This window comes from Xanthomarina arctica (assembly GCF_014638915.1).
GTDB classification, from domain to species: domain Bacteria; phylum Bacteroidota; class Bacteroidia; order Flavobacteriales; family Flavobacteriaceae; genus Xanthomarina; species Xanthomarina arctica.
On sequence record NZ_BMFQ01000001.1, the window covers coordinates 288,357 to 403,699 of the forward strand.

General features: G+C 33.0%; 88 protein-coding genes and 2 tRNA genes (2 of these 90 cut by a window edge). 57 read left to right on the forward strand and 33 right to left on the reverse strand.

Annotation, left to right across the window (positions count from 1 at the left end; genetic code table 11):
• The 3 genes from polA to IEV77_RS01265 form a co-directional block, all read left to right on the forward strand.
• Positions 1-1,350: the 3' portion of a DNA polymerase I gene (gene polA / locus IEV77_RS01255; RefSeq protein ID WP_188461076.1), read on the forward strand. It extends 1,533 nt beyond the left edge of the window; 1,350 of the gene's 2,883 nt are visible here — the last part of the coding sequence; its start codon lies beyond the left edge, outside the window; the stop codon is at positions 1,348-1,350.
• A gap of 102 nt (positions 1,351-1,452) precedes the next feature.
• Positions 1,453-2,718, forward strand: coding sequence for a DNA cytosine methyltransferase (locus IEV77_RS01260; RefSeq protein WP_188461078.1), 1,266 nt, complete (start codon positions 1,453-1,455; stop codon positions 2,716-2,718).
• Positions 2,715-3,809, forward strand: a complete 1,095-nt coding sequence (locus IEV77_RS01265; protein ID WP_188461080.1) for an HpaII family restriction endonuclease — start codon at positions 2,715-2,717, stop codon at positions 3,807-3,809. Before IEV77_RS01260 ends, IEV77_RS01265 begins: the two co-directional genes overlap by 4 nt.
• Positions 3,810-3,941: 132 nt before the next feature.
• Here IEV77_RS01265 and IEV77_RS01270 read toward each other — a convergent pair whose 3' ends face one another.
• The gene (locus IEV77_RS01270) at positions 3,942-5,897 is read right to left on the reverse strand and encodes a YgiQ family radical SAM protein (protein WP_188461082.1); all 1,956 of its coding nucleotides are present in this window, start codon (positions 5,895-5,897) and stop codon (positions 3,942-3,944) included.
• Between the two features lie 311 nt (positions 5,898-6,208).
• Here IEV77_RS01270 and rplM point away from each other — a divergent pair, with 311 nt between their 5' ends.
• The 10 genes from rplM (at position 6,209) to IEV77_RS01320 (ending at position 17,075) form a co-directional block, all read left to right on the forward strand.
• Positions 6,209-6,664, forward strand: a complete 456-nt coding sequence (gene rplM, locus IEV77_RS01275) for a 50S ribosomal protein L13 (RefSeq protein ID WP_188462925.1) — start codon at positions 6,209-6,211, stop codon at positions 6,662-6,664.
• A gap of 1 nt (position 6,665) precedes the next feature.
• Positions 6,666-7,052, forward strand: a complete 387-nt coding sequence (rpsI, locus tag IEV77_RS01280) for a 30S ribosomal protein S9 (protein WP_188461084.1) — start codon at positions 6,666-6,668, stop codon at positions 7,050-7,052.
• A 195-nt stretch (positions 7,053-7,247) separates the two neighbouring features.
• The gene (gene rpsB / locus IEV77_RS01285) at positions 7,248-8,030 is read left to right on the forward strand and encodes a 30S ribosomal protein S2 (protein WP_188461086.1); all 783 of its coding nucleotides are present in this window, start codon (positions 7,248-7,250) and stop codon (positions 8,028-8,030) included.
• 96 nt (positions 8,031-8,126) lie between these two features.
• Positions 8,127-9,095, forward strand: coding sequence for a translation elongation factor Ts (gene tsf / locus IEV77_RS01290; protein ID WP_188461087.1), 969 nt, complete (start codon positions 8,127-8,129; stop codon positions 9,093-9,095).
• A gap of 177 nt (positions 9,096-9,272) precedes the next feature.
• Positions 9,273-9,980: a UMP kinase gene (gene pyrH / locus IEV77_RS01295; protein WP_188461088.1), complete on the forward strand. Its 708-nt coding sequence runs from the start codon at positions 9,273-9,275 to the stop codon at positions 9,978-9,980.
• A 59-nt stretch (positions 9,981-10,039) separates the two neighbouring features.
• Entirely contained in the window at positions 10,040-10,594 is a 555-nt protein-coding gene (gene frr / locus IEV77_RS01300) for a ribosome recycling factor (protein ID WP_188461089.1), read from the forward strand.
• Between the two features lie 227 nt (positions 10,595-10,821).
• A complete protein-coding gene (locus tag IEV77_RS01305; protein ID WP_188461090.1) occupies positions 10,822-13,242 on the forward strand; it encodes an efflux RND transporter permease subunit in 2,421 nt (806 codons plus the stop codon).
• 42 nt (positions 13,243-13,284) lie between these two features.
• Entirely contained in the window at positions 13,285-14,718 is a 1,434-nt protein-coding gene (asnS, locus tag IEV77_RS01310) for an asparagine--tRNA ligase (protein ID WP_188461091.1), read from the forward strand.
• A gap of 294 nt (positions 14,719-15,012) precedes the next feature.
• A complete protein-coding gene (gene rpoN / locus IEV77_RS01315; protein WP_188461092.1) occupies positions 15,013-16,470 on the forward strand; it encodes an RNA polymerase factor sigma-54 in 1,458 nt (485 codons plus the stop codon).
• A complete protein-coding gene (locus IEV77_RS01320; RefSeq protein WP_188461093.1) occupies positions 16,467-17,075 on the forward strand; it encodes a hypothetical protein in 609 nt (202 codons plus the stop codon). Before rpoN ends, IEV77_RS01320 begins: the two co-directional genes overlap by 4 nt.
• Here IEV77_RS01320 and IEV77_RS01325 read toward each other — a convergent pair.
• From IEV77_RS01325 to IEV77_RS01370, 10 genes are all read right to left on the reverse strand, one after another.
• Positions 17,070-17,774, reverse strand: a complete 705-nt coding sequence (locus tag IEV77_RS01325; RefSeq protein ID WP_188461094.1) for a porin family protein — start codon at positions 17,772-17,774, stop codon at positions 17,070-17,072. The two genes, IEV77_RS01320 and IEV77_RS01325, sit on opposite strands and share 6 nt — an antisense overlap.
• 89 nt (positions 17,775-17,863) lie before the next feature.
• Positions 17,864-18,349 (reverse strand): ExbD/TolR family protein, encoded by a 486-nt coding sequence (locus tag IEV77_RS01330; protein WP_188461095.1) that lies wholly within the window; start codon positions 18,347-18,349, stop codon positions 17,864-17,866.
• Between the two features lie 13 nt (positions 18,350-18,362).
• On the reverse strand, positions 18,363-19,001 hold the full coding sequence (locus tag IEV77_RS01335) for an ExbD/TolR family protein (protein WP_188461096.1): 639 nt from the start codon (positions 18,999-19,001) through the stop codon (positions 18,363-18,365).
• A gap of 2 nt (positions 19,002-19,003) precedes the next feature.
• Positions 19,004-19,423 carry a hypothetical protein gene (locus IEV77_RS01340; protein WP_188461097.1) on the reverse strand — a complete coding sequence of 140 codons (420 nt, stop codon included), beginning with the start codon at positions 19,421-19,423 and terminating at the stop codon, positions 19,004-19,006.
• Between the two features lie 24 nt (positions 19,424-19,447).
• Positions 19,448-20,233 carry a MotA/TolQ/ExbB proton channel family protein gene (locus IEV77_RS01345; RefSeq protein WP_188461098.1) on the reverse strand — a complete coding sequence of 262 codons (786 nt, stop codon included), beginning with the start codon at positions 20,231-20,233 and terminating at the stop codon, positions 19,448-19,450.
• Between the two features lie 75 nt (positions 20,234-20,308).
• Positions 20,309-20,396: transfer RNA gene (locus IEV77_RS01350), tRNA-Ser, on the reverse strand.
• A 74-nt stretch (positions 20,397-20,470) separates the two neighbouring features.
• Positions 20,471-21,502, reverse strand: coding sequence for an asparaginase (locus IEV77_RS01355; RefSeq protein ID WP_188461101.1), 1,032 nt, complete (start codon positions 21,500-21,502; stop codon positions 20,471-20,473).
• A gap of 2 nt (positions 21,503-21,504) precedes the next feature.
• On the reverse strand, positions 21,505-22,272 hold the full coding sequence (locus IEV77_RS01360; protein WP_188461103.1) for a TatD family hydrolase: 768 nt from the start codon (positions 22,270-22,272) through the stop codon (positions 21,505-21,507).
• A gap of 108 nt (positions 22,273-22,380) precedes the next feature.
• Positions 22,381-23,112 (reverse strand): tetratricopeptide repeat protein, encoded by a 732-nt coding sequence (locus IEV77_RS01365; protein ID WP_188461105.1) that lies wholly within the window; start codon positions 23,110-23,112, stop codon positions 22,381-22,383.
• 2 nt (positions 23,113-23,114) lie between these two features.
• Positions 23,115-23,696, reverse strand: coding sequence for a sigma-70 family RNA polymerase sigma factor (locus tag IEV77_RS01370; RefSeq protein ID WP_188461107.1), 582 nt, complete (start codon positions 23,694-23,696; stop codon positions 23,115-23,117).
• 146 nt (positions 23,697-23,842) lie between these two features.
• On the opposite strand from IEV77_RS01370, the gene IEV77_RS01375 reads away from it, so the two are divergent.
• The 6 genes from IEV77_RS01375 (at position 23,843) to IEV77_RS01400 (ending at position 31,390) form a co-directional block, all read left to right on the forward strand.
• Complete coding sequence (locus IEV77_RS01375) at positions 23,843-24,319, forward strand: hypothetical protein (protein ID WP_188461109.1); 477 nt, start codon at positions 23,843-23,845, stop codon at positions 24,317-24,319.
• 255 nt (positions 24,320-24,574) lie between these two features.
• Positions 24,575-25,612, forward strand: a complete 1,038-nt coding sequence (locus tag IEV77_RS01380) for a hypothetical protein (protein ID WP_188461110.1) — start codon at positions 24,575-24,577, stop codon at positions 25,610-25,612.
• Between the two features lie 73 nt (positions 25,613-25,685).
• Positions 25,686-27,644, forward strand: coding sequence for a PKD domain-containing protein (locus tag IEV77_RS01385; RefSeq protein ID WP_188461111.1), 1,959 nt, complete (start codon positions 25,686-25,688; stop codon positions 27,642-27,644).
• Positions 27,645-27,674: 30 nt separating this feature from the next.
• The gene (locus tag IEV77_RS01390; protein ID WP_188461112.1) at positions 27,675-30,245 is read left to right on the forward strand and encodes a CHAT domain-containing protein; all 2,571 of its coding nucleotides are present in this window, start codon (positions 27,675-27,677) and stop codon (positions 30,243-30,245) included.
• The gene (locus tag IEV77_RS01395; RefSeq protein ID WP_188461113.1) at positions 30,242-30,700 is read left to right on the forward strand and encodes a retropepsin-like aspartic protease family protein; all 459 of its coding nucleotides are present in this window, start codon (positions 30,242-30,244) and stop codon (positions 30,698-30,700) included. The genes IEV77_RS01390 and IEV77_RS01395 overlap by 4 nt, the downstream gene beginning before the upstream one ends.
• A gap of 63 nt (positions 30,701-30,763) precedes the next feature.
• Positions 30,764-31,390, forward strand: coding sequence for a response regulator transcription factor (locus IEV77_RS01400; RefSeq protein WP_188461114.1), 627 nt, complete (start codon positions 30,764-30,766; stop codon positions 31,388-31,390).
• 669 nt (positions 31,391-32,059) lie between these two features.
• Here IEV77_RS01400 and odhB read toward each other — a convergent pair.
• The 3 genes from odhB to IEV77_RS01415 all read right to left on the reverse strand — a co-directional run bounded on the left by odhB (position 32,060) and on the right by IEV77_RS01415 (position 37,137).
• Positions 32,060-33,280, reverse strand: a complete 1,221-nt coding sequence (gene odhB, locus IEV77_RS01405; RefSeq protein ID WP_188461116.1) for a 2-oxoglutarate dehydrogenase complex dihydrolipoyllysine-residue succinyltransferase — start codon at positions 33,278-33,280, stop codon at positions 32,060-32,062.
• Positions 33,281-33,414: 134 nt separating this feature from the next.
• Positions 33,415-34,377, reverse strand: a complete 963-nt coding sequence (locus IEV77_RS01410; RefSeq protein ID WP_188461118.1) for a DUF3887 domain-containing protein — start codon at positions 34,375-34,377, stop codon at positions 33,415-33,417.
• Complete coding sequence (locus tag IEV77_RS01415) at positions 34,378-37,137, reverse strand: 2-oxoglutarate dehydrogenase E1 component (protein WP_188461120.1); 2,760 nt, start codon at positions 37,135-37,137, stop codon at positions 34,378-34,380.
• Between the two features lie 116 nt (positions 37,138-37,253).
• On the opposite strand from IEV77_RS01415, the gene IEV77_RS01420 reads away from it, so the two are divergent.
• Positions 37,254-37,796 (forward strand): alpha-ketoglutarate decarboxylase, encoded by a 543-nt coding sequence (locus IEV77_RS01420; RefSeq protein WP_188461122.1) that lies wholly within the window; start codon positions 37,254-37,256, stop codon positions 37,794-37,796.
• Positions 37,797-37,811: 15 nt separating this feature from the next.
• Here IEV77_RS01420 and IEV77_RS01425 read toward each other — a convergent pair whose 3' ends face one another.
• Together IEV77_RS01425 and IEV77_RS01430 are read right to left on the reverse strand one after the other, a co-directional pair.
• A complete protein-coding gene (locus tag IEV77_RS01425; RefSeq protein WP_188461124.1) occupies positions 37,812-38,162 on the reverse strand; it encodes a hypothetical protein in 351 nt (116 codons plus the stop codon).
• Positions 38,163-38,193: 31 nt separating this feature from the next.
• Positions 38,194-39,168: a polyprenyl synthetase family protein gene (locus tag IEV77_RS01430; protein ID WP_188461126.1), complete on the reverse strand. Its 975-nt coding sequence runs from the start codon at positions 39,166-39,168 to the stop codon at positions 38,194-38,196.
• Between the two features lie 123 nt (positions 39,169-39,291).
• On the opposite strand from IEV77_RS01430, the gene IEV77_RS01435 reads away from it, so the two are divergent.
• From IEV77_RS01435 to IEV77_RS01455, 5 genes are all read left to right on the forward strand, one after another.
• Positions 39,292-39,888: a TetR/AcrR family transcriptional regulator gene (locus IEV77_RS01435; protein WP_188461128.1), complete on the forward strand. Its 597-nt coding sequence runs from the start codon at positions 39,292-39,294 to the stop codon at positions 39,886-39,888.
• Positions 39,889-39,919: 31 nt separating this feature from the next.
• Positions 39,920-41,263 (forward strand): TolC family protein, encoded by a 1,344-nt coding sequence (locus tag IEV77_RS01440; RefSeq protein ID WP_188461129.1) that lies wholly within the window; start codon positions 39,920-39,922, stop codon positions 41,261-41,263.
• A gap of 20 nt (positions 41,264-41,283) precedes the next feature.
• Positions 41,284-42,483 (forward strand): efflux RND transporter periplasmic adaptor subunit, encoded by a 1,200-nt coding sequence (locus IEV77_RS01445; protein WP_188461131.1) that lies wholly within the window; start codon positions 41,284-41,286, stop codon positions 42,481-42,483.
• A 5-nt stretch (positions 42,484-42,488) separates the two neighbouring features.
• Positions 42,489-45,968, forward strand: coding sequence for an efflux RND transporter permease subunit (locus IEV77_RS01450; RefSeq protein WP_188461133.1), 3,480 nt, complete (start codon positions 42,489-42,491; stop codon positions 45,966-45,968).
• Positions 45,969-46,120: 152 nt separating this feature from the next.
• Positions 46,121-46,429 (forward strand): hypothetical protein, encoded by a 309-nt coding sequence (locus tag IEV77_RS01455; RefSeq protein WP_188461135.1) that lies wholly within the window; start codon positions 46,121-46,123, stop codon positions 46,427-46,429.
• Here IEV77_RS01455 and IEV77_RS01460 read toward each other — a convergent pair.
• Complete coding sequence (locus IEV77_RS01460) at positions 46,421-46,699, reverse strand: hypothetical protein (RefSeq protein WP_188461137.1); 279 nt, start codon at positions 46,697-46,699, stop codon at positions 46,421-46,423. The genes IEV77_RS01455 and IEV77_RS01460 overlap by 9 nt on opposite strands.
• Positions 46,700-46,836: 137 nt before the next feature.
• On the opposite strand from IEV77_RS01460, the gene aspS reads away from it, so the two are divergent.
• From aspS to IEV77_RS01475, 3 genes are all read left to right on the forward strand, one after another.
• On the forward strand, positions 46,837-48,591 hold the full coding sequence (gene aspS / locus IEV77_RS01465; protein ID WP_188461138.1) for an aspartate--tRNA ligase: 1,755 nt from the start codon (positions 46,837-46,839) through the stop codon (positions 48,589-48,591).
• Positions 48,592-48,848: 257 nt separating this feature from the next.
• Complete coding sequence (locus tag IEV77_RS01470; protein WP_188461139.1) at positions 48,849-50,648, forward strand: chloride channel protein; 1,800 nt, start codon at positions 48,849-48,851, stop codon at positions 50,646-50,648.
• Entirely contained in the window at positions 50,648-50,899 is a 252-nt protein-coding gene (locus IEV77_RS01475; protein WP_188461140.1) for a hypothetical protein, read from the forward strand. Before IEV77_RS01470 ends, IEV77_RS01475 begins: the two co-directional genes overlap by 1 nt.
• Here the strand turns inward: IEV77_RS01475 and IEV77_RS01480 are convergent.
• Positions 50,896-51,345 (reverse strand): nucleoside deaminase, encoded by a 450-nt coding sequence (locus IEV77_RS01480; RefSeq protein ID WP_188461141.1) that lies wholly within the window; start codon positions 51,343-51,345, stop codon positions 50,896-50,898. The two genes, IEV77_RS01475 and IEV77_RS01480, sit on opposite strands and share 4 nt — an antisense overlap.
• A 220-nt stretch (positions 51,346-51,565) precedes the next feature.
• On the opposite strand from IEV77_RS01480, the gene dxs reads away from it, so the two are divergent.
• Positions 51,566-53,338, forward strand: coding sequence for a 1-deoxy-D-xylulose-5-phosphate synthase (dxs, locus tag IEV77_RS01485; protein WP_188461142.1), 1,773 nt, complete (start codon positions 51,566-51,568; stop codon positions 53,336-53,338).
• An 82-nt stretch (positions 53,339-53,420) separates the two neighbouring features.
• Here the strand turns inward: dxs and IEV77_RS01490 are convergent, their stop codons facing one another.
• The 3 genes from IEV77_RS01490 to dgt all read right to left on the reverse strand — a co-directional run bounded on the left by IEV77_RS01490 (position 53,421) and on the right by dgt (position 58,402).
• Positions 53,421-56,657 carry a PA domain-containing protein gene (locus IEV77_RS01490; RefSeq protein WP_188461143.1) on the reverse strand — a complete coding sequence of 1,079 codons (3,237 nt, stop codon included), beginning with the start codon at positions 56,655-56,657 and terminating at the stop codon, positions 53,421-53,423.
• A 171-nt stretch (positions 56,658-56,828) separates the two neighbouring features.
• Positions 56,829-56,960: a hypothetical protein gene (locus IEV77_RS17535; protein ID WP_262891652.1), complete on the reverse strand. Its 132-nt coding sequence runs from the start codon at positions 56,958-56,960 to the stop codon at positions 56,829-56,831.
• Positions 56,961-57,058: 98 nt separating this feature from the next.
• A complete protein-coding gene (gene dgt, locus IEV77_RS01495; protein WP_188461144.1) occupies positions 57,059-58,402 on the reverse strand; it encodes a dGTP triphosphohydrolase in 1,344 nt (447 codons plus the stop codon).
• A 254-nt stretch (positions 58,403-58,656) separates the two neighbouring features.
• Here dgt and IEV77_RS01500 point away from each other — a divergent pair, with 254 nt between their 5' ends.
• Positions 58,657-59,931, forward strand: coding sequence for a beta-helix domain-containing protein (locus IEV77_RS01500; RefSeq protein WP_188461145.1), 1,275 nt, complete (start codon positions 58,657-58,659; stop codon positions 59,929-59,931).
• A 152-nt stretch (positions 59,932-60,083) separates the two neighbouring features.
• Positions 60,084-62,954 carry a TonB-dependent receptor gene (locus IEV77_RS01505; protein ID WP_188461146.1) on the forward strand — a complete coding sequence of 957 codons (2,871 nt, stop codon included), beginning with the start codon at positions 60,084-60,086 and terminating at the stop codon, positions 62,952-62,954.
• 73 nt (positions 62,955-63,027) lie between these two features.
• On the opposite strand, the gene IEV77_RS01510 is transcribed toward IEV77_RS01505, so the two are convergent.
• Positions 63,028-63,384: a toxin-antitoxin system YwqK family antitoxin gene (locus tag IEV77_RS01510; protein WP_188461147.1), complete on the reverse strand. Its 357-nt coding sequence runs from the start codon at positions 63,382-63,384 to the stop codon at positions 63,028-63,030.
• Positions 63,385-63,779: 395 nt separating this feature from the next.
• Between IEV77_RS01510 and IEV77_RS01515 the strand changes: the two genes are divergently transcribed.
• Both IEV77_RS01515 and IEV77_RS01520 read left to right on the forward strand, forming a co-directional pair.
• The gene (locus IEV77_RS01515) at positions 63,780-64,982 is read left to right on the forward strand and encodes a porin (protein ID WP_188461149.1); all 1,203 of its coding nucleotides are present in this window, start codon (positions 63,780-63,782) and stop codon (positions 64,980-64,982) included.
• A gap of 72 nt (positions 64,983-65,054) precedes the next feature.
• A complete protein-coding gene (locus tag IEV77_RS01520; protein ID WP_188461151.1) occupies positions 65,055-67,418 on the forward strand; it encodes an inorganic phosphate transporter in 2,364 nt (787 codons plus the stop codon).
• Between the two features lie 78 nt (positions 67,419-67,496).
• Here the strand turns inward: IEV77_RS01520 and IEV77_RS01525 are convergent, their stop codons facing one another.
• Together IEV77_RS01525 and IEV77_RS01530 are read right to left on the reverse strand one after the other, a co-directional pair.
• A complete protein-coding gene (locus tag IEV77_RS01525) occupies positions 67,497-69,971 on the reverse strand; it encodes a ribonucleoside-diphosphate reductase subunit alpha (protein WP_188461154.1) in 2,475 nt (824 codons plus the stop codon).
• A gap of 178 nt (positions 69,972-70,149) precedes the next feature.
• Positions 70,150-71,130, reverse strand: a complete 981-nt coding sequence (locus IEV77_RS01530) for a ribonucleotide-diphosphate reductase subunit beta (protein ID WP_188461157.1) — start codon at positions 71,128-71,130, stop codon at positions 70,150-70,152.
• Between the two features lie 571 nt (positions 71,131-71,701).
• On the opposite strand from IEV77_RS01530, the gene IEV77_RS01535 reads away from it, so the two are divergent.
• Both IEV77_RS01535 and IEV77_RS01540 read left to right on the forward strand, forming a co-directional pair.
• A complete protein-coding gene (locus IEV77_RS01535; protein WP_188461159.1) occupies positions 71,702-72,436 on the forward strand; it encodes a LytR/AlgR family response regulator transcription factor in 735 nt (244 codons plus the stop codon).
• A gap of 3 nt (positions 72,437-72,439) precedes the next feature.
• Entirely contained in the window at positions 72,440-74,428 is a 1,989-nt protein-coding gene (locus tag IEV77_RS01540; RefSeq protein WP_188461164.1) for a tetratricopeptide repeat-containing sensor histidine kinase, read from the forward strand.
• A gap of 9 nt (positions 74,429-74,437) precedes the next feature.
• Here IEV77_RS01540 and IEV77_RS01545 read toward each other — a convergent pair whose 3' ends face one another.
• Positions 74,438-75,007: a DUF3109 family protein gene (locus tag IEV77_RS01545; protein WP_188461165.1), complete on the reverse strand. Its 570-nt coding sequence runs from the start codon at positions 75,005-75,007 to the stop codon at positions 74,438-74,440.
• Between the two features lie 129 nt (positions 75,008-75,136).
• On the opposite strand from IEV77_RS01545, the gene IEV77_RS01550 reads away from it, so the two are divergent.
• Both IEV77_RS01550 and IEV77_RS01555 read left to right on the forward strand, forming a co-directional pair.
• Positions 75,137-75,340, forward strand: coding sequence for a hypothetical protein (locus IEV77_RS01550; protein WP_188461167.1), 204 nt, complete (start codon positions 75,137-75,139; stop codon positions 75,338-75,340).
• Positions 75,340-75,948, forward strand: coding sequence for an FAD-dependent oxidoreductase (locus IEV77_RS01555; protein WP_188461172.1), 609 nt, complete (start codon positions 75,340-75,342; stop codon positions 75,946-75,948). The genes IEV77_RS01550 and IEV77_RS01555 overlap by 1 nt, the downstream gene beginning before the upstream one ends.
• A 123-nt stretch (positions 75,949-76,071) precedes the next feature.
• On the opposite strand, the gene IEV77_RS01560 is transcribed toward IEV77_RS01555, so the two are convergent.
• From IEV77_RS01560 to IEV77_RS01570, 3 genes are all read right to left on the reverse strand, one after another.
• Positions 76,072-77,664: a S41 family peptidase gene (locus tag IEV77_RS01560; RefSeq protein WP_188461174.1), complete on the reverse strand. Its 1,593-nt coding sequence runs from the start codon at positions 77,662-77,664 to the stop codon at positions 76,072-76,074.
• Between the two features lie 8 nt (positions 77,665-77,672).
• Positions 77,673-78,104, reverse strand: a complete 432-nt coding sequence (locus tag IEV77_RS01565) for a deoxycytidylate deaminase (RefSeq protein ID WP_188461176.1) — start codon at positions 78,102-78,104, stop codon at positions 77,673-77,675.
• A 190-nt stretch (positions 78,105-78,294) separates the two neighbouring features.
• Positions 78,295-78,885 carry a HupE/UreJ family protein gene (locus IEV77_RS01570; protein ID WP_188461178.1) on the reverse strand — a complete coding sequence of 197 codons (591 nt, stop codon included), beginning with the start codon at positions 78,883-78,885 and terminating at the stop codon, positions 78,295-78,297.
• A gap of 140 nt (positions 78,886-79,025) precedes the next feature.
• Between IEV77_RS01570 and IEV77_RS01575 the strand changes: the two genes are divergently transcribed.
• Entirely contained in the window at positions 79,026-79,676 is a 651-nt protein-coding gene (locus IEV77_RS01575; protein ID WP_188461179.1) for a porin family protein, read from the forward strand.
• Positions 79,677-79,831: 155 nt separating this feature from the next.
• On the opposite strand, the gene IEV77_RS01580 is transcribed toward IEV77_RS01575, so the two are convergent.
• The 3 genes from IEV77_RS01580 to IEV77_RS01590 all read right to left on the reverse strand — a co-directional run bounded on the left by IEV77_RS01580 (position 79,832) and on the right by IEV77_RS01590 (position 83,520).
• Entirely contained in the window at positions 79,832-80,725 is an 894-nt protein-coding gene (locus tag IEV77_RS01580) for a mechanosensitive ion channel family protein (RefSeq protein ID WP_188461181.1), read from the reverse strand.
• A gap of 115 nt (positions 80,726-80,840) precedes the next feature.
• Positions 80,841-82,184: a sensor histidine kinase gene (locus IEV77_RS01585; RefSeq protein WP_188461182.1), complete on the reverse strand. Its 1,344-nt coding sequence runs from the start codon at positions 82,182-82,184 to the stop codon at positions 80,841-80,843.
• The gene (locus IEV77_RS01590) at positions 82,174-83,520 is read right to left on the reverse strand and encodes a sigma-54-dependent transcriptional regulator (RefSeq protein ID WP_188461184.1); all 1,347 of its coding nucleotides are present in this window, start codon (positions 83,518-83,520) and stop codon (positions 82,174-82,176) included. Before IEV77_RS01590 ends, IEV77_RS01585 begins: the two co-directional genes overlap by 11 nt.
• Before the next feature lie 207 nt (positions 83,521-83,727).
• Here IEV77_RS01590 and IEV77_RS01595 point away from each other — a divergent pair, with 207 nt between their 5' ends.
• The 12 genes from IEV77_RS01595 to IEV77_RS01650 all read left to right on the forward strand — a co-directional run bounded on the left by IEV77_RS01595 (position 83,728) and on the right by IEV77_RS01650 (position 103,221).
• On the forward strand, positions 83,728-84,978 hold the full coding sequence (locus tag IEV77_RS01595; RefSeq protein ID WP_188461186.1) for an efflux RND transporter periplasmic adaptor subunit: 1,251 nt from the start codon (positions 83,728-83,730) through the stop codon (positions 84,976-84,978).
• Positions 84,979-85,002: 24 nt separating this feature from the next.
• Complete coding sequence (locus IEV77_RS01600) at positions 85,003-85,680, forward strand: ABC transporter ATP-binding protein (protein WP_188461187.1); 678 nt, start codon at positions 85,003-85,005, stop codon at positions 85,678-85,680.
• A 50-nt stretch (positions 85,681-85,730) separates the two neighbouring features.
• Positions 85,731-88,130: an ABC transporter permease gene (locus IEV77_RS01605; RefSeq protein WP_188461189.1), complete on the forward strand. Its 2,400-nt coding sequence runs from the start codon at positions 85,731-85,733 to the stop codon at positions 88,128-88,130.
• Positions 88,131-88,203: 73 nt separating this feature from the next.
• The gene (locus IEV77_RS01610; RefSeq protein ID WP_188461190.1) at positions 88,204-90,585 is read left to right on the forward strand and encodes an ABC transporter permease; all 2,382 of its coding nucleotides are present in this window, start codon (positions 88,204-88,206) and stop codon (positions 90,583-90,585) included.
• A gap of 45 nt (positions 90,586-90,630) precedes the next feature.
• Complete coding sequence (locus IEV77_RS01615; RefSeq protein WP_188461192.1) at positions 90,631-93,057, forward strand: ABC transporter permease; 2,427 nt, start codon at positions 90,631-90,633, stop codon at positions 93,055-93,057.
• Positions 93,058-93,125: 68 nt separating this feature from the next.
• Positions 93,126-95,573 (forward strand): ABC transporter permease, encoded by a 2,448-nt coding sequence (locus tag IEV77_RS01620; RefSeq protein WP_188461196.1) that lies wholly within the window; start codon positions 93,126-93,128, stop codon positions 95,571-95,573.
• 198 nt (positions 95,574-95,771) lie between these two features.
• Positions 95,772-98,120: an ABC transporter permease gene (locus IEV77_RS01625; RefSeq protein ID WP_188461198.1), complete on the forward strand. Its 2,349-nt coding sequence runs from the start codon at positions 95,772-95,774 to the stop codon at positions 98,118-98,120.
• 18 nt (positions 98,121-98,138) lie between these two features.
• Complete coding sequence (locus IEV77_RS01630) at positions 98,139-98,882, forward strand: head GIN domain-containing protein (protein WP_188461200.1); 744 nt, start codon at positions 98,139-98,141, stop codon at positions 98,880-98,882.
• A gap of 25 nt (positions 98,883-98,907) precedes the next feature.
• Positions 98,908-99,576 (forward strand): ABC transporter ATP-binding protein, encoded by a 669-nt coding sequence (locus tag IEV77_RS01635; RefSeq protein ID WP_188461202.1) that lies wholly within the window; start codon positions 98,908-98,910, stop codon positions 99,574-99,576.
• Between the two features lie 11 nt (positions 99,577-99,587).
• Positions 99,588-101,018, forward strand: coding sequence for a TolC family protein (locus IEV77_RS01640; protein WP_188461204.1), 1,431 nt, complete (start codon positions 99,588-99,590; stop codon positions 101,016-101,018).
• Between the two features lie 336 nt (positions 101,019-101,354).
• On the forward strand, positions 101,355-102,149 hold the full coding sequence (locus IEV77_RS01645; RefSeq protein WP_188461206.1) for an SDR family NAD(P)-dependent oxidoreductase: 795 nt from the start codon (positions 101,355-101,357) through the stop codon (positions 102,147-102,149).
• Positions 102,150-102,165: 16 nt separating this feature from the next.
• Entirely contained in the window at positions 102,166-103,221 is a 1,056-nt protein-coding gene (locus IEV77_RS01650) for a VOC family protein (RefSeq protein WP_188461208.1), read from the forward strand.
• Positions 103,222-103,359: 138 nt separating this feature from the next.
• Here IEV77_RS01650 and IEV77_RS01655 read toward each other — a convergent pair.
• A tRNA-Leu gene (locus IEV77_RS01655) sits at positions 103,360-103,439 on the reverse strand.
• Between the two features lie 144 nt (positions 103,440-103,583).
• On the opposite strand from IEV77_RS01655, the gene IEV77_RS01660 reads away from it, so the two are divergent.
• The 3 genes from IEV77_RS01660 to pth all read left to right on the forward strand — a co-directional run bounded on the left by IEV77_RS01660 (position 103,584) and on the right by pth (position 105,945).
• Complete coding sequence (locus tag IEV77_RS01660; protein ID WP_188461210.1) at positions 103,584-104,525, forward strand: ribose-phosphate pyrophosphokinase; 942 nt, start codon at positions 103,584-103,586, stop codon at positions 104,523-104,525.
• 78 nt (positions 104,526-104,603) lie between these two features.
• A complete protein-coding gene (locus IEV77_RS01665; protein ID WP_188461212.1) occupies positions 104,604-105,239 on the forward strand; it encodes a 50S ribosomal protein L25/general stress protein Ctc in 636 nt (211 codons plus the stop codon).
• 139 nt (positions 105,240-105,378) lie between these two features.
• On the forward strand, positions 105,379-105,945 hold the full coding sequence (gene pth / locus IEV77_RS01670; protein WP_229736553.1) for an aminoacyl-tRNA hydrolase: 567 nt from the start codon (positions 105,379-105,381) through the stop codon (positions 105,943-105,945).
• 50 nt (positions 105,946-105,995) lie between these two features.
• On the opposite strand, the gene IEV77_RS01675 is transcribed toward pth, so the two are convergent.
• On the reverse strand, positions 105,996-108,764 hold the full coding sequence (locus IEV77_RS01675; protein WP_188461216.1) for a T9SS type A sorting domain-containing protein: 2,769 nt from the start codon (positions 108,762-108,764) through the stop codon (positions 105,996-105,998).
• Between the two features lie 198 nt (positions 108,765-108,962).
• Between IEV77_RS01675 and IEV77_RS01680 the strand changes: the two genes are divergently transcribed.
• The 4 genes from IEV77_RS01680 to serS form a co-directional block, all read left to right on the forward strand.
• A complete protein-coding gene (locus tag IEV77_RS01680; RefSeq protein WP_188461217.1) occupies positions 108,963-111,812 on the forward strand; it encodes a M43 family zinc metalloprotease in 2,850 nt (949 codons plus the stop codon).
• A 79-nt stretch (positions 111,813-111,891) separates the two neighbouring features.
• Positions 111,892-112,830 carry a bifunctional riboflavin kinase/FAD synthetase gene (locus tag IEV77_RS01685; RefSeq protein ID WP_188461219.1) on the forward strand — a complete coding sequence of 313 codons (939 nt, stop codon included), beginning with the start codon at positions 111,892-111,894 and terminating at the stop codon, positions 112,828-112,830.
• Entirely contained in the window at positions 112,820-114,130 is a 1,311-nt protein-coding gene (locus IEV77_RS01690; protein ID WP_188461221.1) for an HTTM domain-containing protein, read from the forward strand. The genes IEV77_RS01685 and IEV77_RS01690 overlap by 11 nt, the downstream gene beginning before the upstream one ends.
• A gap of 82 nt (positions 114,131-114,212) precedes the next feature.
• On the forward strand, positions 114,213-115,343 hold the 5' portion of the coding sequence (serS, locus tag IEV77_RS01695; protein WP_188461223.1) for a serine--tRNA ligase. Its footprint extends 141 nt past the window's final position; 1,131 of the gene's 1,272 nt are visible here — the first part of the coding sequence; the start codon lies at positions 114,213-114,215; its stop codon lies off the right edge, out of view.

Genomic DNA, 115,343 nt, shown 5'->3' on the forward strand with positions numbered 1-115,343 from the left:
AAGAATCAGCTTTCTATGAGAGATGTTCCTTTAGAAAAACAAACGGAATATGCTGTTGAAGATTCAGATATTACGCTTCAGTTAAAAGAACATTTTACCAAAGAATTAGGAGAAGCCAATACACAAAAGTTGTTTGACGATATTGAAATCCCGCTTCTAAGAGTGCTTGCCGATATGGAATTAGAAGGTATTAATTTGGATACCGAATTTCTAAACTCACTATCTGAAGCTCTTAATAACGATATTTTAAATCTTGAAAAAGAGATTTATGCTACTGCTGGCGAGGAATTCAATATTGCTTCGCCAAAACAATTAGGGATTGTTCTTTTTGAAAGATTAAAATTGGTAGACAAGCCTAAAAAGACTAAAACTGGACAATATGCTACTTCCGAAGATATTTTATCTTACTTGGCAAAAGACCATGAGATAATTAAGCATATTTTAGAATACAGAGGGTTAGCAAAATTAAAAAGTACTTATGTAGATGCACTTCCACTACAAGTAGAACCTGAAACAGGACGTGTACATACAGATTATATGCAAACGGTTGCTGCTACAGGACGTTTAAGTAGTAATAATCCGAATTTACAAAACATTCCAATTAGAACCGAACGTGGCCGACAAGTTAGAAAAGCATTTATTCCAAGAAATGAAGATTACGTTTTATTAGCTGCCGATTATTCTCAAATAGAATTACGTATTATCGCTGCTTTGAGTGAAGAAGAAACCATGATTGAAGCCTTTAAAAATGGCGAAGATATTCATGCCTCAACCGCTTCAAAAGTTTTCAATGTGCCTTTGGAAGAAGTCACTAGAGAACAACGTGGTAATGCCAAAACGGTTAATTTTGGAATTATCTATGGCGTTTCTGCTTTTGGTTTAAGCAACCAAACAGATTTATCTCGTGGGGAAGCCAAAGAATTGATTGATACCTATTATGAAACCTATCCTAAATTAAAAGCTTACATGAGCAAGCAAGTCGATTTTGCTAGAGATCATGGGTATGTCCAAACGGTTTTAGGAAGACGCAGGTATTTAAAAGATATTAATTCTAGAAATGCTGTGGTTCGAGGCGCTGCAGAACGAAATGCCGTTAATGCTCCAATTCAAGGAAGTGCGGCAGATATTATAAAAATAGCCATGATTAACATTTATAACAAACTGGAAGCAGGAAATTATAAATCTAAAATGCTCTTACAAGTACATGATGAATTGGTTTTTGATATCTATAAACCAGAACTTGAAGAACTAACAACTTTAATTAAAACGGAAATGGAAGGTGCGTTTATTATGGATGTGCCTTTAGATGTTGAAGTAGATACTGGCGTTAATTGGTTGGAGGCGCATTAGGTAATTTACAAAATCAAATTTCAATACTACGATGCAATTTCATTAGAGAACTTCAATCACAATTTTTCCTTAACTTGCATTTTTAATTTACAGACAATATAAGTGGCTTTAAAAGAGAAAATATCGATTGAAAATTTTGAAGACAAAAAATTCAAAATCAGACTTGTAGAATCAGAAAAAGATACAGAGGCTGCCTTTACACATTATTTAAATAATCATAAAAATGGAGTTTCTAAAGTTTATAAACCTGACGCATTAGAACATGTCAAAAATTTATTTGAATACAAATTTCCTGATGTTGAATTATCTGATGTAGCAGCTGAGGAAGCTCTTCAATATTTAATTTTTCAACAAGAAGAGATACCTTTTCCTGCTCCAAAAAGACCTGACTTTAAATTCATTGATCTTTTTGCGGGAATTGGTGGGTTTAGACTAGCGTTTCAAAACCTTAAAGGTAAATGCGTATTTACAAGTGAGTGGGATAAATATTCAAAACAAACTTATCAAGCCAATTTTGGTGAAGTTCCTTTTGGAGATATTACTAAAAAATCTACTAAAGAATACATTCCTGACGGATTTGATGTTTTATGTGCTGGGTTTCCTTGTCAAGCATTTTCAATTGCAGGAAAGCGTGGAGGTTTTGAAGACACAAGAGGAACACTGTTTTTTGATGTTGCTGAAATAATTAAAAAGAAAAAGCCAAAGGCTGTTTTTTTAGAAAATGTAAAAGGATTAAGAAGTCATGATAAAGGAAAAACTTTGGCTACAATCTTAAATGTTTTAAGAGAAGATTTAGGATATTTTGTACCAGAGCCACAAGTAATGAATGCAAAGAAATTCGGAGTTCCACAAAACAGAGAAAGAATTTTCATTGTTGGGTTTAGAAAAGATTTGGGAATTACAGAATTCGAATACCCAAAACCAATTAATAGAAAAGTAACATTAGAGGATATTTTAGAATCGGAAACAGTTTCTGTAAAATATTATTTATCTAAAACTTACATAAACACCTTAAGAAATCACAAAGCACGACACGAAAGTAAAGGTAATGGGTTTGGATATGAAATAATTCCAAATAATGGAACTGCAAACGCAGTTGTTTGTGGAGGCATGGGAAGAGAGAGAAATTTAGTTTATGATTTTAGACTAAAAAATTTCACGCCAATAACTCATATTAAAGGAGATGTCAATAGAGAAGGAATTCGAAAAATGACTCCTAGAGAATGGGCTAGATTACAAGGGTTTCCTGACAACTATAAAATTGTAGTTTCGGATGCTCAAGCTTATAAGCAATTTGGTAATTCTGTTGCGGTTCCCGCGATTCAAGCAACCGCTAAAAAAATCATAGAAAAACTTAACTTTTTATGATTACAGGAAACAAAGGTGAATGGAGTGAAATTTACACTCTTTTTAAATTACTTGGGGACAAACAATTATCTCTTGGAAATAAAGATATTGAAAAATTAGAAGGAATAGTTTACCCTGTCTTACGGATTCTAAGAACTGAAAACAACAGAGATTTTGAATATGCAATTCTAGATGAAATTATTCTTATTTCTGGTGGAGAAGAAGTTTTAAAGATTGCAATTTCAGATTTTAAAGAAAAAGCTAAGTTCTTACTTGCAAAAATAAAAGATAATAAAGAAACAACTTTTCCAGTCCCCGAGGTTGAGGTATTTATGCAATCTATTAATTGTCTTTCTTTAAAAGCAGGTTCAACTACTAAAACTGATATAACAATCGTAGTTCATGACCAAAGAACAAATCAACAACCAACTCTAGGCTTTAGTATAAAATCACAATTAGGGGGCCCTTCTACTATACTTAATGCGGGAAAAACCACCAATTTTATTTTTAAAATTAGTGGAGCTATTGACGAAATGGAGATTGAGAGAATTAATTCAATGCTGGTCAAAAGAGGTAAAAAAGAATCTGCCGATTTGAAAGGAAGAGTCAAAGCTATTTATTCAAATAACAAAGAGCTTATATTCTTTAAAACCGAAAGACAAATATTTTCAAATAATTTAATTCTTATTGATAGTAGATTACCTGAAATATTATCACAAATTGTTTATGAATTTTATTCGAGTAACAATTCAAAAATTTTCGACTTAGTAGAAAAAATAAGAACCAAAAACCCTTTAGAATTTGACATTTCGAACAAACATCAATTTTATGAATATAAAATTAAACGTTTTTTGACAGACATTGCATTAGGAATGATGCCTTCTAAAGTTTGGACTGGTAATTACGATGCAACTGGCGGATATTTAATTGTAAAAGAAAATGGAGATATTTTGTGTTATCATATCTACAATAGAAATGAATTTGAAGATTATTTGTTTAATAATACAAAACTTGAAACAGCTAGTTCTAGCAAACATAGTTTTGGAGTGATTTATGAGGAAAATAATGAGTTATATTTTAAACTAAATTTACAAATCAGGTTTATAAAATAGAATTGAGCTCACTTTACCAGTTCAAATATGTTGTTATTTGAATCCTCACAATGAAACCGTTTGAAATTCACTTAACATAAAGGGAGTTAAGGGAAGATATTCAGAAGTAAAAAGAAACCTTAAAAGCAAATCCTAACGTCGATTCTTATTAGACTTAAACTTAGCCTTATTTTTTCGTTGGTTAAAAGGAACAGCATCATTAAAGGTGTTTTTAGCTTCTCCTGAAGGTTTGTTTTTACGCCATTTTTCATCCTTTTCAGGTAGTAAAACTTTTAGTAAATCTTGACGTCCTAATTTGTTTAAGGTTTTTTTAATCCAATCCTTATTTTCGTCTTTATACCAAAAGAAAAAACGATGTTGATCATCTTTTTCTTTTCGTGTAATAGGTGTATTTACCTTTTTAAGCGTATATGGATGATATCCACTATAATAAATAACCGTAGCAACCGTCATTGGGGTTGGAGTAAATCCTTGTACTTGCTCTAGCTGAAAACCCATGTCTTTAGTTTCGGCAGCAAGATTGGCCATATCCTCCACTTCACAAGCGGGATGATTAGAAATAAAGTATGGTATTAATTGAAGCTTTAAATTCTTCGCGACATTAATCTTATCAAAACGCTCTTTAAATTTATGGAAATATTTAAAAGATGGTTTACGCATTAGTTTCAAAACAGGATCACTGGTATGTTCTGGAGCAACTTTTAGTCTTCCAGAAACGTGCTTCGTCATCACTTCTTCCGTATAAGCATCCAGTTCTTTAGGATCTGCATTTTTATTAAATTCTGGCACCAACATATCATGTCTAATCCCTGAACCTATAAACGACTTCTTAACCTTTGGATGTCTATCAACCGCTTGATATAATTCGGTTAAAGGCTTATGTGAGGTATCTAAATTACTACAAATTACTGGCGAAATACAACTAGGCGAAATACACTTATCGCAAATAGATTGCACTTTCCCCTTCATTTGATACATGTTGGCACTTGGTCCGCCAATATCACTTAAATAGCCTTTAAAATCTGGCATATTAGCCACCTTGTCTACTTCTTTTAAAATAGACTCTTGACTACGAGACGCTATAAACTTTCCTTGATGAGCTGAAATGGTGCAAAAACTACAGCCTCCAAAACATCCTCTATGAATGTTAATGGAAAACTTGATCATCTCAAACGCAGGAATAGGGCCACGTTTATTATATTTTGGATGTGGTAATCGTGTATATGGATAATCGAAAGACGCATCAATTTCAGCTTCCGTCATAGTTGGATACGGCGGATTTATCATCAGCGTCTTATCCCCTATTTTCTGAAAAATACGTCTAGCGGCTAATTTGTTAGATTCTTGCTCTATCGTTTTAAAGTTAGAAGCATATTTTTTCTTATCCTTTAAACATTCTTCATGAGAAACAATTTCAACATCTTCCCAATTACTATTTTTAGGAATTTTTTCATCTCCATTTAAAAGAACAGCAGTTTGTAATACCGTATTTATACTATTAAAAGGCACTCCTTTTTGCAATAAACGCACCACTTCACGTAAAGGTTGTTCTCCCATTCCGTAAACCAACATATCTGCTTTAGACGATTCTAAAATACTTGGCATTAACTTATCACTCCAATAATCGTAATGTGTTACCCGACGTAAAGACGCTTCAATACCACCAATTAAAATGGGCGTGTTTGGCCATTTCTCTTTTAATATATTTGAATATACGGTTGTTGCATAATCTGGACGAAATCCAATATCACCATTTGGCGTATAGGCATCTTTGTCGCGACGTTTCTTATTAGCGTTATAATTGCTAATCATAGGATCCATACAGCCACCTGTTACACCAAAAAATAATTTTGGAGCCCCAAGCTTTTCAAAATCTTGAAGATTATCGGTAACACAAGGTTGTGGTACGATTGCGACACGTAAACCAAAACTTTCTAACATACGTCCAATAACAGCAGGACCAAACGTTGGATGATCCACGTAAGCATCTCCACTAAACAGGATGACATCGAGTGCATCCCAGCCGCGTATTTTTACCTCTTTATTCGTGGTAGGCAACCAACTAGAAAGTTTTAATTCGTTTTTCACACTGCAAAAGTAGTTAAAATAACTACTCGAACATTAGAATTTAACTATTCTGAACAGGATACCTATTAATAGTAAAGCGTTCTTTTTACATTATAAGTTGTCTAACCCCATATAAGGACTATTATATAGTAGTCCTTATATTATATAACCAGGCACATCTTGAACACAAAAAAAGATATTAACAGAGTTATTAAAAATATCTCACGACACTATTTGGTAATCAAATATATAATCGTAAATTTGCAAACTCTTTTTAAGAGAGGAATGTTTAATCTATTACGCCAATGCGTAATAAAAAATTAATTAATAACGTGGACACATTAAGCTACAAAACGATTTCAGCAAACAAAGCTACTGTAGATAAGCAGTGGGTTTTAGTAGACGCTGAAGATCAGACTCTAGGCCGTTTAGCTTCTAAAGTTGCTAAACTTTTAAGAGGAAAACACAAGCCTAACTTCACACCACACGTTGATTGTGGAGATAACGTAATTGTTATCAACGCAGAAAAAATCAACTTATCAGGAAACAAGTGGAATGACAAAACTTACATTCGTCACACAGGTTACCCAGGTGGTCAAAGAAGTTTAACTGCTACAGAAATGTTTGGAAAAGATCCAGCAAGATTAGTAGAAAAATCAGTAAAAGGAATGTTACCTAAAAACAAATTAGGTGCCGTATTATTCCGTAATTTAAACGTTGTTGTTGGTTCAGCTCATACTCATGAAGCTCAAAAACCAAAAACAATTAACCTTGAAGAATTCAAATAACATGGAAGTAATTCACAAAATTGGTCGTAGAAAGACGGCCGTTGCTCGTGTGTATGTTGCCGCAGGAAAAGGAAACATCACGATTAATAAAAAAGACATGACAGATTACTTTCCTACTGCTACATTGCAGTACAAAGTAAATCAGCCTTTAGTTATGACTAACAATGATGGCAACTTTGATATTACAGTAAATGTATTTGGAGGAGGTATTACAGGTCAGGCAGAAGCAATCCGTTTAGCATTAGCTCGCGTTATGTGCGAACTAGATGCAGAAAACAGATTAGTTCTTAAACCAGAAGGTTTATTAACAAGAGATCCAAGAATGGTTGAACGTAAGAAATTCGGTCAGAAGAAAGCTCGTAAGAAATTTCAATTCTCTAAACGTTAATTTATCTTCAACAAGATTGGATTACTTTTTTATAAGTTTTTCCATCTTGTTGAAAACAAACAAAAAAATAACTCAGTTATTGTTGTCCATGACCTTATGGTCGGGATTTAGTTTAGCATCTAAATGGTTCAGGCGATTTTTGCAAAAAAGACCACTAAACCATTGCTAATTCAACAGAACGTAAACTATTACAAAATGGCAGTAGAAGTAAAAGAATTACTTGAAGCAGGTGTACACTTTGGTCACCTTACTCGTAAATGGGATCCAAACATGGCTCCTTACGTATATATGGAGCGTAATGGCATCCATATTATCAACCTATATAAAACAGCAGCAAAGATTGATGAAGCTGGAGAAGCTCTTGCTAAAATAGCATCTTCAGGTCGTAAGATCTTATTTGTTGCAACAAAAAAACAAGCTAAAGATATTGTAGCTGAAAAAGCCGCTAACATCAACATGCCTTACATTACTGAAAGATGGCCAGGCGGGATGTTAACTAACTTTATTACTATTAGAAAAGCTGTTAAAAAAATGGCTACTATTGATAGAATGAAGAAAGATGGTACTTTCAACTCTTTATCTAAAAAAGAACGTTTACAAGTAGATCGTCAACGTGCTAAATTAGAAAAGAATTTAGGTTCTATTAGCGATATGACGCGTTTACCAGCTGCATTATTTGTAGTAGATATTAAACGTGAACACATTGCGATTGCAGAAGCTCAAAAATTAAACATTCCTATCTTTGCTATGGTAGATACCAACTCAGACCCACGTCAAGTTGATTATGTTATTCCTGCAAACGATGATGCTTCTAAATCAATTGATAAAATTTTAACTTACGTAACTAACGCCATTGCTGGTGGGTTAGCAGAAAGAAAAGCAGAAAAAGATGCAACGACTAAAGAAGACGATGCACCTAAAGCTGAAAAAACATCTGCACCTAAAAAGAAAGCAGTAGCTCAAGACGAGGAAGAATAAAAAATTAATTTACACAACATAAATAAGTCGTTTATTCTTTTCTTCTGAAAATAGTTTAAACGACTTTTTTAAATTTTAAAACATATAATCGAAGCTATGGTAAAAATTACAGCCCAAGAGGTTAATAAATTAAGACAAGCTACAGGTGCAGGAATGATGGACTGCAAAAAAGCATTAGTAGAAGCAGAAGGCGATTTCGATAAAGCCATTGATGTACTACGTAAAAAAGGACAAAAAGTTGCTGAAAAAAGAGCTGATAGAGATTCTTCTGAAGGTGCCGCTATTTCTAAAATAAATGACGCAAACACTATTGGTGTTGCTATTGTTTTAGGTTGCGAAACTGATTTTGTTGGAAAAAACGAAAACTTTTTAGCATTGGCAAACAAGTTTGCTGATATCGCTATCAATTTCGATAACAAAGAAGACTTTTTAGCTGCCGATTTTGGTGGAATGACTGTTGCCGAAAAATTAGTTGAACAAACTGGTGTGATTGGTGAAAAATTAGACATTACAGCTTTTGAAAAATTAGAAGCACCTTTTGTTGGTACTTATGTACACATCAATAAGATTGCTGCTTTAGTTGGTTTATCTACAAAAGTAGATAAGGCTGATACTTTAGTAAAAGATGTTGCTATGCAAGTTGCTTCAATGGGAGCAAGCACTTTATCTTATAAAGATTTTGATCCAGCTTTTGTTGCATCAGAAACTGAAGCAAGAATTGCTGTTATTGAAAAAGACAATATTGAATTAGGTCGTTTAGGTAAAACACTTAAAAATGTACCTCAATATATATCTATGGCTCAATTAACGCCAGAAATATTAGCTGAAGGTGAAGAAGTTGCTAAAGCAGAACTTAAAGCTGAAGGGAAACCAGAACAAATTTGGGATAAAATTCTTCCTGGAAAAATGGAGCGTTTCATTTCAGATAACACGACTTTAGACCAAGAAAAATGTTTATTAGATCAAAACTTTATTAAAGATGATAAAATAAACGTTGCTAAGTATGTAACATCTTTTGGAGATGTTTCTATTACAGGTTTCAAACGTGTTTCTGTAGGAGAATAAATTCCCTTAAAGCAAGAATTTCTTAAAATATCAAACCACTACTCTTTTATAGATGTAGTGGTTTTTTTTATTTCTAAAAACAGGTTTTTTATAAATTTAAAAAATAAAAATTTTATGTAGCTTTGCAAAACGCATTATTCCAGCACATGCAGGAATGATATTCATCCAAAAAAACACATGAAATACAAAAGAATTCTCTTAAAATTATCAGGTGAAGCTTTAATGGGAAACCGACAATACGGGATAGATCCGGATCGTTTATCTGAGTATGCTCACGACATCAAAGAAATAACCGAAACAGGTGTAGAAATAGCTATCGTTATTGGAGGTGGAAACATTTTCAGAGGTGTTGCCGGAGCAAGTAATGGTATGGATAGAGTTCAAGCAGACCATATGGGCATGCTTGCTACCGTTATTAACGGTTTGGCTTTGCAGAGTGCCCTTGAAGATGCTGGCGTACCAACTAGACTACAAACAGCCATCCATATAGAACAAGTTGCAGAACCTTTTATTAGAAGACGTGCCTTAAGACATTTGGAAAAAGGTCGTGTTGTTATTTTTGGTGGAGGAACAGGAAATCCTTATTTTACAACAGATTCTGCTGCTGTTTTAAGAGCTATTGAAATTGAAGCAGATGTTATTTTAAAAGGTACACGTGTGGATGGAATTTATAATGCAGATCCTGAACTGGATTCTAAAGCCATAAAATTTGATCATATTTCTTTTGAAGATGTCTTAAGAAAAGGATTGAAAGTTATGGATACAACAGCATTTACATTAAGTCAAGAAAACGAATTACCAATTATTGTTTTCGATATGAATAAAAAAGGAAATCTACTAAGAGTGGTTTCTGGTGAAAATATTGGAACCAAAGTTAATTTATAATACTTATTTTTACTGATGGCCTATTTTTTGAATAGGCTTAATAAATTAAATTTTAAAAGATGAACGAAGACATTCAATTTATAATAGATTCAACAAAAGAATCTATGGATGCCGCAATTAGGCATCTAGAAAAGCAATTTGCAAATATTAGAGCTGGAAAGGCTACTCCTGCCATGCTAGGTAGTGTTATGGTGGATTACTATGGTTCCCAAACACCTTTAAGTCAAGTTGCCAATGTAAACACACCAGATGGTAGAACCATTACGGTACAACCTTGGGAAAAAAACATGATTCAAGAAATTGAAAGAGGTATCATGTACGCCAATTTAGGCTTCAACCCAATGAATAATGGCGACACAATTATTATTAATGTGCCACCTTTAACGGAAGAGCGAAGAATAAATTTAGCAAAACAGGCTAAAGCTGAAGCTGAAGACGCCAAAATAGGTGTTAGAAGTGCTAGAAAAGATGCCAATGGCGACATAAAAAAGGCAGATGTTTCTGAAGATCTTCAAAAAAATGCTGAAGCTGACATTCAAAATCTAACGGATAAATATGTTATTAAAATTGATGGCGCACTAGATGTCAAGGAAAAAGAAATAATGACAATATAAACTAAAGCGACTTTCTAAGTCGCTTTTTTTATGCTTTCATTTTATAAAAAAAGCATCTTTCCACCACTTATTACTACTCAAAATAAATTGGAGAATCTGATAAATTTTACAATTATCAGTTAATAACAGGTCTTTCAACATAAAGATTCATTCAAACGCAACATAATAAGTAAAATCTTTAGCAAATACATTGCTTTTACCTAACTTTGCGCCTGTTTTATTTTACTATGTTTAAACTATTTACAAAAGGTTTTTGGGACGTGATTGCTAGTATTATTCTAAGGAATAAAATTGTAATCCTTATTACTATTGCATTAATTACTATTCTTTTTAGTACGCAATGGAAAAACATGCGTTTTACCTTTACCGAAGCCAATTTACTTCCAAATGACCATGAGGTCAATTTAATTTACAACGATTTTTTAGAGATTTTTGGAGAAGAAGGGAACCTTATTGTTTTAGGAGTTAAAGATTCATCCCTTTTTACTGTTGAAAAACTTAATGCTTGGAACCAACTGTCCGAATCCTTTAAAAATTTAAAAGATGTTGAAGCCGTTGTTTCAATTAAAGATTTAAAAAAATTAGTAAAAAACACAGATAAAGAACGATTTGAATTAGAACCTTTTATTACAGATTCTATTCATACCATCGAACAACTAGATTCTCTTCAGGACGATTTATTTAAAAAATACCCATTTTACGATAACTTTCTTTTTAATAAGGAAACGAAAACCATTCGTACAGCAATCTATTTAAGAAAAGAAATTGTTAACACATCCGAACGAAAGGATTTTGTTTTTGATGAGTTATTACCAAAAGTTGAAGCTTTTGAAAAAGCGACCGATTTAGATGTTAGAATTTCAGGAATGCCTTATGTTCGGACATTAAACGCTCAAAATATTGTTGACGAAATTGGCAAGTTTATTGGTTTAGCTTTGGGAGTCACCTCCTTAATTTTCTTTTTCTTCTTTAGATCTTTTAGAGCCACTTTTATTTCACTTTTAGTAGTGTGTATTGGGGTTATGTGGACTTTTGGGATTATAGGTTTTCTAAATTATGAAATAACAGTTCTTACAGCTTTAATTCCGCCATTAATTATTGTTATTGGAATTCCAAACTGTATTTTTCTAATAAATAAATACCAGCTCGAAGTCAAATTACATGGTAATAAGGCCCGTTCGTTACAACGTGTTATTACTAAAGTTGGTAATGCCACTTTAATGACTAATGTGACTACAGCTTCTGGTTTTGCTACATTTATATTAACAGAAAGTACGCTTTTAAAAGAATTTGGTATCGTTGCCTCTCTAAGTATCTTGTCTATTTTTATATTGTGCATCCTCATTATTCCTATAATTTATAGTTTTTTACCTTCCCCAAAAGAGAGACATCTAGAACATTTAAACAAACGCTGGATTGGTGCCTTTGTTAACTGGACTGAACGTTTGGTAAAAGAAAGACGCATTTCTATCTATATAACAGCCATCGTTTTGTTAATAGTTAGTATGATTGGTATTTATCAAATAAAAATATCTGGAAGTTTAATTGAAGATATGTCTAAGGAAGCAGAATTTTTCCAAGACATTCGCTTTTTTGAGGAAGAATTCAACGGCATCATGCCCGTCGAAATATTAGTGGATACCAAACGCAAAAAAGGGGTTATGAAATTAGCCACTTTAAAACGTATGAATGAATTGGAAGAAGTGATTCTTGAAACTCCAGAACTCTCCAGACCAATCTCGATTGTAAGTTTAGTTAAGTATTCCAAACAGGCGTATTATAATGGAAACCCAAAGTATTATCAATTACCAACATCTCAGGAAAATAGCTTTATTCTTAGCTATGCTAAAAACTCATCGTCAGATCTAGATTTGCTTTCCAACTTTGTTGATAGCACCGGTCAATATGCCCGTATAACCACCTTTATGAAAGACATTGGTACGGATAGGATGGAACGCATTGAAGAAAACCTACAAAACAAAATAGATAATGTATTTCCTGAAGACCAATACAATGTTACCATTACCGGAAAAGCACTTGTGTTTCAAAAGGGAACCAAATATTTAGTTAAAAATCTAGCCATATCTTTAAGCTTGGCCATTCTTTTGATTGCGTTGTTTATGGCTTATATGTTCCGTTCGTTTAAAATGATAATAGTATCCTTAGTTCCGAACTTATTGCCATTGTTAATAACGGCAGGACTTATGGGGTATTTAGGTGTTCCAATAAAACCATCTACCATTTTAGTTTTTAGTATTGCTTTCGGTATTTCTGTAGACGATACCATTCATTTTTTAGCAAAATACAGACAAGAACTTCAAGCCAATAATTGGAAAATTAGAAAATCGGTTTATGCCGCACTTCGCGAAACTGGCGTAAGTATGTTTTATACATCCATAGTATTATTCTTTGGATTTTTAGTCTTTACTTTTTCTAGTTTTGGTGGTACAGTGGCATTAGGGGCTTTGGTTTCGGCAACCTTACTATTTGCCATGCTATCTAATCTACTTTTACTTCCTTCGTTATTGCTATCTTTAGAAAGAAATATTGCAAACAAAGCAGTTTTAAAAAAACCATCTATAAACATTATTCCTGAAGACGATAATGAAGAAGAAGAAAGTGATAAGGAGATAAAAAACAATCATTAAAAAATAGTACAAAGAATTATCTTTGTAAAAAAATATATTACAATGAAATCGAGAACAATCGCAGACCTACTTTCAAAAGAAAACACTTTACAAGACGTTGAAATAAAAGGTTGGGTTAGAACCTTTAGAGCCAACCGTTTTATTGCTTTAAACGATGGTTCTACCATAAACAACATTCAATGTGTAGTTGATTTTGAAAACACAGAGGAAACTACTTTAAAACGCATTACTACCGGAGCGGCAGTTCATATAAAGGGAACTTTAACCGAAAGTCAAGGAAAAGGGCAAAGCGTAGAAATCCACGTAAAATCTATTGAGATTTTAGGAGATTCAGATCCTGAAACCTTTCCTATTCAGCCTAAAAAGCATTCTTTTGAATTTTTAAGAGAAAATGCCCATTTACGTACCAGAACAAATACGTTTAGTGCTGTTATGCGTTTGCGTTCTTCATTATCTTTTGCTATTCATAAATATTTTAACGAAAATGGGTTTTACTACATGCACACACCAATTATTACTGGTAGTGATGCTGAAGGAGCTGGTGAAATGTTTCGTGTTAGCAATTTAGATGCTAAAAATCCACCTTTAGATGAAGCTGGAAATGTTAATTATAAAGAAGATTTTTTCGGAAAAGAGACCAACTTAACCGTTTCAGGACAATTAGAAGCTGAAACCTTTGCCATGTCTTTAGGTAAAGTTTACACTTTTGGACCAACGTTTAGAGCTGAAAACTCAAATACCTCTAGACATTTAGCTGAATTCTGGATGATAGAACCAGAAGTTGCTTTTATGGATTTAGCTGGTAATATGGACTTGGCCGAAGACTTTATGAAATCGGTATTAAGTTATATTCTAGAACATAATCGTGAAGACTTAGAGTTTTTAGAAAGCAGATTGTTAGATGAAGAAAAAACAAAACCACAAGCTGAACGTAGCGAGATGAGCTTGATTGAAAAGATCAAGTTTGTTGTTGACAACAATTTTAAACGCGTGAGCTACACAGAAGCTATCGATATTTTAAGAGATTGCAAACCTAACAAAAAGAAGAAATTTAAATATATTATTGAAGAGTGGGGAGCAGATTTACAAAGCGAGCATGAACGTTATTTAGTTGAAAAACACTTTAACTGTCCTGTTATTTTGTTCGATTATCCAGCAAATATCAAAGCCTTTTACATGCGTTTAAACGAAGATGGAAAAACGGTTCGCGCTATGGATATTCTATTTCCTGGGATTGGAGAAATGGTTGGAGGTTCGCAACGTGAAGAGCGTTTAGATGTTTTAAAAGAAAAAATGAAAGCTTTAGACATTGACGAAGAAGAATTGTGGTGGTATTTAGATTTAAGAAAATACGGAACTGCTGTACATTCTGGTTTTGGCTTAGGTTTTGAACGTTTAGTAATGTTCGCAACAGGAATGGGTAATATTCGCGATGTGATACCTTTTCCTAGAACACCTCAAAATGCTGAATTTTAAATTCCTGCGAAAGCAGGAATCATATTCTGATATTGATTCATATTTTATAAATTAATGGAACTTTCGTTTTTTTGTGAAATTTTTGAAACCTTGCAGGTTAGTAAATAATAAATTCATAAAACAATCTATATATACGTTTATATAGATTGTTTTTTTTATTTTTATATGAAATGCCTAGAACTAAAAGTTATAGTCTAATCGATATGATATTAAGGGCCTTGAACCTGCCAGTCGTCAGATAGGTCTGACCATTGAAAAACAAGAATTATTAACAGATGAAACCAAATCATTTCAATGCTTAAACAATTTTTACAATTTAAATTATCGCAAAAGTTATCGCCTCAACAAATTCAATTGATGAAGCTGATACAATTGCCTACCCAGGCATTTGAGCAACGTTTAAAACAAGAATTGGAAGAAAACCCAGCCTTAGAAAGTGGGAAGGAACAAACAGATGAGTTTGATGACGATTTTGATAATACAAACGAATACGAGGATGACAATGAATCTATAAGTGCTGAAGATATTAATGTTGACGATTATTTAAGCGACGACGACATCCCTGATTATAGAACCCAAGCCAATAATTATAGTAGTGACGACGAAGAAAAAACCATGCCTTATGCTGCTGGAATTTCGTTTACGCAACACTTAATCAATCAGTTAAACACTTTTAGATTAACAGATGATGAATTTGATGTTGCAGAATTCTTAGTTGGAAGTATCGATGAAAGTGGGTATATCCGTCGATCATTACCAGACATTATGGACGATCTGGCTTTTACTCAAAACATATATACTTCTGAAGAACAAATACAAAAAGTTCTTAGAATAGTCCATCAATTGGATCCTGCTGGTGTAGGTGCCAGAAATCTTCAAGAATGTTTAAGCATACAATTACATAGAAAGGAAAAACGTCCAGATGTGGAATTGGCTATTGATATTATTGATAATGCTTTCGAGAAATTTACAAAAAAGCACTACAAAAAACTACTTCAGAAATTCGATATTACGGAACAACAGCTAAAAGATGCTATAGATGAAATTGAACATCTAAATCCGAAACCAGGAGGCTCTTATTCTGGAAATAACAGAATGGTCGAGCATGTTGTTCCAGATTTTGCAATTAAGATTGTTGATGGTGAATTGGAATTGACACTTAATGGTAGAAATGCTCCAGAGCTTCATGTTTCGAGAGAATATAATAACATGTTAAGTGGTTATAAGGAAGCTAAAGACAAATCGAAATCTCAGAAAGATGCCGTCATGTTCATTAAACAAAAACTGGATGCGGCCAAATGGTTTATAGACGCCATTAAGCAGCGTCAGCAGACCCTATTTGTAACCATGAGTGCTATTATGCATTATCAAAAAGAGTTCTTCTTAACAGGGGATGAACGTAAACTGCGCCCAATGATTCTGAAGGATATTGCAGATGAAATTGAGATGGATGTCTCTACAGTTTCCAGAGTAGCCAACAGTAAGTATGTGGATACGCCTTATGGCACGAAACTTATAAAAGAATACTTCTCTGAATCCATGACAAACGATCAAGGCGAAGAGGTTTCTACTAGAGAAATTAAAAAAATATTAGAAATCGTTATTGAAGAAGAGAACAAAAGAAAGCCTTTAACAGATGATGCTTTAGCAAAAATACTAAAAGAAAAAGGTTATCCCATTGCCAGAAGAACGGTTGCAAAATACAGAGAGCAATTAGATATTCCAGTGGCTAGATTGCGTAAGAAGATATGATAAATCAGCTTTTAAAAAGTATTTCATTTATATTTCACCCCATTCTCATGCCTTTATTGGGTGTGCTTTTTTATTTTTCAAAATCACCTAGATTTATCCCAATAGAAATTATCCAAGCAAAAGTAGTCTCACTTTTCATTTTAACAATCTTACTCCCTATTCTACTTTATTATTTACTAAAAAGTATGGGACGCGTACAATCTATCTATTTAAACAGTACGAAGGAGCGATTGTTACCGTTGTTATTAAATGGTTCTATTGCTATTTTAATTGTTAATCGAGTATTGCCACCAACAGAAATTATAGAATTGTACTTTTTTTTTGTAGGGATCTTGATTTCTACTTTAGCTTGTTTTTTCTTGGCCTTATTAAATTTTAAGGCTAGTATCCACATGATTGGAGTTTCTGGAGTTACTATGTTTTACATAGCTCTAAGCATTCATTTTAGTATTAATGTCAATGGCACTTTAGCACTAATGTTTGTCCTAATTGGAGCCATTGCAACCTCTAGACTTCATCTAAAAGCACATACAAATGTAGAATTGCTTATTGGTTTTTTTATTGGATTGTTGCCTCAGCTAATTTTAGTAAACTACTGGTTATAGAAGATAGAAAATAAGTCCAAATTTAACAGCAGTCATTTCAATGGCATCGGTACCAATTTTAGCATCTTGAGAAAACATCGGATTTAAAGAATAATATACATGAAAGTTCCATGTATTATAACCCGCACTTAAGGTTAAACCATATTGAAAATCGTTAAGATCTTTAATGTTACTGTTCTTTATTTTACCTGCCTCTCCTTTAAACTTCGTAGAGCTAGCTAATAAATAACCAACCTTAAAGCCTGTGTAAATCCGCCAGAATTTATATTCGGAAGCAGTAGAGGTACGCCATCTAACCTCAAAAGGCATCTCCAGAAGATAGGTAGAGAGTTTATTTTTAGAATAGTCAATATCAGATTCGCTTAGGTTGACATATTCAATGTTACCAACATCGTCTGTATAAACGAAAATATTGTTATTATAAGCATTAATAGATGCACCCAAACCTAGTCCAAGACCAAAATTCCTTTGTTCGTTAAGTGGGAAATCGCGAATAAACCCAAATTGAAACCCACTGGAAAAACCTGTCTGTTTAACATTGGCAGGTTTGTTAGCAAGCAGATTGTACGTAATAGCAAAGTAAAACTGGTCTTCCCTATATTTGGTATCTTCAACTTTGGAACTATCCTTTACTACCTCCTGAGAGAACACGAGCGTAGCACAAAACAAACCCATAATAAAGGTGATTATCAGCTTCATTTTTTAGAATAAAATATAGATTAAAGATAAAATAAAAGGCGTTATGATTGCTCAAAACGCCTTTAAATATTATAAAATTAAGAATTTAATTATTTATTCAATCCTTGAATGGCATCGCCCTTTTTGGTTGTATAATTAATTTTAAGCGCATTTACTTTACGTAATTCTTGCTTAATATCTGTAACTAATCCCATGTTAGCATCACCATCCACTTTTAAAGCAGTAGTTAAAAACGGAATTAATTCTTCTCTTTTAGAAGCGCGTTCTGCAGCTATAAATGCTGGTATTTCAGAAACTTCAGCAAACTTATCGTTTAATTGAATTCTTGCTTCAGTACCATAAGTCGATTTATAGTTGCTACTAGGTTTTCCAGCATAGATATACATTACCAAATCTTTTTTATCTAGTTTTTCAACTTGATCTGCAAACGGTAAATTATTATCTATCATTAATGTATTCTGTCTCATAACAGTAGCTACCATGAAAAAGAACAATAACATAAACACAATATCAGGTAAAGATGCTGTATTAACTGCTGGCATTTCGCCTCCTTTTTTCTTTTTAAATTTAGACATATTTTTTGTTTATCTAATTAGACTTTTTAGGTTCTGCTTCAGAGAATTTCTGTGGAATTAAAATTTTAATTACTTCTAATTTATCCTTTAAGTTCGCTTTTTCTGCTGATGAAGTTCTAGGATCTGAATAACGCTTATCTGCTTCAACAAAATTAATTCCTAAATTAGGATAACTTTTTTCAAATTCTCTATTTCTTAACTCATTATAGGCCGCTATAATTTCGTTTTGAACCACTATATACGTATCGTATTTTGTAGCTCTATCATTTTGCAACGAAATAATAGCCTTATCAAAGTTATCAGAAGATCTAGGATTTTTCTTTCCTTGACAACGCTTACAAGCATCTGTCCCGGCTCCACCACCATTATCTAAAAAGGCTACGGCTGCCGCACGAAGGTCTTTTATCTTGATAATTTTTTCTTCTCCTCCTGTTTTTAAGAATAAGTCGTTATTCTTATTGACATTAAGTTGAAAAATATTCTTCTCCCTAATAATTGGTGGTATTTCTGTGCTATCATCTATAGGTGGCAACTTTCTATTTAATCCTGAATCAGTCTCAATGGTTGTAGTCACTAAGAAAAATATAAGGAGTAAGAAAGCAATGTCAGCCATAGAGCCTGCATTCACTTCTGGTGCTGATCTTTTTGCCATAATTATTTATTCGTTATATTTTTAATTCCAGAGAAAGCCATAGAACCAATAGCAATAATAGCTAAAGCATAGAATGCATTCAATCCTGCTCCAACATATTTAGAGGTTGCTTCTGTAACATCAACTCCTTTATCTGTAAACTGAGTTAAATTTAAATCTGTTCCTGAGGCCATTACATAAGAAATGACTAGAACAGCTAAGAATGCTCCTACAGACATTAAGGTCTTTTTAATGTCACCAGCCAATAATCCTTTAATCACAAATATTAGTACTAAAACTAATATCATTGCTAGAACTATATAAGTAACATAGATCATATTGTCTACCATACCATCATTTCCGCCGATAATCATTAATGCCAATATGACACCTACAATGGAAAGTACTCCAACAATAATTTTTAATATTTTATATAAACTCATTGTATAATGTGTTTTAGGTTAGTATTACTTCTTGTATCTAATCAATAAATCCATTAAAGTTATTGAAGCATCTTCCATATCGTTTACAATGCTATCAATTTTTGCAATAATGTAGTTGTAGAAAACTTGAAGAATAATAGCCACAATTAAACCAAATACAGTTGTTAAAAGTGCTACTTTAATACCACCAGCAACTAAAGAAGGTTGCATATCTCCAGCAGCTTCAATTCTATCAAAAGCTTCAATCATCCCGATTACAGTTCCCATGAACCCTAACATTGGAGCCAAAGCAATAAATAATGAAATCCAAGATACGTTTTTCTCTAATTGTCCCATTTGAACACCACCGTAAGCTACAACAGCTTTCTCAACAGCGTCTAAACCTTCGTCTGTTCTATCTAAACCTTGATAGAAAATAGAGGCAACAGGTCCTTTTGTATTTCTACAAACTTCTTTTGCAGCTGCAACACCACCAGATTGTAATGCATCTTCTACTTCTTGAGTAAGTTTTTTAGTGTTTGTAGTTGAAAGGTTTAAAAAGATGATTCTTTCAATAGCAATTGCTAAACCAAGGATCAAACATAATAGAACGATACCCATAAATCCGGCACCACCTTCTATAAAACGTTTTTTTAATTCCTGGTGAAAACCAAGTTCCTCAGTTACCGCAACGTCAGTAGCAGCTTCATCTTGTGATACACTAGCAACAGTTGCTGCTATTGATGCTGTTATGTTTGCAGTTGTATTTGCATTAACAGTTCCGAAAGCCATCATTCCAGTAATGGCTAGAATAGAAAATAATCTTTTCATTGTTCTTGTTCTTAATTTTATTAGTTAAAGTGTTAAAGATATAAAAAAAATACGATTAAAAAATAAAAATATCTGCAGAGAGGAAGGGATTCGAACCCTCGATACCCTTTTGAGGTATACACACTTTCCAGGCGTGCGCCTTCGACCACTCGGCCACCTCTCTCAATATTATATTTATAATACGTTAGGCAAATAACAAAAAAACTTTTGAAAGCTAAAAATTTTGACAGTTAATTTTTAGGAAATTTCTCCACGTAAGGAAGTTTCAAAGATTGTTTTGAAGGTATTATCCGAAATTTTTTCGCCTAACAGATACATTAATTTAACAATTGCAGCCTCTGTTGTAATGTCTTTTCCAGAGATAACTCCTATCTTTTTTAAATCTGAACTTGTTTCATATTGCCCCATATTAACGCTTCCGCCAGAGCATTGCGTTACATTTACCACTTGAATTCCTCTTTTTATAGCATTTTCTATTAAAGAAATAAACCATGTTTCGGTAGATGCATTTCCTGCGCCATAGGTTTCCAAAATAATTCCTTTTACACTGGAATTATTAATTATAGATTCCAAAATAGATTTAGAAATTCCTGGAAATAATTTTATGAGAGCGATATTTGTGTCCAATATTTTATGTAAAACCAGCTTTTTTTTGGCATTTGGAACTAGTAAAGCGTCATTATTAACTTTAATATGGACTCCAGATTCTGCTAAATGTGGATAATTTAGAGACTCGAAAGCCTCAAAATGTTCTGCATTTATTTTTGTTGTTCTATTACCTCTATATAATTTGTACTCAAAATACAAGCCTACTTCTCTAATAACGGGTTTGTTATTTTTTCTTAATGAAGCCATTTGAATAGAGGTTATTAAATTTTCCTTGGCATCCGTACGCAAATCACCAATAGGCAATTGCGAACCCGTAAGAATAACAGGTTTTGCTAAGTTCTCTAACATAAAGCTTAAGGCAGAAGCGGTATAACTCATGGTATCACTACCATGTAGCACTACAAATCCATCAACGTTCAGGTAATGTTCTTCTATTATTTCTGCCATTTGTATCCAGTATTCTGGACTCATGTTAGAAGAATCTATTGGTTCTTCAAAAGAAACAGTTGAAATATTACAACTTAACAACTTTAATTCAGGGATACGCTTTAACAGGTTATTAAAATTGAAAGACTTCAATTCTCCTGTATTTGGGTTTTTGATCATCCCAATAGTTCCGCCTGTATATATTAAAAGAATGTTCGGATTGTTGTCTTCCATACTTATATATTAAAAATATCTTTTGAGTTTTGAGTGGTAATTTCGGCAATTTTTTCCTGAGGCAACTTATAAAGTTCGGATAGTTTTTCTAACACCTTTATAATGTAGCTACTCTCATTTCGTTTCCCTCTAAATGGTTTTGGTGCTAAATAAGGGGAATCGGTTTCTAAAACAATATGTTTTAAATCTATCTGATTGATAAATTGATCTATTTTTCCATTCTTGAAAGTTAATACACCTCCAATTCCTAATTTCATATTAAATATAATAGCACGTTTTGCTTGTTCTAAAGTTCCTGTAAAGCAATGGAAAATGCCAAATAAATCGTCGCCTTTTTCCTCTTCTAAAACTTCAAAAATTTCATTAAAAGCGTCTCGGCAATGAATTACAATTGGTAATTTGTATTTTTTAGCAAGCTGTATTTGATGTTTGAAAGCTTTTTTCTGAATTTCGAGAGTTGTTGTATCCCAATACAAATCGATTCCAATCTCCCCAATAGCATAAAAAGAACGTTTGGCCAAAAATTGATCTACAAGAGCCAGTTCCTCTTGGTAATTTTCTTTAACAGATGTTGGATGCAAGCCCATCATTAAAAAAACATTTTTTGGAAAATCTTTTTCTAACTGAAGCATCGACTCAGTATAAGTTGAATCTATTGCGGGAATAAAAAAGCGTGAAACACCTGCGTCAATTGCTCTTTGGATCATGGCACTTCTATCCTCGTCGAAGGCGTCACTATATAAATGGGTATGTGTGTCGGTAATAATCATGATGCAAAAGTATAGGTTCTTTTACAAATAACCTTGAGACCTACCATGATTTAAACCTTTCAGGTGCTAATCTCAAAACTTCGGGCCTGAAAGGTTTATTTTAAGAATCTACTTCAACTTTTTAATAAGTTGTTGTGCTTGTTTATAATCTTCAGAATCTTTAGGGATTGTTTTCAAAACATTTAAACAAGCTATTTCATCTCCTTGTTTTAATTTACTTAATGCCAAATACCAGATAGCCTTGTTTTTATATACAGAAGGTGTTTGAATAATAACATCAAAAAGCGCATCTGCCTTTTCATATTTATTAAGCTCTACTAAAGAAACTGCTTTATAAAATTGTAGTTCCATATTATTGTTATCTGTTTTAAGTAATTCTGAAAAATACATGTCTGCATCTTTAAAATTTCGATTATTGAAAGCTACTTCTGCTTTGTTTAAAACGTCATTTTGCGCACTTCTAACAGTTAAATCCATTGTTCCATAATTAGCATAATCGCTATAAACTGGATTTGAGAACTGCTGTGTTACAAAAAAACCAAGAGCTAAAATGGCCGCCACAGCAATAGAATAATACCATGGATTTATGCGTTTTGCTTTTGTTTTTGACTGTTTGTTAAAATATGCCGAAGAAATATCTTCCACGTTCTTTTTAAAAGCTTCTGTTTTTTCTTCGTTTTTAATTTGATGTTCTAAAAAATTAGAAGTTTGTTTATATAATTGAAAAGCATCCTTAAATGCTAAATCAGTTTTTAATCTGTTTTCAAATATTTGAATATCATCTAATGATAAATCTCGTGAAAGATATGCTTCAAATAAAATGTAATCTTGGTCTTGCATGGTTAAGATTTTAGGTTTTTATAACGTGGTGACTCTTGAACCATTTTTGTAAGTTTCCCTATACATAACGATTTCTTTTTCCTAGCATATGCATAAGTCACATTTAGACTTTTAGCTACTTCTTCCATAGATTTTATTTTAAAAGTGGCCGTTAGCAAATCTTTACAAGCTTGTCCCAGATCTTGAAACATGTCTTTAAACAAGCTGTGCTGTTCTTCAAACAACGTGGTTTCGAAGGCGAGTTCTTGAGCATCGTCATCTTTAGATAACACTTCTTCATTAATTGTTACCTCTTTATTACCAGTTTTTTTTATTTGATTCAACCATTTGCGTTTACATAGCAAGAAAAAATAGGCATCGAATGGACAGGTAAGTTTTAGTCCTTTCTCTGTGGCTTGATGGTATATGGTAATAATGGTTTCTTGGATAATATCTTTAGCATTGGCTTCATCTCCACTATTCTGCTTGATATAGTTTATAACTTTTGGCCCAAACTTATCATATATAGTTTGTATGATAAATGCATTGTTGTGAACCAATCCATCAATATATTTTTGGTCTTCGTGACTTTTTTTTTGGCTCATGAACCCTTGTATTTTCAACTAAAGTAAAAAAAGTTTCAGATTTATAGGTAACAATTTAAAAAAGGTTTTGATATAAGGCTGTAAGTGTAGAACATGTGATACAAACATCGAATAGAAAAAAAATTAATCCATAAAATTTTTACGTCATGAGAAACACAATTTTAATTATCGCAACAGTAGCTTTAACCAATATACAGGTACATGCTACAAATGAAAAAACAACCTTTTTCCCTTCAAATAAGGTTGAAACAATAACAACAGAAAATCTAGTGCAAGTTTTCGATTGGAATGTGAAAACGACCAAACGTACTTATTCTGGAACCTCTCCAAATATTGAACACGCAAATAAAATGATTGTTCTAGTAAGCTATGGCGAAGTTATTTTAGACAAAAAAATAGAAAGCTTTTATATGAGACGCTATGAAGCAGAAAACAACAGCAATAGATTGTATTTCTGGGAAGTAGAAAGTACTTATGGTTATGCCAAAGGCTTTTCTTCTTCTGAAGAAGATGCTAATAGAATGATAACACTTATAGCTAAAGGCGAAATTGTTTCATCTAAAGTAATTATAAGTGGTATTGTAAAAGAGAGCCAAAGAAAAAAGGCCAGAACAAAAATATAAAGATGCTATTAATCGAGAGCTGAGTTATTTTATAATTCAGTGGAGAAGGACCTTTCATTCATTTGAAAGGTCTTTTTTTTTGATTATTAAAATTAGCTCAAATTTAAACATAGCAAACACCTTATTTGACAAGGGTTTCCAAGACGAAAATAATATTATCTAAAATTTTTTAATAAAAAATTAAAATAAATGGGTAACAAAAAACAAGGTCTGTTTATATAAGTATGAATAACAATTTAAAAAAACACTTTAATTATGAAAACAAGAAATCAATTTCACAGTTTTTCAAAATCTTTAAAAAACGTGAATAAAAACGCTAAAACACTTTTTGGATCCATCTTTATGGCATCCTTAGTTTTAACAAGTTGTACAACTAATGAGGATCCAGATTACTTTATTCCAGCCGAAACCAATGCAACACCACAAGAATTTGCGAATATTAGAAATCAAGCTTTAGAAAACATCACACAGCAATTCCAATTTAATGCAGACGATGGCTTTATTACCCTAACGTCTTCCAATGGTGTGGAAATTTCTATAGATGGAAATTGTTTAACTAAAAATGGAGCTGCTATAACTGGAATGGTAGATTTGGAGTATGTAGAGATTTTTGAAAAAGGCAACATGCTTACTACCAACAAACCAACCATGGGGCTGATGGCTAATGGCGATAAAGCTTTATTATTAACTGGAGGAGAGTTCTTTTTAGAAGCCACACAAGATGGCATTTCTCTAGAAACCAATTGTGCTCTACAATTAAAAGTACCAACAGCTTTAACTGGAGGCACAGATAATACGATGACTCTTTGGTATGGTGATATAGATGAAGACGGAGATCTTACTTGGGAAGAGGTTGAAGGAGACGAGCCTGGACAAGAAAATGGTGTTTTTACACAAGGCACAAATTACTATGTCATGTTTAACCAATTTGGCTGGTCTAATATCGATAGATTCTACAACGATCCAAGACCCAAAACAACTATTACTGTAGCTGTTCCTGCTGGTTATCACAACACAAATAGTACGGTATATTTATCCTATGACGGAGAAGATAGTGGCTTAGCACGACTTGATTCTTACGATCCAATTGCAGGGTTGTTCAGTGAGCATTATGGACAAATTCCTATTGGTTTGGAATGTCATTTAATTTTTGTCACCGAAGAAGATGGAAACTGGAAGTATGCTATAAAGGCTGTGACTATTGCAGAAGACGGAGCAAGTATTTTTAGTTTATCTGAAACTTTAATAGCAACAGAAGCCGAACTAGTACAACAAATTAATTTTTTGCCCTAATTTAACCTAGAGAAGCGATGGTTGTAATGACCATCGCTTTTTGTATTTTAGCCTGAACCAAATATATCTAATCATGAGAATATGTTTTACCGTAATACTTTTTTGCTGTTGTTTACAATGGCTTTCTGCACAAAACACAGTTCCTCAAGATAGTATTAAACGCGTTGCAACTATTACATATGAAGTTGAAGGATCAGCTATTCAGTTTACCCCAGAAGCTCCAACTTTAGAGCAAATTGCTGGTGCTCCAAAAGCCTTCTATTCTTATTATTGGGAATTTGATGATGGCACGTATAGCAAGGAAGAATACCCGAAACACAGCTATCAAACTCCTGGAGATTACGAAGTAAAACTTTGGGCAACCAATCATTACGACACCGGAAAACCACCAAGCTCCAGACCAAAAAAAATTACAGTTACAAAAACTAATAATTCTTCTACTGACGAAGCCTCCATGACAGAAGACTTAAATCTTCAGCGCAATAGAGAACCTATGCCAGAGGAAGATATTGTAGTGGTTATGAGCTATAAAAACTACTTAAATTATAATACCAGTGGAAAATTGTTCTTGTTTTACAACGAACAAAAATTTAAAGCCGATAACTTCATCATAGAAGATATTAGAACCTATCATGAAGAAAAAAAATCGGCAAAAACCGATTTTGTTTATACAAATACAATAGACAATTTTGAAAACACCCTATTAGCTTCAGCTCAAGATGGTTTTTTAAATTTAAAAGCCAAACCACAGGATTCTACCATAAAAACCAATTTGCCATTAACTCTAGAAGAATCCAAAGCTTATTATAGAAATTATGAGCAATTTGAATTCAATAATTTGGAACCTAATGAAGAACGTCATTTGTTTTTCACTTTAAAAACACCTCCAGAAATGCTTAAAGATACCAGCGCGATAATTTCTATTCGCGGTGTCTATGTTCCCGATGTCAATTTCGATAATCATAAAGTAAAAGACATGGAAATGGAGATTGTAACCTCTCACGATCCTAACAACATGTCCAGCAATAGCACATTCTTGAATTATAGATTGGTTCGCTTTAAAACTTTAACCTATAAAATTAAATTTCAGAATAATGGAGAAGGTCCAGCTACAACCATTCGGTTAGAAACAGATATTCCAGAGATGCTAGACAAATCGACCATTGAAGTTACAGACATGTATCCAAAATGTGAAATTTGCCCTAAGGAAGAAGAAGTTCGTTACAGCTGTTTGGATACCACATTTACAGATACTCAGGCCATATTTACTTTTAAAAATATTTATTTACCAGGAAGTGAACAAAAAAATGTGAAAGAATATGATTCTACTAAAGGCTTTGTAAAGTACAATATTAAATTTGCTAAAGATTTTCACAAACAAAAAACTAAAAGTAGAACGGACATTATTTTTGATAAAAATGACCCCATTATCACCAATTACTCCACCACTAGATTTGTGCCAGGTATTTCTATAGGTGCCAAAGTGGGATATAATTCTTATTCCGATTTAAAAAACTCTGAAAGCTACTTTGTTGGTGCTACCCTATCTCCTTATAAATCCTACAGATGGTATTGGCAAGTGGAATTATTGAATAGTTTTCACACCTATGACGACAACGCAAATACTCAAGAAATTATTGTTGATGGAACACAAGGGTTTCGATATCTACAACGTACAACTACCAATAACAGTTACAAAAACGTGGATTGGGAAATTCCAGTTCTTATGCGTTACAACCTCAATAACTACATAGGTATTGGTGCAGGAATACAGGGTATGATTTCTTTAAGCGAAAAGCAAACTCAAGATGTATTAATTGAACAATTTGAAGGGATAAATGACGATTATTTAATAAATAGTGAAACCTATTCTAGTGAAAACACAAATTCTTTCACCAATTTCAGAACAGGTTTGTTATTAGATGTTACAGCTGGATTTGCTAGAATTGGACCAAGTATTGGCGCAAGATATGTCCTGAATTTTAAAGAGGATTATAATTATTTACAATTATATGCTATTTGGAAATTCTAAACCCTCAGAAGTTATCCTGAGTACTTTCTTATGAAAAAAATTCTGCTTTTACTACTTTGCTTTTTAAGTGAATTTACTTTTTCACAGAGTTTGGAAGATGCTATTTATTCAGCCACTGAAAGCTTTATAGCGAATAAAAACATAACATCTTTTGAAACCTTAAAGGAACATGAAACCTTATTTAAAAAACAGGTATCAACCAAAGACGAACAATTGGCCTTTGTATTCTTACTATGCAATAAAGCGTATTTTTTAAACGATTTAAATAAATTCACTCCTGCCATTATAGCCTACGAAGATGCATGGAAACGTTATAGTAACAACCAACTTGCCAGTATTTCAGATTATGACATTATTGAATACTGTTTAAAACCTCTTGGAAATTTATATACCAAAACCAACAACTATACAGATGCTGAAAACACCATCAAACAGTATTTATTTTTAGCGCAAAAAAAGGATAATAATAGGCAATATATTGCAGGTATCATCAACCTTTCTGTGTTATACCAAACTCGTGGCATGCATCCATCTGTTGTGGATTTAATAAGTCAAACCGAGACTGTTTCAAATATTGAAACCACACAAAAAGAGACATTAAAAACGCTTAAAACCTCTAGTTTAATTGCTTTAAACGGGACTACTAATTATCATTTAGATCGGGATGATATGTTGTCAAATCCGAAAGGAGCGTATAACAGATACCAACTAGAATATGAATTGGCATTAAAAAAAGGCGATTATGAAATGGCCTTAAAAAACTTTAATCTTTCAATGCTATTTCAAAATAGAGATTCTCTAACACACAGAGAACTTGCTAAAAACCATCTCAAAAAAGCCCAATTACACTATTTATTAAGGGATTTTGATGTAGCTAATCAAAGTTTACAATTAGCTTTACGTCCTTTAATTCCTGATTTAGAAATAAACATCATTCCTGAAAAATCACATTTATATGCTGAAAATACATTTATAGATATTTTCGACTTAATGGCCAGATTACAAATAAATGAAGAAATAGCTTTAGCTTATTACGATTTGAGTTTTTATGTCTCCGAATTATTAATAGAGAGTCTCACATCACAAGAATCGAAAATCACGAATCAAGCAAGTAATAGAAAACGCAGTGAAAATTGCATTGAATTACTTTTTGAAAAATATCAAAACAATTCAAATCCTGAAACTTTTACACGAGCCTTGCATTATGCAGAAACTTATAAGGCATCTGTTTTAAAAGGGGTCATGGACAAAAAATCTTTATTAGAAAAACATCCAAACGACAGTTTGCTACTAAAAGAACAAGATCTCCTTAAACAACAAGAACAGTTAACAGATATTTTAATCAAGACGCAATTAGGGTATCAAACAAGAACGAACGATAGTTTAAACAAACAACTTTTAGATATTAGCATGGGTTTAAAAACCCTTCAACAGCAAATAGAAATTAAATATCCTAAAGAAAGAACCAATTTTGAAATATCAGATATTCAAAAACAACTTCAATTGGACCAAGCAATTCTTGTGGACTATTTTTATGGACAACATGCTATTTATCAGTTTATAATTTCAGAAAAGAGCACGGATTTTCAAAAGATTGAATTAAACGCTGCTTCCAAAAGCGAGATCACCAATTTTATTCATTTATTCGATAATGCATCCGTAATAAATAACAACATTGATGCGTTTTCAGCACAAGCTTTTAAGATGTATACTTTTTTGAATTTAGATGAAACTTTAACTGCTAAAAACTTGATTATAATACCCGATGGCCTGTTAAATTTTATTCCTTTTGAAGCGCTACTAACAGAAAAAACGCAGAGCATGAACTTTTCTACTATGCCCTTTTTAGTAGTCAAACAGCAGGTGGTTTACAATTCAAATGTGCGTTTTTATTTAGAAAAACCAATGGTATCTATAAATCAAAAAGTATTAGGGGTTTTTCCAGTGTTTAAAAATACAAATCAACCGCTTAGCTATTCTATAGAGGAGGCAAAAGCTTTAAAAGAAGAAACTGGGGCTACTATTTTTATAGATTCCCAAGCTACAAAAAGTCATTTTATTCAATCGGCCTCAAAATACAATGTGTTACATATATCTACACATGCCACAAGTGGGGATTTTAGGAATCCTGCAACTATGGCTTTTTATGATGAGCCCATGCTTTTAAACGAATTTTACAGTTTAAATATCAATCCAAATTTAGTTGTTTTAAGTGCCTGTGAAACGGGAGTTGGAAAGATCCAAAAAGGCGAAGGTGCCATGAGCATTGCTAGAGGTTTTCAATATGCAGGCGCAAAGAACATTTTATTTTCACAATGGCAAATAAATGATGCCTCTACAGCCACCTTAATGACTTATTTTTACAAACAGTATAAAAAAACTGGATCTGCTTCCATAGCTAACAGACTCTCTAAACTAGATTATTTACAAGACAATTCTATTAGTAACATTAAGAAATCGCCATATTATTGGAGTGCTTTTGTTTATTATGGAACATTAAGTCCAGAAAAGGAATCCAACCATGGCATTTATTATTTCTTAGGCATTCTGGCTCTCTTAATTATTGTATTTTTATACTATAGAAAACAGAACAGAATATGAGTGAGATAGCAAGTTTAAATCTTAAAGACTTTCTTTTAGAAAAGGGTTATACCAAGGTTAAATTGAAATTAACTAGAACCAATCATTTTGAAATCAAGGCCAGCATTAATGGCGTCAAAGGACTTTTTATTTTGGATACAGGCGCTTCTAGTTCTTGCGTGGGTTTTGAAGCCATAGAAACGTTTAACCTCAAAGCCAAGGATTCTGAAATTAAGGCTGCTGGCGCCGGAGCAATAGATATGGTCACTCAAATTTCCAATAAGAATACCTTGAAAATAGGAAAGTGGAAAAAAAACAAAGTAGCTCTTATTCTATTTAATTTAACCCACGTAAATACCGCTTTAGTAAGCCATAATGCACAACCAGTTGATGGTATTATTGGTGCAGATATATTAAAAAAATCTAAAGCCATTATAGATTATGAAAAGAAATATCTCTATCTAAAACTCCAGTAAATAAACTTCTTTCATTTAAATATTCATATCTTTATTACTTATTTCTACTAACGAATCCACCCTATGCAAGCTTCCATTATTATAGCAGACGACCATCCATTAATCTTAAGAGGTTTAAACGATTTCTTAATCGAAAAAAAGTATAATGTCTTGGCAAGTGCCGTTAATGGTAAAGAAGCTTTCGATCTTATAGAGAGTCATAAACCAGATATTGCTATTTTAGATATCCAAATGCCTTATTTTACTGGTTTAGAGATTGCAGAGAAATGTAAGGATCTAGACTATCACACAAAAATAATCCTTATAACTTTTGAGAAAGATGAAACTATATATAAACAGGCCAAAAACTTAGGTATTTATGGCTATGTATTAAAAGAATTTGCTCTAGAAGAAATTGAACATTGCATTGATAATGTTATTAGAGACATCCCCTATTTTAGTAGAGAATTACTTTCTTCATTAGAAGTGGAAGAAGCACCAGAAGAGCTTGAAACCTTAACTCCAACGGAAATAGAGGTTATAAAATACATTTCAGATAATAAAACAGCGAAGGAAATTGGAGATCTCATGTTTACATCCTTTCGTACTGTAGAAAAACATAAAAGTAATATCAATAAAAAACTAAACCTTACTCCTACAAAATATAGTTTACTATTTTGGGCCAAAGAAAATAAGAACCATTTAATATGAAATATACGTAGTACTACGTATTGTATGGCATGTTAATTAAGCTGATATTTGTCCTGCTATTAATTAGTTCTTAGGGAGAATTAATGAAAGCTCTAAATAAATCTAATTTATTTGGAGCTTTCTTCGTTTATAGCTATTTCTAAACCAAAAACCAAAGAATAATTTTGTAATCCTCCTGTTTCTCAAATTTAACACCTTTCCTACTAGGCTTTTTTTTAAAACTTCCAAAATCTCAAAAAAGCACTGATTTTAAAGGGTTTATGATATTTTTATTTAGAAGAATACAGAACTAATTTAGAAATTTTATCCAAGTTTTCGTAAAAATACGTAGTACTACGTATTGTTTGGCATGTAGATTATTAAGATATTTACAGTGCTATTAATCAATTACCTTTAAGGGAGTACCGATAAAACTCTGTGTACTAAAAAAGGCACAGGGTTTTATTTCCTCTTAAAATTACTAAAGTCCCAAAAATCTAAAATTTTTAAGTTATGGAAAATGAGTATGATTCTATCAACAAATATTTTGTAATTGGATTAGTTATTGTTGTTGTAACTGTTATTTCAATCAATATTCTTGTTAATTTTTTTTAGTTAGTTATTTTCAAGACAAAAGCGCAATCTAAAAAATAGATTGCGCTTTTTTTATATTCCTATAACAGCTTTTTGTTATAATTCTAAAGCTTTCTTAATATCGTTATTCATTAATAGTTCCGTTGGATTCTCTAGCGCTTCTTTTACAGCTACCAAAAACCCTACAGATTCTTTTCCATCAATAATTCTATGGTCGTAAGATAAAGCAACATACATAATTGGTCTAATTTCTACTTTCCCATCAATAGCTACTGGACGTTCCACAATGTTGTGCATTCCTAAAATAGCACTTTGAGGTGGGTTAATAATTGGTGTAGATAACATGCTTCCAAAAACACCACCATTAGTAATGGTAAAAGTTCCACCTGTCATTTCATCTACAGTAATTTGTCCATCACGCGTACGGATAGCCAAACGTTTTACTTCTGCCTCAACACCTCTAAAAGATAAATTTTCTGCATTTCTAATTACTGGAACCATTAAACCTTTTGGTCCAGAAACCGCAATAGATACATCAACAAAATCGTAAGAAATCATTTCTTTCTCATCTATCATTGAATTAACAGCTGGATACATTTTTAATGCTCTTACAACTGCTAAAGTAAAGAAGGACATGAATCCTAAACCTACATTATGCTTATTCTTAAAAGTTTCTTTATATTCATTACGTAAAGTAAAAATTGGCGACATATCCACCTCGTTGAACGTGGTTAACATTGCCGTTGTATTCTTGGCTTCTACCAAACGTTCTGCTACTTTACGACGTAACATAGACATTTTACTTCTTGAAGAACTTCTTGTTCCACCTGTTGGAGTTCCCATAGAAGGTACTGCTTGTACAGCATCTTCTTTAGTAACACGGCCATCTTTTCCAGTACCAGAAATACCTGAAGCATCCATGCCTTTTTCGGCTAAAATCTTTTTTGCTGCAGGACTAGCAGTTCCTGTTGCGTATGTTTTTGTTTCTGCAACTGGAGCAGGTTTTTCTTCTTTTTTAGGAGCTTCAACCTTTTGTTCTTCTTTCGCTGGAGTTGGAGCAGAATCTCCTTCTGGCTTAGAAGCACTAGTATCTATTAAACAAACAACAGCTCCAACCGCAACAGCATCACCTTCTTCAGCTTTAAGTGTAATGGTTCCACTGGCTTCTGCTGGTAATTCTAATGTAGCTTTATCGCTATCTACCTCAGCAATTGCTTGGTCTTTTTCTACATAATCTCCATCTTGCACTAACCAAGTTGCTATTTCTACTTCTGTAATTGACTCTCCTGGTGAAGGAACTTTCATTTCTAAAATCATAATTATAATTTTATTTGTAATCTATTTGCTTACGTTGTTTTTGTTCTATTTCTTTTTGTCCTTTTGCAATTCTTAATTTAAAGTTATGGACAAATCTTTAAATTGTTTCTTGTATTTGGTTTCTAAATAAAACCCTATCTACCTATATTCTTTATAACATCTCCCTTTATAGGAAGATAATCTATTTTTGTTTCGCCATTAACAGAAATTCTTTCAAAATATATTTTCCCACCAGTAGCAATATTCATGTCCACAGTGTTTTGCAGGCTTAAATGCAAATGTGGCTCCGTTGAATTTCCAGAATTTCCACATTGCGCCAACAAGGTTCCTTGTCTAATAAACTGTCCTTCTCTAACCACAACTGATTGATGTTTTAAATGCGCAAACATGATATATTCTTTATCACTAGTTTCTAAAATAATGGTATTTCCAGTTATTTGTTTGGCATTTTTTTCTCCTGGAATATTATCTTCAATTCCAGTAATTACTTTAACAACCTTAGCGTCACAAGGCGCAATTATCTCTTTTCCAAATGCAAAATAACTTTCATTTATTTTAGGATCACCTTTAAAAGTTGCACCATCTTTCCTAATTAAAAAATCATATGCAAACTGCTGATTCTCGTAATCTATGTGATAATTTTGAGCTTTTTCTATTCCTCCCCAAAATACAAACCATGAGTCATTAAAAGGCAAAATCATTTTAGTTGCATTTCTTTCAATTTCTTTCAGACTTTTAGGCCTATGGTAAGTTACTTTCAGGCCTCCAATTTTATTGTTTTTATCTAAAAAAATCATCAAATCTCTCACTTCCGAAGCAAATGTAACCTTATAAATTTGAGCTTTATCTGTTAATTTATTGAATTCTATATTAGAAATATCTCCTAAGGAATTCTTTAAATCGCCAAAAAATGCATTGGTCTTTAAAGGTGGCATTGCCTTTTTCATGGTGTAATTAAACATATTATATATGGCATTGTAATCTCCTTCATTATAAAAAGTCTCCAATTCTGAAAGTACTTTTTCATAATTTTCTTTTTCTTGTGAAAAAGACACTAAAGATACGAGCAATAATAATATGAATAATCCTTTCTTCATTTAACGCTGGTTGTTTTTAGTTTTATCGAAAACAAAATCTATAACCTCTTTATGACGTTTTTTTGAACGCACAGAGCTACCAGCTGCTGGAGCACCATATGCTCGTCTTGTTGCTGCTCTAAACGTTTTCACTTCGTCTAAATGCATTAGCATATGACTGTAAGCCCCCATGTTTCTTGGTTCTTCTTGAGCCCAAACCACATCGTCAGCATTTTTATATTTTTTTAAGATCGCTCTAATATCTTTTGCAGGTAATGGGAACAATTGCTCTATTCTAACTAAAGCTATATCGTCTCTTCCTAATTTTTCTTGTTCTTCAAGCAAATCGTAATAGAATTTTCCTGTAAGAAAAACCAAGGTTTTAATTTTAGCCACTTTTGCTCTTTCGTCGTCAATTAACATCTTGAATTCGCCATTTGCAAACTCATCAACAGTTGAAACAACTAATGGATGACGCAACAAACTTTTAGGTGTAAATACAATTAGAGGTTTTCTAAATTTTGCTTTTACTTGTCTTCTTAATAAATGAAACATGTTAGCAGGCGTTGTACAATCTGCTACATACATATTGTCCTTTGCACAAAGTTGTAAATAACGCTCCATTCTCCCTGAAGAATGTTCTGCTCCTTGACCTTCGTAACCATGTGGTAAAAGCATTACCAACCCGTTTTGAAGTTTCCATTTATCTTCGGCCGCAGAAATATATTGATCTAACATAATTTGGGCTCCATTACTAAAATCTCCAAATTGTGCTTCCCAAATAGTAAGTGTATTTGGACTAGCCATAGCATAACCGTAATCGAAACCTACAACGCCATATTCAGAGAGTAAGGAGTTATAAATAAAAAAACGTCCCTGCTTATCACTAATATTATTATGAAGAATAATTTCTTCTTCACTATCTTCTACTTTAACAACGGCATGTCTATGAGAAAAAGTTCCTCTTTCAACATCTTGTCCAGAAATTCGAATATCGTATCCTTCTTCTAAAATAGAACCATAAGCTAAATGCTCTGCCATAGACCAATCTAACTTGTTTTCGTCAAACATGTCTTGTCTAGATTCTATTAAACGAGAAATTTTTCGAATAAATTTTTTGTCTTTTGGTAATGATGAAATAACCTTTGTAATTTTAGTCAACCCTTCCGTAGAATAAGTTGTATCTATAGGTTTCATCATTTTATCTTCATCAACAGAAATATAGTTCACCCATTCATTTTGCATAAATGGGGTTATTACTGTTTTATCTTCTTTTCTAGAATCTTCTAATTTTACTTCTAAAGAAGCTTTATAATCTTCTTCTAATTTAGTAACATAGTCACTATCTATAATTCCTTGAGAAATTAGCTTTTCGGCATAAATCTGTCTTGGATTCTCATGCTTAGCAATCGCTTTATATAATTTTGGTTGTGTAAAACGAGGTTCGTCACCTTCATTATGGCCATATTTTCTATACCCTAATAAATCAATAAACACATCGCGTTTAAACTGCATTCTAAAGTCTAATGCAAATAACATGGCGTGTACAACAGCTTCTGCATCGTCTGCATTTACATGCAATACTGGAGAAAGTGTTACTTTTCCAACGTCTGTACAATACGTACTTGAACGTGCATCTAAATAGTTAGTAGTAAAACCTACTTGGTTGTTTACAACAATATGTATGGTTCCATTTGTTTTGTAACCATCTAATTTCGCCATTTGAACAATCTCGTAAACAATACCTTGACCAGCAATAGCGGCATCTCCATGCACTATAATTGGCAAAACTTGAGACGGATTATCCGGATATTTATCGTCTTGCTTGGCTCTAACAATTCCTTCTACTACAGCTCCAACCGTTTCTAAATGCGACGGGTTTGGCGCTATATTTAAATTAATTTTCTTACCTGAATTTGTAATTCGGTCGCTAGTCCAACCTAAGTGATATTTAACGTCACCATCAAAAACTTCTTGTTCGTAATCTTTTCCATCGAACTCACTAAAAATATCTTTAGCAGATTTTCCGAAGATATTAGTTAAGGTACTTAAACGACCACGGTGGGCCATTCCCATAACAAATTCCTTCACATCATATTCTGATGCTTTTTCAATCAAAGCATCTAAAGCGGGGATTAAAGACTCTCCTCCTTCTAAAGAAAAACGTTTCTGTCCAACATATTTTGTATGCAAGAAACTTTCAAAAGAAACAGCTTCGTTTAGTTTTTTAAGAATGTATTTTTTTTGTTCAGCTGAAAAGTTTGGCTGATTATCATTAATATTTAGTTTTTCCTGAATCCATTTTATTTCCTCAGGTTTTCTAATGTACATATATTCTACACCAATAGAACTACAATAGATACTCTCTAAATGATTTATAATTTGTTGTAATGTCTGAGGTCCGGTACCTAATACTTCTCCTGCATTAAAAACGGTCCCTAAGTCCAATTTAGACAACCCAAAGTTTTCTAAATCTAATGTTGGCTCATATTTTCTGCGATCTCTTACAGGGTTTGTCTTTGTAAATAGATGCCCACGTGTTCTGTAACCATCTATAAGCTTTATAACCTGGAATTCTTTAGTAAGGTTTTCAGAAACAAGCTCGCAAGAAACGTCTTCTCTTGGTAGATCTATTTCTCCAGAACTTTCGCTACCAAAATCGAAACCTTGGAAAAAGGCTCTCCAACTTGGTTCTACAGAATCTGGGCTTTGTAAATATTGGTCGTATAATTCAGCAAAATATGCTGTATGTGCGGCGTTTAAGAAAGAAAATTTGTCCATATAAAAGGAAATGCTAAAACGTTTAATCTAAATTTATACAAAAGTACAACTTTTAGTAAAATTAGATATGGTTTTATTATTTTTATACTCTAGTAATTTAAACCAAAATGTAAGTTATGAAAAACAACGCCCCAATTAAATTAAAATCAATACTTCTTGTCTTTTTTATATGTTTGTTTTCGATGCCAATTTTTGCACAGGAACCTTCTAATAACCAAAAGAGTGATTTTTGGAATCATGTACGGTTTGGTGGTGGCATAGGATTGAGCTTTGGAAACGAATTTTTTAGTGGCACACTATCTCCAAGTGCTATCTATCAATTTAACCCACAATTTGCTTTTGGTGTTGCCTTAAGTGGTACTTATAATTCTCAAAAATATTTTTACAAATCTACTATTATTGGAGGAAGCATTCTTGGACTTTACAATCCTATTAGCCAATTACAACTTTCTGCAGAATTTGAAGAAAACTATGTAACCGTAGATTGGGATAACAGAACAGGATTTGACAACGAAAACTATTGGTATCCTTCCTTGTTTATTGGCGCAGGTTACCAGACCAAGAATGTTACGATGGGAATTAGATTTGATGTTCTATACGACAGTGATAAAAGCACTTATGCACAGCCTTGGATGCCTTTTGTACGTATTTACTTTTAATTAAGAAGAAGGAAATTAACTATATTTCTGTTTAAACCAAACTTTTTGCCATTCTCTTTGAAGCAATAAAAAAGTTACTTGTTCAGAAAGCACTAACACGTCACTTCCATCTAATTGTTTTACTTTTTCTTCTGGCACGTCTACTATATAAAGTAGATTTAAATAATCCATGAATTTTTCTTGAATCAATCTAAAAATGGTTTCATGCAACATGAGTTTTAAACTTGAAGGCAAAATGTCTTCATCAAAATCTAAATCGATGTTAGCATATAGAAAGTCTTTATTTAACTGAATTACCAATTTCTTATACAACTCTAGTTGTATTGCCGTATCAAGAATATCTTGTGTTGTTTGTGGTTGATTCATTTATATATTTGAAACTAATTTTAGAAAACAATTAAACGTTTCTGCCCATTAGTTGTTCTCCAAAAGTGATAAGTTCTAATTTATTCTTTTCAGAAATGTCTAATTTCTCTAATACTAAAAAGGCTTTCTTCGTGTAATTTTCAATAGCTTTTTGTGTGGCATCAGCCGAACCGCTAGTAATAAATATTTGTTTGGCGGTATTAATTTTTTCGGAATGATCTGTGGTATTTAAACTATACAAATGTTGTAGCTCCGTTTTCTTATTAGCTTCTGAAAACTCAACAGCTTTTAAATACAGATAGGTTTTTTTATTCTCTATAATGTCGCCACCAACTTGTTTTCCAAACGTATTTGGATCTCCAAACACATCCAAATAATCGTCTTGCAACTGAAATGCAATCCCTAAGTTTTTACCAAATTCGTAAATAACATCTTGATCTTCTTCAGACGCTTCAGCAACAATGGCACCCATTTTCATGGCTGCACCAACTAAAACAGCTGTTTTGCATTCAATCATTTTTAAATATTCTGGAATGCTAACATCGTCTCTGGTTTCAAAATCGACATCAAATTGTTGCCCTTCGCAAACTTCTAATGCCGTTTTACTAAATAATTTTGCCAAGGCTTGGAATATAGAAGCATCGTAATTTTCAAATAATTGGTAGGCCATAATTAACATGGCATCTCCAGAAAGAATTCCGGTATTAAGGTCCCATTTTTCATGAACTGTCTCTTCTCCTCTTCTTAAAGGTGCATCGTCCATAATATCATCATGGACCAAAGAAAAGTTATGAAAAACTTCAATGCTTAAAGCGGCATCCAAGGCTTTTTTATAATCACACTCAAAAATCTCGGCAGTCATTAAAGTTAAAACCGGACGCAAGCGTTTGCCTCCTAATTTTAAAATATAATTTATGGGATTGTACAGAGATTCCGGTTGTCTCTTTATTGTAAACGTGTTTAAATAAGAAACAAATGCTTCCTGATAAAATAGTACTTGTTGCATGGAACAAAAATACTATAATTAAAGGCACTTATGCAATAAGTTTTTGTCAATATTAACAAATGGTTAAAACTTTGGAAACTTTTTTGGTTTTTAAAGTTTCCTATTGTACATTTGCACTCAATTATGAGAGACAAAATTCTAATTAGTGCATCAGACATGTTTTTAAACTACGGGTTTAAAAGCGTAACCATGGACGATATTGCCAATAAAATAGGCATATCTAAAAAAACTATTTATCAACATTTTGATACGAAAACAAAATTAGTTGAAGCGACCACGCTTTACATGTTTGAAATGATTTCTCATGGGATAGACTGTATTTGTGCTTTAAACAAAAACCCGATAGATGAAATTTTTGAAATAAAAATATTCATCATGGAGCATTTAAAAGATGAGAAATCGTCGCCACAACATCAGCTTCAAAAATATTACCCTAAGATTTTCAACAAATTAAAAATGAATCAATTTTGTATCATGCAAGATTGTGTCACTAGTAATTTATCTCGCGGTGTTACTGAAGGCTATTACCTTACATCGATTAACATCGATTTTATTTCAAGACTTTATTTTAGTAGCATGATGAGCCTAAAGGACCCAGAATTGTTTCCACTAAACACTTTTTCTATGCGAGACCTTATGGATAATTATTTAGAATATCATATTCGTGGCATTAGCACAGAAAAAGGTATCGCTAAATTAAACAGCGTTCTTAACCCATAGAAAAATATCAAATAGACGTACTTAAAAACACATGAAACACACTTATATATTACTTGTTAGCATTTTCTTTACTTCTAGCATATTTTCTCAAGAAATACCTAGTCAATTTACCTTAGAAGAAGCCATAGATTATGCTTTAGAAAATAATCGAGCTGCAAAAAATGCCGTTAGAGAAGTTGAAGCTTCCGAGCAACAAAAAAAGGAAACTACGGCTACTGGATTACCTCAAATTGATGGTGCTATCGATTACCAAAATTGGATAAAACAGCAAGTATCTTTACTTCCAGCAGAAATTGCGGGTGGAGATCCTGGCACCTTTGTTCCCGTTTATTTCAGTCCTAAACAAAGCGTTAGTGCCTTTGCTACATTAAACCAACTAATTTTTGACGGTTCTTATATAGTAGGTTTACAATCGGCAAAAGTTTATTTAGAAATTTCAGAAAACTCCAAAACCAAAACAGATTTAGAAGTACGTCAAGCAGTGATTAATGCTTATGGAAATGTTTTGTTAGCTGATGAAAACTTACTTATTGCAAACAAAAACATTGAAGTGCTTGAAAAAAATCTAAATGAAACCACAAAAATATATGAAAACGGTTTAGCTGAAGAAGAAAGTGTTGAGCAGTTACAAATTACCCTTACAGGATTAGAAAACTATTTAAGTAAGATTAGTCGTCTTAAGGATTTATCCTATAAAATGTTCAATATTACCTTAGGTATCGACCTTAATGAGCCAACTATTTTAACAGACAATTTAGAAACTCTAACGCTTCAAAATATTTCATTAGAATTACTAAGTGTTGATGAAAATGTTGAAAACACCATCGATTATCAAATTGCAAAAAACCAAGAATATACTAGAGAACTGTTATTGAAACTAGAAAAGAGCAGTTACTTACCTAGCTTAAATGCTTTTATAAATGCTGGATATAGCGGGTTTGACGATAAATTCACATTCGCAACTAACAATCAAAAATGGTATGGCTCTTCTCTTTTAGGTGTTAGTATGTCTATTCCAATATTTAGTTCTGGCATGAGAAGTGCTTCAACCCAACAAGCTAAAATAGACTTAGAAATAGCTAAAGAAAACTTAACTGAAACTGTACAACAATTAAAATTTCAAATAGCAAATGCAAAAAGCGACTACCAATTTGCCATTGAAGAATACGAAAACAAAAGTATAAACTTAAATCTAGCCGAAAGAATTGAGAAAAAAAATCAAACCAAATTTTTTGAAGGTATTGCTTCTAGTTTCGATTTAAGACAAGCACAAACACAACTTTATTCAGCACAACAGGAGTATTTACAATCCATGTTCGACGTTATTACCAAAAAAGCAGAATTAGAAACCATATTAAATACAGTAAACTACTAAGTCATTAATCATATATACCCATGAAAAATATAAAAACCCTCATAATCCTTGCTCTTATTATAACGTCTTGTGGCGATAAAAAAGCGAATTCTTTTGAAGATGTTATTACATCAGACAATTTGACTTTATTAAAAGAAAAACGCAATGAGATTGACACGGAACAACAAGGTTTAAGTGATCAGATAAAATTGTTAAATGAAAAAATATCGCAATTAGATACGATTAGAAAAATTCCATTAATTACAACCTTCCAAGTACACGAGGAAGTCTTTAATCACCTTTTAGAAATTCAAGGAAATGTAACAACCAAAGATCTTTTAATTATTACTCCGGAATACAATGGTATTTTAACTAACGTTTATGTAAAAGAGGGTCAGAAAGTATCTAAGGGACAACTATTAGCTAAAATTGACGATGGCGGTTTAGGACAACAATTGGCTCAATTAGAAATACAAACCAATCTTGCTAAAACTACCTTTGAACGTCAAAAACGTTTATGGGATCAAAACATAGGAAGTGAAATACAATACTTACAAGCAAAATCTACTTACGAATCTCAAGATAAAGCCGTAAGCCAATTGAAGCAACAAATTTCTAAAACGAGTGTTACAGCACCTTTCTCAGGAACTATAGACGATGTTATTACGCAGCAAGGAAGCGTTGTATCTGCAGGGCAAACTCCTATCTTACGAATTGTAAACCTAGACAACATGTATATTGAAACAGATGTACCAGAAAGCTACGTAAGCGATGTTGTTAGAGGTAAAAATGTGACTGTAGAATTTCCTGTCTTAGGAAAAACCATTGAAACTACTATTCGTCAAGCTGGTGATGTTATAAATCCTGCAAACAGAACTTTTAAAATTGAAGTAAGTGTTCCAAACGAAGACAAAAGCATCAAACCAAACTTAACATCACGTCTTAAAATTAACGATTATACAAACGAAAACGCTTTACTAATTCCACAAAGCATTATTTCAGAAAATGCAGAAGGCGAACAATACATTTATGTCATCACAAATAAAAATGCTAAAGGTGAAGGTGATGCCACTCGTGTTATTATAAAAACTGGAAGAACACAAGGAGATGTTATTGAAGTCCTTGAAGGTATTGAAGATGGTGCTGAAATTGTAAAAGAAGGTGCTAGAAGTGTAAAAGATGGGCAAACAGTTAAAGTAATTGATTTACCAAACGATAAAACTAACAGCACTAACGAATAAGACTAATGACTAAAAAGAAAAAACAAGTCGATAAAGAATTTGGTTTATCAACATGGGCAATCAACAACAAGACCACCATGTATGTGCTTATTCTGGTCATATTTTATTTAGGTGTTTCTGCCTTTTTCGATATGCCTCGGGAAAACTTCCCAGAAGTAAATGAAACTAAGATATATGTAAGTTCTATTTATCCAGGAAATACTGCTGAAGATGTTGAAAAACTGATTACAGATCCCTTGGAGGACGAACTAAAAACGGTAAGTAGTGTTGTTGAAATAACTTCAACATCACAAGAAGATTTCTCCATGATTATTGTGGAATTCGATGAACATCTTACAGTTGAACAAGCCAAACAAAAAGTTAAAGACGAAATTGACACCATTACAGCTGGAGAAGATTGGCCAATGTCTAATGGAGCTAAGGTAAAACCAGATGTTTTCGAACTGAGCCTTTCAGAAGAAATGCCAATTCTTAACATTAATATTTCTGGGGATTATCCTATTGAAAAATTAAAAGAATATGGCGAATATCTTCAAGATGAGATTGAAGATTTAATGGAAATTAAAAAAGTAGATATTCGTGGGGCTCAAGACAAAGAAGTTGAAGTTGCTGTAGATATCTACAAAATGATGGCTGCCGATGTCACCTTTTCTGATATTATTGGAGCCATTAACAACGGAAACGTTACCATGTCTGCCGGAAATTTAAAAACTAGTGGTCAAAGAAGAACCATTAGGATTTTAGGTGAAATTGATAACCCTAGCCAACTTAAAAACTTTGTTGTAAAAGCAGATGAAGGTCATGCTATCTATTTAAAAGACGTAGCAACAGTTACGTTTCACGAAGAAGACAAAACCACTTTTGCCAGAGAATTTGGCGAACCTGTAGTTATGTTGGACGTGAAAAAACGCGCCGGGAAAAACATGGTTGCTGCTGCCGAGCAAATTCAGGTTATAGTTCAAGATGCTATAGACAATGTCTTTCCTCCAGATTTAAAAGTAACTATTGCAAACGATCAATCTCCTGTAACCATTGGACAAGTAGACGATTTAGTAAACAACATTATTTTTGGAGTTATCCTTGTTGTTACCGTTTTAATGTTCTTTCTAGGATTTAAGAATGCCATATTTGTTGGTTTTGCTATCCCAATGTCCATGTTTATGTCGCTTATGATATTAAATCTATTAGGACAAAGTTTAAACACCATGGTTCTTTTTGGATTAATTATGGGTCTTGGAATGCTAGTGGATAACGGAATTGTAGTGGTAGAAAATGTCTATCGACTCATGGATGAAGAAGGCATGAGCAGGATTGAAGCTGCCAAAAAAGGTATTAGTGAAATTGCTTTTCCTATTATTATTTCTACAGCAACAACGGTCGCAGCCTTTATCCCTTTAGGTTTATGGCCAGGAATTATGGGTGAATTTATGATGATTTTACCTATTACACTTTCAGTAGTTTTAGGCTCATCTTTATTTGTTGCCATTTTCTTTAACTCGGTTTTAGTCTCTCAATTTATGAGTATTGAAGATAAAGACATGCCTATAAAAGAAATAATTAGAACCACTTTAATCATGGCGGTAATTGGTCTTTTAATACTCCTTTTTGGTGGTGAATATCGCGCTCTTGGGTCTCTAATGATTTTTACAGCCATCATGCTTTGGGTGTATCGATTATTTTTACGTAAATGGGCTAATAGCTTCCAAACTAAAACACTGGTTAGGTTAGAACAATGGTATGAGCGTCAATTACGTTGGGCTTTATCTGGATGGAAACCATATATCTTAAGTGGATTAACAACACTCCTGTTTTTCTTGGCCATTGCTGCTTTTGTATATTCTTTAATGATTCAACGAACCAAAGTGGAATTTTTTCCAGACAATAAACCCAACCAGATTATTGTGTATATAGAATATCCACAAGGAACAGCTATTGAAAAAACCAATGGGATTACTCTTGAAATTGAAAAGATTGTTTCCAAAGTAATCAACAATGACCAGTACAAAGATGGAGACTATAATTTCATGGTTGAAAGTGCTGTATCTCAAGTAGGTGAAGGAGCTGGGAATCCACAAACAGATAGTGGATCTTCTGCCGAAATGCCTCACAAAGCCAAGATTACAGCTTCCATGCGTGAATATAAATTTCGTCGTGGAGAAGACAGTGAACTATTGCGTCAAAAAGTACAAAAAGCATTAGTTGGTATTTTTCCAGGAGTTTTAATTTCTGTTGAAAAAGATGCTAATGGTCCACCGGCAGGGTCGCCAATCAATATTGAAATTGAAGGAGACGATTATGACGAGCTGATTAATACAGCCGAAAACATGCGTGAATTTATCAATAACAAAAACATTCCAGGTATTGATGAACTTAAAATAGATGTTAATAAGGATAAACCTACTATGAAAGTAGTGGTAGACAGAGAAAAAGCTGGAGAATTAGGTATTAGTGCGTCTCAAATAGGACAGCAATTACGTAACTCTATTTTTGGTTCTAAAGCTGGTATTTATAAAGAAGACGGTGACGATTTCGATATCTATGTGCGTTTTAATGAAGACAATCGTTATAACACTAGTGCACTTTTTAATCAAAATATCACGTTTAGAGACAACTCTGGAAAGATAAAAAGCATTCCTGTTTCCGCAGTTACAAAACACGAAAACAACTCTGGGTTTAGTGCTATTAAACATAAAGCTACCAAACGTGTGGTTACGGTTTATTCAGCCTTATCACCTGGTTTTACAGATGCAGGAGCCATTGTAGCCCAGGTTCAAAAAGAAATGAAAAACTACGAAGGTTTACAAGACAATATTAAAATTGATTACACTGGTCAGATTGAAGAACAAAACAAACAAATGACTTTTTTAATGGGTGCCTTTTTTACAGGTCTCGGATTGATATTTTTCATCTTAATATTTCAGTTTAACTCCATTTCAAAACCGGCCATTATTATGTTTGCCATATTCTTAAGTTTTATTGGGGTTTTTGGAGGGATTGTTCTCTCAGGAAGTGCCTTTGTAATTATGATGACCATGGTTGGTATAATTTCACTAGCAGGAATTGTAGTAAATAATGGGGTGGTACTTCTGGATTATGCACAACTATTAATAGACAGGAAAAAACAAGATTTAGATCTAGACGACCATGACTATTTAGAAAAAGAAGATTTATTTGAAAGCATTGTAAGAGCTGGAAAAGCACGTTTACGACCAGTATTATTAACAGCTATTACTACTATTTTAGGATTAATTCCTTTAGCCATTGGTTTAAACATTAATTTCTTTACACTTTTTAAAGAATTCGATGCTAATATTTATATGGGTGGAGACAATGTTGTTTTCTGGGGACCTTTAGCATGGACCGTTATTTACGGTCTATTTATCGCAACTTTCTTAACACTAATAGTAGTTCCTGTATTGTTCTATTTATCTGTGCAATTAAAAATGTGGATTCGCACAAAAAGAACGACTACAGACCTTAACTAATTACCTTTCTTTTTATTCTCTAATAAAAGGAATGATTAATAGCGGAAAAGCCTCGACAATTGTTGAGGCTTTTTATTTGATGATCATTTACCTTCCTTAAATTTGTAGCCCATTAAAACATTTGTTATATTTGATATTACAAATTATTATTTATGATTCAAGAAATTATCACATATAAGAATATTCTAGAATCCTTAGCAGATTTAATTAATAAATCAGCTTTAAAAAAGAGTTTTATTATTGAAGCTTCTGGAATTCCTTCACCTACATTTTACAGAAAATTAAAATCACTTACTTTTACTGCAGATGAAACACTTAAAATTGTAAGAATTTTAAATCCTGAAGAATCATACTTACAAGAATTGAAAGAAAGTATTAATCGTGGTAAATCCGATTACAACAACCATAGAACACACAGTAGAGAAGACATTTTAAAAGAAATAAATACGCTATTAGAATAGTGGTTTTTGATAATTATTCCAGAACGAAAGCAAAATTAATTCATCGTTTTTAACCTCATAATAAAGATAAACTTGTGGTACAATTAAAAATTTATAGGCTTTCCATGTAGCATCATAACTTCCTAATTTTGGATTTTGAAGTAATAAATCTATCGCTTCTAAAGAGGTATCCATAAAAAATTGAATTTCCTTGTTGGTCCACTGAGTTTTAAGATACTTAATATTACTTAAATAAGTCTCTTTTGCTTCCGTTGTCCAAACTTCCTTCATTTTCGAATCACTCTAATGTTATTGATTGTAAATCTACATATTTTAATTAATCATTTTCATTTCATAATCAGTTAACTTCCTTAAATTTGCATCCTCATGCACCGAAGCTTTAGCGTAGGTGTACAAATTTTAAATTTATGTATAGAAGTCATACTTGTGGTGAATTAAGAGCATCACATATCAATAATGAAGTAACACTTTCTGGTTGGGTACAAAAGTCTCGTGATAAAGGTTTTATTGTTTGGATAGATTTACGCGATCGTTACGGCATCACGCAATTGGTTTTTGATGAAGAACGTACGCCTAAAGCTATGATAGATCAAGCACAAAATCTAGGTCGTGAATTTGTAATTCAGGTTACTGGAACTGTTATTGAACGTGCTTCTAAAAATCCAAATATGGCAACTGGTGATGTTGAAATTTTGGTTACTGAGCTGACTGTTTTAAATGAATCTTTATTACCTCCATTTACTATTGAAGACAAAACAGATGGCGGTGAAGATATTAGAATGAAATATCGCTATTTAGATATTAGAAGAAATCCGGTTAAAAACAACTTGGTTTTTCGTCATAAAGTAACGCAGGAAGTTAGAAATTATCTTTCAAAAGAAGGTTTTATTGAAGTTGAAACGCCATATTTAATTAAATCTACTCCAGAAGGCGCTAGAGATTTTGTTGTTCCTAGCAGAATGAACGAAGGACAATTTTACGCCCTTCCACAGAGCCCACAAACCTTCAAACAACTCTTGATGATTGGAGGCATGGATAAATATTTCCAAATAGTAAAATGTTTTAGAGACGAAGATTTACGTGCAGATAGACAGCCAGAATTTACGCAAATTGACTGCGAAATGGCTTTTGTGGAACAAGAAGATATTTTAAATGCTTTTGAAGGACTTACTCGTCATTTATTAAAAGAAGTGAATGGCGTTGAAATAAACGAATTTCCAAGAATGTTGTATGATGATGCCATGCGTTTATACGGAAATGACAAACCAGACATTCGTTTTGGAATGGAATTTGGCGAATTGAATGAGGTTGCACAACACAAAGATTTTGAGGTATTCAATGCCGCAGAACTGGTTGTTGGAATCGCTGTTCCGGGAGGAAATAGCTATACCAGAAAAGAAATAGACCAATTAATTGATTGGGTAAAACGTCCTCAAGTTGGTGCTTTAGGAATGATTTATTCACGTTGTAATGATGATGGAACATACAAATCGTCTGTAGATAAGTTTTACGATCAAGATGATTTAGCCAAATGGGCTGAAAAAACGGGTGCTAAAGCTGGCGATTTAATTTGCGTGCTTTCTGGAGATAAAAATAAAGTAAGAGCACAATTGAGTGCTTTGCGTATGGAATTAGCAGAACGTTTAGGCCTACGTAAACCAAATGAATTTGCTCCACTTTGGGTTATGGATTTCCCTCTTTTAGAATGGGATGAAGACACCGAACGTTATCATGCCATGCATCATCCATTTACGTCACCTAAACCTGGACAATTAGAATTACTAGCTACAAATCCTGGAGAAGTAAAAGCCAATGCTTACGATTTGGTTATGAATGGAAACGAAATTGGTGGTGGTTCTATAAGAATTCACGATAAAAAAACGCAGGCCTTAATGTTCGATTACTTAGGCTTTACAAAAGAAGAAGCTCAAGCACAATTTGGATTTTTAATGAATGCTTTCGAATATGGAGCGCCTCCACATGGTGGTTTGGCTTTCGGTTTAGATAGATTGGTTGCTATTCTTGGTGGACAAGAGACCATTAGAGATTTTATAGCATTCCCAAAGAATAATTCAGGACGTGATGTCATGATAGATGCTCCGGCTCCAATTGACGATAAACAATTGGCGGAACTTAGTTTAAAGCTCCATTTAAAATCATAAATATTAAATCCTGCAATTGCAGGATTTTTTAGTAGTTTTAATTTATGAGAAAGAAGATTATAAAAATCGTTTTATATGTAGTCGTCGTCTTTACTATCATATTATTTGGCTTGTATGGATATGCTTACTATGTTATGAATTATTAAACGGATTCATGAAACATAAATAACTATTCACCTAAAAAGATCAATTCTGAAGTCTTAAGACAAATCTATATGGAAGATTTATTACTTTTAAATTCTGAATCGAAGCAATAAATGGACATGAAATCTTTAATAAAACAATTTTTGCTTTGGAGATATAAACATATTTCCCAGAAAAACTTTGTTTTATTTTTGAGTGCCTTTGTTGGGTTATCGGCTGGTCTTGCTGCTGTAACTTTAAAAAACATAACCTATTCCATTCAAGTTTCGCTTGAAGAAGGCATTGTTTTTTCTCAAAATCAATTGTATTTTATTCTACCCATAGTAGGACTATTGTTGGTGTATCTTATTAAGAAATACATGTTTCGAAAAGAGATGTCTCCTTCAGTACCTCCTTATATTAAACGGGCAGTTCCATCCCTTTTATATTCGCTTTTAAGGCAAAAAGGACTTCTTTCTTATAAATTAATTTACCACCCATTAATACTTGCGCCTTTAACTATTGGTTTTGGTGGTTCTGTAGGATTACTAGGCCCTGCCATTACTTCGGGTTCTGCCATTAGTTCTAATTTGAGTAGGTTAATGCATATCGACAAGAAAACACGAACCTTACTTATAGCATGTGCTACTGCAGGAGCCATAGCATCAATGTTTAAATCGCCTATTGCGGCCATCGTTTTTGCTGTTGAAGTCTTTAGCTTAGACTTAACTTTTGTGTCTTTATTACCTTTGTTGATCGCGTCAATTTCGTCGGTATTAACCTCTTATTTTTTCCTTGGAGATGAGGTTCTTTTTAATTTCACGTTAACCGATAAATTTACCATAAACGATACCGCATTTTATATCATATTGGGTCTTGTAACAGGAATTGCATCGATCTATTTCACAAAAATTTACTTTGCTATTTATGCCTTCTTTGACAGGTTTAAAACCAAATTTATTAAACTACTTGTTGGCGGTTCCTCTATTGGGGTTATGCTTTATTTTATTCCACCTCTTTATGGTGAAGGTTTAAGTTTTACAAGAGATTTATTTGATGGAAATCATTTACATGCCTTAGGATCGAACTTATTTGATGATTATTTAGATAATATTTGGGTTGTAATTGTATTACTGATTGGGTTTACTATTTTTAAAGTTATTGCCATGACTACTACCTTTGCTGCTGGAGGAGTTGGCGGAGTTATTGTGCCAACCATGGTTATGGGGAGTGCTTTAGGTAACGTGGTTGCCAAAGTAATTAATAACATTGGGTTTGGCCATCAGGTATCAGAATCTAATTTCACTTTAATTGGAATGGCAGGACTGATTGCTGGGGTAATTCATGCACCACTGACTGCCATTTTTTTAATTGCTGAAATTACTGGAGGCTATGAATTATTTTTGCCATTAATGATTACCGTTGCTATTTCGTATATGATTACTAAAAATTATATGGAACACACCATTTACACCAAAGAACTAGCTGAAAGAGGTAACTTATTAACCCACGATAAAGATCATAATGTTCTTACTTCCATGAATATTGATAGTGTTATTGAACAAGACTTTATAAAATTACAACCGGAAATGTCTTTGGGAGACATGCTACATAAAGGTGTTTCAAAATCTAATAGAAACTTATTTCCTGTTATAAATCAAGATAATATTTTGGTAGGAATCATACTTTTAGATGATATTAGAAGTATCATGTTCGATCAATCTTTATATGAGTCAACATCGGTGGAAACATTTATGCATATCCCTCCTGGTTTTATAGATTATGAAAAAGATTCAATGCGGATCGTTATGCAAAAATTTCAAGATACAAATGCTTGGAACTTACCAGTTATTAAGAACGGAAAATATTATGGTTTTGTCTCTAAATCTAAATTATTAACAGCATATAGACGCGAATTAATTAACTTTACTTAATGAAAATTTCTATTATTAAAACCATCACTAGCATCCTACTTGTCCTTTCAATAGGAAGTATTCTTGCAGGCTATTTATTAGATGTTACTTATTCACAAAAACTTATTGGCTTTGGAGTTGTTGGTCTATTTTTACTTGTTTTTCCTTTGTTTTCATATTATAGATGGAAAGATAGAGACATGAAAGATTACATGATTAACAAGGAGAATTTAGACAAAATGAGAGAATATAAGGAAAAGAAAGGTTCTTAGTTTAAATTTCTTCTTTCTATAAAAAAGCGTTTCATTAAGCTAGAAGCCTCTTCAGCTAAAACACCACCAACCATAATAGTTTTTGGATGTAACTTTGTTCCTAAGGCTGTACAGCCTCTTTCATCGTCTTTGGCTCCATATATAATTTTACTTATTTGACTCCAATACAAAGCTCCTGCACACATCTGACAAGGTTCTAAAGTAACATACAATGTGCAATCTTTTAAATATTTGCCACCTAAAAAATTGGATGCTGCTGTAATTGCCTGCATTTCTGCATGAGCAGTAACATCAGTTAAAAGTTCGGTTAAATTATGGGCTCTGGCAATAATCCGATTTTCAACTACAATAACGGCTCCAACAGGAATTTCGCCTTTATCAAAAGCTATTTCTGCTTCTTGAAGTGCTTTTTTCATAAAATAACTATCATCAAACATGTTTTCCATACCTGTAAAAATAAAAAAAGACAGCTATAAATGTATAGCTGTTTTCAAATTATTCAAATAAAAATCAATTCGTTTTCAATAACCTCATGAGTGGCACTATTTCAATGTCCATTAATACTTAAAATATAAAATTCTTAAAACAAGAATTATATTTTAAAATATGCATCAAAACCACCAAAATAACTTCTATTTTAATAATTTTACTGAATATCTTGTAACAATGACTACAACACTTTTGAAATCTATCAATTCGCCTGAAGACTTACGTAAGATACCTGTCAAGCAACTTCCTAATCTTGCCAAGGAGTTAAGACGCTTTATTATTCAAATTGTCGCAACTAAAGAAGGCCATTTAGGAGCAAGTCTAGGTGTTGTTGAGCTTACCATTGCCTTACACTACGTATTTAACACGCCCAAAGATTTACTTATTTGGGATGTGGGTCATCAAGCTTATGGACACAAAATATTAACTGGTAGAAGAGATATATTTGATACCAATAGGCAGTTACATGGTATAAGTGGTTTTCCTAAAAGAGAAGAAAGTGACTATGATGCTTTTGGAGTTGGACATTCTTCGACTTCAATTTCAGCCGCTTTAGGAATGGCAATTGCTTCACAATTAAATGGAGATGATAACAAACAACATATTGCTGTTATTGGAGATGCTTCCATTGCAAGCGGCATGGCCTTTGAAGGTTTAAATCATGCTGGTGTTACGACTGCAAATTTACTAGTTATTTTAAATGACAATGCCATTGGAATAGATCCATCGGTTGGAGCTTTGAAGCAATATTTAACTAATGTTAAGAAAGGAACACAAAAGCAAGACAATATTTTTGAAGCCCTAAATTTTAATTATTCAGGACCTGTAGATGGGCATAATCTCACCGAGTTAATTTCTGAATTAGAACGTTTAAAAACGGTAAAAGGCCCAAAGTTTTTACATGTTATTACAAAAAAAGGGAAAGGTTTAAAACAAGCTGAAGATAATCAAGTCACCTATCATGCGCCTGGAAAATTCGATGCAGATACGGGAGAATTGGCTGTAAAAACGAGTAACAAACTACCACCAAAATATCAAGATGTTTTTGGTGTTACTCTTGTCGAATTAGCCAAGAAAAACAAAAAAATTATTGGTATAACTCCAGCAATGCCAACAGGTAGTTCACTAAAGTTTATGATGGAAGAAATTCCTGATCGCGCTTTTGATGTAGGCATAGCAGAACAGCATGCAGTAACACTAGCAGCGGGAATGGCTACACAAGGGTTAATTCCTTTTTGCAATATCTATTCCACCTTTTTACAACGTGCCTACGACCAGGTTATTCATGATGTGGCCATACAGAATCTCCCTGTTATCTTTTGTTTAGATCGTGCCGGTTTGGTTGGTCAAGATGGTGCGACCCATCATGGTGTTTTTGACTTAGCCTATTTACGTTGCATACCAAATTTTATTATTTTTGCTCCAAGAAACGAAATCGAACTTCGTAATATTATGTACACTTCGCAATTAGGGAAATTAAAACATCCTATTGCTATAAGATATCCTAGAGGTAGAGGTGTTACTTTAGATTGGGAAAAAGATTTTTCAGAAATTGAAATAGGGACTGCCGTTCAATTAAAGAAAGGCTCAAAAATAGCCGTACTAACCATAGGAACTATTGCTGTAAATGTTTCTGAGGCTATTGACATTTTAAATGATGTAGACACCGTTTCGCATTACGACATGCGCTTTGTAAAACCATTAGATGAAAAACTATTACATCATATTTGTGGCACTTACGAAACCATTTTTACAGTGGAAGATGGTTGTATTCATGGTGGTTTTGGAAGCGCAATTTTAGAATTTGCTTCAAAACATAACTACAAGAACACTTTTAAGTTAATTGGGATTCCAGACAAGTTTGTAGAACATGGTACAACAGAAGAGTTGCAACAACTATACCTTTTGGATAGCCTTTCCATTTCAAAGCAAATCTCTAAATTTTTATAATCATTTCTATTTCTCAAAATATTTTATAAAAAAAAGGTGACTTTTTCAAGTCACCTTTAAAATATATTAAACTAAGCTACGCTTATTTTATAATAAACTTTTTGGTTTCAGTAACCGTGCCATTTGAAAATTTAGCAAGATATAAACCTGAGCTTAAACTTAATGACAATTGTTTTTTACTGTTAGAACTCATGTTTAAAGTCGAGTTATAAACTAATTGACCACTTAAGTTGTAAATAGCTAAATCCATTTTTCCTAAATTAGATTTAGAAGCAATAGTAATCTCACCATTAGAAGCCGTTGGATATAATGTTAAATCTGAAGCTAGCGCATTTTCTTCAACACTTAAAGAACCTGAAGAAAACATACCAGAGAAAACACCTCTACCATGAGTAGCAGCAAATACCATATTATCATTTCTTAAGTCTAAATCCAATACTTTAACATTACTCATACCATTAAATGCTGGGTACCAATTTGGTGAAGTTGAAGAGAAGTTATTTGAATACCAAACTCCTAGTTCTGTTCCAATAATCACTTCTTCCAAATTTAATGGGTTTTGTAAAATTGTTTTTACTGGTAAATCTGGTAAGTCACCATCTTTGGCTTGCCAAGTAGCTCCACCATCATTAGTGAACCAAATATTATTTACACCATAATTGTGCATGGTTACAAAAATATCAGCTTCAGTCTGTCCAAACTCAATATCAGATACACTACCTACCAATAGATTTCCATCTAAAGCTGTCCATGTAGGACTTGCAGTGTTTGCATTTGAAATTAATAGAACATCACCTAATAAACTTCCTACAATTAATTTTGAAGATCCTGTAGTATATGGAGATACCGTTAATGCAGTAACTCTTGTTGTTAAAGAAGCATCTGTTAAGTCTGTACTTGATAATGTTCCTGCAGATTTGATTCCAGAGTATCTTTTTATTATTGCATTTGCACCGGAAGTATAATTAGAATATAAAATATCTAAATTAGAATCTAAAGCTTGCGGATTAATAAAAGATCCGTTGCTAGCACTTTCATTATTAATAGTAACGTTATCACCAAGAGATCCATTAGCATTTAAGAAACGTAAATTAACACCTGAATTATAAACATAGTTTCTAATAAAATATCTGTCGGTACCATCTTGATCGAAGAAGGTATATGCACCATCACCTCCATAAGGTTCTGTAGAATCGTCTACTCCTGTAGGGTTGGCATTTTGCATTAATTGTGTTCCGTTATCTTGTAAACCTCCGGCAAAATAATCGCCTGTAAGAGCTGTAGTTGGAGCTACACCAACAGTATAATACTGAGATGTATTATATCCCGTGCTTCTGTATTGTGTAAGTGTTCCTCCATTAGCAGAATAATAAACACCACCATCGTTACCCATGACAATTTTATTATGATCTGTATGTCCAAATGCTAAAATATGCTGATCGGCATGAACTTCTTGAAATCCAAAACCACCATACCAATGAGAAAATTGGGTCCAAGCAGTAGCTCCATTTGTAGATTTAAACAAATCGATACCACCAGTGTAAACTATTTCGTCGTTTGTTGGATCTACTTCTAACATTAAATCATAAAAAGCTTGACCTCTTGTAAAATCTGATGCGGCTATTCCTGTGTCTGCATCATTAGGTAATGTTTTGGTTTGCACTAAAAATGCAGGAACAAAACCTGTGGTAGTTTTTTTAATAGTTACTCCTCCAGCTGTTAATTCAGCTAACACATAAACCTTGTTTGGAGTAGTTGAAGAAATGGCTATTTGAGTTCTTGCTCCTCCACTAACAGCATAAACTTGGGTAAAGGTAGTTCCATCTGTAGATGAAAATATAATTCCTCCTCCATCTCCATATAATTTACTTTGAGTTGTAGATATCCAAATTTTACCATCAGGTCCAATTTCTATATCGTTTGGACAATGCTTGTGTCCTGCTTCTGTTAAAGGCAAATTAAGTTCAATCCAATTTGCACCTCCATCTACAGATTTATATACTCCGTATGAAAGTCCGCCAATTGTGGTTGCTGCATTTGATGATCCATATAACGCATCGGCTGCAGCTAAATAAATTTCAGATACACCGCCATTATTTCTTACTTTAATATCATTTATATGTTGAATTCCAGGAACTACTGTGGCAGTAAAATCACCTGTAGCAGGATTTAAAGAACCGTTTACGGTTGCACCAGAAGCCAAAGCATCTTCAATTAAATCTCCATCTGCCATACTAACCATTACAGAAGGTATGGTAATAGTAGCATCTTCTCCTCCCATTGGTACTGGTTCTCCAGGAACGTTATTTAATACAATAGCACCAATTGCACCTGCAAGTTGTGCATTTTTTACTTTAATTACAAAAGAACAATCTCCTCTTCTAATTACAGCAATTTTACCAGCTGCACTAGGACCAAAAGAAGTACATGCTTGTGTAGGTACTCCTGTTGCATCATTAGCTAAAATAAAGTCGGCTGTTAAGGTTGTTGTAATTTCTGGCCCAAAGTTTGTAGTTGGGAAAGATTGATAATTTCCTGCTATACTTGAAGGCGTATTTACCGTTATATTTGAAGAAGATACAAAATAACTAACTCCTGTACTTCCACCAAAAATATTTATCCATGTATCACCACCATCTGTAGATTTCCATACTCCATCTCCATTTACAGAACCATCAGTATGCCCTACGTAAGACTCACCAGTTCCAACATAAAATGTGTTCGTATTGATTGGATCATAAGTAATAGATGAAACTGCTAAGTTTTCAGGGATATCAACTCTTTCCCAAACGCTACTAGCACTAGAAATATTTGTGTTTTTCCATAAACCTCCACTAACTCCACCAGCAAAAACGGTATTGTCTGAAGTATCGTTAGGATCGAACATTACTGCTCTGGTTCTTCCTCCAACATTGTTTGGACCACGTTCAATCCACCCATTATTTAAAGCATCTCCAGGAACTCTTCCATTTATTAAATCATTATTTCTTTGATTCAAAAGCTCTTTTTGAAGTTCCGCTACCTTAATAGGTGTTGGTCTTCCTAAAGCTGGATTCATAGTTAAAATCCATTGTTCTTCATTATACTTGTTTGGAGTCATTCTATGCTCCTTTCTCTCTTGTTTTGATAATAACAAATCTTCCTGAAAAGGATTATTATCTATGTATTCTTGGTGCTGTTGTTTCAATTCATCTACTGAAACTAAAGCCACTTCATTTTCTAAAGCCTCTTCATTTATTGTCGCGTCATCTTTGGTAATTACAAAAACGGCTAGAGCAATAAGTAAGACGCTAAAAATTAATAGGGAAATTTTTTTCATGTGTTATTTTATTTAGAATCGCTAAAATAATCGAAATTAATTTAGATTGCAAAAATCACACTCTTTTATTTTAATGTTAAATCCCTATTTATCATATTCTTAAAAAAGAATAAATAAATAATTTCTTTGAATAGCTAAAAAGGATAAAATTGAAGAATTTTAAAATAACACTTATTCTGAACCTGCATAGTATTGCAAGGTATCCATTTCAGCATTTGTAGGAGTATTTATTTCACTCATAACCAATATACATGCAAAGACAACAAAAATGATGACAATTGCTCCATAGATGTTTTTTCTCATTTTAGATAGATTTAATGTTCGGTTAAGTAAACGTACACATTAAATCGATTAAAAGCAACATTTATCCGACAAAAGACAAAAAAAATCTTATTTTAATTTCACAAGGAAATCCCTTTTATCTTCTTAAATTTTAAAATAGCCTGACTATCAGATAGTAAGGACACTAAATGACAAACACTTAACAACTTACTATATATAGAGCTGTTTTCATTATATTGAAGTTCTGGTACACTCTTTAAAATTAATAGATCGTAATTAGATTCTTTTTGTAGTGATTTATTAATGAGGGCCTCCGTATAGATACCAAGAAGTGTACTAATAACCTGAAAACCTACTATTTCTTTATCTACAACCTCCTTAGACTGATAAACATTTTTGATACTTAACTTAATGATATCATTAATTTGAGCTTCATATTTACTTTTATCTAGTAAACCTGTGATAAAAGTGTCATTTAAAATGGCTTCTTCATGAGCTAAAAACATATCAACAGCTTCATTTATCAATGTATTTATTGCTAGTGCTCTTAAATAACTTATTCTATCTTTTGTATTGGAAAGTTGATTGTACTTCTTGGAATTTATAGAATGCCTAACTAAATTAATTAAATACTCTAAAGCATACTCTTCTTGAATAAGCCCCAAATTAATACCATCTTCAAAATCAATTATGGTATAACAAATATCATCGGCTGCCTCTACCAAATATGTTAAAGGATGTCTTGAATAACTAATGTCGTTTTTCTCACCTCTTTTAATTAAACCCAACTCGTTTGCAACATCAACAAACAATTCTTTTTCACTTTGAAAGAATCCAAATTTTTTATCTGCAATATGAGTACTAGGTTTTTTAGGCAAAGATTCTTTAGGGTATTTAGTAAATGCGCCTAGGGTTGCGTAGCTTAATCGCAAGCCACCTTCTCTCCCATTCCTGCTTTCAGTAATAATTTTAAATCCATTCGCATTTCCTTCAAAATCGCATAGATCTTGAAATTCCTTCTCTGTTAGCTGTGTTTTATATTTATGTCCGTTACCCGATTTAAAAAATTCACCAATAGCTTTTTCACCTGAATGACCAAACGGGGGATTCCCAATATCATGCGTTAAGGCCGCTGCGGCAACTATGGCTCCAAAATCGTTTGCTTGATATCCATGAATTGTTTGTAGATGCGGATATTTTTCAATTAATTTCGCTCCCACTTTTCGACCCAAGGTTCTTCCTACAACGCTAACCTCTAAACTATGTGTTAATCTAGTATGAACAAAATCCGTTTGAGATAATGGAATAACTTGCGTTTTATCCTGAAGGCTTCTAAATTCTGAAGAAAATATAATCCTGTCGTAATCAACTTCAAAACCTAATCTGGTTTCATCTTGTTCTTTTCTTAAACGCTTATTTGTGTCTCCATAACGCTTTAAGGAGAGTAATTGTTCCCAATTCATAGTTACTATTTATCCAGTGCAAGATACATTTTTCATCTTTTAATATGTCATTTTTTTAAATCAGATATAAATAAATCCATTGGAATTCATGTTAAGAAATAGTTTCTAAAAACTACACGTTGTGTAAATCACATAACTTTTAAGTAACTGTTTTATTACAATCGTTTAACCCTCTATTAACGCCAACTTTACAAAGTTGCAGTTTCTTTGCCACAGAAATTTACCTAGATAAACCTATATTAAAAACTAAGAAAATGAAAAAATTAACTTTTGCCATTATTGGCCTATTATCAATAACACTTACAGGTTGTTTTAAAGATGATGACACACCTATAGTAATTGAAGAAACTACAATTTATCAAAATGGTAATGGTGGTACAGGTGAAACTTGTCCTATAATTGTTAAAGCTGGTGGAATTGCACTAGACGAAACATGGGTAAATGATAATATTTATATTCTTGACAGAAAAGTGGTTGTACAAGATGGTGTAACATTAACTATTGAGCCAGGCACAATTATTAAAGGTAGAGCAGGACAAGGTTCTTTGTCTTCTGCTTTAATCGTAGCTCAAGGTGGTAAAATAATGGCACAGGGGACACCTCAACAGCCTATTATTTTTACTTCTGAAAGCGATAACATTACTTGTGGTGAAACATCAGGAACCAATTTAGATGAAAACAATCGTGGTCTTTGGGGAGGTCTACTAATTATGGGTTACGCTCCTTGCTCACTTTCGGGTGATGTTGTGACTGCTCAAATAGAAGGTATTCCTGCAGATGACACCTTTGGCTTATATGGCGGAACGAATCCTACTGATGACTCAGGCGTTCTTTCATATATATCCATTAGACATGGAGGAACACTTCTTGGTGATGGTAACGAAATTAATGGTTTAACCCTTGGCGGCGTTGGTTCTGGAACTACAATAGATAACATTGAAGTTGTTGCTAATGTGGATGATGGGATTGAGTTTTTTGGAGGAAGTGTTAATGCTACCAACTTATTAATTTGGGCTGTTGGAGATGATTCTCTTGATATTGACCAAGCTTATTCTGGAACTATAGATAATGCTGTAATTATATTAGGAGATAATTCAGATCACGCTTTAGAGATAGATGGTCCAGAAGGAAACCTATTAGGTTCTTACACCATCCAAAACGTAACAATGAAAGGCAATTTAGTTACTGCCAATGGAGAGTATGCTGACTATAGAAGTAGAGCTATGGGAGCAAATAATAACATTTTTGGTTTTAATTTCAAAGATAGTTCTGATGTAGAATTAGATAACGATGCAGTTGCAGAAAACTATAATAACGGAACTCTTACTTTTTCTAACTGGGAAATTGTATTGCCTTCTGGTGTAGCAAACATAACAGATATTTTTAACAATGCAGCATCAGCTACAACTCCAACTCCTGGGTTTGGAACAGAAGCTACAGCTGTTAATTTTGGAAGTCAAACTGTAGGAGCTAACACGTCTGTTTTAAGTTGGACTTACGCTAGCGAATTAGGAGCTTTAAACTTCTAAATACAAACCTTATATATAGCACTAAAGCCTTTCTTTAATTATAAAGCTTTAGTGCTTTTTTAATCTTTCTTAAAATTAGGATAAACTATAAAAATTTAAATTCTCGTTTTTATAGTAACCCCTGAAAGACAGGAAATAACAAAAAAGCTCAGATGAAAAAAAACAAAATACTACTCACGCTATCTTTGTTGTTTGTTACTTTGTTCGGTTACACACAAACTGGAAAGGTTGCAGGATCCATAATTGATGGAGAATTTGTTGACCCTTTACCATTTGCCAATGTATCAGTTAAAGATACGTCTATTGGAACTACAACAGATTTCGATGGTAACTATATGCTTGAATTAGAACCTGGAACTTATACCATTGTATTTTCTTATGTAGGTTATGAAACAAAGGAAGTTAATGATGTAGTTGTTAAACAAAACGATGTTACCGTTTTAGATTTATCATTAAGTACCAATACATTAGATGAAGTAATAATTACTACAAGCTTAAAAAGAAATACTGAAGACGCCATTCTAAATATTCAACGCAGATCAGTCATTGTTCAAGACGGACTTTCTTCACAAAGTATAAAAAAATCTGGAGCTAGTAATATTGCTAGTGCTGTTTTAAGTGTTCCAGGAGTATCCGTACAAGATGGCAAATTTGTATATGTTAGAGGTTTAGGAGATCGCTATACAAAATCCACATTAAATGGCGTAGATATTCCAGGATTGGATCCAGATAGAAATACGATTCCTATGGATGTTTTTCCTACAAACATTATTGACAATGTGATGGTGCTTAAATCTGCCGCCGCAGATCAAGCATCAGATTTTACTGGAGGAACCGTAGATATTATTACTAAAGATTTTCCAACAAAAGCTGAATACAGTATTTCTGCAGGGTTTGGCTACAATCCGTCCATGCACTTCAAAAGCAACTATTTAACTTATGAAGGGAGTAATACCGATTTTTTTGGATATGATGATGGAACTAGAAATAGACCAATCAACAGATATCAACCGATACCTGGTACTTTCGAAAATAAAATTTTACTTACAAGCTTAACCAATAGATTCCAAGAGCAATTAAAAGCTACTGAAACTACTAGTAATCCTAACTTTAATTTAGGGTTTACAGCTGGAAACCAGTTTGAACTTAAAAATGGAAATAAAATTGGCTATCTAGTTTCGGCATCCTACAAAAACAATACCGTATTCTATGAGGATAGAATTGATGGAGGCGCGATTTTAGATTCGGATAAAAATGATTACGAGCCTCGCTATTCCCTTTATACTGTAGGTAGTGAAGGTATTAATGAAATTTTAATAAGTGGTTTAGGAGGCGTTACCTACAAAACCGATTTATCTAAATATAAGTTTACTGTATTAATGTTACAGAACGGGGAATCATCTGCTGGATTCTTTAATCAAAAACTATCACAAGATAATGCTGGTGGAGCCTATGAAACTGTGGTAAAGGACGCCCTTTTATATACAGAAAGAACGATTACAAATTTCAATTTCACAGGGAATCATAAGCTAGGTGTAGATACTGGGTGGAATTTTGATTGGACATTATCTCCATCTTTTTCCGAAGTAGAAGATAAAGATTGGAGGGTGACACCTCTATTAGTAACTCAAGAAGGTCTTTACACAATCAACCCAAGTACAACAACAAACCCAACTAGAATCTGGAGAAGTTTGTTAGAAGAAAACTGGGTATTTAAAGCCGATCTTTCAAATAAACACACCTTTCTAGGAAGGCCTGCTAAATTAAAATTTGGAGGTAGCTATGTTTATAAATTTAGAGACTTTAGCATCGATGAATTTTACATGAGTAATACAAACTTAATAGTTCCAGATGGAAATACTAACTTATTGTTACAAGATGGAAATTTATGGACACCTACAAATCAACAAGGAACATTTTTAGAAGCAACAGCTAACAACCAAACCTTTAAACCATCAAATGCTTACGAAGGAGAACAGTATGTCTATTCTACCTATATATCTGAAGAATTTAATTTAAGTGAGAATTTAAAAACGGTTTTAGGTTTAAGAACTGAATTATACCAATTGTATTATACAGGCGAAACTGCTCAAGGTGTAAAATATAACAACGTAAATACCATTGATGAATACAATTTGTTCCCTTCTGCAAACGTAATTTATGCTTTGTCAGATAAATCAAACTTAAGAGCTTCATACGCTAGAACAACTGCAAGACCAAGTTTCATGGAAGCTTCAAGCGTTCAGATTTTTGATCCAATTACTAACAGAACTTTTATTGGTAACGGGTTTGGAATTTATAATGTGGATGGTTCAGTTATATACGATCCAGTAAAACCAACCTACATCAACAATTTTGATGTACGCTATGAAGTCTATAGAGAAAAAGGACAAATGATTGCTGCTAGTGGTTTTTATAAAAGCTTTATTGATCCGCTAGAAACTGTATTCTTCCCATCTTCTGCAGAACAATTAACAGTTGCAAATTTAGGAGACGCCACAGTTGTTGGAGCAGAAATGGAATTCAGACAGAACTTTGGTTTTATTACAAATGGCTTATCTAATTTGAAATTAAACATTAATGCATCTTATATCTATTCTGAAGTAACCATGTCTGAAAGCGAGTACGAAAGAAGAGTCCTTGCCGCTAGAACCGGTCAAACCATTGATAGAAAAAGAGAATTACAAGGACAATCTCCGTACTTAATCAATGTTGGATTTGATTACAGCACTGAAGAATCTGGTTTTCAAGCTGGCTTGTTTTACAATGTTCAAGGTAAATCTTTAGAAGTTGTTGGTACTGGAATTATTCCTGATGTTTATAGCCAGCCTTTTAATAGCCTTAACCTTACTTTAAATAAAAAGTTTGGAGAAAATAAAAACTCTTCAGTAAATTTAAAGATTAGCAACATCTTAGGAGAAGACAGAGAAAGTTTATATGAAGCTTATGATGCAAGTCCTTTAATTTATTCTCAAAGGAAAATTGGAACAGAATTTTCTATAGGCTATAGTCTATCGTTTTAATAAAATTAAGTACTAATATCAAAAAAGCCCTCTCAAACTTGAAAGGGCTTTTTTAATATATATAACTTTTAAATTAATTTTGTATTGCCAATTTAGTACCATCCTTCCATTCGCTAACAGTTGCGATTTTAGATTCAATAAAATCAACTTCTTTTAGGGTATCATTAGCCCAAAAAAACCATTTACCAACTTTTTGACCATTGTCATAATTTCCTATAGCCACTTTCTCTCCATCAACATTATAACTAGTCCAAGTTCCTTGTAACTTACCTTCTTGATTAAAAAACCCATGTTGTTGAATCACACCGTCATCATGAAAATAGGTTACCTCTATCTCATCACCTACTTGTTCCAGTTTAGGACTTATTTGTTCTTGTGCAAAAGAAACTACTGAAATTAAAAAAACAAAAAACATCACAACTTTTTTCATAACTATTCGGATTAAAGGTTTAATATTCAAATATAGTCTTTATTAACATTAAATCAACATTATCTTAACGTTAATTTTACATTGAGAACCATAAACACTGAATATCAGTGTTTTAAAAAATCATTATAACAATTTAAGCGCCCCTTATTTTAATAATTACTTAATATTTAGTTTACAATAACCTCAAGAATAAGTAAGATATTTGTTTTGTCTTAAGACATATCAATTAGTAATTTCATATAATTAATTAGTTTTTGTCGACTATATTATCATGAATTCTACGGCTGCTTTAGGCCGAAGCAGCCTTTTTTTTAATAATTAAGATTTAATCTTTAGGAAACATTAATTTAACATAAATTTTAGTTCTTTGTAGTGACAAAAACTATTAATCATTTATGAAAATTAATGCCCTTTTTATGGTGTTTTTTTTAAGCATCGTAAGTACCTCCATGGCTCAAGAGATTAAATCGCCACCATTCGGGAAAGGCTTATTTAATCTAGTAGGACAAGACAGTTCTTGGACTATGAAAATTGGAGCAAGAGTGCAATTTTTAGCCGCTTCCAGCTGGGAAAATAATAATGGTGAATTAATAAATGGTGAATCTTCATTTTTAATTAGAAGAGCTAGATTAAAATTTGATGGCTTTGCCTTAACCCCAAAATTGAAGTATAAAATAGAGTTAGGCTTATCTAATAGAGATATGTCGGGATCTTCTATCTACACTAGTAATACGCCCAGGATAATTCTTGATGCCGTTATGAAATGGAATTTTTACCAAAACTTTGAGTTTTGGTTCGGACAAACCAAACTTCCCGGTAATAGAGAACGTGTTATTTCTTCTGCAAATCTTCAATTTGTGGATCGCTCTATTTTAAATGCTGAATTTAATATCGATAGAGATGTTGGAATCCAGCTTAGGCATCATTTTAACTTAACTGAAACCTTTATAATTAGAGAGGTTTTAGCAATTTCTCAAGGCGAAGGAAGAAACGTAACCACAGGAAATCTAGGTGGTTTTCAATATACAGGTCGGTTAGAATTTCTACCACTTGGTTTGTTTCCAGAAAATGGAGAAAAAATGGTCAGTTCCTTAAACAGACCGCAAACACCAAAACTCGCCTTAGGTATCTCATACGATTTTAACAACAATGCCGTAAAAACAAGATCCAACCAAGGAGCTTATATGATAACCGATACTGGTTATTATGAAACAAATATTACGTCCCTTTATGTAGATGCCTTATTTAAATATAAAGGCTTTTCTTTTATGGGCGAATTTGCCAATAGAAATGCTGAAGATCCCATTGCCAAAGAAGAGGATGGCACTCCTACTGGCTTAGTAGTTCAAATTGGAAATGCTATAAACCTACAAGCTGGATATCTATTTAAAAGCAACTGGGAAGTAGCCAGTCGTTTTTCGAATGTCAATTTAAATAAAAGTTTCACTGGCCAAAGTATGGTTAATGAATATGCAATAGGTCTTTCTAAATATATTGTAGGAAATAATTTAAAAGTACAATCTGATCTGACCTATGTGGATACCGAAAATTTTAATAGTAGAATTGGTTTTAGAATTCAATTTGAAATACAATTTTAAATAATAACATTTAGATAACATGTCAATTAAAAACACTTTGGATATTTGCAAATCCTAATTAGAAACTAACTTATGGAAAACATATACTTATTAATGATTGTTGCTCTTGCTGTTTTAGCAATAGCAGATTTGATTGTGGGGGTAAGTAACGATGCTGTTAATTTTTTAAATTCAGCTATTGGATCGAAAGCGATTTCATTTAAAACTATTATGATTGTTGCCAGTATTGGTGTTGCTGTTGGAGCTGTTTTCTCTAGTGGTATGATGGAAGTTGCCCGAAAAGGTATCTTCAATCCTCATGAATTTATGTTTAATGAAATCATGATTATTTTCATGGCTGTCATGATAACAGACATTTTATTATTAGACTTTTTTAATACCATAGGTATGCCAACGTCTACAACAGTATCTATAGTTTTTGAACTATTAGGTGCTTCTGTGGCTATGGCATTAATAAAAGTAGCTCATGATGGAGGTAATTTTGTCGATGTTATTGGTTATATAAACACATCGAAAGCTACCGAAATTATCTTTGGAATTCTCCTCTCTGTCGTCGTCGCTTTTACTATAGGGGCATTGGTTCAATGGGTTGCCAGGTTATTGCTTTCCTATAATTTTGAAAAGAAAGCCAATTGGGTTGGAGCCTTATTTGGCGGGTTAGCCTTGACATCTATTACCTACTTTATTTTTATGAAGGGTCTAAAAGGAATGGCTTTTACTCAGAAGCCTATTGCCTTATTAAATGGTCAAACATTTGATAGTCTCCTCGAGAATCAAGTTACAATTATTTTAATTGCAAGTTTGGCATTCTGGTCTATATTATCATACGTGCTTATTACGTTTTTAAAAGCTAATATTTATAAGATTATTATTCTTGTAGGTACTTTTGCACTAGCCTTGGCATTTGCCGGAAACGACTTAGTAAACTTTATAGGTGTACCAATTGCTGGTTGGTTATCTTACTCTGCATGGCATACCGCGTTTTTAGAGACTGGTATTGCGGCAGATGCTTTTAGCATGGGCTTTTTAGCAGACAAGGTTCCTACTCCTACTTATTTATTAGTTGTTGCAGGTTTAATTATGGTTGCCACCTTATGGTTCTCTAGTAAAGCTAAAGCAGTTGTTAAGACGTCATTAGATTTATCTAGTCAAGAAGATACCAAAGAACGTTTCCAACCTAATTTCTTATCTCGAGGTTTTGTGAGATTTGCTATTTTGGGGTCTCAATTATCATCCTATGTTTTACCAGCTTCATGGCAGGCAAAAATTGAAAAGCAATTTGAAAAACCTGTTATTAACTTAAAAAAGGATAAAACTTACGAAATGCCTGCATTCGATCTTGTTCGAGCAGCAATAAACTTGATGGTTGCAGCCGTACTGATTTCCATTGCAACTTCAATGAAATTACCATTATCTACTACCTATGTTACCTTTATGGTTGCCATGGGAACTTCTTTAGCAGATAGAGCTTGGGGAGCAGAAAGTGCTGTTTATAGAGTTGCTGGAGTTTTAAATGTTATTGGAGGTTGGTTCTTTACTGCTTTCATTGCTTTTATTTCGGCCGCAATAATTGCCTATTTCCTTAATTGGAATGTTAAGGTTATGGTGCCTATTTTCTTATTAATTGCCACACTTTTACTGGTAAGAAGTTATATTTCACACAAAAAGAAATCCGATACCACGAAAGCTGAAGGAAGTTTAACTCGTGCAGAAAGTAGTTCTATTCAAGGTGTTATTCACGAAAGTGCAGATAACATTGCACATGTTATTAAACGTGGAAACAGAATTTACACCAATGCCATTAACGGTCTAGCGAAACAAGATTTAACCTTACTTAAAAAGAACAAAAAACAGGTTATAAAACTCTCTGATGAAATAGATGAATTAAGAGATCATATCTTTTATTTTATTAAAAACTTAGACGAATCTAGTGTTGGAGCAAGTAGTTTCTACATTAACGTGTTAGGATATCTACAAGACTTTACGCAATCTTTGGAGTACATTACCAAGGTGAGTCATAAACACGTTAACAACAACCATAAGAAGCTTAAATTTAGTCAAATTAAAGAGCTAAAAGAAGTTGACGAACGTTTTGAGAGATTATTCAACAACACAAGAAATGCTTTCGAATCCCGTTCTTTTGAAGAAATTGGTATTGTTTTAAATCGTAAGAAAGAAATTGTTTCTTTAGTTACCGATAAAATTCAAAAACAGGTTGAACGTACTAGAACTGAAGAATCAAGTCCTAAAAACACAACCTTATACTTTAGTATTCTTTTAGAAACGAAAGATTTATTAGCTGCCATTATGAACTTATTAGAAGAGTATCACGATGCCTTCGATAGCAGTATAAAACCAGCTACAATATCAGAAGAAACTCCTGATAAAAACATTAGTGAAAACGCCAGTGAAAACACGAGCGAAAAAACAGATTAGAACGTAATAAAAACAGTCTAAAAACAAAAAAGCATCTCTTTCGAGATGCTTTTTTTATAACACTTAACTTAAATTAATCTAAGAACCACACATCAAACAGTCGTCTCCTTCAGCTTCTTTTGCTTGCGCAATTAAGGCTTTCATTTCGTCTGCAGTCATTGGTTCCACTTCTTTAGCTTGCTGACTAAATTTCTCAGCTGTTTTAACTGCTTTTTTCTGTTGTACTTCAAGAGCTTCATCTACCTCAACCACCTCCACAACTTCCGCTATAGGCTCTTCTTTCTTTTTAGTATCTAAAGTAAACTTGATGGCATCTACGGCACTTTTTGTTCTTAAATAATACATTCCTGTTTTTAAACCACTTTTCCATGCATAAAAGTGCATAGAGGTTAACTTAGCCATAGTTGCTCCTTCCATAAACAAGTTAAGAGATTGTGACTGATCTATAAAATACCCTCTATGACGAGACATATCTATAATATCTTTCATACTTAACTCCCAGACGGTTTTATATAACTCTTTAATATCTTGAGGAATACAATCAATATCTTGAACAGAACCATTAGCTCTCATGATATCTTGTTTTAAACCATCGTTCCAAAGGCCAAGTTCTACTAAATCTTCTAGTAAATGTTTGTTTACAACAATAAACTCTCCAGATAACACACGACGTGTATAAATATTTGAGGTATATGGCTCAAAACATTCATTATTACCAAGAATCTGCGAGGTACTTGCTGTTGGCATTGGAGCCACTAATAGAGAGTTTCTAACCCCATGTTTTTTAACTTCTGTACGAAGTTTTGCCCAATCCCATCGTCCACTTAATTCTTCGTCTTTAATTCCCCAAAGATTATGTTGAAATTCGCCTTGGCTAATTGGAGATCCTTTATAAGATTGATAAGGACCATCTACTTCTGCTTCTTCCATACTTGCTGTTAAAGCCGCAAAATATAACGTTTCAAAAATTTCCTGATTCAATTTTTTAGCTTCATCACTAGTAAAAGGCATTCTTAGCTTAATAAAAGTATCCGCTAAACCTTGAACCCCTAACCCAATTGGTCTGTGACGGAAATTGGAGTTTTCAGCTTCTTTAACAGGATAATAGTTTCTGTCAATAACCTTATTTAAATTTTTAGTAACACGTTTGGTAATTTTGAATAATTCTTTATGATCGAACTCGTTGTTTTTAATAAACATTGGCAAAGCAATAGAAGCCAAATTACAAACAGCAACTTCATCTGGAGATGTATATTCCATGATTTCAGTACATAAATTTGAAGAACGAATAGTTCCTAAATTTTTCTGATTGGATTTTCTGTTTGCCGCATCTTTATACAACATATAAGGTGTTCCTGTTTCAATTTGAGATTCTAAAATTTTCTCCCAAAGTTCTCTAGCCTTAATTGTTTTTCTTCCTTTCCCTTCAGCTTCATATTTAAGATAAAGCGCTTCAAATTCTTCACTATGGATTTCTGGTAAGCCAGGACATTCGTTAGGACACATTAAAGTCCAATGTCCATCTTCCTGAACACGTTTCATAAATAAATCTGAAATCCACATCGCATAGAATAAATCTCTAGCGCGCATTTCTTCTTTTCCATGATTCTTTTTCAAATCTAGGAAATCGAATATATCTGCATGCCAAGTTTCTATGTAAATAGCAAAACTTCCTTTACGTTTTCCTCCTCCTTGATCCACATATCTAGCTGTGTCGTTAAAAACCTGAAGCATTGGAACAATTCCATTACTAGTACCATTTGTACCGGCAATATAACTTCCTGTAGCACGCACATTATGAATAGCTAAACCAATACCACCTGCAGATTGTGAGATTTTTGCCGTTTGTTTTAACGTATCGTAAATTCCATCGATGCTATCGTCTTTCATTGTTAAAAGAAAACAAGATGACATTTGCGGTTTTGGAGTTCCTGAATTAAAAAGTGTTGGTGTTGCGTGTGTAAAATATTTTTTAGACATCAGCTCATAGGTCTCAATAGCGGCATCTAAATCGTTTAGATGAATTCCAATTGAAACTCTCATAAGCATGTGTTGCGGACGTTCGGCTATTTCGCCATTAAGCTTTAATAGATAAGAACGTTCAAGGGTTTTAAATCCGAAATAATCGTAAGTAAAATCGCGATTATAAATAATGGTAGAATCTAATTTATCTTTATTTTCCATTATAACCTGATACACCTCATCTGAAAGCAATGGTGCTTTTTTTCCATTTCTCGGGTTTACATAGGCATATAAATCTTGCATGACATCACTAAATGTTTTCTTAGTGTTTTTATGTAAGTTCGATACAGATATTCTTGCTGCCAAACGTGCATAATCAGGATGTGCAGTCGTCATGGTTGCAGCAACTTCTGCTGCTAAATTATCCAGTTCGCTAGTAGTTACACCGTCGTACAAACCTTCAATAACTCTCATGGCCACTTTTACAGGATCCACCAGTTCGTTCAATCCATAACACAACTTTCTTACTCTAGCTGTAATTTTGTCGAACATCATTGGCTCTTTCCTGCCATCTCTTTTTAAAACAAACATATATTACACGATTTTAGTTTTCTGAAATACGTTCAGAAAATGGGTTAATTAATTCAAACATTTTTACGCAACATAAAAATGCTTAAGAATGATATTTAATAGTAAAAAGCATTTAGAATTTCGAACTTGAAATTGCACAATAAATGCTATTAACTTATTGAATTTTAAAGGTTTTTATTTAAAAATCTGCATCGAAACTGAACTTGTCTGCAGCATCTTCTTTATTAACTACGCCTGCTTTTTGATATTCTGCAACACGTTTTTCAAAGAAATTTGTTTTTCCTTGAAGTGAAATCATATCCATAAAATCGAATGGATTTCCAGTGTTATATTCTTTTTCGCAATCTAATTCGCTTAAAAGTCTATCTGTTACAAACTCTAAATACTGAACCATTAATTTAGAATTCATTCCAATTAAGCTAGCAGGAAGAGATTCTGTAATAAATTCTCTTTCAATATCTAAGGCTTCTACAAGGATTTCTCTAATGCGTTCTTTAGAAACTTTGTTGATTAAGTGGTTGTTATGAAGGTGTACAGCAAAATCGCAATGAACGCCTTCATCTCTAGAAATTAATTCGTTAGAGAATGTTAATCCTGGCATTAAGCCACGTTTTTTTAACCAAAAAATAGAACAAAATGCACCTGAAAAGAAGATGCCTTCAACAGCAGCAAAAGCAATTAAACGCTCACCAAAGCTTGGAGATTCTATCCATTTTAGCGCCCAGTCGGCTTTTTTCTTAATAGCAGGGAAATTATCTAAAGCATTAAAAAGTTGATCTTTTTCCTTTTCGTCTTTTACGTAAGTATCTATTAATAGGGAATAGGTTTCGCTGTGAATATTTTCCATCATGATTTGAAAACCATAAAAGAACTTTGCTTCGCTGTATTGTACTTCGTTGATAAAGTTTTCGGCTAGGTTTTCGTTAACAATACCATCGCTTGCCGCAAAAAATGCTAAAATGTGCTTAATAAAAAAACGCTCATCGTCATTCAGTTTATTTTTCCAGTCTGTAAGATCTTGATGTAAATCTATTTCTTCTGCAGTCCAAAAACTGGCTTCAGATTTCTTGTACCAATCCCAAATATCATGATGTTGAATTGGAAAAATCACAAATCTATCCTTATTTGGTTCTAATATTGGTTCTGGTAATTGAGACATTTTTTATGTGTTTTATTAAAATTTAGACAAAAATTCAACTGCAATTTGGAACTAACAAAGATTCAAAAATGTGATTGAAAATGAAAGCTTAAGTTATAAACATTGTCAACAAGTTCTTAACAATACTTTAAACGTTTAAGAATTAACTTCATTTTTATTATTAACCCATTTCACTGTTTTACAGTGTTTTATGAAAAATTAAAATAGAAAAACTGTGTAAGAAAAATAGGTAGAAACATCCTTTTAAGCAAGGTGCTTATTGATTTTCCTGGAGAAAAATTCCCTAAAAATAGAGCATAAAAAAAACCAGCTTTCACTGGTTTTTTAAAATCGATTAATAGCAATCATCTATAAAATGAAAGCTTCCCTTAAATTAATAGCAAAACAAATATCTGAAATTATATCTTAAAAAAAACAGTTAATGTATAGTTGGTACAAAAAACTGTATAGTTGGCATTTCAAAACCAAAATCTTCTTAGAAGTCTTAAAATTATAACCTTTTATACAGAAATTAACACCAATTATACATCTATCTTTCTAACCTACTTAATATATTATTATATTTGAGTCTATGATAAAAGCTGTAATTGTTGACGATGAGCCAAAAGCGATTCAAAGTTTGACTTGGGAATTGGGGAATTTTAATAAAGAAATAGAAGTTATTGAAACCTTTACTAGTCCTGAGAAAGCCATTGCCTATTTAAAAACGCACACTCCAGATTGTTTGTTTTTAGACATTAACATGCCAACAATGGATGGTTTCCAATTTTTGGATTTCATTAACCATAAAGATTATGCCGTTATTATCACTACTGCTTATAATGAATATGCTTTAAAAGCCTTAAAAAACGAAGCCATTGATTATTTATTAAAACCTATAGATTCTGATGATTTAAAAGACACAATTTCAAAAATAAAAAAATTTTATACTAACAATCTATCCATTGCAAAGGTGGAAGAAGTTCTTTTAAATTTTAATGCCAACCTGAAACAGCAAAAAATTATTTTAAACACAGACGGCAAATTGGTATTTTTAAACATAGACGATATTCTATATGTAGAATCTGATGGAAATTACAGCACGTTTTTTATGACTAACAATCAAAAAATGGTGGTAACTAAAAAAATCAAAGAAATTGACGCCATCTTACCGGAAAATTGTTTTTTCAGAATTCACAATTCATATATTATAAACCTTAATAAAATTAAAGAATTTGTGAAAAACGAAGCCTATGTGGTTCTGGAATCCAACGAAAAAATACCAGTTGCCAGACAACGAAAAACAGACTTCCTTAACAAATTATAGCACATGAAATGGTACTTCAACGGTCGTGTTTTAGCCTTTAAAAGAAATTCTAAATGCTATTTATTCCTTCTAGTTTTATTCCTTTTTTCAGCAACTAATTATGCCCAAGACAGTATAGACGATTCCTTTAAACAACTTGTTAATAGTACGTTGGATAAAAAACAAAGAAACTATCAGTTGTTAAATTCCAGTTTCAAAGAATTTTCAAAAGACACTTTGAAAATGCAATTTCTTTTGCAAAAATCTAAGGGAAAGACGTTTTTAGATGGAGAAAGCTACGCTTTAAACATGCTTGGTGAAAACTTTAGAAATCTATCCCTTTACGATAAAGCTGTCGAGGCTCACCAAAGCGCTTTAGTGAAAGCCAAACAAGCAAAAAATATAGAACTTGAAGTAATTAGCTTAAACATGTTAGGCGTAGTTTACAGACGCCTCGATGTTATTAGAACCGCATTAGATTACCATAAAGAAGCCCTAGACTTAGCTGAAACAATTAAACCTGCAACTGAAAATCTAAAACACAGTATCGCTATTTCTCAAAACAGTATGGGAAATATTTATCTCGCCCTTAAACAATACGATTTGGCTTTAGTTTTTTTCAAAAAATCTTTAATTATTGAAAAAGAATTAAATAACAAATTAGGACTCGCCATTAACTACCATAATATTGGTTATGCTCAAGAAGCGAAAGGGTTTTTAGATGAAGCCCTAACAAATTATCAAATTTCTTTAAAATATAACAATGAAATAGATTCAGATATTGGGCGTGTTATTTGCTACAATAGTATTGGGAAACTGGATATTATAAAAGGCGAATACACAACGGCTTTACCAATAATAGAAAACGCTTTGGAGAAAGCAAAAACAATAAACGACAAGTATTACATTTCTACCTCTTACTCTAATCTAGGCCTGATTAATTTAAAAATGAAAAATTTTGATTCTTCTGAAATCAACTTAAACAAGGCGCTAAGTATAGCAAAAAAATATAATTTAAAATCTCAGGAATCCGAAACTTACAACCATTTATCGCAATTGGAAGAAGAATTAGGGAATTACAAAACATCGCTTTTATATTACAAACAATACTTAGAATTAGACAAATCTATTGCCAACGATAAAAACTTTCAATATGTAAACGATTTAATTTTAAAATATGAAAGTGAAAAGAAAAACAACCAAATTAAGTCTCTTGCAAGCGAAAATGAGATTGTAAAGCTTAAACTAGTTCAAAATAGAAACATATTATTGCTAAGCTTAATTGGAGCCTTTTTAATTATAGGCTTTTTTATTATTCTACAACGACAAGGAAAATTAAAAAACGAAAAAAAGATAGTAACCTTGGAGCAGGAGATGTTACGAAACCAGATGAACCCTCATTTTATTTTCAATTCTTTAAATTCAATTAAGCTATATATTATAAATAACGAAAAAGAAAATGCTGTTTACTACCTAAATAAGTTCTCTAAACTTATTAGAAAAATACTTATTGCTTCCACCGAAAAGGAGATATCATTACAAGACGAATTGGAAACCATGGCATTATATATGAATATTGAAAACATGCGTTTTTCCAATGAAATAGATTACCAAGTACGTATTGCTAAAAATGTAAACACGTCCGTAATTAGAGTCCCTTCTTTAATTTTACAACCCTTTTTAGAAAATGCGCTTTGGCATGGCTTATCTTCTAAAACTAATGACAAATCAATTGTTTTAGAAGTCCAGAAATATGCTTCAGATTATGTAACTATTTCTATTACTGATAATGGCATAGGAAGAGCTGTTTCCGAAGAAATTAAAGAAAGAAAAAAATTAAAACGTAAATCTGTTGGTATCAAAATCACGAAAGCACGATTAGCTAATTTTTCTAAAAGCTCCAACAACGATTACAAGTTAGAGATTGAGGATTTATTTGAAAATGGCCAAGCTTCTGGCACCAAAGTAATAGTTTCCATTCCAATTAAAACTGCCATATTAAAAATGGCATAAAATGGTTCTTTATCTATTATAACCTTTGGCTATAATCTCAAGTTCGGCATACCAATCTTCGCCAAATTTTCTAATAAGTGCTTCTTTTACAAACTTATAAATAGGCACTTGAAGTTCTTTTCCTAAAGTACACGCATCGTCGCAAATTTCCCATTTATCATAATTTACAGCAGAAAATTCGCTGTAATCCTTTACTCTAACAGGATATAAATGACAAGAAACAGGTTTTTTCCAAGTAATGACACCTTGATTATACGCTTCTTCTATGGCACAAAGCGCAGTTCCTTTTTTGTCGAAAATAACATAGGCACAATCGGCATCGTTAATTAAAGGCGTTTCAAATTCACCAAATTCTGTAGTAATAAAAGTGCCTTGTTTCTCGATGGCATCAATTCCAGCTTGTCTTAGAAAGTGTTTGATTTTTGGATAAATATCTTCTAAAATTTGAGTCTCAGCTGTTTCCAATGGAGCTCCAGCATCACCATCTATACAGCATGCTCCTTTACAAGCCGAAAGATTACATAAAAAATCTTTCTCGATAATATCTTCTGAAACAATTGTTTTTCCTAGTTGGAACATAAGTTTTGATGCTAATAAAGTATGTGCAAAGATACATTATAAAAGAAAAATTAAAGGAGAAAACAGGGAATATTCATTTCAAATTATCGAAATTTGCAATCGCTTTTATGCCTAAAAATTAATACTGAAATGAAAATTTTTAAAATCTTATTATCTCTAATCGCTGTTATTTTAATTATTTACAACCTTACAGAAGTTAATTTCGATTCCCCTTTTGAAGGTGACAGTCTAGTAGCATTAATAACTATTTTCGCTTCGTTATGTGCTATTTTATTATTGCAGATTTTAAGGATTTCGAAAAAAATAGAAAAACATTCTAAAACTAGAAAATAATGTTCGATGTGCTAATAATTGGTGGCGGAGCTGCCGGACTATCTTGTGCTTTAATTCTAGGTTCTGCTAATAAACAGGCCTTTGCTAAAGACAAACAGATTGGAATTATTGTACATCAAAAAACATCCCATTTGCAAACTGCCTTATTTAATAATGTTTTAGGAATAACTCCTGGAACTACTGGAGCTTCCATTCTTGAAAGTGGTAAACAACAACTTACTTCTTTGTATCCACATGTTATACAGATAGACCATGAAAAAGTAACAGAAATTAGTAAAACTGAAAATGGTTTTTTAGTAAAAACGAACAAAACTCAACACACTACCAAACTAGTTGTAGTAGCTGTTGGTTATACCAACTTAATGACTATTGAAGGTTTAGAATCTTATATTAAACCTCATCCAAGAGCGAAGGCAGAAAAAAATAGAATCTGGTTAAAAAACACAGATCACAAAATAGACGAAGGACTTTATGTGGCTGGAACATTAGCTGGTTGGAGAAGTCAACTTGCTATTGCTTGTGGCAGTGGCTCTCAAGTAGCAACAGACATCTTAACGCTTTGGAACAATGGTGAACATGTCAAGATCCATGATAAGGTGTCGAGCTAGTCGGCTTTAATTATTATATCTTTTTTGAAGGATCTTGGAAGGTATTTTTTCTCCTTATAATTTGAATTAATTTTTTTATACCTATTAGGTTTTAAAAACTTAGCAGGAAAACAAAGTGTCGGCCTAATTAGTACTATTACTCAGTTCAATAACCTCATCAATCATAATATCTGATTGATTTATAACTTCTTCAAAAGCACCATTTCCAAAAATCTGATCGGCTAGAGTCGCTTTAATATATTGTTTCACCTCCTTATTGTAAGCCACAAAGGTGATGTTGGCTTTGGTTTTTTCATTTAAATAATCTTGAAATTGTAAAACCATATCGTCATCAAACTGAAAGTGCTCGATAAACTCTTCTCTGGAAATAGTATCATAGGCATGACGGTCTTTCTCTAGTTCTTCAAAAACAAAATTGCTTATAAACCCTCTTCTATCTAGAAATGTAAGGGTTTCATTTTGCATGCTTAAATCCAAAGGCACAAAAACATCTGGAATAATCCCACCACCACCATAAACAACTTTCCCTTTAGGAGTTGTAAATTTTAATGAGTCGGCTACTTCAATTTTTTCAGGATCTAAGAGTTCGCCACTTTTAATTCGTTCAAAATACTCATCAAAATAATCTTTATTTCCATTTTTATAGGAACGTTGAATGGAACGCCCTGTTGGCGTATAATATCTAGAAACGGTTAATCTTACTGCACTTCCATCTCCTAAATCCATTTCGCGTTGCACCAAGCCTTTTCCGTAAGAGCGCCGTCCAACAATAATTCCTTTATCATTATCTTGTAAAGCTCCTGCTACAATTTCACTAGCTGAAGCCGAGTTTTCGTCAATTAGAACATATACTTTTCCGTTTTCGAAATCCCCTTTTTTAGTGGCAAAGTTTTTTTCGATATCTCCTCTTTTGTTTTTGGTAAATAGGATGAGTTTATCATCTTCTAGAAATTCATCCACAATTTGCTCAGCAACCCCTAAAAAGCCTCCAGGATTATTTCGTAAATCGATGACTACTTCAGTAATTCCTACTTTTTGTAATTTATTAAGTTCTTTTTTGAATTCTTTATAAGTAGATTCTGCAAAGCGATTGATTTTTATATATCCCAATTTATCGGTTAGCTTATAAGCGGCATCGACACTTGTAATAGGAATATGATTCCGTTTCACCTTAAAATCCAATAACTTTGGCTCGCCTCTTCTGTAAACCTTTAAATCTACAAGCGAATTCATTGGACCTTTAAGCTTTTTAATAATATCGTTATTGCTAAGATCTTTTCCAAAAATAGAATCGCCATTAGCCATTATAATTCGGTCTCCACCTACAATTCCAGCTTTCTCACTAGGGCCTCCATCTATAGTTCTAATAACCGTAATGGTGTCTTTATAGGTATAGAAATTAATGCCAATACCAACAAATTCACCCTTCATATTATCCGCCACACGTTCCATATCTTCTTTAGGAATATATACAGAATGTGGATCGAGATTATTTAGAATTCCGTTGACTGTTACATCTACAATGCTATCTGTATTAACATCGTCTATGTATTCATAATCTATAAAATCTATAAGCCTATTTAACTTGTCTTTTTTACTATTTTTTGTAAATAGTCTATCAGAAGTGTCAGAAAAATTTAATTTTCCACCAATATAAATACCTGCTGCTATGGCAACACCAATAATAAGTGGTAAATATTTTTTCTTAAGTGCCATCTTCTTTTTTAAGCTTTTAAATCTTCAATTAATTCTAATTTGATACCTGCTTTTTCAAGAAATTGCAAACCTGAATCGTCTTTATAAGCATTTTTATAAACCACCCTTACAATTCCAGCTTGATGAATTAATTTACTGCATTCTTTGCAAGGAGATAATGTAATGTACAATGTGGCTCCTTTACAAGATTGCGTAGAAGATGCTACCTTTAAAATAGCATTGGCTTCAGCGTGCAAAACATACCATTTGGTGTAGCCTTCATCATCTTCGCAAAAATTCTCAAAACCTGAAGGTGTTCCATTAAATCCATCGGAAATTATCATTCTATCTTTTACAATAATTGCACCAACTTGTTTACGTTCGCAATAAGAAAGTTTTCCCCATTCTTCCGCAATTCTTAAATAAGCTTTATCGTATTTAAGTTGTTTGTGTTCTTTCATTAAAAATTTATTAGCATTTCCACGCCTGCCTACCAACAGACGGGAAAGTGGAAAAATCAGTATTACTTTTCTTTCACAAAAGTGAACATGTTAATTTAATAATATACAACGAAGATATGCTGTTCGTATTCTAATTACAACCAGAGAATTAAAGTTTTATGAAAACTTTGGGTAAATATGAATGTTTCGTTTAGGCCAAGTAATCACTACCTAAAATCATAGGAATTACTAATCCAACTACAACAGCTGATATGACCATTACCCAATCGCGATTTGAAAATCTGAAAACGGTTTGCATTATAAACCCTAAAAACAAGATGACAAATACAATAATAATTTGAGCTAACTCTATCCCTAAGGCAAATTCCACCAAGGTCACTAATTTGTTATCAGATTGTCCTACCAACATTCTAAATTCTCTTGCAAAACCCAATCCATGGATTATCCCAAAAAATAAGGCAGAGAAAAACAGAACTCCAACCTTCTCTTTTTGAGCCCCTTTTCCGGCTGTAAACACATTAAAAATTGCAACAATTAAAATGGTTATTGGAATTAAAAATTCCACCAATTGACCATTGACACTTACAACATTATATGCAGCTAAAACCAGAGACAAAGTATGACCTAAAGTAAATAATGAAACTAGTAGCAAAACACGCTTCCAATCCTTAAAAAGGTATGGTACTGCTAGAACTATTAAAAAAAGAACATGGTCGTAGCCATTAATATCAAGTACGTGATTCATGCCATACTCTACGTGAAACCAGAAATTATCAAACATTATTTATTGCCGTTTTTGGGTGTTTTCAAAGATACAATTTAAAACGAGTTTAGAATAAGAGCATCTATTGTTTAAATAAATAATAAAAATATAAATTCAATGTTTTACATTTGATTAAAATATCTAAATAAACCAATTCTATGCTAACTTTAAAAAATAATTTAATACTAAAAAGAGGTCAATTCCTTGTAATTGCAATCTTATTTTCAACTATTACATACGCTCAAAATAACGAGTCTAGTGACGATAATGCAAAAAGCTCAATTAAGATATCTGCAGGTGTCAATTTTAACAGCCTGAATGTTGATTCTAAAGATCAAATAAACACTGATATGGGTATGGGTTATAATTTAGGGGTGTCTTATTACAGAGGTAGTTTTTTTTACTTCGAAGTTGGTGCACGATATAATGACCGTAACTTCGACATTAATGACACTTCAACAGCAGTTGAAAATAACTCTTCATTAAAACTCTCTGCAATAGACGTACCTATTACTGGAGGTATTAACCTGACATCCTTTGCTGAAAAACTTATTGGTTTACGTCTTTTTGTTAGTGCCGTACCGTCTTTTACCATAAATAAAAATGCAGGTAGCAATAGTGGTTTTCAAGATGATGATTTGACCAGCTTTATGTTTTATGGTCAAGGAGGTGTTGGAGTTGATATTGCATTCTTTTTTGTTGAAGCAGGTTATAATTATGGCTTTAGTAACCTTATTGATGATACGAATAACCAAAGTACAAAATCGAATCCAAGTCAAGCATATGTAAATATTGGGTTTAGGTTTTAATTCTTAAAAGCGTTATCTCATTTTGATTTACATTCATCAATTTATGATGAGACTTGATAGATTACAAAAAACAAGATTTTAGATATTAGGTCAACTGGTTTAAATACCTAATTCCTAATATCTAAAACTCTTTGATTTAAAAAAATTTCAGAATATTATTTTTCCTTATTGATATAATCAACAGTTACAGGAATACTTGTTTGCGAACCGTATAATTTAATTTCGGTAATATCTGCAGGCATATTTAGACCATTCGCCATAATTACTTGTTTCACATTCTGAACCACTTTACTTTTAACTTCTAGAGCTCGTTTACGATATTCCTTAGTTTGAGTCCAGAAAAGAATTTTTAAATTAACCGTACTCACACCTAAAGAATCTACCACTACAAAGCATTCGTGATCTTGGTTTTCAATAACGCCTTCGGAAGTTCTAACAGCTTCCAAAATGACCTTTTTGGCAAGTTCAATGTCGTCTTCATAATCTATACCTACCATAAAATCTAACCTAAAAAAACCATCTTCGGTATAATTATAAACTGCTTTTTTAATAATATCGCTGTTGGGAATATACACATCGCGCCCATCAAATGTTTTTAGCTTAGTATATCGAAATTCCAAGGAGGTGATTTTTCCGAAGATATTGTCCACCATGACGGTGTCATTCACATTAAAAGGTCTGTTAAAAGACAGGATAATCCCTGAAATAAAATTTTCACCTACATCCTTAAATGCAAAACCTATAATAACTGCAGATGCTCCAGCAGCTGTTAACATACCAGTTGCAATTCCACCTAATCCAGCTACATTTAGGGCCATCATTACTATTAAAATTACAATGCCTAATTTGATGGTTTTCGATAAAAAATTTACCATCAACGGGTCTTGTGTTCTTAAAAGAACTGTTTTTTTAAAAAATTTGGAAATAACATTGGCTAATAAAAAGCCAATAACAATCATTACAATGGCTAAAATAATTCTTGGCATGCTAGCTACAAAGGCATTCCAATAGCCTAGAAGAGATTGCTCGAAAACTTGAATGGACTCCATCTTGTTAATTTATATTAAAAGTTAGTAGACCCTTAAAATACAAATTGAAACAGAGTTAAGCTATTCCATTTAAGATTATTATTAACTGTTTGGGACAAAATATTAAGAAGACAAACTAAAAGACTAATGTAAAAACAGAACCTTCTCCTTCTTTACTATTCACTAAAATCTTGCCTTTGTGCAACAGCATGATTTGTTTACACAAGCTCAAACCAATACCACTTCCAGTACTTTTACTTGTGAAAAATGGAATAAATATATTCTCCATAATTTCAAGAGGAATCCCAGAACCGTTGTCATAAACTTTGATGACAATGTCTCTATTTGGCATTTTTTCAGCACTAATTTTGATAAAAGGATTTTGTTGATCTTTACAAGCATCCATAGCATTTAGGATCAAATTTATCATAACTTGCTCTATAAGATGTGCATCGATATCAAGCTCTAATTTTGGTGAAGATAAGTTAAATTCTACTTCAATATTTTTAGATTTTATAGAAGGCTCCATCAATAATTGGATGCTCTTAAAAAGTTCTGACAATTTTACTCTTTGAAGGTTTAAATGCGTGACTTTACTTAAACTTCTATAGGTTTTTGCGAATTTTAAAAGTCCTTCGCTCCTATTTTTAATTGTTTTTATTCCTGAATTAAGGTCTTCTAATTCCAGTTCATTTTCCTTTGGATTATCTAATGTCAATTGAATGTTTCTTTGAAGCGTCTCTGCTAAAGAAGAAATAGGCGCAATGGAATTCATAATTTCATGAGTCATAACGCTCAACAGTTTTTTCCAAGCTTCCGATTCATTTTGATTTAAGGTATCCTCAATATTTTGGATAACAATTAACTTAAAAGCATCTTTATCTACTTGAAAAACGGTATCAGAAATTAATACCTTTATGTTTTCATTTTGTAAGGCTATAGTTATGGAATTTGGTTCTCTATGATAGGTTTCGAAAATGGTACTAAATAATTCTGGATGTCTACTTTCAACAAAACGTATGTTTTTAAACGACGGCACATCTAATGTTTCTCTAAAAGAATCGTTAGACCAAAGCACATCGCCAGATTCTAAATTATAGGCAATAATACCTATGTCAACCATCTCTAATATTTTTTGGAGATAGACGTATTGGGCTTCATTTTGAGAATTTATTTCTTTAATTGTTCTATTAATTTCATTAAATCCTGTGTATAAAAACCGGATATCTTTAGGCCCACGATCTTCGGGAAACCATCTAGAAAAATCACGATATTTCACGGCTTCAAAAAAATCGTCCATGACTATAAAACGACGTTTTACAAACCCATACATGTTATAAAACAAATACAAAATAGCAACACCAATTATAGTGCTTGTAGCAGTCTCTTTTAAATAAATGGTATATATAAATGCAAGAATAACAGCGACTAGAAGTAAAATTCTTAAAAAAAGTCTGAAGATGTAGCCTCTATAATTCATACTTATCCAATCTTCTATATAAAGCGGCTCTAGTAATACCAAGCTCCTTAGCCGACTTAGACACATTGCCTTTATTCTTTTCTAAAACGCTTAAAATAGCTTGCTTTTCAAGGTCGTCCAAATTTGTGGTAGGGATAGAATTTGTAGTTGTTGTTCTTTCAATAGATGAAAAAACGAGATCGTCCGACTTTAGCACACTATCTTCTGCCATAATTACTGCACGTTCTAAAACATATTGAAGTTCTCTTACATTTCCAGGAAACTGATGTTTTTTAAGTTTTGAAATAAATCCGGAATCTAGAGAAATGGCACCTTTGTTATATTTGTCTGCATAGATGGAAATAAAATGTTTGGACAATATGGTTATGTCATTTTCCCGATCTCTTAAAGGAGGAATAATCACATCAACCGTGTTTATTCTATAAATTAAATCTTTTCGAAACTTCTTTTCATCGGCTAATATAGTAGGATCAATATTTGTTGCACAGATAAGACGAATATCAATAGGAATCGATTCATTAGAACCCAAAGGAGTAACGACTCTATTTTGCAAAATGGTTAATAACCTTCCTTGTTGGTCTAAACTGATATTGCCTATTTCATCTAAAAAAAGAGTTCCTCCATGAGCCACTTCAAAGCGTCCTTTTCTATCTTCTCTTGCATCTGTAAACGCTCCTTTTTTATAACCAAACAACTCACTTTCAAAAAGAGAAGATGATAAAGATCCAACATCTACTTTTACAAAGGGCATACGGCTTCTGTTAGAATTTTCATGAAGCGCTTTCGCTATAAGATCTTTTCCTGTTCCGTTTTCACCAAGAATTAAAACATTAGCGTCTGTTGGTGCAATTTTTTTAAGCTTTAAAAACACCGCATTCATAGCATCGCTATCTCCTATGATTTCTGAATTTTCAACCTGATGTGTTTTCTTTTTACTTCCCGAAGATTTTTTTGCTTCAAGTAAAGACGTAATGGTATTTATAATTTTTTCGTTCTTCCAAGGTTTTACTAAAAAGTCTGAAGCACCTTCTTTTAAACCTCTAATGGCTAAATCGATATCAGCATAGGCAGTAATTAAAATAACGGCTATTTCAGGTTTCTTTTCTTTGATTTTATTTAACCAAAAAATACCCTCGTTACCCGTATTTACTAACCCGTTAAAATTCATATCTAGAATAATAATATCGAATTTACTATTCTCTATTTGAAAATTAATATTGCTTGGGTTTTTCTCTATAACAACTTCTTTTACAAGAGGCTTTAATAATAGCCTTAATGCAGTTAGCACGTCTAAATCGTCATCAATTACTAATATTCTCGCTTCTTTTAAAACCATTGTTACAATATTACAACTTTATATTCAGCTTATAAAAGTTAGAAAACCAAAAATTTATTTCACAAAAAACATGTATTAATACCGAACACATGTGTATCAAAAACGGACACTATTATTTTCTTAATGAAATGTTAATTACTGATTACTAGGTGTTTACATTTTTGGCATTATCTTCACTATATACATACTATAATCAAACAATTTAATATGGACGTTCCAATAGAAAAGAAAAAATTCTCAACTCAAAAATTACTATTCATTGGTGGCGGATTAGCTATCGTGGCCTTGATAATCTTTGTAATTATAAGCACAGGTGGAGGTTCTAAATTAAACGTTGAGAAAGAGCGTATTTCTATTAATTCGGTTATGAATGATGTGTTCCAAGAAAACATTCCAGTAAACGGAATTGTTTTACCAATAACAACTATCTACTTAGATGCCTTAGAAGGTGGACGTGTTGAAGAGAAATTTGTAGAGGATGGCGCCATTATGAAAAAAGGCGATCCTATTTTAAGATTATCAAATACCGATTTAGAATTGAGTCTAATCAACCAAGAAACCTCAGTTTATAATCTATTAACTCAGATGCAGATTTCTCAAAATGCGGCTCGTCAAAACACAATTAATAGACGTAATAATTATACTGATGTTGAAAACAGCCTTATTGAAGCAAAACGTATTTACGATTTAAACAAACGTTTATATGAAAAGGACGCGATTGGTCGACAAGATTATGAGTCTTCAAAAAACAATTTCAACTACCAAAAACAACGTATGGAATTGGCTAAAAAAGTATTAAGTCAAGATTCCACCTCAACAAAACAAGAAGTTGGCCAAGCACAAAGTTCGTATTCAAGAACACAAAGTGCTTTAGAACTGATGCGTAAAAAAGTGGGAGACTTGGTTGTTAGAGCACCTGTGGATGGTCAATTAACAGCTTTAGATGCAGAAATTGGTCAATCGAAAAACAAAGGAGAACGTTTGGGGCAATTAGATGTGCTAAGCGGCTTTAAAGTACGTGTGGATATTGACGAACATTATATTTCTAGAATCTATAATGGACAAACTGGAACTTTCACATTCAATAATAAACAATACACCTTAACTATTAAGAAGGTATTTACCCAAGTAAACAATGGTCGATTCCAGGTTGATATGCATTTTGAAGGTGACGTTCCTGAAGGAATTCGTCGTGGTCAAAACCTTCAAATACGAGTTGCTTTAAGTGCCGAAAAGGAAGCTTTATTAGTTTCTAAAGGTGGATTTTTCCAAAAAACTGGTGGGAATTGGATTTTTAAAGTGAGTGAAGATGGAAGCACCGCTTATAAAGTAAACATCAAACTAGGAAGTCAAAATACAGAATACTACGAAGTTCTTGAAGGACTAAACCCTGGAGATAAAGTCATCACTTCTAGCTACGACAGCTATGGAGACACTGAAGAATTAATAATAAAATAAAAGAGTCAATTAAAAACATATACAATGATACAAATAACCAATTTAGAGAAATTTTACAGAACCGAAGAAGTACAAACCATTGCATTAAACAAACTATCCTTTGAGGTTAAAAAAGGTGAATTTGTTGCCATCATGGGACCTTCAGGATGTGGGAAATCGACACTCTTAAATATTCTTGGATTATTAGACGATCCTGATGGAGGAAGTTTCAAATTTAATGGCGAAGAAGTTGCAGGTTACAACGAACGTAAGCGTTCTGAACTACGTAAACACAACGTTGGATTTGTTTTTCAAAGTTTCAACCTCATCGACGAACTTACTGTTTTTGAAAACGTAGAACTACCATTAATCTATACGGGAGTAAAACCTGCAGAACGTGTAAAACGTGTTGAAGAAGTTTTAGAAAAAATGCAAATCATGCACAGACGTAATCACTTTCCGCAACAATTATCTGGTGGACAACAACAACGTGTAGCAGTAGCTCGTGCTGTAGTTAATAATCCAAAATTAATACTAGCCGATGAGCCTACAGGAAACTTGGATAGCACCAATGGAAATGAAGTTATGGATTTACTAATAGATCTAAACGAAGCTGGAACTACTATTATTATGGTTACACATAGTGAACATGACGCCAAATACAGTCACCGTATTATTCGCATGTTAGATGGTCAAAAAGTGACCGAGAATATTTTAATATAAATATCAATTTCATCATCAATCAAAAATCCAACAGTTAAAATCAACCAATCATGTTTAAAAATTATCTAAAAATTGCTTTTAGGAATCTTCTTAAGAATAAGGTGTATTCTTTTATTAATATCTCTGGTCTTGCCATAGGTATGGCAGTCACTATCATGATTGGTCTTTGGATCGTGGATGAGTTAAATTTTAATAACTATTTTAAAGACAAAGCTCATATAGCTCAGATTTATCAAAGCCAAGAGTTTAATGGTGTAAAGGGAACTGGCCCGGCCATTCCAAGACCATTAGAATTTGCACTACGTGAAGGTTATAAAGATAATTTTAAACATATTATAATGTCTTCATGGACCAATTCTAGATATTTAAAGTATGGCGACAAAAACATAAACAGAAATGGCAATTTCATGCAAGAAGGCGCGCCAGACCTTTTAAATTTAAATATTATATCTGGGATAAAAGATGGATTAAAGGAGAAAAACTCTATCATGATTTCTGAATATACAGCGAAAGCATTGTTTGATTCAGAAAACCCTATTGGAAAAATTATTAAGGTTAATAACCAAGATGATTTGGTTGTAACTGCTGTTTACGAAACCCTTCCAGATAATACCTCCTTTAATGATACCGATTTCATAATCCCTTGGAAACATTATATCACAACTCAAGGTTGGCTTATGGGTACTGCCGATCAATGGGGAAATAATTCATTTCAGTTATTTGTTCAGATTAATGACAATACAACGATGGATGCGGTAACAGCAAAAATTAAAGATGTCAAAAAAAATAACGACAAAGATGTAGCTCAATTCAATCCTCAATTATTTCTGTTACCTATGAAAGATTGGCATTTACGTTCTAATTTTGAAAACGGTGTGCAAACAGGAGGTCGCATTGAAAACGTCTGGTTATTTGGCGTTATTGGTTTGTTTGTACTTCTTCTTGCCTGTATCAATTTTATTAACTTAAGCACAGCGCGTTCTGAAAAACGAGCGACAGAAGTGGGCATCAGAAAATCTATAGGATCCAATAGAGGACAACTCATTTTTCAGTTTTTAAGTGAATCTTTTTTAGTTGTTTTTTTATCATTTGTTTCAGCCATTGCAATCGTACTTCTATTTTTAAATGGATTTAATAATTTAGCAAGTAAGTCTATTGTCTTTCCATGGACAAGTATACAATTCTGGGAAATCTCACTACTCTTTGTGCTTTTTACTGCTTTTATAGCAGGAAGTTATCCAGCCTTATATTTATCCTCATTCAACCCTGTTTCCGTTTTAAAAGGAACTTTTAAAGCCGGTAGATTCGCGGCACTTCCAAGAAAAATACTAGTTGTTACACAGTTTACAGTTTCCATAGCACTTATAATTGGCACCTTGGTTGTTATGAGCCAAATTCAATTTAGTAAGGATAGACCTGTAGGCTATAATAAGGAAGGACTTATTCAAATTCCCGCTATGAGTACCGAGTTTCTTGGCAAAGCCGATTTAATGAGAGAGCAGTTTATTGCATCAGGAGCTGCCATTGAAATGTCAACGTCTAGTAGTCCTACAACAGAAGTTTGGTCCAATAGAGCTGGTTATACTTGGGATGGAAAACCGGAAGGTTTTCAGGAGGACTTAGCTTATACTTCTGTTTCGTATGAATTTATTGAAACTCTTGGAATTAAATTAATTGCTGGACGTGGTTTTTCTCGTGAATTTGCATCAGATTCTAATGCTGTTATTCTAAATAGTACAGCAGTAAAATATATGGGAATCCAAGATCCTATTGGAAAATATATGAGAGATGCCGATACGGAAAACCCAGAACCTCCTTTAATTATTGTCGGGATTGTAGAAGACATGGTTGTCCAATCTCCTTATAGTCCTGTAAAACAAGCCATGTATGTTTTTGATTCTGATCAAAATGCGAGTTATTATAATTTGCGCCTCAATCCAAAAAACAGTGTGAGTCAGAATTTAGAATTAATAGAGAAAGTATTCAAAAACAATTTTCCAAACTTGCCATTCGACTATCAATTTGTGGATCAAGAATATGCCGACAAATTCAGATCTGAAGAACGCGTTGCTAGTCTCGCTAAAGTTTTTACAGGATTGGCCATTTTTATTAGTTGTTTAGGTCTTTTTGGCTTAGCAGCCTTCGTTGCTGAACAACGCACTAAAGAAATTGGGGTTCGTAAAATTCTTGGAGCTTCAGTAAAAAACTTATGGATGTTACTCTCTAAAGACTTTATAATCTTGGTGATTATTTCACTTTTAATAGCTTCTCCGATTGCATATTATATTATGAGTCATTGGCTACAAAAGTTTAGTTATAGAACCAATATTTCTTGGGACATTTTTGCCATAGCATGTTCGGGAGCATTAATTATCACCATAATTACGGTTAGTTTTCAAGCTATTAAAGCAGCGACGTCTAATCCAGTAGATTCATTACGTACAGAATAAAATAATAGGTGATTCTCGAATTTTCAGAGATTCAATATCAAATCAAAAATCGAACAATTAAAAACAATCGATCATGTTTAAAAATTATCTAAAAATAGCCTTTAGAAACCTATGGAAACACAAAGGTTATTCTGCCATTAATATTGGAGGCCTTGCTGTAGGTATGACAGCGGGCTTTTTATTACTAATGTACATAGGGTATGAAATGAGCTATGAATCCTTTCACGCTAATAAGGAACGCCTTTATCGCGTAGTAACTGATATTCACACCCCTTCTGATAATTATAAAACTCCTGTAGTTGATTGGAATATTTTAAGTGAACTAACCTCTGAATTTCCAGAAATTGAGAATTACACCAGACTGCATGACACGGAATTCGATGTAAGTATAGATGGTAACAATTATCATGAAAATAAAGTATTAGGCGTAGATGAAAGTTTCTTTCAAATCTTCGATTATGAATTATTGCAAGGAAATCCAACAGAAGCTCTTAAAAAACCGTTTAGTCTAGTCCTGTCAGAAACCGTTGCTAAAAAGTACTTTGGAAATGAAAATGCACTAGGTAAGACTTTAAAAATCATGGATGGAAGTACCGTAGCGAATGTTACCGGTGTTATGCGAGACAATCCAAAAAACACACAAATAAATAGTGATATCCTTATTTCTATTTCTACCTACACGGAAGTTCTAGATCCAGACCTGAAGGAATCTTGGGGTAATTTCGATAACCGCGGTTTTGTTTTGCTAAATGAAAATGTGAATCCAAAAATGTTGGAGACAAAAATTGCATCTTATAACGAGCGGGTTCATGGAAAAGTAATGAAAGAAACAGAGTTGAATTTAACCTACTTCTTAGAACCTATTGAAGATCTTTACTTGTACTCCGAACGTGGATCAAGTGCGCAAATAGGCAATGTTTACATTTTCTTAATTGTTGCCTTTTTCATTCTTTTAATTGCAGCTATTAATTTTATCAATTTAACCACTGCAAGATCTGTGGAACGTGCTAAAGAGGTAGGAATACGCAAGGTATTAGGTGCGCAAAAAAAACAGCTGTCAATTCAGTTTTTAAGTGAATCCACAATCATCTGTCTATTTTCATTTTTAATCGCCATAGCCTTAACATGGCTCGCACTACCCTATTTTAATACGCTCGCAGGCAAGGTAATTGCCATCAGCATATGGGATAATCCTATATATCCAATTAGTTTATTTGGAATAGCTCTGGTTATTGCTTTCTTAGCAGGATCCTATCCTGCAATGGTATTATCCTCCTTTAAACCTATACAGGTTTTAAAAGGGAATTTCTCCAATAGTTCTTCGGGAACCAAACTGCGTAAAGGATTAGTTATTATTCAATTCACCATATCTATCGTTATGATTGTGAGTACGATTATAGTCTATAATCAAATCAACTACATGCGTAGTCAGGATTTAGGTTTTGATATGAACCAGGTACTGATAATTGAAACAGACGGGAGTAAACAGCAAAAAATAATTATCGATGATCTTACCAACATTCCTAATATCATTTCCATAAGCACCGCTTCCACTGTACCTGGAGGTGGCGGAAATAATAGTAGTGCTTTAAGTAAAATTGTAAATAAACAAGGTAATGAACAAACTCTCAATATTGAACGCTATAGAATAGACGATGATTATATCAATCAATTTGATCTCAAGCTTCTGGCTGGCAGGAATTTTTCAAGAGACTTGGCAAGCGATAGTTTAGAATCTATGATTATCAATGAAAAAGTCTTAGGTCTTTTGGGTTATTCCAATCCAGAAGAAGTAATAGGTAAAGGTTTTGAACAATGGGGTAGGAATGGTCATATTATAGGTGTAGTGAAAGATTTTCATATGTCCTCGTTAAAGGAGGAAATTCTGCCATTAAGCATGGTTTATAATAGTTTTGGGAATTCTTTAATCAATTTAAAAATTGCTGGTAATGATGTGAATTCTACTCTAGCCATTATAGAAAAAAGCTTTAAAAAATCATATCCTAATAAAACCTTCGAATACCATTTTGTAAATGATTTATTCAATGAGCAATATAAATCAGAAAAGCGCTTTGGAACCCTTTTCCTGAATTTTGCTTTACTAGCCATTTTTATTTCCTGTTTGGGGCTACTGGGACTAGCTTCCTACAGTACTTTGCAACGTCGTCGAGAGATTGGAATTCGCAAGGTTCTTGGGGCATCTTCCATGGGAATTGTGAATCTATTGAGCAAGGATTTTTTAAAGCTGGTTTTAATATCCATTTTTATTGCGACACCTATTTCTTGGTTTATTATGAACAAATGGTTACAGGATTTTGCCTATCGTATGAATATGAGTTGGTGGATATTTGCGGTCTCAGGTGGCCTGGCACTAAGCATCGCCTTTCTGACAGTTAGTTTCCAAGCTATTAAGGCAGCGACTTCTAATCCTGTAAAATCACTTAAAACAGAATAAATCAACCTGTGCTGAACGCGTTTCAGTATCAAAAACTTTGTAATCATGATCCGAAATTATTTTAAAATAGCATTAAGGAATCTACTAAAGCATAAGTTGCTTACAGGCATTAATCTTTTTGGACTTATTATAGGAACGGTAAGTTGCCTTATCATCTTAATTTATGTCCTTAATCAAACGGGTTACGACCAACATTTTGATCATGCTGAAAATATCTATCGCATAGAAACTGTAAACGGAAGAGGAGACAAACCGTCTTTTAATACAGCCACAACATCTCCTCCTATTGCTCCAGCTTTAAAATCTGATTTTCCTGAGGTTTCTGAAATGACCAGAATCGTTTTAACCGATTTATTTAATGTGAATCTGATACGTGCTTCTTTAGAAGTTGATGGTTATTATGAACCTCGCGCTTATTTAGCAGATTCCACAGTTTTCAAAATATTTCAGTTTCATTTTATCGAAGGTAGTCCTATTGGCGCATTAAATTCGCCTAATCAAACCGTCCTTTCTGCAACATTAGCTAAAAAATTATTTGGTAATAAAAGTGTTGTGGGTAAAACTGTTATCTGGGGAAGTGGCGCTGAGGCACAAACTTTAACAATAACTGGTGTTTTTGATGATGAATCTACTAAATCACATTTAAATCCCAACTATTTTGTAAGCATGACAACTCCTGGAATGGGCGAATTTGTCAGTACTTTTCAAAACTTTGCGACTAATAATTTTGTCTATAGTTATATTAAACTTATTCCTGATGCTGATGCACAAAATTTACAAGAGAAGCTTCCTTCGTTTATACAAAAGCATGGAAAAAAACAGCTTGAAAATGCAGGAATGGTTGATAAAAAACTCTTCTTGAAAAAAATAACAGATATTCATTTATATTCTGAAGGGAGAGACAATCAAATTGGTACTGTTTCAAACATTAAATATTTATACTTTCTATTAGCTTTGGCCTTTTTTATTCAATTAGTAGCATGTATCAATTTTATAAACCTCAGTACCGCACGAGCCAACCAACGTGCCAAAGAGATAGGTGTCCGTAAGGTTGTAGGAGCAGGAAAAGGCTCTTTGATTAGACAGTTTTTAAGCGAATCCTTATTGCTTTCATTAATAGCGATGTTAATAAGTATCCCTATTGCTATTTTGTTGTTACCATTAGTTAACGAGTTGACTTTGGGATCTCTTTCTTATCTGAATATTTTTAATTGGAAAGTCCTTGTATTATTACTATCCATTAGCACTTTAACTGGATTGCTTGCAGGCATATATCCTGCTATCATATTGTCTTCTATAAAACCGATACAAGTGTTAAAAAGTGCCGTGCAAATTCAATCTGGCAATGGTATGTTTAGAAAAGCACTTGTTGTTTTTCAGTTTGTTATTTCAATTTCTCTTATTGTTTCTGTTATAATCATAACGCAACAATTTAAATATACTCAAAGTAAAGATTTAGGATTTAATAAAGAAAATATGGTAGCCTTACGTGCTGGAACCAGTGATGTTACTAGCAAATACGACGCAATTAAATCTAATTTTTTAAATATTCCAGGGGTTGTTAGTGTAGCTAGTGGAAGATATGCGCCTTTTGAAACTGTTTTAAATGATAATGGCATGTATCTACCAGGGAAGAATCCACAAGATTTAACCATAGTTAGAAGAAATGGCGTGAGTAAAGATTATTTTAACACCATGAACATTGATCTTTTACAGGGTAGAGATTTTAATGCTACAGATGATAATCAGATAATTGTAAACAAGGCAACTTTAAAATCTTTTAATATTCCTGAAGATAAAGCGCTGTCCACAATACTCCTACAAACTCATGATGAAGTCGTTTACGAATATCCAATAGTTGGCGTTGTAGATGACTATCATTTTACCACGCTTAAAGATGAAATAGTTCCTTTGTTCTTACATCTGGACAATGAACCAAACTGGGTATTTGTAAAATTTAAAACAGACGATTATAAACAATTAGTATCAAATTTAGAATCAACTTGGAAAAAAAATATTGACACCGCTCCTTTTACATATGTTTTTGTGGATAAGGAAGTTGAAAATCTTTATGCTCAAGAGCAACGCTTGAGTAAAATATGTACTGTTTTCACCTTTTTAGCAATCTTAATAAGTTGTTTGGGTCTTTTTGGTCTAGTTTCTTATTATGCCGAACAAAAGAAAAAAGAAATAGGCATTCGAAAAGTATTAGGAGCAAGTGTGCAGACTGTTGTAAAACTATTAACTAAAGATTTTGTGGTATTAGTTATTATCGCTTTTGTAATAGCAACTCCGTTAGCGTATTTAGCGATGCACAATTGGTTAGAAAATTTTACGTACCGAATTGATATCAGTGTTTGGGTTTTTATTTTAGCGGGAATTGGGGCGTTACTAATTGCTCTAATTACTGTTAGTTTTCAAGCCATAAAAGCCGCAATCGCGAATCCAATTAATTCTTTAAGAACAGAATAAATTAACTTGTATTGAATTGTCACACTGAGCTTGACGAAGTGTTGTTTCAGTAATTAAAACGACGAATCATGATCCGTAATTATTTTAAAATAGCCTGGAGAAATCTTATGAAACACAAAGTGTTTTCAATGATTAATATCATTGGACTCACCATTGGATTAAGTGCATCATTTGTAATCGGACTTATGATTTATTACGATGCCACATTCGATAATTTCCATAAAGATAGCGATCGTATTTATCGCGTGGTTACCGACTTTAAATCTCCTGAAGGCCTTTTTCATAACTCTGGAATTACATTAGCTCTTGAAGATGCTATTGCGGAAGATTCTAACTTTAAAACCGTCAGTAGTTTTTACATTGAAAGACCTTCAAAAGTTGAAAACAAGGCAAAAGACCTAGAATTTAAATGGCCTGATTTTGTGATATTTACAAATCAGAATTACTTTAATTTATTTGACTATAAATTCCTGGCTGGGAATAATCAAAATATTTTAACAAACCCGAACGAAGTTATACTTACAGACAAACGGGCTGCAGATTATTTTCCAAAAATGTCGCCATCAGAAATTATTGGAAAAACCCTTGTTTATAACGACTCACTTCAAGTGACAGTCACTGGAATTGTTGAAAATTTTAAGGACCGAACTGATTTTATTTTTCAAGAATTTATATCCCAACCAACCCTTTTACAAACAAGACTGAAGGATAATTTTATAGAAAAAAATTGGAGCAATACCAATTCTAATTCTCAATTATTTGTAAAAGTAAATAAGTCGTCTAATCTGCCTGCTATCCAAGCACGTTTAGACGGACTAGCAAAAGAACATCGGGATGAGGAATCCATAAAATATGGTGATGAACAAATATTCACATTGCAACCTCTAAGTGATATTCATTTTAATGAAGATTATGGTATTTACGATTGGAGTAAAGGCCAAGCAAGCTTGTCTCTATTATGGAATTTAGCATTAGTTGCTTTATTCTTATTACTCTTAGGCTGTATCAATTTTATCAATCTAAATACAGCTCAAGCATCGCAACGCGCCAAAGAAATTGGCATCCGGAAAACTTTAGGAAGTTCTAGAAAACAACTTATTGGTCAGTTTATGGGAGAAACCTTTTTACTGGTTCTTATTTCGGCTATCCTATCTTTAATCCTGTCTAAATGGCTAATCAATTTATTTTCAGATTTTGTACCTGAAGGCTTAAGTATAGAACTTTTAAATACGCCATTAATTATTATTGGTATCATCATTTTATTACTCGTAGTCACATTTTTGTCAGGTTTCTATCCCGCTTTAATATTATCAAAATTCAACACAGTTTCCGTATTAAAAAATCATTTAGCTTCCGGTGAAAAGAAATTGAAACTGAGAAAATTTTTAACCGTTTTTCAATTCACCATTGCACAAATATTTATTATAGCAACTTTGTTAGTAGGTAAGCAAATTAATTACTTGCTAAATAAAGATATGGGTTTCAAAACGGATGCTATTGTTTCTGTTTACAGTCCAAGAGCCGAGGGTGAAATTTCTAAAAAAGAACTTTATGTCCAAAAACTAAAAGCGATTCCAGAGATAAAAGAAATAAGTATTGGTGGGCAAGCACCCGCTTCGTTTTCTACACATAGTTCTGGAATGACATACAATAATGGTGAGAAAGAAATTAATGCTGAATTACAATTTATCTTTGGTGATAAAAATTATTTAAAACTCTTTGAATTAGAATTATTAGCTGGACGTGGACATAGAAATGACACCATAAAGGAACTTGTAATCAATGAGACTTGTAGAAAATTTTTAGGGTTCAAAAGTCCGGATGAAGCCATTGGAAAAATAATCATGATAGATGATGAAAATATTCCTATTGTTGGCGTCATGTCCGATTTCAACCAGCGATCCTTGCGAAGTGACATTAAGCCAATGGCACTTAGAGGTGATTGGCATCGACCAGACTGGAGTCAGTTTCAAGCCGTTCATATGGCTTTTCAAAATGAATCTTCTGAAAATTTAAAAGCAACGCTTTCAAAAATTGAAGATACTTACAAATCCGTTTATTCTGAAACAGACGATTATAGAGCAGAATTTTTAGATGAAAACATCCAACGCTTTTATAATCGTGAACGTAAAGTCTCTAAACTTTTAAATTGGGCAACTGGCTTGTCTATTTTAATTAGCTGTTTAGGCTTACTCGGACTCGTTATTTACACAACCAATCGACGTGTTAAAGAAATAGGTGTTCGTAAGGTTTTAGGTGCTTCCTTATTACAAATCAACACCATGTTATGTAAAGAGTTTTTAATATTAGTGTTAATCGCTTTTATCATTGCATCACCAATTGCCTGGTTTGGAATTAATAATTGGCTTCAAGATTTTACTTATAAAACAAACATTAGTTTTTGGGTGTTTTTATTAAGTGGTTGCGCCATGCTGTTTTTTGCATTGTTGGTAATTAGTATTAAAACATTACAAGCTGCTAATGCAAATCCTGTAGACTCATTACGCTCGGAATAAATTGGTTATTAGTTAAAAAAATGAATAAGTAGCATCCAATTATTTTGAGATTTTAAAGTGTTCGATTACGAACAAAGTGTGTATCAAAATCGAACACTTTTATATTTTATAATAACACTAACCACTTGATATTAATAGCGATACATCTTTGGCATCATCTTCTCTATATAAATAGTATACGTTTAAAAGCAAAAAACCATGATATTCAATTATATAAAAATAGCCTTCAGAAGTTTACTTAAAAACAAAGGCTATAGTTTTCTAAATATTTTTGGTTTAGCCATAGGGATTACTTGTGCTAGTTTAATTTTTCTTTGGGTAGAAGATGAACTTCATTTTGATACGTTTGAAAAACAAGATCAAGTATATATCATTCCTACAAATCAGAAGTATGATAATGAGTGGCGTACCTATTACTCTACTCCTGGACCACTGGCTCAAGCCATAAAAGATGAGGTTCCTGGTGTTGTTAGAGCTACTCGTTCTAGTGACGAAGAGCTTATGTTTACTGTAGGTGATAATGCCATTAATAGAATGGGGAGATATGCTGATGCTGATTTTCTTAAGATTTTCAGTTTAAAGTTTATTGAAGGTAATGCCGATACAGCTTTTAATAACCCAGAAGCCATTGTAATTACTCAAGAAACCGCCGAACAACTTTATGGAAAGCAAACAAAAGCTTTAGGAAAAGTACTTAAAGTGAATAATACAGATACGTATATCATTACAGGTGTCATTGAAAATTTACCTAAAAATATAACTTTCCCATTTAATTGGGTCGCACCATTTGAGCGCTATAGAGATGGAGCAGAATGGATGATGGAATATGGTAGTAATTTTTCATATACTTTTGTAGAATTATCTCCTGAAGCTAATTTTGAAACGGCTGATACTCGTATCCGTCAACTCATTCCAGAAAAAACGGATGACAGTGATACGCAAGCTTTTTTGCATTCCATGAATGACTGGCATTTAAAATCTAAATTTGTAGATGGTAAAAAAGCAGGTGGACAAATTACCTATGTGCGTTTATTCTCCATTATTGCACTTATTATTTTATTAATAGCCTGTATAAATTTCATGAACTTATCTACAGCTAGAAGTGAAAAACGTGCCAACGAAGTAGGTGTTCGTAAAGCTATGGGATCTGGCAGATCACGGTTAATGATTCAGTTTATTTCTGAAGCTTTAATTATGGCATTTATTGCTTCATTTGTTAGCATCCTTCTATTAATCATATTACTTCCTCAATTTAATTTATTAATAGACAAAAACTTGGTGTTAGGACTATCAAACCCAATGCACATAATATTTATATTAAGCATTACTATCTTTTGCGGTGTTCTTGCTGGTTTGTATCCTGCCTTCTATTTATCGTCATTTAAACCTGTTGAAGTTTTAAAAGGTGTTAAGTCAACACATGGTTCTGCTTCATTTATCAGAAAAGGGCTAGTTGTGGGACAGTTTACAATTTCTATTGTTTTTATTATTAGTACCATTCTCGTGTATCAACAAATTCAGCATGTAAAAAATAGAGAATTGGGTTATGAAAAAGACCAACTAATTTCTATGAAAGTCAATGGGAATATGATTGAAAAATTCACAGCTATAAAACAAGATTTAATAAATACAGGGGCGGTTAAAGACGCAGCATTATGTAATTCGAATTTGTTATCGGACGGAAATAATGGCTCTGGATTAACATGGACAGATGGCACTAATACTGAAGATGTGTTAATTTCTTTTAGAAATATCAGTTCTAGCTTTTTTAATACAACAGGAATGGAAATACTTGAAGGTAGAGGTTTTAGCGAAAATACGGCCAAAGACAGTACAAGTGTTATTGTAACGGAATCGTTAGCCAAATTAATGGGAGAAGGAACTGCCCTAGGCAAACAAATTACAAGAGGTGATACGTATACTGTAGTTGGTGTTGTAAAAGATTTTCAGTATGGTGATATGTACGAAACTAGCGATCCGGTTCTTTTCTATAATTACCATGATCAAGCGCGCTATTTTTACTTGAAAACAAATGCTGAAGTTGCAACACCTGATATACTATCTAAAGTAGAAGCCGTTATGAAAAAAAATAATCCAGCCTTTCCTTTTGAATACACTTTTGTAGATGAAAACTTTAATGCTAGATTTAGAAGTGAGCAACTGGTTGGAAAACTATCGCAAATCTTTGCTTTGCTTGCCATTCTTATTTCTTGTCTTGGCTTATTTGGCTTAGCCGCTTATACTGCAGAACAACGCAGTAAAGAAATAGGTGTGAGAAAAGTTTTAGGAGCTAGTGTACCAGGTATTGTCAAATTATTATCGAAAGACTTTTTAAAGCTAGTTGGTCTTTCAATACTAATCTCCATTCCTATTGCATGGTACGTTATGAGTAATTGGCTTCAAGGCTATGCTTATCGCATAGAAATAAACTGGTGGATCTTTTTAATTGCAGGATTTGTTGCCATACTTATTGCTTTAGTTACAGTTAGTTTTCAAGCTGTAAAAGCCGCGATTGCAAATCCAGTAAAAAGTTTAAAAACAGAATAATAAAACTAAAATAGAATCATGAAAAATTTAAAATATTACATATTACTTGGATTTATAAGCATCATACAATTAGGGTATTCACAAACAAAGAAAACCGTGGATGCTTTTGATTCAGCTGAAATTAGTCCACATATTCAAGTAACCTTTATAGAAGGCACTGAAGAGTCGGTTACCATTGAAGAAAGCAAAGTGTCTGAAGACAAAATTAACATAAAAGTGAAAGGAAAAACGCTTCAGGTTTATTTAGAAGATGCAAAAAACGTGACCAAAACGGAAACCGTTAATAGAGATGGTAAAGATATGAAAGCGCCAATTTATAAAGGTAAAATACTAACCATCACTGTTACTTACAAAAACCTAAAGGAGCTTATCATTAAAGGCGAAGAATCTACATTATTTAAAAGCCCAATTAAAGTAGAAAGCTTTGATTTAAAAATTTATGGCGAATCAAAAATCATCTTTAATGAAGTTGATTTTAATGAATTTGATTTAGATACCTATGGAGAAAGCTCCTTAGAAATTAAAAAAGGAAGCATCAACAATCAAAAGATAAGAGCTTATGGCGAAGGTGAAATTAATCTGTTTGCAGTAGAAAATAGAACAACCAAGATTACCGCCTATGGGGAATCCAAATTTAAAATAAATGCTTCAAATAATATAAAAATTACAGCTTATGGCGAAGCAGAATTACAATACAAAGGCAATGCATCTCTCGAAAAAGGAATCACTATTGGAGATGTAGACATTTCAAAAGTTGACTAATCACTATAATAAAAACTAAAGAATCATGCTTTTAAGACTCAATCAAGCTTCTAGAATTATTAAATCTGGAGGTAAAAAAATAAGCTTACTAGATACTATAAATCTTAATGTGAAAGAAGGAGAGTTTATCTCACTTATGGGACCATCGGGTTCTGGGAAATCAACTTTATTGAATTGTATAGGTATGCTAGAAAATTTTACAGATGGTGGCTACGTGTTTTTAGAAGAACCGGTTCATAGCATGAAAGAAAGAGATAAAACGAAACTTTACAAAGAATATATTGGTTTTGTATTTCAAGCCTATCATCTTATTGATGAATTAACCGTTCAAGAAAATATAGAAACACCTTTACTCTATAAAAACATAAAATCTTCAGAACGAAAAGCTTTGGTAGCAGATATATTGGATCGCTTTAATATTGTTGGCAAGAAAGATTTATTTCCATCGCAATTAAGTGGCGGACAACAGCAATTAGTAGGAATTGCTAGAGCTTTAATTTCAAAACCCAAACTCCTATTAGCTGACGAACCTACCGGAAACTTAAACTCTAAGCAAGGTATTGAAATTATGGAGTTGTTTGCAGAATTAAACATAGAAGGTGTCACCATTATTCAAGCAACACATTCAGAAAGTAATGCCGCTTATGGTACACGAATTATTAATCTATTAGATGGCAAGATTGTCTCTGAATAAACTTAAACAAAATGTCCTTAAAACCCATTATAGTCCTATTAGCTTTTTGTTTTCATTGTGTTCTTTTTTCACAATCAGAACCTGATGGCAGTTATACTTTAAACGAGTGTATTGCGATTGCTTTGGAGAACAATTTAAACTTAAAATCAACGGCATTAGTTGCTAATTCGGCAGATATCAATTTCAAGCAATCCAAAGCCAATATGCTACCTTCTTTAAACGGAAGCTATAATATTGGTATGAATAATGGGCGAAGTATCGATCCGTTTACAAACCTATTTATAAACCAAGAATTAACCTTTTCTAATGCAAATCTAAATTTAGATGCAACCATTTTTAATGGCTTTAGGCTATTAAATTCAGTAAAACAGGGGCAACTAAATAAACAGGCGGCTGAGATGGAAATTGAAGAAGCCAAGCAAAATTTAGTTTTAAGTGTGACCTTGGCTTATCTTCAAGTTTTAAACAATCGAGACCTTTTAGAATTAGCTAAAAAACGATTAGTTGCAACTAATGAACAACTAAAAAGACAGGAAGATTTATATAATGAAGAAGTTGGTAATCCTGCCGACTATGCAGATATGGTTGGGCAAGAATCTATGGATGAAACCAATATTTTAAGTTCTGAAAGTGCTTTAAATAATTCCAAATTAACCCTGGTTAGGTTGCTAAACTTAGAAGATGAATTTTCCATTGATACTACAGATTTATTAATGAGTTTAGATGGTTATCCATATTCATCTCAAGATGTTTATGAAGAGGCTTTGCAAAATTTAGCAACTTTTAAAGCCAAAACTCTACGAATTGACGCTACTAAAAAAGGTGTTAGTGTCGCAAAAGCTCAGTATATTCCTGAAATATCTTTGTTTGGCCAATTAAACACCAATCATTCCAGTGTTGCGCAAACGTTTACTGAAACAGGATCTCATGTTGTAGAAACTAGTGATTTTGTAGTCGTAAATAATCAAAACCTTCCGGTATTTGCTAACCAAACAGAATATAAAAGTCAGAATATAAGTTATACAGATCAGTTTGATAATAACTTAAATACCGTAGTTGGACTATCTGTATTAGTCCCAATATTCAATGGTTTCCGAGCAAAAAACAATGTGGCATTGCAAAAAATTCAAGTTGAAGAATCGCTTATTGAATTAGAGCGCACACAACAAGAGATTAAAAACTCAATCAAACAAGTTCATTTTGATATGGAAGCCGCTTTTTTACGCTATCAAAGTTTATTAAAACAAGTGGCCGCCTATAAAGAATCTTATCGTGTTAACGATATTCGTTTTAATAATGGAGCCTCTAATTTTTTAGCTTATATAACCAGTAAAAATAATTTAGATAGTTCCCAAACCAATTTAGCAAATGCTAAATACGAGTATTTCTTACGTGTTATAGTTCTAGATTATTATAGAGGCAAATCGTTTGCAACCTTGTAATTAATTTACAGTCAATATTCTTTTTACTTATAATGTTTATAAAAGCCTCAATTAAAATTAATTGAGGCTTTTTATTTGTAGCTAATTCTCAGCTAGATATCAGGACAGTATGCAATAAGGTTTAGTTAGATTTTCAGGAGAATTATTCTTAATCCCACACTAAAATCTTAAACTTATTAAAATTAATTTTTTATGAAAAAAGCAATAATTATATTCACACAAATTTATCCAAATTACCAGATATTCTAAAAATATACAACCCAAACTGAAATTGAAAATTGTTTAGAAAAGTAAAATGTATCTCTTACCTTCGCCTATTCTGAAAAAGAAATTTAAATGAAATTCACTAGTAAAACTTTATGGATCACTGGAGCCTCTTCTGGCATAGGACGAGCAGTTGCAATGGAGTTGTCTTTAAAGAAGTGTCATTTAATTCTATCATCAAGAAAAAAGGAGGAATTAGAACAAGTAGCTAGTATTTGTCAGAAAAATGGAAGTACGACTTCTGTTATCCCTTTTGATTTAAGCGACCCATCTTCTATCGAACAAGCCGCAAATCATGTTTTAAAAACTGAAACCCATATAGATGGCTTATACCATTTTGGAGGTATTAGTCAACGTTCCTACGCCAATGACACACCCATTTCTATGGATCGTAAGATTTTTGAAGTCAATTTTTTCGGAACCATTGAACTTACAAAAAGAGTTTTACCCCTTATGATTAAAAATGGTGGCGGACAAATTGGAGTTACTAGCAGTATTGTTGGGAAATTCGGATTCCCTTACCGTTCTTCATACGCGGCAACAAAACATGCCTTACATGGTTTTTTTGAAAGTGTTAGAGCTGAAAATTTTAGCAATAAAATATTGATTTCTATGATTATTCCTGGGCGGGTTAAAACAAATATCTCCATGAATGCGTTAGATAAACATGGAAATGCTCATAATAAAATGGATGAAGGCCAAGATAAAGGAATTTCTTCGGAACTAGCAGCCAAAATTATTGTAAAAAAATTAGAAAAGGAAAAGAAAGAAATTCTTGTAGGAGGTAAAGAATTAATGATGGTTCATATTAGAAGATTCTTTCCTAGATTATATTATTATTTATCAACAAAAACACAGCCATTATAGTTATTAAAAATAGATCATGAAAATTAACGGAATTCAACAATTAGGAGTAGGAGTAGTAGATGTGCATGAGGCATGGAAATGGTATCGCGAGCATTTTTCTATGGATATTTTAATTTTCGATGAGGAAGCTGTTGCAGAACTAATGCTTGCTCATACTAACGGAGAAACGGCTTCAAGACATGCCATTTTAGCATTGAACATGGAAGGCGGCGGCGGTTTTGAAATCTGGCAACATACAGGTAAAAAGCCAACTCCAAAAGTGACTCCCATTGTATTAGGAGATCTGGGTATAAATATTGGCGTTTTAAAAAGTGATAATGTTGAAGCGGCTTATGCGAAATACAAAGCATCCGGATTAAATTTATTGGGAGAAGTTTCGGTCTCACCAAGTGGATCTAAACATTTTTTCCTGAAGGATCCTTATGATAATATTTGGGAAGTAAAAGAACATCAATTCGTTTTCAGTAAAGAAACAGCTGTTAATGGAGGTGTTTTTGGAACCGTAATCGGAGTCAAAAATATTGATGAAAGCTTAGTTGTTTACAGAGATATTTTAGGATTTGACAAGGTCGTTTATGATGAAACCAAAGTTTTTGAAGACCTTTCTGGCATTCCTGGAGGGAATCAAAAATTTAGAAGAGTTATTTTACGTCATTCAGATGTTAAAAGTGGCGCTCTAAGCCCAATTTTTGGTGATTCCGAAATTGAATTACTGCAAGTAATTGACGGATCACCAAAAGATATTTATGAAGGTAGAATTTGGGGAGATCCAGGTTTCATTCATTTGTGTTACGATATTAATGACATGGACGCTTTAAGAGAAAAAGCAGAAGGTTTTGGATTTCCATTTACGGCAGATAGCGCAAGAGCCATGGACACTTTTGATATGGGAGATGCTGCTGGAAACTTTTCTTACATCCAAGCTCCAGAAGGAACATTAATCGAATTTGTGGAAACACACAAAATCCCATTGGTTAAAAAAATTGGATGGTATATTGATTTTAGAAAGAGAGGAAATCATCCATTGCCAAATTGGATTTTAAAGTTGTTTCGCTTCAAAAGAGTTAAATAGGACATTCGGAAGAACAATGGCAAGTCACATCCTATTTCATCAAAAATAATTTAGATAATCCAGTAACAAATCTGGTAATATCGATAATAAAAAAAAAACCTCAATCTATTCATAATTAAATAGTTGAGGTTTTATTTGTACTCAAGGCGGGAATCGAACCCGCACTCCGAAGAATCGGATTTTGAATCCGACGTGTCTACCAATTCCACCACTTGAGCAAAGTAGACTGCAAAATTATAAAATAAAATACGACAAACAATTAAAAATTGTGTCTTTTATCCTTTTGGAGTTGAAATAAATTCCTAAATTTGCACCTCAATTAACAAAAACGATTTAATTCGTTATAAAACAATAGTTTAGCCATGCCAAACGGAAACACAGAAGCTAAAATTTTTACTTGTACACAAAGTAAAGAACTTGCTATTAAAATTGCAACCGCTTTTGGTGTACCACTAGGTAATGTTATAACCTCTACTTATAGCGATGGTGAGTTTCAACCATCTTATGAAGAATCTATTAGAGGAACTCGTGTTTTTATTATTGGCTCTACAAATCCTGGTCCAGAAAATTTAATGGAAATGTTGTTAATGTTAGATGCGGCTAAACGTGCATCTGCAAGACATATTACAGCTGTACTTCCTTATTTTGGATGGGCAAGACAAGATAGAAAAGATAAACCTAGAGTACCAATTGCTGCAAAATTAGTAGCAAAGATGTTGGAAGTAGCTGGAGCTACTCGAATTATTACCATGGATTTACATGCAGATCAAATTCAAGGTTTTTTCGAAAAACCTGTAGATCATTTATTTGCATCCACTATATTTTTACCTTATTTACAGAGTTTAAATTTGGATAATCTAACCATTGCTTCTCCAGACATGGGAGGATCAAAACGAGCTTATGCTTATTCTAAAGCTTTAAAAAGCGATGTGGTAATTTGTTACAAACAAAGAGCCCAAGCCAATATTATTTCTCATATGGAACTTATTGGAGATGTTACTGGTAAAAACGTAGTCTTAGTAGACGACATGGTTGATACAGCAGGAACGCTTACCAAAGCAGCCGATTTAATGATGGAACGTGGCGCATTAAGCGTTAGAGCAATTTGTACACATCCTATTTTATCTGGTAACGCTTACGAAAAGTTAGAACAATCAAAATTAGAAGAATTAATTGTAACAGATTCTATTCCTCTAAAACAGAAATGTAGCAAAATTCGTGTATTAAGTTGTGCCGACCTTTTTGCAGATGTCATGCATAATGTGCATTACAACAAATCAATTAGTTCTAAATTTATCATGTAGCTTCGGCTAAAAATCAATTTCCTTAATTAAGGTTTTTGACAAAAAAAGAATATTAATAATAACTATATATTTTAAACAATGAAATCAATTACAATCAACGGATCTCAAAGAGAAAGCGTAGGCAAGAAAGCAACAAAAGCCTTACGTAATGCTGGTCAGGTTCCTTGCGTATTATACGGAGGAGACAAACCAGTTCATTTTAATGCAGAACAGTTAGCCTTTTCTAAACTGGTTTACACACCTAATGCGCATACAGTTGTGATTACCTTAGAAAATGGTGATACATTCAATGCCATTATGCAAGATATCCAGTTTCACCCAGTAACAGACAATATTTTACACATCGATTTTTATCAATTGTTCGAAGACAAAGCAATTATGATGGAAATTCCTGTACACTTTGTTGGAAACTCAAAAGGTGTTAAAGCTGGTGGTGTATTACGTAAAAACGCTCGTAAATTACGTGTTAAAGCTTTACCTAGTAATTTACCAGATTTTATCGAAATAGATATTACTCCTTTAAAAATTGGAAGTAAATTATATGTTACAGCTTTAGAAAATGAAGCTTACAAAATTATGCATCCAGATAACACTGTAGTTTGTCAAATTAAACGTGCAAGAGCCGCTATGGCAATTGCTGCTGAAGATGACGAAGAAGAAACTGAAGGTGCTGAAGGAGAAACTCCAGAAGATGCTTCTGAAGCTCAAGAATAGACCTTAATAGGTTAAGTTATTTAAAAGCATTCTGATATATCAGAATGCTTTTTTTATTTTTGTCTATATGATTTGTCACTTCTTAAAAAAACTATTCAACAAACAAAGTGCTTCTGTCATTAACGAAGAAACGAACACAATGAAAAAATTTTTAATTGTTGGTCTTGGTAATATTGGTGAACAATACGTAAACACAAGACATAATATAGGTTTTAAAGTCTTAGACCATTTAGCTCAAAAAGAAGATCTAACCTTTGAAACTCAAAAATTAGCAGACATAGCCACTTACAAATTTAAAGGAAGAACCTTTATATTGGTAAAGCCTAACACCTACATGAATTTAAGTGGAAAGGCCCTACTTTATTGGTTAACTAAAGAAAAAATTCCTATTGAAAATTTATTAGTAATTACTGACGATTTAAACCTGCCTTTTGGAAGCATTCGTTTAAAAATGAAAGGTAGTGCTGGGGGACACAACGGGTTAAAAGATATTCAAGAAAAGCTAAATACCACCAATTACAATAGATTTAGATTTGGAATAAGCGATGAGTTTAGTAAAGGTTCCCAAGTAGATTATGTGTTAGGAGAATGGGAAGACGAAGAAAACAAAATTCTTCCTGAACGCTTAGATAAATCCATTGAATTAATAAAATCTTTTGGAACAGCAGGCATTAATAATACCATGAATACATTTAATGGTAAATAAAAAAAGGGAAGCTCATGAGCTTCCCTTTTTTAGTATTATTCTTATTTATATTATTCAACAACAATCTTTTGAATTGTTTGTCTCTCTCCATCTGAAATTTTAACTAAATACATTCCAGATTCGGCATTATTTAAAGTGATTTCTTGATTAAATCTTGAAGTAGTTTCAAACGTATTATTAAATATGGAACGTCCTCTAATATCATAAACCTCCACATTAATATTTTTGTTAGACCCCGTATTCATCATAATGTTAAACGACCCATTATTTGGATTTGGATAAATAGCAAAATCTTCAAAAGTATTTTCCGCAATTGAAACCGTTGGTGAAGCGCAGATTTCTATAGACCAATCATTTAAAACACCAGTAATTATACTCCAATTATCTGTAATGGAAATGGTCCAATCTCCAGCACCATCCATTCCAGAAAACACACTTAAGGGAGAAGACGGATTATAGTCTCCTGTTGTTGAAGCACAATTAAATGCAGAGAATCCATCAGCAAAATTAACAACAATATTATCTTCATCATCACATTCTCTATTATACAAGGTTGTTGCAGTTGTACCATTAGGATGAATTATTTCGATTATTAAATCATTAATCCAAGAATGCGACACGTTTACACTTACAGTTACATAATCAATAGTAACAGAGCTAGGAATATTAATGACACTAACTGCTGGTGCTCCAGAATCACCATTACCTCCTGTTCCATCAGGAATTGGAAGATTTAAATCTTGTTCCGAAGTATAGGTTGTACAACTAGGACAAGCCGCTCCAGAAACCACAGATATATAATCAGATAATGTTAAAGTATCTGTTCCAAAAGAGTTTGTAACCTCTAAAGTAACACCATATACACCTGTTGACGCGTAAGTTACAGAAGGGTTTTGCTCTGTTGAAGTCCCTGGAGAACCACCTTCAAACGACCAAGCCCAAGATGTTCCCGCTGGAGATGTCTCATCCATAAAGTTAACCGTATTATTTGTATCTAAACAAATGGTTTCATTATCTGCACTAAAAGCAGCTACTGGAGGTCCAGCAATTGCTGGTAAAGTATAACCACAAGCTGTTAAATTAGTATGGATCGTATTAATCTCAGAATTTGTATAACCTAAGTTAATTGCCGCTTGGTACACAGCAACTGCCGCATCATTTTGACTTGAAGAACCGTTTGTCATCCCTAAGCCTTCATAAAATATTTTGTCCATACGTTGTTGACCAATTTCATCCCAAACGGTCATTAAACAACTTGCCCAAATTTGACCATCTGCATGTACTTGTCCAACCAATCCGCCTGGATAGATGGCACTATAATTTGTAATTCTACCATTCCAACATGTGTTATGTCCATCCCAATTAAATACATAATTCCATGCTGCATCTCCAGAAGTCCAATAACCGTTAGCTATACTAACACCTCTGTTATAAGATTGGGCAACATAATCTCCGGAACCTTCACTTAACCCATCAACTTGAGATAATCCTCCTGACGTAACCCAGTCATGCAATCCATGTCCTAATTCGTGATGAATAACATCTGAATCTTCGCCATCATCAATACAACCTTCTCCAAATTGCAATTGACCAGAACCAGAATTATAAGACGAATTATCAGCTCCATTGAAGCCATGAGGATCAAAACGAACTCCCGAACTATATTGATAAGGCAAAACATTACAGCCTAATTCATCATTAATATAACCCATCAAATAATCAATATGATAATACACATTAACAGCTTCGAAGGCATCATCTGATCTATTAAAATTAAAATCAGGAGATGCTTGGGTAAACAAACCATTATAAGGTCCTGCAAAATCAATTATTTCAGCTCTAGGCCCTACTAAAGAATAAGTACCACCACTTAAAGTTATATCTCTTAAGGTAACACTAAATCTAGCAGCATCTAAAGTGGCATTCGTAGCATCATTGTCATCAACATATTGACCTCCATATGCTACAGTATTTGAAGATAGTGGATCTGGATTGAATACCATTCCTGTCCCTTCTGCTCTTCTAAAATCTTCTGTTCCAGAATTTAAATTCTTTTCTTTTTCATGATCACAATTCTCATCATGGGCTCCCTCCTTATGGTCACAATAATAATGTGCCATATCGACCACTTTAAAAATCTGGCCAGTACGTGCATCTACAAAAACATGCCATTCTCCAGCAGGAGTATCAGAAACAATTGTAACTTCATGGGCTAATCGCGTAATTTTTGAATTTTTATAAACCATTAAACGACTGTCATTAAAAGATACTTGAGATTCTGGCTTTAAATAATCAATCGCTATTTGATACGCATTTGCTTCTGAAACTGTTGGCTGTACATTAGGTAAATTAACATGAACCTCATAACTATTCATTACAAATACCACCTTATTCTCTGGTGAAATACTAATAGTCAACTCTCCTTTGTTAACCGGGTAGTCCCCAGAATACTGACGATATCTCACTACGGAACCTGCATTTGTAGATCTTGTTGCGTGATGGCGAAGATTTGAAATTTCATTTTTCTTAATTCCAAATCTTTCAGATTCATGCTCTATATAATACATAGCCATGGCTTCTGGTGTTCCTTGTGGTACTTCGTAATTTAGTCCATAAAGTGCCATTGGAAACCCTGTTTCTAAATTAACACGCATGTTACTTTTAATCTCAGAGTCCACTTTTTCATCTGCTGCAAGACTTATTTCAAAATCTCTAGCCGGCATTGGCTTTTGAGCCATCAAATTCAAATTAAATAAAATGACCGTTAGAAATAACAGGTTCATTTTACTCCATTTTAGATGAGTAGTTTTTAATTTCATAGTTTATTATATTGGTTATGCTTCTAAAATAGAAATATTTAACGTCATTTTAAAATTTTTTAGAGCTTAAAAGCATTGCTCATCAATTATTTATGTTAAAATGTCATGTTTCTGGTCGAAATTTAATAAAAGGCTAGACTTCTTCCTTAAATTTTATATATTTTTATACATTAATAATTAATTATTCCTCCTTACATTATGAAAAAAGACTACTTTAAGAAAGTATTGGGCTTATTTATGTTTATGATGATTTTTAGTTTGCATGCGCAACAAAAATCAAATTCAACTTCAAATTCAAGAACAGATTCCAATGAGCCATTACAATTAACAGAAGAAAACCAAAGGCATTTCAACGAAACTGGCTTTGTAAGATGTGCTACTGTAGAAATGGATGAGTTACGTAGACAAAAAGATCCTACAATCCAATCTCAAGAAGCTTTTGAAAACTGGTTAGCTCCTTTAATAGAAGCTCGCAAAATAAGAGTAGCTGAAGAAAAAGCCAACGGAACCTTTAGACGTGCAGTGGTGAATATTCCAATTGTATTTCACGTTCTTACTGGATCTCAAGGTGATACTAACGATTTATCTGCAGCAAGAATTCAAGCTCAAATAGATCAATTAAATATTGATTTTAGAAACTTAGCAGGAAGCACACATGCTGCGGCAACAGATGCTGAAATTAATTTTATTCCTGCAATGATAGATCCTGATGGAAATGCCATGACAGAACCTGGAATTGATAGAGTTTATGGATATTCAGGAACTATTTCTACAGCTGCTTTAGATAATACTATTAAACCTGCTACCATATGGGATCGCTCTTTATATGCAAATATTTGGACAGCAAATCTTGGTGGTGGTTTATTAGGGTATGCGCAATTCCCTTCTAACTCGACTCTTCCGGGATTAGATACTAATGGAGGCTCTGCTCTTACAGATGGTGTTGTAATTTTAGCTGGAAGTGTTGGTTCTGTAGCAAATCCAGGAACAGCTTCTCCTTATAACTTAGGACGTACTTTAACTCATGAAGTTGGTCATTGGATAGGATTAAGACATATTTGGGGAGACTCAACTTGTGGAAATGATTATTGCGCAGACACGCCACAAACTACAACTTCTAATGGTGGTTGCCCATCGAACCAAACAACTTGTGATGGGATTAGAGATATGGTTGAAAATTACATGGATTATACCAACGATGCTTGTATGAACATATTTACTTTCGATCAAGTAAATAGAATGGTTACCGTTCTTGAAAATGGAACTGGTATTTCGAATTTACCAAATTCGACTACAGGAAATTCTGAACCAGTAATAGCCTTTGGAACTCCAAACGTTAGCGAAGTAGAAGGAACAAGTTGCAATTCTCGTTTTGTTGACATCTCTGTAAATATAGGGTTAGCTCCTTCTGAAAATGCTACTGTTACTTTTTCATTAAGTGGCACTGCAACAAATTTGGTGGATTATGAATTAATAACGCCTAACCTTACTTTCAATGCAGGTTCTAATGACAATCAATACTTAACACTTGCAATCTTTGAAGATGCTTTTATTGAAAATGATGAAACCATTATTGTAAACATGTCTTTATCCACAACGGGAGATGCAGAATTAGCAACAAATGGTTCTGAGACTCTAACTTACACGATTAATGACGACGATGATGCTCCAAATTTCGGGACTTTAACGACCTTAATAGATGAAGATTTTGAAAGTTATTCAGATTTTATAATTGACAATATTGGAGAATGGATCACTTTAGATTTAGATGAATTAGGAACTTACGCCGCTGTAGAAGATCCTACTTATCCTAATGCATATGGAGAGATGGCTTATCAAATATACAATCCATCTACTACCACTCCTTCACCTTCTACAAATGATTTAACAGGAGCTTCTGGAGAAACAAGAAATTTCGATCCACATAGTGGTTCAAAATATGCTGGATCATGGGCTGGAAGTCCAGAAGGTGGCGTTACAGCAAACAACGACTGGTTAATTTCTCCTGTCCTTTCTTTAGGAGTATCAGGAAATTCGGTTTCTTTTTGGGTAAAATCTTTATCCAACACTTATGGTCTAGAAAACTATAATGTAGGTGTTTATGTTGGGACCGGGATTCCAACTTCAGGATCAGATTTCACATTGATTTCTGCTTCTTCTGAGACAGCTCCTTATGGCACTTGGTCTGAAGACACTTATGATCTATCTGCTTACAATAATCAAGAAATTAGAATTGGAATACACTGTATTTCTGCCGATAGATATATGTTTATGGTAGATGATTTTAGTGCTGTTTCATTCTTTCAAAATAATGTTCAAACAACTGTAAATACTGGAACAGCAGCTTCCATGCAATTTTCTGGCTCAGGAGATGCTTATGCATTTGATAGTTCATCTAAAAATATCATGGCTAGATTACAAAACGGTGATACCTTCGATTATGGTTGTGCAGACGTTTCGGTTAATCGTGCGGGTACGGAATCTCAAGTTTATGAAAACACAGACCCTACAGAATTTGTAATGAGTAAATCGTTTACTATTAATACAACAAATACAAGTACTACAGGAAATGTTACTGCTTCATTTTACTTTACGGAAGATGAAATTGCTGGATGGGAAACCGCTACTGGAAAATCTAGAGCAGATTTATACATTATTAGAGAAGTAGACGGCAACGTTGAAGATATTGTAGCTGCTACTATTGGTAGTTTCAGTACAGATGTTACACTAGAGGCAAACGTTTCTGGATTAAATGGTAACTTTTATTTTGGCCCGTTAAACGCTTATTTAAGAGTGGAGAACCATGCGTTTAACAACTTTAGCATGTTTCCAAATCCTGTAACAAACCTGTTAACTATAAAATCAGGTAATAATACGTTACCAGATGCTTATGTTATTTATAACCTGTTAGGTCAAGTTGTGCTAAGTAAAACAATTAATAATGAATCGGACTTATTAATAAATACTTCGACTTTAAGCAATGGGATGTATTTTATTAAAATAGCTCAAGAATCAAAACAAATTTCTTTACCGTTTATTAAGAAATAAATTTTAATTCCAAATAAATTTGAAAGAGGATTGATGTTTATCAATCCTCTTTTTTTATTTTTGAACAAATTATTCAACCTTGAAAATTTATAAGTCACTTCAACTAGATTTTAACTTTAATACCGTTGTAACCATCGGTACATTTGATGGGGTTCATATTGGACATCAAAAAATCATTGAACGCTTAGTTCAAACGGCTAAAAAAAGCCAGTTAAAATCTGTTGTCTTAACGTTTTTTCCGCATCCAAGAATGGTTTTACAAAAGGATGCCAACATCAAACTTATTAATACCATAGACGAACGTAGCCTTATTTTAGAGCAACTTGGTTTAGACGTATTAGTTATTAAAAAATTCACTAAAGAATTTTCTCGTTTAACTGCTGAAGAATTTGTTGCTGAAGTTTTAGTAAAACAACTTCGCATTAAAAAAATAATAATTGGTTACGATCATCATTTTGGAAGAAATAGATCTGCCAACATAGACGACTTAAAAGCATTCGGGAAAATTTACGATTTTGAAGTTGAAGAAATTTCGGCTCAAGATATCAACGAAGTTTCAGTTAGTTCAACAAAAATTAGAAACGCCTTAGTGGCAGGCGATATTAAAATAGCAACTAAATATTTAGGCTCTCCTTTTATGCTTTCAGGCGTAGTTGTAAAAGGAAAAGGTCTAGGAAATACCATAGGTTTTCCAACAGCTAATTTGCATGTTGAAGAAAGCTACAAACTCATTCCAAAACAAGGTGTTTATATAGTTAAAACAACTATTGACAATGAAATCGTTTATGGCATGATGAATATTGGCTTCAACCCAACCATAAATTCTAACAACGAACAATCCATAGAAATCCATTTTTTTAATTTCAATCAGTCTATCTACAACAAACTTTTAGTTGTAGAATTGTTGGATCGTTTTAGAGACGAGCAGAAATTTGATTCTGTTGAAGCTTTAAAAATACAACTTCAAAAAGATAAAGAGACATCTTTAAAATATATAGAAAAGTTCCATGCTAAATAAACTCCTCTTTAAACATGTAGATAATAGTTCTTTAATAATTTTTAGAATTATTTTTGGGTTGCTATGTTTTTTAGAGTCTGTTGGAGCCATTATTACTGGTTGGATTAAAAGAACGCTTATCGATCCAGAGTTCACTTTTTCTTTTATTGGTTTCGAATGGCTACAACCACTTCCTGGTAACGGAATGTATATTTATTACTCGCTAATGGGTGTTTTTGCTTTACTAATTATGGTAGGTTACAAGTACCGTTTTAGCGCCATTATGTTTACCATTATGTGGGCTGGCACGTATTTTATGCAAAAAGCATCGTACAACAACCATTACTATTTATTGATTCTGCTTAGTGCCATCATGGTCTTTCAACCAGCAAACGCGTATTTTTCCCTAGATGCAAAAAACAACCCAAACATCAAGAAATTATCTATGCCAAATTGGTGTCGTTTGGTGTTTATTTTACAAATGCTAATTGTTTATACTTACGGTTCCATTGCTAAAATGTATCCAGATTGGTTAGACACCACATTCATAGAGATATTAATGAAAAGAAAGGAACATTACTTTCTTGTTGGCGACTTGCTTCAACAAAAATGGGCACACTATTTTCTAGCTTATGGAGGCCTTTTGTTCGACGGCTTGATTATTCCTTTATTACTTTATAAACCAACCAGAAAATGGGCTTTTTTTGTAGGCATATTTTTTCATCTATTTAACTCTTTCGTTTTTCAGGTTGGAATATTTCCATACCTATCGTTAGCTTTTGCTCTTTTCTTTTTTGAGCCAAAGACCATTCATAATATATTTTTAAAAAGGAAGCCCTTTTATAGTAAAAATGAAGTACTTATTCCTTCATATAGAAATGGGTTGTTAACCGTTTTTTCAATCTATTTTATAATCCAAATAGCACTTCCACTAAGACATTATTTTATTCAAGACAATGTTCTTTGGACCGAAGAAGGCCACAGACTATCATGGCGAATGATGTTGCGCTCCAAACAAGGTCATGCCAATTACAAGGTAGTTAATAAAAAAACCTTAAAATCTACCAACATTAAATTACATGATTATTTAAGTAACAAACAAGTTCATTTGGCCTCTACGAAACCAGATGTTATTTGGCAATTTTCGCAACGCTTAAAGGAAATTTATGCTGAAAAAGGCGAGGATATTTCTGTTTATGTAGATTGTAAAATAGGCATTAACGGAAGTCCTTACAAGCAACTTGTTGATCCAACTGTCGATTTAACAACGGTACCTTGGAACATTTTTAAACATAGTGAATGGCTTTTACCTTCCCAATAAAAAACATCTAGTAATTAAACTCCCTTTCTAGGATTAAATTTCTTGGCAATTCATTAAATTTGTGGCTTAAATTTCACAAACCATGTTACAAGTACCATTTATTAAAGAGAATAAAGAAACCGTTATAAAACAATTGGCTGTTAGAAATATCGATGCAACCAAAATGATTGAAGACGTTATTTCTTTAGATGAAGACAGACGTCAAACGCAAACCCTTTTAGACAATGGCTTGGCAGAAGCCAATACCTTGTCCAAAGAAATTGGTGACTTGTACAAATCTGGGAAAGCAGCAGAAGCCAATGCTTTAAAAGAAAAAACAACAGAGCTTAAAGAAACTACTAAAAACTTAACCGAAAGGCTTAACGACATTGTAGAAGCTTTAAACAATTTGTTATATAAAATACCAAACGTACCTCATGCTTCTGTTCCAAAAGGTTCTACTGAAGAAGACAATGAAGAAATTTTCAGAGAAGGAGACATTCCTGTGCTACATAGTGAAGCGCTTCCTCATTGGGAATTGGCTAAAAAATACGATATTATAGATTTCGAACTTGGTAATAAAATTACTGGAGCTGGATTTCCTGTTTACAAAGGAAAAGGCGCTAGATTACAACGTGCTTTAATTGCCTATTTCCTTGATAAAAACACAGAGGCTGGTTATACGGAATATCAGTTGCCACTTTTAGTAAATGAAGCTTCTGGTTTTGGAACTGGACAACTTCCAGATAAAGAAGGGCAAATGTATCATGTTACAGAAGATAACCTGTATTTAATTCCAACTGCTGAAGTTCCTGGAACCAATATTTTTAGAGATGTTATTCTAAATGAATCTGAACTACCAATAGGAATAACCGGTTACACACCTTGTTTTAGACGTGAAGCTGGAAGTTATGGGGCTCATGTTAGAGGTTTAAACAGATTACACCAATTTGATAAAGTTGAAATATTACGTGTAGAACATCCTTCTCGTTCTTATCAAGCTTTAGATGAGATGGTAGCACATGTAAAAACGCTTTTAATAGACTTAAAACTGCCTTACAGAATTTTAAGACTTTGTGGTGCGGATATTGGGTTTACTTCTGCCCTAACCTACGATTTTGAAGTGTTTTCAACAGCACAAGATAGATGGTTAGAAATTTCATCTGTTTCTAATTTTGAAACCTTTCAAGCAAACAGATTGAAGCTTCGTTTTAAAAATGCTGAAGGTAAAAAC

Bases quoted from the DNA above. Each gene is read 5' to 3' on its own strand.
- IEV77_RS01540 (WP_188461164.1), top strand. From the start codon at position 72,440: ATGAAATGGTACTTCAACGGTCGTGTTTTAGCCTTTAAAAGAAATTCT.
- IEV77_RS01395 (WP_188461113.1), top strand. From the start codon at position 30,242: ATGAGTGAGATAGCAAGTTTAAATCTTAAAGACTTTCTTTTAGAAAAG.
- aspS (WP_188461138.1), top strand. From the start codon at position 46,837: ATGTATAGAAGTCATACTTGTGGTGAATTAAGAGCATCACATATCAAT.
- IEV77_RS01550 (WP_188461167.1), top strand. From the start codon at position 75,137: ATGAAAATTTTTAAAATCTTATTATCTCTAATCGCTGTTATTTTAATT.
- IEV77_RS01445 (WP_188461131.1), top strand. From the start codon at position 41,284: ATGAAAAATATAAAAACCCTCATAATCCTTGCTCTTATTATAACGTCT.
- pyrH (WP_188461088.1), top strand. From the start codon at position 9,273: ATGAAATACAAAAGAATTCTCTTAAAATTATCAGGTGAAGCTTTAATG.
- IEV77_RS01580 (WP_188461181.1), bottom strand. From the start codon at position 80,725: ATGGAGTCCATTCAAGTTTTCGAGCAATCTCTTCTAGGCTATTGGAAT.
- IEV77_RS01335 (WP_188461096.1), bottom strand. From the start codon at position 19,001: ATGGCAAAAAGATCAGCACCAGAAGTGAATGCAGGCTCTATGGCTGAC.
- IEV77_RS01565 (WP_188461176.1), bottom strand. From the start codon at position 78,104: ATGAAAGAACACAAACAACTTAAATACGATAAAGCTTATTTAAGAATT.
- IEV77_RS01610 (WP_188461190.1), top strand. From the start codon at position 88,204: ATGTTTAAAAATTATCTAAAAATAGCCTTTAGAAACCTATGGAAACAC.
- IEV77_RS01440 (WP_188461129.1), top strand. From the start codon at position 39,920: ATGAAACACACTTATATATTACTTGTTAGCATTTTCTTTACTTCTAGC.
- IEV77_RS01385 (WP_188461111.1), top strand. From the start codon at position 25,686: ATGAGAATATGTTTTACCGTAATACTTTTTTGCTGTTGTTTACAATGG.
- IEV77_RS01645 (WP_188461206.1), top strand. From the start codon at position 101,355: ATGAAATTCACTAGTAAAACTTTATGGATCACTGGAGCCTCTTCTGGC.
- IEV77_RS01665 (WP_188461212.1), top strand. From the start codon at position 104,604: ATGAAATCAATTACAATCAACGGATCTCAAAGAGAAAGCGTAGGCAAG.
- rpsB (WP_188461086.1), top strand. From the start codon at position 7,248: ATGGCAGTAGAAGTAAAAGAATTACTTGAAGCAGGTGTACACTTTGGT.
- IEV77_RS01470 (WP_188461139.1), top strand. From the start codon at position 48,849: ATGGACATGAAATCTTTAATAAAACAATTTTTGCTTTGGAGATATAAA.
- IEV77_RS01575 (WP_188461179.1), top strand. From the start codon at position 79,026: ATGCTAACTTTAAAAAATAATTTAATACTAAAAAGAGGTCAATTCCTT.
- IEV77_RS01480 (WP_188461141.1), bottom strand. From the start codon at position 51,345: ATGGAAAACATGTTTGATGATAGTTATTTTATGAAAAAAGCACTTCAA.
- odhB (WP_188461116.1), bottom strand. From the start codon at position 33,280: ATGATTTTAGAAATGAAAGTTCCTTCACCAGGAGAGTCAATTACAGAA.
- IEV77_RS01570 (WP_188461178.1), bottom strand. From the start codon at position 78,885: ATGTTTGATAATTTCTGGTTTCACGTAGAGTATGGCATGAATCACGTA.
- IEV77_RS01560 (WP_188461174.1), bottom strand. From the start codon at position 77,664: ATGGCACTTAAGAAAAAATATTTACCACTTATTATTGGTGTTGCCATA.
- IEV77_RS01620 (WP_188461196.1), top strand. From the start codon at position 93,126: ATGATCCGTAATTATTTTAAAATAGCCTGGAGAAATCTTATGAAACAC.
- frr (WP_188461089.1), top strand. From the start codon at position 10,040: ATGAACGAAGACATTCAATTTATAATAGATTCAACAAAAGAATCTATG.
- IEV77_RS01585 (WP_188461182.1), bottom strand. From the start codon at position 82,184: ATGAATTATAGAGGCTACATCTTCAGACTTTTTTTAAGAATTTTACTT.
- IEV77_RS01615 (WP_188461192.1), top strand. From the start codon at position 90,631: ATGATCCGAAATTATTTTAAAATAGCATTAAGGAATCTACTAAAGCAT.
- IEV77_RS01430 (WP_188461126.1), bottom strand. From the start codon at position 39,168: ATGCAACAAGTACTATTTTATCAGGAAGCATTTGTTTCTTATTTAAAC.
- IEV77_RS01425 (WP_188461124.1), bottom strand. From the start codon at position 38,162: ATGAATCAACCACAAACAACACAAGATATTCTTGATACGGCAATACAA.
- IEV77_RS01660 (WP_188461210.1), top strand. From the start codon at position 103,584: ATGCCAAACGGAAACACAGAAGCTAAAATTTTTACTTGTACACAAAGT.
- IEV77_RS01605 (WP_188461189.1), top strand. From the start codon at position 85,731: ATGTTTAAAAATTATCTAAAAATTGCTTTTAGGAATCTTCTTAAGAAT.
- IEV77_RS01690 (WP_188461221.1), top strand. From the start codon at position 112,820: ATGCTAAATAAACTCCTCTTTAAACATGTAGATAATAGTTCTTTAATA.
- IEV77_RS01530 (WP_188461157.1), bottom strand. From the start codon at position 71,130: ATGTCTCAATTACCAGAACCAATATTAGAACCAAATAAGGATAGATTT.
- IEV77_RS01325 (WP_188461094.1), bottom strand. From the start codon at position 17,774: ATGAAGCTGATAATCACCTTTATTATGGGTTTGTTTTGTGCTACGCTC.
- IEV77_RS01675 (WP_188461216.1), bottom strand. From the start codon at position 108,764: ATGAAATTAAAAACTACTCATCTAAAATGGAGTAAAATGAACCTGTTA.
- IEV77_RS01510 (WP_188461147.1), bottom strand. From the start codon at position 63,384: ATGAAAAAAGTTGTGATGTTTTTTGTTTTTTTAATTTCAGTAGTTTCT.
- IEV77_RS01370 (WP_188461107.1), bottom strand. From the start codon at position 23,696: ATGAGCCAAAAAAAAAGTCACGAAGACCAAAAATATATTGATGGATTG.
- IEV77_RS01600 (WP_188461187.1), top strand. From the start codon at position 85,003: ATGATACAAATAACCAATTTAGAGAAATTTTACAGAACCGAAGAAGTA.
- IEV77_RS01360 (WP_188461103.1), bottom strand. From the start codon at position 22,272: ATGATTATTACCGACACACATACCCATTTATATAGTGACGCCTTCGAC.
- IEV77_RS01320 (WP_188461093.1), top strand. From the start codon at position 16,467: ATGATAAATCAGCTTTTAAAAAGTATTTCATTTATATTTCACCCCATT.
- rpsI (WP_188461084.1), top strand. From the start codon at position 6,666: ATGGAAGTAATTCACAAAATTGGTCGTAGAAAGACGGCCGTTGCTCGT.
- IEV77_RS01490 (WP_188461143.1), bottom strand. From the start codon at position 56,657: ATGAAAAAAATTTCCCTATTAATTTTTAGCGTCTTACTTATTGCTCTA.
- pth (WP_229736553.1), top strand. From the start codon at position 105,379: ATGAAAAAATTTTTAATTGTTGGTCTTGGTAATATTGGTGAACAATAC.
- IEV77_RS01400 (WP_188461114.1), top strand. From the start codon at position 30,764: ATGCAAGCTTCCATTATTATAGCAGACGACCATCCATTAATCTTAAGA.
- IEV77_RS01595 (WP_188461186.1), top strand. From the start codon at position 83,728: ATGGACGTTCCAATAGAAAAGAAAAAATTCTCAACTCAAAAATTACTA.
- IEV77_RS01505 (WP_188461146.1), top strand. From the start codon at position 60,084: ATGAAAAAAAACAAAATACTACTCACGCTATCTTTGTTGTTTGTTACT.
- rpoN (WP_188461092.1), top strand. From the start codon at position 15,013: ATGCTTAAACAATTTTTACAATTTAAATTATCGCAAAAGTTATCGCCT.
- IEV77_RS01435 (WP_188461128.1), top strand. From the start codon at position 39,292: ATGAGAGACAAAATTCTAATTAGTGCATCAGACATGTTTTTAAACTAC.
- IEV77_RS01590 (WP_188461184.1), bottom strand. From the start codon at position 83,520: ATGGTTTTAAAAGAAGCGAGAATATTAGTAATTGATGACGATTTAGAC.
- IEV77_RS01475 (WP_188461140.1), top strand. From the start codon at position 50,648: ATGAAAATTTCTATTATTAAAACCATCACTAGCATCCTACTTGTCCTT.
- IEV77_RS01625 (WP_188461198.1), top strand. From the start codon at position 95,772: ATGATATTCAATTATATAAAAATAGCCTTCAGAAGTTTACTTAAAAAC.
- IEV77_RS01520 (WP_188461151.1), top strand. From the start codon at position 65,055: ATGGAAAACATATACTTATTAATGATTGTTGCTCTTGCTGTTTTAGCA.
- IEV77_RS01460 (WP_188461137.1), bottom strand. From the start codon at position 46,699: ATGAAGGAAGTTTGGACAACGGAAGCAAAAGAGACTTATTTAAGTAAT.
- IEV77_RS01380 (WP_188461110.1), top strand. From the start codon at position 24,575: ATGAAAACAAGAAATCAATTTCACAGTTTTTCAAAATCTTTAAAAAAC.
- IEV77_RS01630 (WP_188461200.1), top strand. From the start codon at position 98,139: ATGAAAAATTTAAAATATTACATATTACTTGGATTTATAAGCATCATA.
- IEV77_RS01340 (WP_188461097.1), bottom strand. From the start codon at position 19,423: ATGAGTTTATATAAAATATTAAAAATTATTGTTGGAGTACTTTCCATT.
- asnS (WP_188461091.1), top strand. From the start codon at position 13,285: ATGAAATCGAGAACAATCGCAGACCTACTTTCAAAAGAAAACACTTTA.
- IEV77_RS01500 (WP_188461145.1), top strand. From the start codon at position 58,657: ATGAAAAAATTAACTTTTGCCATTATTGGCCTATTATCAATAACACTT.
- IEV77_RS01375 (WP_188461109.1), top strand. From the start codon at position 23,843: ATGAGAAACACAATTTTAATTATCGCAACAGTAGCTTTAACCAATATA.
- IEV77_RS01535 (WP_188461159.1), top strand. From the start codon at position 71,702: ATGATAAAAGCTGTAATTGTTGACGATGAGCCAAAAGCGATTCAAAGT.
- IEV77_RS01515 (WP_188461149.1), top strand. From the start codon at position 63,780: ATGAAAATTAATGCCCTTTTTATGGTGTTTTTTTTAAGCATCGTAAGT.
- dgt (WP_188461144.1), bottom strand. From the start codon at position 58,402: ATGAATTGGGAACAATTACTCTCCTTAAAGCGTTATGGAGACACAAAT.
- IEV77_RS01390 (WP_188461112.1), top strand. From the start codon at position 27,675: ATGAAAAAAATTCTGCTTTTACTACTTTGCTTTTTAAGTGAATTTACT.
- IEV77_RS01555 (WP_188461172.1), top strand. From the start codon at position 75,340: ATGTTCGATGTGCTAATAATTGGTGGCGGAGCTGCCGGACTATCTTGT.
- IEV77_RS01680 (WP_188461217.1), top strand. From the start codon at position 108,963: ATGAAAAAAGACTACTTTAAGAAAGTATTGGGCTTATTTATGTTTATG.
- IEV77_RS17535 (WP_262891652.1), bottom strand. From the start codon at position 56,960: ATGAGAAAAAACATCTATGGAGCAATTGTCATCATTTTTGTTGTCTTT.
- IEV77_RS01410 (WP_188461118.1), bottom strand. From the start codon at position 34,377: ATGAAGAAAGGATTATTCATATTATTATTGCTCGTATCTTTAGTGTCT.
- IEV77_RS01450 (WP_188461133.1), top strand. From the start codon at position 42,489: ATGACTAAAAAGAAAAAACAAGTCGATAAAGAATTTGGTTTATCAACA.
- IEV77_RS01650 (WP_188461208.1), top strand. From the start codon at position 102,166: ATGAAAATTAACGGAATTCAACAATTAGGAGTAGGAGTAGTAGATGTG.
- IEV77_RS01415 (WP_188461120.1), bottom strand. From the start codon at position 37,137: ATGGACAAATTTTCTTTCTTAAACGCCGCACATACAGCATATTTTGCT.
- dxs (WP_188461142.1), top strand. From the start codon at position 51,566: ATGACTACAACACTTTTGAAATCTATCAATTCGCCTGAAGACTTACGT.
- IEV77_RS01525 (WP_188461154.1), bottom strand. From the start codon at position 69,971: ATGTTTGTTTTAAAAAGAGATGGCAGGAAAGAGCCAATGATGTTCGAC.
- IEV77_RS01455 (WP_188461135.1), top strand. From the start codon at position 46,121: ATGATTCAAGAAATTATCACATATAAGAATATTCTAGAATCCTTAGCA.
- IEV77_RS01265 (WP_188461080.1), top strand. From the start codon at position 2,715: ATGATTACAGGAAACAAAGGTGAATGGAGTGAAATTTACACTCTTTTT.
- IEV77_RS01365 (WP_188461105.1), bottom strand. From the start codon at position 23,112: ATGCAAGACCAAGATTACATTTTATTTGAAGCATATCTTTCACGAGAT.
- IEV77_RS01420 (WP_188461122.1), top strand. From the start codon at position 37,254: ATGAAAAACAACGCCCCAATTAAATTAAAATCAATACTTCTTGTCTTT.
- IEV77_RS01640 (WP_188461204.1), top strand. From the start codon at position 99,588: ATGTCCTTAAAACCCATTATAGTCCTATTAGCTTTTTGTTTTCATTGT.
- IEV77_RS01305 (WP_188461090.1), top strand. From the start codon at position 10,822: ATGTTTAAACTATTTACAAAAGGTTTTTGGGACGTGATTGCTAGTATT.
- tsf (WP_188461087.1), top strand. From the start codon at position 8,127: ATGGTAAAAATTACAGCCCAAGAGGTTAATAAATTAAGACAAGCTACA.
- IEV77_RS01345 (WP_188461098.1), bottom strand. From the start codon at position 20,233: ATGAAAAGATTATTTTCTATTCTAGCCATTACTGGAATGATGGCTTTC.
- IEV77_RS01545 (WP_188461165.1), bottom strand. From the start codon at position 75,007: ATGTTCCAACTAGGAAAAACAATTGTTTCAGAAGATATTATCGAGAAA.
- IEV77_RS01635 (WP_188461202.1), top strand. From the start codon at position 98,908: ATGCTTTTAAGACTCAATCAAGCTTCTAGAATTATTAAATCTGGAGGT.
- IEV77_RS01355 (WP_188461101.1), bottom strand. From the start codon at position 21,502: ATGGAAGACAACAATCCGAACATTCTTTTAATATATACAGGCGGAACT.
- IEV77_RS01330 (WP_188461095.1), bottom strand. From the start codon at position 18,349: ATGTCTAAATTTAAAAAGAAAAAAGGAGGCGAAATGCCAGCAGTTAAT.